This is a genomic window from Nocardia brasiliensis ATCC 700358 (assembly GCF_000250675.2).
Classification (GTDB): domain Bacteria; phylum Actinomycetota; class Actinomycetes; order Mycobacteriales; family Mycobacteriaceae; genus Nocardia; species Nocardia brasiliensis_B.
The window spans coordinates 1896319-2011661 of the sequence record NC_018681.1 but is presented as its reverse complement, the minus strand read 5'-3'; the positions used below and the strand labels follow the sequence as shown (position 1 = coordinate 2011661).

Annotated in this window: 97 protein-coding genes, 3 tRNA genes and 1 riboswitch (2 of these 101 only partly in view); of the genes, 50 read left to right on the top strand and 50 right to left on the bottom strand. The window is 67.4% G+C overall.

The features are described 5' to 3' along the window. On the bottom strand, window positions 1-755 hold the 5' portion of the coding sequence (gene tig / locus O3I_RS08925; RefSeq protein ID WP_041563557.1) for a trigger factor. 646 nt of this gene lie to the left of the window's left edge; only the first 755 of its 1401 coding nucleotides appear in the window; the start codon lies at window positions 753-755; its stop codon lies off the left edge, out of view. Window positions 756-924: 169 nt separating this feature from the next. Beyond that, window positions 925-1497 carry an FKBP-type peptidyl-prolyl cis-trans isomerase gene (locus tag O3I_RS08920; protein ID WP_014982578.1) on the bottom strand — a complete coding sequence of 191 codons (573 nt, stop codon included), beginning with the start codon at window positions 1495-1497 and terminating at the stop codon, window positions 925-927. A gap of 184 nt (window positions 1498-1681) precedes the next feature. Here O3I_RS08920 and O3I_RS08915 point away from each other — a divergent pair, with 184 nt between their 5' ends. The 5 genes from O3I_RS08915 (at window position 1682) to O3I_RS08895 (ending at window position 10690) form a co-directional block, all read left to right on the top strand. Then, window positions 1682-4141 carry a phosphoketolase family protein gene (locus O3I_RS08915; RefSeq protein ID WP_051066527.1) on the top strand — a complete coding sequence of 820 codons (2460 nt, stop codon included), beginning with the start codon at window positions 1682-1684 and terminating at the stop codon, window positions 4139-4141. Between the two features lie 72 nt (window positions 4142-4213). Then, on the top strand, window positions 4214-5899 hold the full coding sequence (locus O3I_RS46225) for a 3' terminal RNA ribose 2'-O-methyltransferase Hen1 (RefSeq protein WP_041562501.1): 1686 nt from the start codon (window positions 4214-4216) through the stop codon (window positions 5897-5899). Then, window positions 5899-8493 (top strand): polynucleotide kinase-phosphatase, encoded by a 2595-nt coding sequence (locus O3I_RS08905; RefSeq protein WP_014982575.1) that lies wholly within the window; start codon window positions 5899-5901, stop codon window positions 8491-8493. The genes O3I_RS46225 and O3I_RS08905 overlap by 1 nt, the downstream gene beginning before the upstream one ends. Before the next feature lie 160 nt (window positions 8494-8653). Further along, window positions 8654-9907: an EstA family serine hydrolase gene (locus tag O3I_RS08900; RefSeq protein ID WP_014982574.1), complete on the top strand. Its 1254-nt coding sequence runs from the start codon at window positions 8654-8656 to the stop codon at window positions 9905-9907. A gap of 141 nt (window positions 9908-10048) precedes the next feature. Continuing rightward, on the top strand, window positions 10049-10690 hold the full coding sequence (locus O3I_RS08895) for a TetR/AcrR family transcriptional regulator (RefSeq protein WP_014982573.1): 642 nt from the start codon (window positions 10049-10051) through the stop codon (window positions 10688-10690). 15 nt (window positions 10691-10705) lie between these two features. Here the strand turns inward: O3I_RS08895 and O3I_RS08890 are convergent, their stop codons facing one another. Next, window positions 10706-11473: a trans-aconitate 2-methyltransferase gene (locus O3I_RS08890; protein ID WP_014982572.1), complete on the bottom strand. Its 768-nt coding sequence runs from the start codon at window positions 11471-11473 to the stop codon at window positions 10706-10708. Between the two features lie 281 nt (window positions 11474-11754). On the opposite strand from O3I_RS08890, the gene O3I_RS08885 reads away from it, so the two are divergent. The 4 genes from O3I_RS08885 (at window position 11755) to O3I_RS08870 (ending at window position 16930) form a co-directional block, all read left to right on the top strand. Continuing rightward, window positions 11755-12591 carry an SDR family oxidoreductase gene (locus tag O3I_RS08885; protein WP_014982571.1) on the top strand — a complete coding sequence of 279 codons (837 nt, stop codon included), beginning with the start codon at window positions 11755-11757 and terminating at the stop codon, window positions 12589-12591. A gap of 86 nt (window positions 12592-12677) precedes the next feature. Further along, window positions 12678-13727: a 3-oxoacyl-ACP synthase III family protein gene (locus tag O3I_RS08880; protein ID WP_014982570.1), complete on the top strand. Its 1050-nt coding sequence runs from the start codon at window positions 12678-12680 to the stop codon at window positions 13725-13727. 3 nt (window positions 13728-13730) lie between these two features. Beyond that, complete coding sequence (locus O3I_RS08875) at window positions 13731-14666, top strand: hypothetical protein (protein ID WP_014982569.1); 936 nt, start codon at window positions 13731-13733, stop codon at window positions 14664-14666. A gap of 215 nt (window positions 14667-14881) precedes the next feature. Next, the gene (locus O3I_RS08870) at window positions 14882-16930 is read left to right on the top strand and encodes a helix-turn-helix transcriptional regulator (RefSeq protein ID WP_167829120.1); all 2049 of its coding nucleotides are present in this window, start codon (window positions 14882-14884) and stop codon (window positions 16928-16930) included. 27 nt (window positions 16931-16957) lie between these two features. Here the strand turns inward: O3I_RS08870 and O3I_RS42485 are convergent, their stop codons facing one another. After that, window positions 16958-18991 (bottom strand): tetratricopeptide repeat protein, encoded by a 2034-nt coding sequence (locus O3I_RS42485; RefSeq protein ID WP_167829119.1) that lies wholly within the window; start codon window positions 18989-18991, stop codon window positions 16958-16960. A gap of 281 nt (window positions 18992-19272) precedes the next feature. After that, the gene (locus O3I_RS08860; RefSeq protein WP_167829118.1) at window positions 19273-20517 is read right to left on the bottom strand and encodes a phthiocerol/phthiodiolone dimycocerosyl transferase family protein; all 1245 of its coding nucleotides are present in this window, start codon (window positions 20515-20517) and stop codon (window positions 19273-19275) included. Between the two features lie 163 nt (window positions 20518-20680). Here O3I_RS08860 and O3I_RS42480 point away from each other — a divergent pair, with 163 nt between their 5' ends. Further along, on the top strand, window positions 20681-21334 hold the full coding sequence (locus O3I_RS42480; RefSeq protein ID WP_051066525.1) for a TetR/AcrR family transcriptional regulator: 654 nt from the start codon (window positions 20681-20683) through the stop codon (window positions 21332-21334). A gap of 86 nt (window positions 21335-21420) precedes the next feature. Here the strand turns inward: O3I_RS42480 and O3I_RS08850 are convergent, their stop codons facing one another. The 3 genes from O3I_RS08850 to O3I_RS08840 all read right to left on the bottom strand — a co-directional run bounded on the left by O3I_RS08850 (window position 21421) and on the right by O3I_RS08840 (window position 22149). Beyond that, window positions 21421-21768, bottom strand: coding sequence for a VOC family protein (locus O3I_RS08850; RefSeq protein WP_014982564.1), 348 nt, complete (start codon window positions 21766-21768; stop codon window positions 21421-21423). 182 nt (window positions 21769-21950) lie between these two features. Continuing rightward, window positions 21951-22027 (bottom strand) — tRNA-Pro (locus tag O3I_RS08845). A gap of 48 nt (window positions 22028-22075) precedes the next feature. After that, window positions 22076-22149 (bottom strand) — tRNA-Gly (locus O3I_RS08840). A gap of 912 nt (window positions 22150-23061) precedes the next feature. Here O3I_RS08840 and O3I_RS08830 point away from each other — a divergent pair. Further along, window positions 23062-24012: a GGDEF domain-containing protein gene (locus O3I_RS08830; protein ID WP_014982562.1), complete on the top strand. Its 951-nt coding sequence runs from the start codon at window positions 23062-23064 to the stop codon at window positions 24010-24012. Between the two features lie 15 nt (window positions 24013-24027). Here O3I_RS08830 and O3I_RS08825 read toward each other — a convergent pair whose 3' ends face one another. Together O3I_RS08825 and O3I_RS08820 are read right to left on the bottom strand one after the other, a co-directional pair. After that, window positions 24028-24840, bottom strand: coding sequence for an Fpg/Nei family DNA glycosylase (locus O3I_RS08825; RefSeq protein ID WP_014982561.1), 813 nt, complete (start codon window positions 24838-24840; stop codon window positions 24028-24030). Between the two features lie 12 nt (window positions 24841-24852). Further along, window positions 24853-25326, bottom strand: coding sequence for a ribose-5-phosphate isomerase (locus O3I_RS08820; RefSeq protein WP_014982560.1), 474 nt, complete (start codon window positions 25324-25326; stop codon window positions 24853-24855). A 142-nt stretch (window positions 25327-25468) separates the two neighbouring features. Here O3I_RS08820 and O3I_RS08815 point away from each other — a divergent pair, with 142 nt between their 5' ends. Further along, on the top strand, window positions 25469-26521 hold the full coding sequence (locus tag O3I_RS08815) for a M48 family metallopeptidase (RefSeq protein ID WP_014982559.1): 1053 nt from the start codon (window positions 25469-25471) through the stop codon (window positions 26519-26521). A 43-nt stretch (window positions 26522-26564) separates the two neighbouring features. On the opposite strand, the gene O3I_RS08810 is transcribed toward O3I_RS08815, so the two are convergent. Further along, window positions 26565-27212, bottom strand: a complete 648-nt coding sequence (locus tag O3I_RS08810; protein ID WP_014982558.1) for a DsbA family protein — start codon at window positions 27210-27212, stop codon at window positions 26565-26567. A gap of 178 nt (window positions 27213-27390) precedes the next feature. On the opposite strand from O3I_RS08810, the gene O3I_RS08805 reads away from it, so the two are divergent. The 4 genes from O3I_RS08805 to O3I_RS08790 are packed head-to-tail and all read left to right on the top strand — an operon-like array spanning window position 27391 to window position 30825. Continuing rightward, the gene (locus tag O3I_RS08805; protein WP_014982557.1) at window positions 27391-28626 is read left to right on the top strand and encodes an NAD(P)/FAD-dependent oxidoreductase; all 1236 of its coding nucleotides are present in this window, start codon (window positions 27391-27393) and stop codon (window positions 28624-28626) included. 12 nt (window positions 28627-28638) lie between these two features. After that, a complete protein-coding gene (locus tag O3I_RS08800; protein ID WP_014982556.1) occupies window positions 28639-29040 on the top strand; it encodes a YciI family protein in 402 nt (133 codons plus the stop codon). Then, window positions 29037-30281 carry an RNA polymerase sigma factor gene (locus tag O3I_RS08795; RefSeq protein ID WP_014982555.1) on the top strand — a complete coding sequence of 415 codons (1245 nt, stop codon included), beginning with the start codon at window positions 29037-29039 and terminating at the stop codon, window positions 30279-30281. Before O3I_RS08800 ends, O3I_RS08795 begins: the two co-directional genes overlap by 4 nt. A gap of 58 nt (window positions 30282-30339) precedes the next feature. After that, entirely contained in the window at window positions 30340-30825 is a 486-nt protein-coding gene (locus O3I_RS08790; protein WP_014982554.1) for an NUDIX domain-containing protein, read from the top strand. Window positions 30826-30837: 12 nt separating this feature from the next. Here the strand turns inward: O3I_RS08790 and O3I_RS08785 are convergent, their stop codons facing one another. Further along, on the bottom strand, window positions 30838-31662 hold the full coding sequence (locus O3I_RS08785) for a phosphoribosylaminoimidazolesuccinocarboxamide synthase (protein WP_014982553.1): 825 nt from the start codon (window positions 31660-31662) through the stop codon (window positions 30838-30840). Between the two features lie 112 nt (window positions 31663-31774). Here O3I_RS08785 and pepN point away from each other — a divergent pair, with 112 nt between their 5' ends. Further along, window positions 31775-34354, top strand: a complete 2580-nt coding sequence (gene pepN, locus O3I_RS08780) for an aminopeptidase N (protein WP_014982552.1) — start codon at window positions 31775-31777, stop codon at window positions 34352-34354. A gap of 41 nt (window positions 34355-34395) precedes the next feature. On the opposite strand, the gene O3I_RS08775 is transcribed toward pepN, so the two are convergent. The 7 genes from O3I_RS08775 to O3I_RS08745 form a co-directional block, all read right to left on the bottom strand. Continuing rightward, complete coding sequence (locus tag O3I_RS08775) at window positions 34396-35193, bottom strand: NAD(P)H-binding protein (protein WP_041562500.1); 798 nt, start codon at window positions 35191-35193, stop codon at window positions 34396-34398. A gap of 209 nt (window positions 35194-35402) precedes the next feature. After that, window positions 35403-35867 carry a DUF5130 domain-containing protein gene (locus O3I_RS08770; protein ID WP_041562499.1) on the bottom strand — a complete coding sequence of 155 codons (465 nt, stop codon included), beginning with the start codon at window positions 35865-35867 and terminating at the stop codon, window positions 35403-35405. Beyond that, complete coding sequence (locus O3I_RS08765; protein ID WP_041562498.1) at window positions 35854-36156, bottom strand: hypothetical protein; 303 nt, start codon at window positions 36154-36156, stop codon at window positions 35854-35856. Before O3I_RS08765 ends, O3I_RS08770 begins: the two co-directional genes overlap by 14 nt. A gap of 115 nt (window positions 36157-36271) precedes the next feature. Further along, window positions 36272-36733, bottom strand: a complete 462-nt coding sequence (locus tag O3I_RS08760; protein WP_014982548.1) for a hypothetical protein — start codon at window positions 36731-36733, stop codon at window positions 36272-36274. 1981 nt (window positions 36734-38714) lie between these two features. Further along, entirely contained in the window at window positions 38715-40367 is a 1653-nt protein-coding gene (locus O3I_RS08755; RefSeq protein WP_237748272.1) for a hypothetical protein, read from the bottom strand. 1791 nt (window positions 40368-42158) lie between these two features. Beyond that, window positions 42159-44834, bottom strand: a complete 2676-nt coding sequence (locus O3I_RS45425) for a serine/threonine-protein kinase (protein ID WP_065652188.1) — start codon at window positions 44832-44834, stop codon at window positions 42159-42161. A gap of 2022 nt (window positions 44835-46856) precedes the next feature. Further along, a complete protein-coding gene (locus O3I_RS08745; RefSeq protein ID WP_014982545.1) occupies window positions 46857-47225 on the bottom strand; it encodes a VOC family protein in 369 nt (122 codons plus the stop codon). A gap of 63 nt (window positions 47226-47288) precedes the next feature. Between O3I_RS08745 and O3I_RS08740 the strand changes: the two genes are divergently transcribed. Then, a complete protein-coding gene (locus O3I_RS08740; RefSeq protein WP_014982544.1) occupies window positions 47289-47744 on the top strand; it encodes a MarR family winged helix-turn-helix transcriptional regulator in 456 nt (151 codons plus the stop codon). On the opposite strand, the gene O3I_RS08735 is transcribed toward O3I_RS08740, so the two are convergent. Both O3I_RS08735 and O3I_RS08730 read right to left on the bottom strand, forming a co-directional pair. Then, window positions 47741-49342 (bottom strand): glycoside hydrolase family 13 protein, encoded by a 1602-nt coding sequence (locus tag O3I_RS08735; RefSeq protein ID WP_237748271.1) that lies wholly within the window; start codon window positions 49340-49342, stop codon window positions 47741-47743. The two genes, O3I_RS08740 and O3I_RS08735, sit on opposite strands and share 4 nt — an antisense overlap. A gap of 145 nt (window positions 49343-49487) precedes the next feature. Next, window positions 49488-49916, bottom strand: a complete 429-nt coding sequence (locus O3I_RS08730) for a globin (RefSeq protein WP_014982542.1) — start codon at window positions 49914-49916, stop codon at window positions 49488-49490. Between the two features lie 337 nt (window positions 49917-50253). Between O3I_RS08730 and O3I_RS08725 the strand changes: the two genes are divergently transcribed. Next, on the top strand, window positions 50254-50958 hold the full coding sequence (locus O3I_RS08725) for an HNH endonuclease (protein WP_171904451.1): 705 nt from the start codon (window positions 50254-50256) through the stop codon (window positions 50956-50958). A 31-nt stretch (window positions 50959-50989) separates the two neighbouring features. Here O3I_RS08725 and O3I_RS08720 read toward each other — a convergent pair whose 3' ends face one another. After that, window positions 50990-51559, bottom strand: coding sequence for a helix-turn-helix domain-containing protein (locus O3I_RS08720; RefSeq protein ID WP_202804921.1), 570 nt, complete (start codon window positions 51557-51559; stop codon window positions 50990-50992). Between the two features lie 80 nt (window positions 51560-51639). On the opposite strand from O3I_RS08720, the gene O3I_RS08715 reads away from it, so the two are divergent. Together O3I_RS08715 and O3I_RS08710 are read left to right on the top strand one after the other, a co-directional pair. Then, window positions 51640-52383, top strand: a complete 744-nt coding sequence (locus tag O3I_RS08715; protein WP_014982539.1) for an AzlC family ABC transporter permease — start codon at window positions 51640-51642, stop codon at window positions 52381-52383. Continuing rightward, window positions 52380-52691 carry an AzlD domain-containing protein gene (locus tag O3I_RS08710; protein WP_014982538.1) on the top strand — a complete coding sequence of 104 codons (312 nt, stop codon included), beginning with the start codon at window positions 52380-52382 and terminating at the stop codon, window positions 52689-52691. Before O3I_RS08715 ends, O3I_RS08710 begins: the two co-directional genes overlap by 4 nt. Before the next feature lie 120 nt (window positions 52692-52811). Here the strand turns inward: O3I_RS08710 and O3I_RS08705 are convergent, their stop codons facing one another. The 9 genes from O3I_RS08705 to O3I_RS08665 form a co-directional block, all read right to left on the bottom strand. Next, the gene (locus O3I_RS08705; RefSeq protein ID WP_041562495.1) at window positions 52812-53477 is read right to left on the bottom strand and encodes a hypothetical protein; all 666 of its coding nucleotides are present in this window, start codon (window positions 53475-53477) and stop codon (window positions 52812-52814) included. A 16-nt stretch (window positions 53478-53493) separates the two neighbouring features. Continuing rightward, window positions 53494-53952: an acyl-CoA thioesterase gene (locus O3I_RS08700; RefSeq protein WP_272944304.1), complete on the bottom strand. Its 459-nt coding sequence runs from the start codon at window positions 53950-53952 to the stop codon at window positions 53494-53496. A gap of 8 nt (window positions 53953-53960) precedes the next feature. Further along, window positions 53961-58913: an NAD-glutamate dehydrogenase gene (locus tag O3I_RS08695; RefSeq protein WP_014982535.1), complete on the bottom strand. Its 4953-nt coding sequence runs from the start codon at window positions 58911-58913 to the stop codon at window positions 53961-53963. Window positions 58914-59366: 453 nt separating this feature from the next. Then, window positions 59367-61043, bottom strand: coding sequence for an energy-dependent translational throttle protein EttA (gene ettA, locus O3I_RS08685; protein WP_014982533.1), 1677 nt, complete (start codon window positions 61041-61043; stop codon window positions 59367-59369). Window positions 61044-61625: 582 nt separating this feature from the next. Then, window positions 61626-62696, bottom strand: coding sequence for a type II toxin-antitoxin system antitoxin DNA ADP-ribosyl glycohydrolase DarG (darG, locus tag O3I_RS43640; RefSeq protein WP_014982532.1), 1071 nt, complete (start codon window positions 62694-62696; stop codon window positions 61626-61628). 13 nt (window positions 62697-62709) lie between these two features. Continuing rightward, window positions 62710-63405 (bottom strand): DUF4433 domain-containing protein, encoded by a 696-nt coding sequence (locus O3I_RS08680; RefSeq protein ID WP_014982531.1) that lies wholly within the window; start codon window positions 63403-63405, stop codon window positions 62710-62712. 185 nt (window positions 63406-63590) lie between these two features. Continuing rightward, the gene (locus O3I_RS08675) at window positions 63591-64085 is read right to left on the bottom strand and encodes a single-stranded DNA-binding protein (protein WP_014982530.1); all 495 of its coding nucleotides are present in this window, start codon (window positions 64083-64085) and stop codon (window positions 63591-63593) included. Between the two features lie 401 nt (window positions 64086-64486). Beyond that, complete coding sequence (locus O3I_RS08670; RefSeq protein WP_041563547.1) at window positions 64487-65440, bottom strand: serine/threonine dehydratase; 954 nt, start codon at window positions 65438-65440, stop codon at window positions 64487-64489. A gap of 166 nt (window positions 65441-65606) precedes the next feature. Further along, window positions 65607-67664 (bottom strand): cytochrome c oxidase assembly protein, encoded by a 2058-nt coding sequence (locus O3I_RS08665; protein ID WP_014982528.1) that lies wholly within the window; start codon window positions 67662-67664, stop codon window positions 65607-65609. A gap of 82 nt (window positions 67665-67746) precedes the next feature. Here O3I_RS08665 and O3I_RS08660 point away from each other — a divergent pair, with 82 nt between their 5' ends. Beyond that, the gene (locus O3I_RS08660; protein ID WP_014982527.1) at window positions 67747-68133 is read left to right on the top strand and encodes a DUF4345 family protein; all 387 of its coding nucleotides are present in this window, start codon (window positions 67747-67749) and stop codon (window positions 68131-68133) included. A gap of 69 nt (window positions 68134-68202) precedes the next feature. Further along, window positions 68203-68279, top strand: a tRNA-Arg gene (locus O3I_RS08655). A 347-nt stretch (window positions 68280-68626) separates the two neighbouring features. On the opposite strand, the gene O3I_RS08650 is transcribed toward O3I_RS08655, so the two are convergent. The 4 genes from O3I_RS08650 to O3I_RS08635 are packed head-to-tail and all read right to left on the bottom strand — an operon-like array spanning window position 68627 to window position 73367. Beyond that, entirely contained in the window at window positions 68627-69838 is a 1212-nt protein-coding gene (locus O3I_RS08650; RefSeq protein WP_014982526.1) for a cytochrome P450, read from the bottom strand. 55 nt (window positions 69839-69893) lie between these two features. Beyond that, window positions 69894-70859: a terpene synthase family protein gene (locus O3I_RS08645; protein ID WP_014982525.1), complete on the bottom strand. Its 966-nt coding sequence runs from the start codon at window positions 70857-70859 to the stop codon at window positions 69894-69896. A gap of 35 nt (window positions 70860-70894) precedes the next feature. Next, window positions 70895-72277, bottom strand: a complete 1383-nt coding sequence (locus tag O3I_RS08640) for a cytochrome P450 (RefSeq protein ID WP_014982524.1) — start codon at window positions 72275-72277, stop codon at window positions 70895-70897. Window positions 72278-72299: 22 nt separating this feature from the next. Then, window positions 72300-73367, bottom strand: coding sequence for a polyprenyl synthetase family protein (locus O3I_RS08635; RefSeq protein WP_014982523.1), 1068 nt, complete (start codon window positions 73365-73367; stop codon window positions 72300-72302). 266 nt (window positions 73368-73633) lie between these two features. Here O3I_RS08635 and O3I_RS08630 point away from each other — a divergent pair, with 266 nt between their 5' ends. Beyond that, window positions 73634-74845 carry an agmatine deiminase family protein gene (locus O3I_RS08630; RefSeq protein ID WP_014982522.1) on the top strand — a complete coding sequence of 404 codons (1212 nt, stop codon included), beginning with the start codon at window positions 73634-73636 and terminating at the stop codon, window positions 74843-74845. Window positions 74846-74917: 72 nt separating this feature from the next. Here the strand turns inward: O3I_RS08630 and O3I_RS08625 are convergent, their stop codons facing one another. Together O3I_RS08625 and O3I_RS08620 are read right to left on the bottom strand one after the other, a co-directional pair. Beyond that, window positions 74918-76120, bottom strand: coding sequence for a PucR family transcriptional regulator (locus tag O3I_RS08625; RefSeq protein ID WP_014982521.1), 1203 nt, complete (start codon window positions 76118-76120; stop codon window positions 74918-74920). Between the two features lie 7 nt (window positions 76121-76127). Then, entirely contained in the window at window positions 76128-76706 is a 579-nt protein-coding gene (locus tag O3I_RS08620) for a TetR/AcrR family transcriptional regulator (RefSeq protein WP_014982520.1), read from the bottom strand. 95 nt (window positions 76707-76801) lie between these two features. Here O3I_RS08620 and O3I_RS42470 point away from each other — a divergent pair, with 95 nt between their 5' ends. From O3I_RS42470 to O3I_RS08585, 7 genes are all read left to right on the top strand, one after another. Further along, window positions 76802-77185 (top strand): VOC family protein, encoded by a 384-nt coding sequence (locus O3I_RS42470; RefSeq protein ID WP_014982519.1) that lies wholly within the window; start codon window positions 76802-76804, stop codon window positions 77183-77185. A 3-nt stretch (window positions 77186-77188) separates the two neighbouring features. Continuing rightward, window positions 77189-78100 carry a VOC family protein gene (locus tag O3I_RS08610; RefSeq protein WP_081593928.1) on the top strand — a complete coding sequence of 304 codons (912 nt, stop codon included), beginning with the start codon at window positions 77189-77191 and terminating at the stop codon, window positions 78098-78100. A gap of 33 nt (window positions 78101-78133) precedes the next feature. Further along, entirely contained in the window at window positions 78134-78538 is a 405-nt protein-coding gene (locus O3I_RS08605; protein WP_014982517.1) for a PPOX class F420-dependent oxidoreductase, read from the top strand. Between the two features lie 9 nt (window positions 78539-78547). Beyond that, window positions 78548-78937, top strand: coding sequence for a VOC family protein (locus tag O3I_RS08600; RefSeq protein ID WP_014982516.1), 390 nt, complete (start codon window positions 78548-78550; stop codon window positions 78935-78937). A 46-nt stretch (window positions 78938-78983) separates the two neighbouring features. Continuing rightward, window positions 78984-80138 (top strand): winged helix DNA-binding domain-containing protein, encoded by a 1155-nt coding sequence (locus O3I_RS08595; RefSeq protein WP_014982515.1) that lies wholly within the window; start codon window positions 78984-78986, stop codon window positions 80136-80138. A 175-nt stretch (window positions 80139-80313) separates the two neighbouring features. Further along, the gene (locus O3I_RS08590; RefSeq protein ID WP_014982514.1) at window positions 80314-81663 is read left to right on the top strand and encodes a lipase family protein; all 1350 of its coding nucleotides are present in this window, start codon (window positions 80314-80316) and stop codon (window positions 81661-81663) included. 70 nt (window positions 81664-81733) lie between these two features. After that, entirely contained in the window at window positions 81734-82603 is an 870-nt protein-coding gene (locus O3I_RS08585; protein ID WP_014982513.1) for an alpha/beta fold hydrolase, read from the top strand. A 108-nt stretch (window positions 82604-82711) separates the two neighbouring features. On the opposite strand, the gene O3I_RS08580 is transcribed toward O3I_RS08585, so the two are convergent. Continuing rightward, window positions 82712-83392 carry a TetR/AcrR family transcriptional regulator gene (locus O3I_RS08580; RefSeq protein WP_014982512.1) on the bottom strand — a complete coding sequence of 227 codons (681 nt, stop codon included), beginning with the start codon at window positions 83390-83392 and terminating at the stop codon, window positions 82712-82714. Between the two features lie 120 nt (window positions 83393-83512). Here O3I_RS08580 and O3I_RS08575 point away from each other — a divergent pair, with 120 nt between their 5' ends. Continuing rightward, on the top strand, window positions 83513-84928 hold the full coding sequence (locus O3I_RS08575; RefSeq protein WP_167829117.1) for a flavin monoamine oxidase family protein: 1416 nt from the start codon (window positions 83513-83515) through the stop codon (window positions 84926-84928). A gap of 45 nt (window positions 84929-84973) precedes the next feature. Here O3I_RS08575 and O3I_RS08570 read toward each other — a convergent pair whose 3' ends face one another. After that, window positions 84974-85240 (bottom strand): hypothetical protein, encoded by a 267-nt coding sequence (locus tag O3I_RS08570; protein WP_014982510.1) that lies wholly within the window; start codon window positions 85238-85240, stop codon window positions 84974-84976. A gap of 189 nt (window positions 85241-85429) precedes the next feature. Between O3I_RS08570 and O3I_RS42465 the strand changes: the two genes are divergently transcribed. The 3 genes from O3I_RS42465 (at window position 85430) to O3I_RS08555 (ending at window position 90242) form a co-directional block, all read left to right on the top strand. Next, window positions 85430-87961: a serine/threonine-protein kinase gene (locus O3I_RS42465; protein WP_051066523.1), complete on the top strand. Its 2532-nt coding sequence runs from the start codon at window positions 85430-85432 to the stop codon at window positions 87959-87961. Between the two features lie 1367 nt (window positions 87962-89328). Further along, window positions 89329-89778 carry a hypothetical protein gene (locus O3I_RS08560; protein WP_216226471.1) on the top strand — a complete coding sequence of 150 codons (450 nt, stop codon included), beginning with the start codon at window positions 89329-89331 and terminating at the stop codon, window positions 89776-89778. A 74-nt stretch (window positions 89779-89852) separates the two neighbouring features. Next, on the top strand, window positions 89853-90242 hold the full coding sequence (locus tag O3I_RS08555) for a hypothetical protein (protein WP_141691701.1): 390 nt from the start codon (window positions 89853-89855) through the stop codon (window positions 90240-90242). Between the two features lie 38 nt (window positions 90243-90280). Here the strand turns inward: O3I_RS08555 and O3I_RS08550 are convergent, their stop codons facing one another. Both O3I_RS08550 and O3I_RS08545 read right to left on the bottom strand, forming a co-directional pair. Then, window positions 90281-90661, bottom strand: a complete 381-nt coding sequence (locus tag O3I_RS08550) for a PLDc N-terminal domain-containing protein (protein ID WP_014982506.1) — start codon at window positions 90659-90661, stop codon at window positions 90281-90283. Window positions 90662-90885: 224 nt separating this feature from the next. Then, the gene (locus O3I_RS08545) at window positions 90886-91200 is read right to left on the bottom strand and encodes a DMT family transporter (RefSeq protein ID WP_014982505.1); all 315 of its coding nucleotides are present in this window, start codon (window positions 91198-91200) and stop codon (window positions 90886-90888) included. An 8-nt stretch (window positions 91201-91208) separates the two neighbouring features. Continuing rightward, window positions 91209-91273: riboswitch (guanidine-III (ykkC-III) riboswitch) on the bottom strand. Between the two features lie 118 nt (window positions 91274-91391). Between O3I_RS08545 and O3I_RS08540 the strand changes: the two genes are divergently transcribed. The 10 genes from O3I_RS08540 to O3I_RS08500 all read left to right on the top strand — a co-directional run bounded on the left by O3I_RS08540 (window position 91392) and on the right by O3I_RS08500 (window position 103210). After that, window positions 91392-92546 (top strand): epoxide hydrolase family protein, encoded by a 1155-nt coding sequence (locus tag O3I_RS08540; RefSeq protein WP_014982504.1) that lies wholly within the window; start codon window positions 91392-91394, stop codon window positions 92544-92546. 65 nt (window positions 92547-92611) lie between these two features. After that, window positions 92612-93607 carry an aldo/keto reductase gene (locus O3I_RS08535; RefSeq protein WP_014982503.1) on the top strand — a complete coding sequence of 332 codons (996 nt, stop codon included), beginning with the start codon at window positions 92612-92614 and terminating at the stop codon, window positions 93605-93607. A 96-nt stretch (window positions 93608-93703) separates the two neighbouring features. Then, on the top strand, window positions 93704-94918 hold the full coding sequence (locus tag O3I_RS08530) for a lipase family protein (protein WP_237748269.1): 1215 nt from the start codon (window positions 93704-93706) through the stop codon (window positions 94916-94918). Between the two features lie 106 nt (window positions 94919-95024). Further along, window positions 95025-96623 carry an esterase/lipase family protein gene (locus O3I_RS08525; RefSeq protein ID WP_014982501.1) on the top strand — a complete coding sequence of 533 codons (1599 nt, stop codon included), beginning with the start codon at window positions 95025-95027 and terminating at the stop codon, window positions 96621-96623. 137 nt (window positions 96624-96760) lie between these two features. After that, window positions 96761-96892, top strand: a complete 132-nt coding sequence (locus O3I_RS46765; protein ID WP_272944289.1) for a hypothetical protein — start codon at window positions 96761-96763, stop codon at window positions 96890-96892. Between the two features lie 63 nt (window positions 96893-96955). Further along, window positions 96956-99874: an AfsR/SARP family transcriptional regulator gene (locus O3I_RS08520; protein ID WP_014982500.1), complete on the top strand. Its 2919-nt coding sequence runs from the start codon at window positions 96956-96958 to the stop codon at window positions 99872-99874. 134 nt (window positions 99875-100008) lie between these two features. Continuing rightward, window positions 100009-100920: a diacylglycerol/lipid kinase family protein gene (locus O3I_RS08515; RefSeq protein ID WP_014982499.1), complete on the top strand. Its 912-nt coding sequence runs from the start codon at window positions 100009-100011 to the stop codon at window positions 100918-100920. Between the two features lie 31 nt (window positions 100921-100951). Next, on the top strand, window positions 100952-102199 hold the full coding sequence (locus tag O3I_RS08510; RefSeq protein WP_014982498.1) for a phthiocerol/phthiodiolone dimycocerosyl transferase family protein: 1248 nt from the start codon (window positions 100952-100954) through the stop codon (window positions 102197-102199). A gap of 196 nt (window positions 102200-102395) precedes the next feature. After that, a complete protein-coding gene (locus tag O3I_RS08505; RefSeq protein ID WP_014982497.1) occupies window positions 102396-102947 on the top strand; it encodes an RNA polymerase sigma factor in 552 nt (183 codons plus the stop codon). Continuing rightward, the gene (locus O3I_RS08500; protein WP_014982496.1) at window positions 102944-103210 is read left to right on the top strand and encodes a hypothetical protein; all 267 of its coding nucleotides are present in this window, start codon (window positions 102944-102946) and stop codon (window positions 103208-103210) included. Before O3I_RS08505 ends, O3I_RS08500 begins: the two co-directional genes overlap by 4 nt. Before the next feature lie 54 nt (window positions 103211-103264). Here the strand turns inward: O3I_RS08500 and O3I_RS08495 are convergent, their stop codons facing one another. The 3 genes from O3I_RS08495 to O3I_RS08485 all read right to left on the bottom strand — a co-directional run bounded on the left by O3I_RS08495 (window position 103265) and on the right by O3I_RS08485 (window position 106067). Then, window positions 103265-104182, bottom strand: a complete 918-nt coding sequence (locus O3I_RS08495; RefSeq protein ID WP_014982495.1) for an alpha/beta fold hydrolase — start codon at window positions 104180-104182, stop codon at window positions 103265-103267. A 27-nt stretch (window positions 104183-104209) separates the two neighbouring features. Beyond that, a complete protein-coding gene (locus O3I_RS08490) occupies window positions 104210-105049 on the bottom strand; it encodes an alpha/beta fold hydrolase (protein ID WP_014982494.1) in 840 nt (279 codons plus the stop codon). 124 nt (window positions 105050-105173) lie between these two features. Further along, on the bottom strand, window positions 105174-106067 hold the full coding sequence (locus O3I_RS08485) for a LysR family transcriptional regulator (RefSeq protein WP_014982493.1): 894 nt from the start codon (window positions 106065-106067) through the stop codon (window positions 105174-105176). A gap of 392 nt (window positions 106068-106459) precedes the next feature. Here O3I_RS08485 and O3I_RS08480 point away from each other — a divergent pair, with 392 nt between their 5' ends. Next, on the top strand, window positions 106460-107191 hold the full coding sequence (locus O3I_RS08480) for a GbsR/MarR family transcriptional regulator (protein WP_014982492.1): 732 nt from the start codon (window positions 106460-106462) through the stop codon (window positions 107189-107191). A gap of 83 nt (window positions 107192-107274) precedes the next feature. After that, complete coding sequence (locus O3I_RS08475) at window positions 107275-108117, top strand: hypothetical protein (RefSeq protein WP_014982491.1); 843 nt, start codon at window positions 107275-107277, stop codon at window positions 108115-108117. Here O3I_RS08475 and O3I_RS46020 read toward each other — a convergent pair. The 3 genes from O3I_RS46020 to O3I_RS08460 form a co-directional block, all read right to left on the bottom strand. Further along, window positions 108094-109077, bottom strand: a complete 984-nt coding sequence (locus O3I_RS46020; protein WP_014982490.1) for a helix-turn-helix domain-containing protein — start codon at window positions 109075-109077, stop codon at window positions 108094-108096. The genes O3I_RS08475 and O3I_RS46020 overlap by 24 nt on opposite strands. Next, a complete protein-coding gene (locus O3I_RS45420) occupies window positions 109074-109247 on the bottom strand; it encodes a hypothetical protein (protein ID WP_167829116.1) in 174 nt (57 codons plus the stop codon). Before O3I_RS45420 ends, O3I_RS46020 begins: the two co-directional genes overlap by 4 nt. A 192-nt stretch (window positions 109248-109439) precedes the next feature. Continuing rightward, window positions 109440-110402, bottom strand: a complete 963-nt coding sequence (locus tag O3I_RS08460) for a hypothetical protein (protein WP_014982488.1) — start codon at window positions 110400-110402, stop codon at window positions 109440-109442. A 421-nt stretch (window positions 110403-110823) separates the two neighbouring features. Between O3I_RS08460 and O3I_RS08455 the strand changes: the two genes are divergently transcribed. After that, window positions 110824-111327 carry a GtrA family protein gene (locus O3I_RS08455; RefSeq protein WP_014982487.1) on the top strand — a complete coding sequence of 168 codons (504 nt, stop codon included), beginning with the start codon at window positions 110824-110826 and terminating at the stop codon, window positions 111325-111327. A 4-nt stretch (window positions 111328-111331) separates the two neighbouring features. Here the strand turns inward: O3I_RS08455 and O3I_RS45415 are convergent, their stop codons facing one another. Beyond that, complete coding sequence (locus O3I_RS45415) at window positions 111332-111469, bottom strand: hypothetical protein (protein WP_167829115.1); 138 nt, start codon at window positions 111467-111469, stop codon at window positions 111332-111334. A 138-nt stretch (window positions 111470-111607) separates the two neighbouring features. Between O3I_RS45415 and O3I_RS08450 the strand changes: the two genes are divergently transcribed. Continuing rightward, window positions 111608-111817, top strand: a complete 210-nt coding sequence (locus O3I_RS08450) for a hypothetical protein (RefSeq protein WP_014982486.1) — start codon at window positions 111608-111610, stop codon at window positions 111815-111817. On the opposite strand, the gene O3I_RS08445 is transcribed toward O3I_RS08450, so the two are convergent. Further along, window positions 111814-113142 (bottom strand): MFS transporter, encoded by a 1329-nt coding sequence (locus O3I_RS08445; protein ID WP_014982485.1) that lies wholly within the window; start codon window positions 113140-113142, stop codon window positions 111814-111816. The genes O3I_RS08450 and O3I_RS08445 overlap by 4 nt on opposite strands. Window positions 113143-113343: 201 nt before the next feature. Here O3I_RS08445 and O3I_RS08440 point away from each other — a divergent pair, with 201 nt between their 5' ends. Beyond that, window positions 113344-114219, top strand: a complete 876-nt coding sequence (locus tag O3I_RS08440; RefSeq protein ID WP_014982484.1) for an LLM class F420-dependent oxidoreductase — start codon at window positions 113344-113346, stop codon at window positions 114217-114219. 55 nt (window positions 114220-114274) lie between these two features. Here the strand turns inward: O3I_RS08440 and O3I_RS08435 are convergent, their stop codons facing one another. After that, window positions 114275-115343 carry the 3' portion of a Xaa-Pro dipeptidyl-peptidase gene (locus O3I_RS08435; protein WP_014982483.1) on the bottom strand. The gene runs 779 nt beyond the window's last position, so only the last 1069 of its 1848 coding nucleotides appear in the window; the start codon falls outside the window, past its right edge; the stop codon is at window positions 114275-114277.

Below are 115343 nucleotides of genomic sequence, written 5' to 3'. Positions count from 1 at the left end.
AGCTGGGCGAAGTCGTCATCGGCGGCGGGCAGCTCGCGCTCCTTCACCGACTGCACGGTGACGGTGATGACGGCTTCCTTGCCCGCGTGCTCACCGGCCACCAGGGTGGAGGTGAACTCCTTGGACTCGCCGGAGTTCAGGCCGATGAGCGCCTCGTCGAGACCCTCGATCAGCTGGCCGGAGCCGACCTCGTGGGACAGGCCGGTGGTGGCCGCCTCGGGCACCTCTTCGCCGTCCACGGTGGCGGACAGGTCGATGGAGACGAAATCGCCGTCCTGCACGGCCCGCTCGACACCGGTCAGGGTGCCGAAGCGCTGGCGCAGCGAGAGCAGCTGCTCCTCGATGTCCTCGTCGCCGATGGTGAACGCGTCGACAGTCACCTCGATGCCGTCGTAGGCGGGCAGCGTGATCTCCGGGCGCACGTCGACCTCGGCGGTGAAGGCGAGCTCCTCGCCGTCCTCGATCTTGGTGATCTCGATCTCGGGCTGGCCGATGACCTTCACCTGGCCCGCGGTGACGGCCTCGCTGTAGCGGCCCGGCAGCACGTCGTTGACGACCTGCTCCAGCACCGCGCCGCGACCCAGGCGAGCCTCGAGCAGCTTGGCCGGCGCCTTGCCGGGACGGAAGCCGGGGATCTTGACCTGCTTGGCCAGTGCCTTGTACGCGCGATCGAAGTCGGGCTTCAGTTCCTCGAAGGGCACCTCGACATTGATCCGGACCCGGGTCGGGCTCAGCTGCTCGACGGTGCTCTTCACGGACATGCTCCTTGTTCGTCGTCTGTTCTGGTTGAGACGCGATCCCCCGTCATCCCGGACATGCTCCGGGACACCGGCACCCGCCGGGTGGCGAGGGACGCGGCGTACGCATCCCGACCAGGTTAGTTGACCGGCCGGGACGGGCTGCACTCGGCCGGTCGCCCAGCCCCTACTTTCCGATCGACACGGCGTCGGTGACGAAGACCAGCGTTTCGTTCGGCGCGATGCCGCGCCCGCCCGCGCCGTAGCCGAGGTCCGGCGGCACGATCAGCAGCCGGCGCGCGCCCTGCTGCACCCCGACCAGGCCCTGGTCCCAGCCCTGGATGACCTGGCCGGCGCCGAGGGTGAGCTGGAACGGCTTGCCGCGATCGAAGGAGCTGTCCTTCTTCTGCTTGTTGGACCAGGTGATCAGCGCGTAGTTCATGGTCAGCTGCTGGCCCGGCTCGGCGCCGGGGCCGCTGCCGGGGTTCAGGTCCTTGGTGATCAGCTGCTTCGGCGGATCGCAGTTGTCCGGGATGGTGATCGTCGGGGCGGCGCCGAACTCACCGCTCACGGCGATGTCGTCGGCGGTGCATTCCCGGCCTTTGCTCTGGGTCGGGCCCGCGGCGGCCGAGGTGGCGGCCCGCGCGGCCGAGGTGGTGGAGGGAGCGGGCGACGACTTGTCGTCCGAGCCGCACGCGACCAGCGTGCACGCCGCCGCGGTCATGGTGCCGATCGCGATGATCCTGCCGAGTGTCTGCATGCGGCGGACCCTAGACCACACCGGTCCGAATGTCCGAGCCGACATGTCCTTGGTCCCTCGTCCGCCACGTCGTCGCGCACTAGGCTGACCGTGAATTTTCTCCGTGCGGACTTGTGCACACCGTTCTGTTGGGTATCGCGGCTACCGAGACCCCGAACACGAGGAGAGGCGGCGCATGAGCCACATGGCGAGCGCGGGCGGCGACACCGCCGCCGACAATGTCGGCAGCACCGGCGGCGAGACGGTCGCACCGGAGCCGTACCGGCTGGCAACGGTCGACGGACCACTAGAGCGCGACGAACTCGACTCGATCGACGCGTGGTGGCGGGCCGCGAACTATCTGGCGGTCGGTCAGATCTATCTGATGGCGAATCCGCTGCTGCGCGAACCGCTGCGCGCCGAGCACGTCAAACCGCGGTTGCTCGGCCACTTCGGCACCGTGCCCGGATTGAATCTGGTGTGGGTGCACGCGAACAGGGCGATCCGGCAGCGCGGGTTGAACGCGGTCTTCGTGGCCGGGCCCGGACACGGCGGGCCGGGCCCGAACGCGTGCGCCTGGCTGGAGGGCACGTATTCCGAGCTCTACAGCCATATTCCGCGGGACGGGACGGGGATGGGCGCGCTGTTCGCCCAGTTCTCCTTCCCCGGCGGCGTGCCCAGCCACTGCGCGCCGGAGACGCCGGGCTCGTTCCACGAGGGCGGCGAGCTCGGCTACTCGCTGCTGCACGCCTACGGCGCCGCGTTGGACAACCCGGATCTCACGGTGTTCTGCGTAGTCGGCGACGGCGAGGCGGAGACCGGACCGCTGGCTGCCAGCTGGCATGCCAACAAATTCGTCAATCCGGCGCGCGACGGCGCGGTGCTGCCGATTCTGGCGCTGAACGAATACAAGATCGCGAATCCGACCATTCTGGCGCGCATTCCGGAGGCCGAGCTGGTCTCGCTGCTGCGCGGGTACGGCTACGACCCGATCGTGGTCGCGGGCAGCGACCCGGCCGCGGTGCATCAGGCCATGGCCGCGGCGGTGGACACCTGTATGGAACGCATCGCGCAGATCCAGCGGGCCGCGCGCGGCGGTACCGACGGCAGCAGGCCGGTCTGGCCGATGATCGTCCTGCGCACGCCCAAGGGGTGGACCTGTCCCCCGGTCGTCGACGGCGACCCCGTCGAGGGCACGTTCCGGGCCCATCAGGTGCCGCTGCCCGGTGCACGCACGAACTCCGATCATCGTGCGGTGCTGGAGCAGTGGCTGCGTTCGTATCGTCCCGAGGAGTTGTTCGACGACCACGGCAGGCCGGTCTCGGAACTGCTCGATCAGGTGCCCGACGGTGAACGGCGGTTGAGCGCGAACCCGATTGCCAACGGCGGCATGCTGGTTCGCGATCTGGACCTGCCGGACTGGCGCGACTTCGGGGTCGAGGTGAGCACACCCGGAGCCGATGCGCACGAGGCGACCAAGGTGCTCGGCGGTTGGTTGCGCGAGGTGACCCGGGCCAACCCGGACAATTTCCTCACCTTCGCCCCGGACGAGCTGGCCAGCAATCGCTTACAAGACATCCTCGACGTCACCGGACGCAACTGGCAGGCCGAAATCGGCAGTCACGACGAGAAACTCGACCGCACCGGCCGGGTGATCGAGGTGCTGTCCGAGCACATGTGCCAGGGGCTGCTGGAGGGCTACCTGCTGACCGGCAGGCACGGGGTGTTCACCTGCTACGAGGCGTTCATCCACATCGTCGACGCGATGTTCAACCAGCACGCCAAATGGCTCGACGCCAGCGCGGCGGTGCCCTGGCGGCGGCCCATCGCCAGCCTGAATTACCTTCTCTCTTCCCATGTTTGGCGACAGGACCACAACGGGTTCACGCATCAGGATCCCGGATTCCTCGATGTGGTGCTCAACAAGAAGCCGTCGATCGTGCGCGTCTACCTGCCGCCGGACGCCAACACGCTGCTGTCCACCTACGACCACTGCCTGCGGTCACGGCACTACGTCAACGTGGTGGTCGCGGGCAAACAGCCACAGGCGGACTGGCTTTCGGTACACGACGCCGCCGAGCACTGCGCGCGCGGCATCGGCATCTGGGATTGGGCCGGGCACAACGACGAACTCGGCACCGTCCCGGATGTGGTGCTCGCCTGCGCGGGTGACGTGCCCACGCTGGAAACGCTCGCGGCGGCGGCGATCCTGCGGGAACGATTGCCGGAGTTGCGGATTCGCGTGGTGAACGTGGTCGACCTGATGCGCCTGCAACCACAGGACGAACACCCCCACGGTCTACCCGACAGCGAGTTCGACACCCTGTTCACCCACGACCGGCCGGTGATCTTCGCCTTTCACGGTTACCCGTGGCTGATCCACCGGCTCACCTACCGGCGGGCCAACCACGCCGGACTGCACGTGCGCGGCTACAAGGAACGCGGCACCACGACGACACCGTTCGACATGGTGATGCTCAACGACCTGGACCGCTATCACCTGGTGATGGACGTGATCGATCGGGTGCCGAGCCTCGGCGAGCGAGCCGCGGGACTGCGCCAGGAGATGGTGGACGCCCGCTGGACGGCACGGGCCTGGACGCGCGAGCACGGCGAGGACATCCCCGAGGTCGCGAACTGGAGTTGGCCGCAGCCGTCGCGCTGACGGGCTGCCAGACACTGCCACCAGAATGAAACTTCCTTGCGCGGGTTCCCGCGACTGGGCGACGATCGCTGCATGCTGCTGACGATCACCTGCACACCGCCGGACGGCGCCGCGTGGCCGGCGACCGACCTGGGGTTCTTGCTGCACAAGAACCCCGACCGGGTCCAGGCGTTCGAGCAGTCGTACGGCACGGCGCACGTCGTCTACCCGCAGGCCACGGCCGAGCGATGCACCGCCGCCCTGCTGCTGGAGATCGACCCGATCCGCCTGGTGCGCGGACGTTCGCGTGGCACACCGGATTTCAGCCTCGGCCAGTACGTCAACGACCGGCCGTACGCGGCATCGTCGCTGCTGTCGGTGGCCATCGGCGCGGTGTTCCGCACCGCGTTGCACGGCCGCTGCACACTGCGACCGGAACTGGCGCAGACCGCGCTGCCGCTGCAGCTCGAATTGCCCGCGGTGCCGTGCAAGGGCGGCGCCGAAGTGGCCGAGCGGATGTTCGCGCCGCTGGGCTGGACGGTGACCGCGACTCCCCTGCCGCTGGACCCGGCCTTCCCGGACTGGGGCGATTCCCACCATCTGCGGCTGGCGCTGACCGGCACGATGCGGCTGGCCGATGCACTGTCACACCTGTACGTGCTGCTGCCCGTCCTCGATGGGGCCAAACACTATTGGCTCGCCGCCGACGAAGTCGACAAGCTGATCCGGGCCGGCGCGGGCTGGCTGGCCGAACACCCCGAACGCGCCTGGATCACCCGGCGATACCTGGCCCGCCGCCAGTCGCTGGTCCGAGCCGCACTGGCCCGCCTCGCCGAAGTGGACGAGGTGGAACCGGAGGAACTCGACGCGGTCGAGGAGGCGGTGGACGACGGCGCGGACACCGACGCCACGCTAGGTGTTGCGGCGCAGTGCGATCCGGCGCAGTGCGATGCGGCTGACCGCGCGCCGGCACAAGCCGCATCGGCGCGGTTGGAACCGGCACAGTCCGACACGGCACAGTCTGGTCCGGCGTTGTCCGATCCGGCGCAGTTCGGTGCGGCGCTGCACGACACGGCGGGGCTCTCTGCGGCGAACCCTGAACCGGCGCAAAGTGGTTCGGCTGGGTCCGGGGCGGTGGGTGAAACCGGCCCGCGGACACCGTCGTTGGCGGTGATTCGGCGGGCGGCGGTGATTGCCGCGTTGCATGAGGTCGGGGCCGGGCGGGTGCTCGATCTCGGGTGCGGTGAAGGCGCGTTGTTGCGGGAACTGCTGGCGGACAAGGCCTTCGGCGAGATCGTCGGCGTCGACGTCTCGATGCGGGCGTTGCACATCGCCGAACGTCGCCTGCGCCTGGATCGGCTGCCCGAGCGGGTCGCGGCCCGACTGACCCTGCGTCAGGGCGCGCTCACCTACACCGACGCCGAGTTGCGCGGCTACGACGCGGCAGTGCTCATGGAGGTCGTCGAGCACGTCGATCCGCCGCGGCTCGGCGCGCTCGAGCACGCGGTCTTCGCCGCGGCCGCACCACGGGCCGTGCTCGTGACGACGCCCAACGCCGAGTTCAATGTGCGATACGAGAGCCTGCCCGCGGGCAAGTTCCGGCATGCCGACCACCGATTCGAGTGGACCCGGGCAGAATTCGAGTCCTGGGCGGCACGGGTGGCGGCCACGCACGGCTACTCCGTGCGCTTCGTGCCGATCGGCCCATTCGACCCCGAAGTGGGCGCGCCGACCCAGATGGCGGTCTTCACCACAGCGATCCAGGAAGGAGCAGCGTGATGGCGGAACTCTCGGTGCCCGAACTGTCGCTGGTGGTGTTGATCGGCAGCACCGGCTCGGGCAAGTCGACCTTCGCGCGCAAGCACTTCCGGTCGACCGCGATCGTCTCCTCGGATGCCTGCCGCGGCGTCGTCAGCGACGACGAGAACGACCAGTCGGCCACCGCCGAAGCGTTCGCCCTGCTGCACCACATCGCGGGCGTCCGGCTGCGCCGCGGTCTGCGCACCGTGGTCGACGCGACGAATGTCCAGGCCAAGTCGCGGCAGGAGCTCATCGCGGTCGCGCGCGCCCACGACGTGCTACCGGTCGCCATTGTGCTCGACGTTCCGGATTCGGTTTGCCTGCAACGGAATTCGACCCGGCCCGATCGTGCGGGTCTCGGCGCGCACGTCGTCGTCCGGCAGCAGCGCGAGCTGCGCCGCAGCCTGCGCAGTCTGGAACGAGAAGGCTTCCGCAAGGTCTACGTGCTGCGCGGCGCCGCCGAGATCGAGGCCGCGACGATCGTGGACGAGAAGTCATGGAACGACAAGCGTGAACTCACCGGCCCGTTCGACGTGATCGGCGACGTGCACGGCTGCCGGGGCGAATTGGAAACGCTGCTCGGCGAACTCGGCTACGCCATCGACCGGGACGACAACGGACGCGCGGTCGGCGCGCACCATCCGGCGGGCCGGACCGCGGTGTTCGTCGGCGACCTGGTCGACCGCGGGCCGGATACGCCGGGCGTGCTCCGGTTGGTGATGGGCATGGTGGCCGCCGGAACGGGCCTGTGCGTCACCGGGAATCACGAGCACAAGCTGGTCCGCGCCCTCGACGGCAAGCAGGTGCGGGTCGCGCACGGCTTGGCCGAGTCGCTGGCCCAGCTCGACGCCGAGGACGAAGTGTTCCGCAAGGCCGCGCACGAATTCTGCCGCGGCCTGGTGAGCCACTATGTGCTCGACGGCGGCAAGCTCGTCGTCGCGCACGCCGGGTTGAAGCAGGAGTACCACGGTCGCGCCTCGGGCCGGGTCCGTTCCTTCGCCATGTACGGCGAAACCACCGGCGAGACGGACGAATACGGCTTGCCGGTGCGTTACCCGTGGGCCAACGACTACCGCGGCACGGCCACCGTGCTGTACGGGCACACCCCGGTGCTCGACCTGCAGTGGGTGAACAACACCCTGTGCCTGGACACCGGCGTGGTGTTCGGCGGCAGGCTCTCGGCGTTGCGATACCCGGAACGCGAACCGGTCTCGGTTGCCGCGGAACAGGTTTGGTACGAACCGGTGCGGCCGTTGCAGGCCACCACGATCAGTACCGCCGAGGGTGTGGTGCACCGGGATCCCGGCGTGCTCGATCTGGCGGACGTGATCGGCCGCCGGGTCGTGCAGACCCGCTATCACGGCAGGGTCGGCGTGCAGGAGGAAAACGCCGGTGCCGCACTGGAAGTGATGAGCCGGTTCGCGCTCGACCCCCGCTGGCTGGTGTACCTGCCACCGACGATGGCGCCGTGCGCGACTTCGGAGCTGGACGGCTACCTCGAGCACCCGGATCAGGCCTTCGCGTACTACCGCGCGGAGGGCGTCGACCGGCTCGTGTGCGAGGAGAAGCACATGGGTTCGCGGGCGGTGGTTCTGGTGGCCCGCTCGGCGCAGGCGGCGCGGGACCGGTTCGGTGTCGATGACGGCGGCACCGGCGTGATCTACACCCGTACCGGGCGTCCGTTCTTCGACGACCGGGACCACACCGAAGCCGTGCTCGCGCGGGTCCGTGCGGCCGCCGAGCATGCCGGGCTCTTCACCGAACTCGACAGCGAGTGGCTGCTGCTCGACACCGAGCTGATGCCGTGGTCGGCGAAGGCGCTCGGCCTGTTGCGCTCGCAGTACGCGGCGGTCGGGGCGGCGGCGCGCGCCGCGCTCGACACCGCCGGCGAGGTGCTGGCCGCGGTGACCGCCCGCGGTCTGGACGTGGGCGAACTCGCGCGCCGCACCGGCGCGCGCCGGGACGACGCCGCGGCGTTCACCGCCGCGTACGGCCGCTACTGCTGGCCGGTGGACGGCACGGCGGGTCTGCGGCTCGCCCCGTTCCAGATCCTCGCCACCGAAGGCGCGAATCACGCGGTACGCGAGCACGATTGGCACCTGGAACGGATCGACCGGCTGGTCGCCGCCGATCCGGAAATGTGCGCGCCGACCGGGCGGGTCTTCGTCGACCTGACCGACGAGCACAGCATCGCCGCCGCGACCGCGTGGTGGAGCAAGCTCACCGCGGCGGGCGGAGAAGGCATCGTGGTCAAGCCGCGCCAGGCGCTGGCGCGTGGCCCGCGCAAGGACGAGGCGGCGACGGACGAAGGCCGGCTGGTCCAGCCCGGCGTGAAATGCCGTGGGCCCGAGTACCTCCGGATCATCTACGGGCCGGAGTACCTGCGCGAGGACAACCTGCGACGGCTACGTGCCCGCGGTCTGGGCCGCAAACGCTCGATGGCCTTGCGCGAGTACGCACTCGGGCTCGAGGCCCTCGACCGGCTGGCCGCGGGTGAGCCGCTGTGGCGGGTGCACGAGGCGGTTTTCGCGGTGCTCGCGCTGGAGTCCGAACCGGTCGACCCGCGGTTGTGACGTCCCTCACCAGGGGCTGATCGCGAGCCGTCGGCACCTCACGTTCCGGCACCGCCCCCCTTGCACGCGGCAACTGAAACACGTTACCGTGCGAGTTAGCGGGCTGCTTGCAAGTGTTATACAGCGAGCCGCCCGGCGTACTGGACAAGGGAGTCTGACCATGCCCGCAGCGACCCCGGACGGCGCCTCGAGCACCGGCCGCATGCTGGTCGACGACCGCTTCACGGCCGTCGCCGCCAAGTTCTTCGCCATGTTCCGGCGCAGGCGACAGGGCGGTGGCGCACTCGCGGTCTACCTCGACGGCGAGCCCGTGCTGGACGTCTGGGCCGGATGGGCCGATCCGGAACGACGCTGGCGGTCCGACACGATGGCGCTGACCTATTCGACCGGCAAGGGCGTCGCCGCGACCGTCGCACACCGGCTCATCGAACGCGGCGTCCTTGACCTCGACGCACCGGTGGCGACCTACTGGCCCGAGTTCGCGGCGAACGGCAAGGACGCCATCACCGTTCGCGATGTCCTGAACCATCGCGCGGGACTGCAACGCATCCGTGGACTGGTCGACAGCCAGGGCACCCCGCTGGACGAGGACGCCTTGCTCGACCACGACAGCCTGGCCGCGGCGCTGGCCGCGTCCGCGCCGGATCCGTTGCGGCTGCGCGCCTCCGGCTATCACGGCCTCACCTTCGGCACCCTCGTCGCCGAGTTGGCGCAGCGGGCCACCGGGCGTTCGTTCGCCGAGGTGGTGCACGCCGAGCTCGCGGAACCACTGGGCGACAACGACTTCTGGTTCGGCGTCCCGCGCGGCGAGCGACACCGGCTCGCCACCCTGTCGCCGCGGCTCACCATCGGCAGGGTTCCGGTGGACCGGCTGATCGCGCCGTTCGGCGCGCTGCGCAGGGTGCAGTCCGCGCACAGCGCGATCTACGACGGCTGGGCCGATATGAGCATCGGCCAGCGGCCCTACGATGCCGTGATGCCCAGTTGGGGTGGCGTTTTCACAGCGCGCTCGCTGGCGCGGATGTACGGCGCGATCGCCAACGACGGCGTGGTCGGCACCCGCCGCCTGCTGCGGCCGGAGACCACCCGGATGATCGCGCAGATGCTGCCGAACAGCCGTTTCGACTACGTGCTCGGCGCGCCTCCGCACTGGGCGCTCGGCTACCACCGCGGCATCGTCGGCACCAGGCTGACCCGAGAAGCGCTGGGGCACTTCGGTGTCGGCGGATCGGGCGCGATCGCCATACCGGGCGTAGGCGTCTCCGTCGCCTTCGTGACCAATCACCTCGGCTACTCCGGGATGACGCTGGGCGATGCGCGACTCCCCACCCTGGCCGCCCTCGCCAGGCGTGCGGGCGCCCTCGGCAGCGCCGCGGGCAGTGTGCCGGTCACGCGGCAGGCCGCGGCGGGCTGATCGGCGCAGTCCACCGACCGGCCGCGCGGTACTGCCGCAAGGCTCGGATACGAGATCGTCCCGCCGCCGCATGCTCCGCACCCGAGGACACCACGAGTCGGACGGTGACCGATTCTCGCCAGCCTGAGTACGATCGACCGTATGGAAAGTGGCCCCGACTCCGTCCTCACCCGGCGCGAACCCGTCGAGATCACGGACAAGCGCCTGCTGCGCGGGGCACGAACCCGGGAGACGGTGCTGCGGCATGCGGTCGACATCGCCTCGCTCGACGGACTGGAGGGGCTGAGCTTCGGCCGGCTCGCCGCCGATTCGAGCCTGAGCAAGGCAGGAATCCAGACGCTCTTCAAAACGAAGGAAGCCCTGCAACTCGCCGCGATCGACCATGCGCGCGACCTGTTCGTCGAGACGGTGATCGAACCCGCCCGCACAACGCCCCGTGGCCTGCCCCGCCTGCGGGCACTGATCGAATACTGGCTGGCCTACATCGAGGCGCCACTGTTCACCGGCGGCTGCTTCTGGATGGCCGCGATACCGGAACAGGACAGCAGACCCGGCCCGGTGCTCGACGCACTGCTGCGCGACCGGCACGCTTGGGTACGCGTGCTCGAACACGAATTGCGGCGCGCGGTGACGGCTCGGGAGATCGCCGAACTCGACGTGGAACTCGCCGCGTTCCAGATCGATTCGGTCCTCTGCGCCACCAATACCGCGCTGCGCGTCGGCGACCCGGCGGCCATGCGCCGCGCGCGCCGCATCGTCGACGGATTTCTCACCGCACCTTGACGCGCGCGATCCAGGTCAAGCCGGCTTGTGCGCCACCGCGAAGATACGGCGGAACGGGAACCACGTGGTGCCGTCGGGCATGGCCGGGTAGACGACGCGCAGGCGCGGGGCCAGCTCGGTCCGGAATTCGCGCCAGTCCTCGTCGTCCAGTGCGGCCCGGATCGGGCGCAGCGCGGTGCCGGTGACCCACTCCAGCACCGGATCCGGCCCTTGCATGCGCTGGTAGTAGGTGGTTTCCCAGATATCGGCGACGGTGTGCTCGGTGCTGAGCACCGCCGCGTACCTGGCCGGTTCGGGCACCGCGTCCACCCCGCGCAGCATCGCGTCGGCGAGCCGGGACCGCCAGCGCGCCTCCCCGGCCAGCGCGCGGATCTCCCGATGCGACGGCGCGTCGAAGTTGCCGGGGACCTGCATGGCGAACCAGGCGCCGCGCGGCAATTCGGGCAACCACTCGGCGAGCAGCGCGAGATGATCCGGAACCCATTGCAGGACAGCGTTACAGACGACGACGTCGGTTTCCTCGTCCGGCTGCCAGTCGTGCACGTCGAGCACCTTCGCGTCGATCCCGCGCTGTCGCGCGTCGTCCACCATCTCCGGCGCGGAATCGAACGCGTCCAGGCGCGCATCCGGCCAGCGTTGCGCGAGCACTTCGGTGAGATTGCCCGGCCCGCACCCGAGATCGACCACGCGCCGCGGCTTTTCGGCGTCGATACGCCCGATCAGCTCGAAGAACGGGCGTGCCCGGTGATCGGCGAAGTCGAGATACTTCTTCGGATCCCACATACGAACCCTCCTCGTTTAGCAGTACGGGCGTACTTAGTACGATTGTACTGTATTGCTTGACAGGCAGATATGCCGAACCCCTATCACCCCCTATCGGCCGCACCGGCAACCGGGCGCTGCCCGAGTACCCGGCATTACGGGCGCTTACACCTCACTCGGCCGACCTGCGCGACTTCGCTGATGTTGTTCCGGGGCAGCATCTTTCGCGATACGCACAGTTGCGGATAACCCCCGGTCACGACGGTCTTTCGGCGTCTCGGTGTGTGGCAGGGTGATCGGCTATGAAGACGATCCTGATCACGGGGGCCACGTCGGGTATCGGACTCGCGGCAGCGCGGCAGATCGCGACAGGGGGCGATCGACTGGTGCTGGTCGGCCGAAATCCGCGCAAACTCGCCGAGTCGGCGACCGAGGTCCGCGCCGCCGGGGCAGGTGCGGTCGACACCCTCGAGTGCGACTTCGGCGAACAGGACTCGGTGCGGCGACTCGCCGACGCGGTGCTCTCCCGGTACGACCGGCTCGATGTCCTCGCGAACAACGCGGGCGGCTACCAGAAGGATCGGACCGTGACCAAGGAGGGCGTCGAAAAGACGTTCGCCGTCAATCATCTCGGCGGCTTCCTGCTCACCGAGTTGCTCACCGAACTGATGGTGCGCAGCGCGCCCTCGCGCATCCTGTTCACCTCATCGGTCCTGCACTTCGGCGCGGGTCTGGATCTCGACGATCTCGCGTTCCGACGCGGGTACTCGGGCGAAAAGGCCTACAGCCGATCGAAACTCGCGAACATCCTGTATGCCCGCGCGCTGGCCCGGACCCTGGAGGGCACCGGGGTGACGGTCAACGCCTTTCACCCCGGTGCGGTGGCCACCGGTATCTGGGATGACATGCCGTGGTTCGGGCAGCCCCTGGTCGCGCTGGCCAAGCGACTGTTCATGATCACCGCCGAGGAGGGCGGGCAGGCGCTGGCCTACCTCGCCACCGGCGCGGAGGTGGCCGGGGTGAGCGGCGCCTACTTCCAGCACAACCGCATCAAGACGCCGTCGCGCCGAGCCCAGGACGAAGTGCTCGGCCAGCGGCTCTACACGGTGAGCGCGAACCTGGTCACCGCCACCGGATAGGCACGCACACAGTCAACGACAACGTTGTCGAAAGTCCTAGCGACACAAATAGTTTGTCACCGACTGAGCTGTAGAAAGCAGGGACAATGCAGCGTACGCGTTTCGAGTCCATCGGCTCGTATACTCCGGCCACTGTCCGTTCCACCGAAGAACTGATCGCCGGCCTCGCGATACCGCGGTCGTTGGATCTGGCGCGGATCACCGGAATCGAACAGCGGCGAGTTTACGATTCCCATCCGGACCGCTACGAATCGTCGTTCGAGCTGGCCTTGCGCGCCATCGACGACTGCCTGCGCCATTCCGATTACGCCGCAGGCGATTTGGACATCATCATCTCGGCTTCGATCACCCGCACCCGCGGGAAGGAAATCTTCTGCTACGCACCGGCGTTCGCGCTGATGCTCGGCAACGCCGTCGGCGCGACCGAGGCCCGGCACTTCGACGTGTCCAACGCCTGTGCCGGGATGATGACCGGCGTGCTCGTGCTGGACCGGATGATCAAGGCCGGGGTGGTGCGCAACGGCATGGTGGTCAGCGGTGAGCAGATCACCCCGATCGCCGAAACCGCGATGCGCGAGATCAGCCAACCGTACGACCCGCAGTTCGCCGCGCTGACCGTCGGCGACGCGGCGGTCGCGGTGATCCTCGACGACCAGGGCGACGACCACGACGAGATCCACTACGTCGAGCTGATGACCACCGCGGAGGGCGCCGAGCACTGCCTCGGCATGCCCAGCGACCGGTCGGCCGGTATCGCGCTCTACACCGACAACCGCGCGATGCAGAGCGAGTCGCGCTACCGCCAAGGCATCGAGCGGATCGACACGTTCCTGCGGGAGAGCGGAAGATCCTGGGAGACCGAGAAATTCGACTACTGGATCCACCACCAGTTCAGCGCTCCGGCGCTCGAATACCTGGAGCAGCTCACCGGCGAGCACTTCGGCACTGCGATGCCGCAGGCACTGAATGTGTTGCAGGAGTATGGCAATACGGCGTCGACCTCGCATTTTCTGGTGTTGCACGAGTATCTCGCCCGACAGCAGATACCGAAGGGTTCGAAGATCCTGATGATCCCCGCGGCCTCCGGAATCGTTTCCGGTTATCTCGCCGCGACCGTCTCGCGGCTGGAGGCCTGAGTCATGGCGACCACCATCGTCGCGGCGGCGGCGAACACCGATCTGGACACCGGCAGCTATTTCGAGCTGGCGACCCGCGCGGCGATGTCCTGCCTGGAGCAGGCCGACGTCTCTGTCGACGAGGTCGGCATGCTGGTCAATACCGGTGTGTTCCGTGATGACAATATTTCCGAGCCCGCGGTCTCGGCGCTCATCCAGAAGCGGATCGGCATCGGACTCGAATACGAGCCGGGCCGCGTCCCCGCCTTCTCCTTCGACCTCATGCACGGCTCCACCGGCCTGCTGCACGCGGTCACGGCCACCGAATGCTTCCTGTCCACCGGCGAAGTCGAGTACGCCCTGATCCTGGCCGGCGATACCCATCCGTCGCGGCAGCGGTATGTCGCGGGGTTCCCGTACACCACCGGGGCGGCCGCGGTACTGCTCGAAAGCACACCTTTCGCAGCGGGATTCGGCCGCTTGTACACCAGCCGGACCGACGGCGACGCCCATCCCAGCGCCTGGGTCGCGCTCGGCGAGGCGGGCGCGAACGGCCGATCGGCCATGCGCGTGCGGCACGGTGACGAAGACCCGCTCACGCTGGCGGCGGCCGCGGTACGCGCCTGTATGACCGAGGAGGGCATCGACAGCGACGACTTCGCCACGGGCCGGGCGCTGTTGCTCACACCCGCGCCCGCGCTGGGATTCCGGGCACACTTGGCCGAAACCCTCAGGCTCGCACCGGAATCACTCGTCGGCGTGCCCACGGAGGTCGGTGACCCCTACTCCGCGGCTCCGGTGCACGCCTACCTGAACGCACAGGAGTCGGGCGTGCTCGCCGCCGCGGAGACAGTGCTGTTCCTGGCCGCCGACGACGCCTCGGCGGCCTGTCTGCCCTACCGGCAGCCGGTTCCGGCCTTCGTCGGCCGCGCTGCCGTCACGGAAACCGAAAGGCCTTGACGTCCGGGAGGTTCCACGGTTTTCCATGCATTACCGGCATTCCGGCGGCCTTGTCGCCGCAATGCCGGGACAGGTCAGGGAAGGCGGCCTAGGCTGTTTGCACCGGCTGGATCAACGGGGCATCCGGACATGCCCCTGCTGCGACGACGCATCGATGGTGCCCTTCCACAGTCGGGCACACTCATCGATGAAGGGACTAGGGCATGCAACGGCCGATGTCGGTACAGAACACCCAGTGGTCGACCATCGCGGAATCCAGTATCGGCCAGGCCATGGCGGTGCTCGGCGGGTGCAGCACCGTCGGCCTGATCGCGGAGCTGCTCGCCGTGGACGAAACGGCGGTCCGCACGGTGGTGCGCAGGCTCGCCGCGCGGTCTTCGTCGCGGGTGGTGATCGACGATCTGGACGCGGTCGAACGGCGGCCCCGTGAAATCCCGGCACCCGCCCATCCGGAACTACGGTGTCGTGCGGCGGAACTGTTGCACAGCAAGGGATTCCCGGCGGCGACAGTAGCCGACCAACTAGTCGAGGCCGGCGTCGCCGACTATCCGTGGGCGGCCAGGGTGCTGCTCGCCGCCGCCGACGAGGCGTTGGCCAACGATCAGATCGACCGGGCCGCCGACCGGTTGGAATTGGCCTATCGCGCCACTCGGGAGCCGAGCGCCCGCGGCGCGCTCGCGGTGCGGCTGGTCTGCGTCGACTGGCGCGGCAGCCCGTCGAGCCGAACCCGGAATTTCAGCCGGATGCGAGCGGCGCTGCGCGGCGGCCGGGTGCCCGCCGCACAGTTGCCCGCCGCCGTCATGTTCCTGCTCTGGCACGGCCAGACCCAGCGCGCGGATCAAGCGCTGGGACAGCTGAGTTCGTGCCCGCGCGACGAACCCGCGCCGCAGGCCGAATTCCTGCGCGCCTGGCTGCGCTTCACCCACCCGCCCTACGTGCCCCGGCACCAGGGCCTGTTCGCCGACGGACGCCTACCCGCCGACGACCGATTACCCGAACCCGCCGCCGGGGCCGTCGAGTCACGAAGACCGACGCAGCCGGACCAGCGGCCTCCGCATCTGCTCGGCGCCGAGCTGCTGACCCGGCTGTGCACCACCCATCCGCTCGACGACACCACCACGCTCGCCCAGCGCCTGCTCACCTGTCATCGGCTCGCCTCCACCACGGTGGAAACCCTTGCCGCGGCCGTACATTGCCTGATCTACACCGATCGGCTCGATACCGCCGCCGCGTGGTGTGATTCGCTGCTCGCCGAGGCCGAGGCGCGCAAAGCCCCCACGTGGCAGGCGATCTTCGCCGGCCTGCGCGCGGAAACGATGCTGCGCAAAGGCAATCCGCGCGCCGCAGCCAACGAGGCCGCGCTCGCGCTGAATCATGTTCCGGCCGAACATCTCGGCGTGTGGGTCGGGATCCCCATCGCGGTGCGGATACGGGCGTTGACGTCCGCGGGCCGACTGGCCGAGGCCGAAGCACAGCTGCGCAGGCCGGTGCCGCGCGCGCTGTTCGAGTCCCGCTTCGGACTGTTGTACCTGCACGCGCACGGCCACTTCCAGCTCGCCACCGGCCAGCCGCGCGAGGCGCTGCGCACCTTCCGGCGCTGCGGTGAGCTGATGCGCCGCTGGCGGATGGACTTCCCGTGGCTGGTCCCGTGGCGCAACGACATCGCCGTCGCGCATCTGGCGCTCGGCGAGGGCCGGCATGCCCGCGCCTTCGCCACCCGGCACCTCGACCTGCTCGGCGGTGCGCCGGCCCACCGCACCGGCGGCGTCTCGCTGCGTCTGCTCGCCGCGACGGCCGACCGCTATCAGCGGGTCAGGTTGCTGCGTGAGGCGACCGCGATCGCGCGGTCGGCCGGCTGCGATCTCGAACTCGCCACGGTCCTCGGCGATCTCGGCGCCGCGCACCGTGCCGTCGGCGATCACGAGAAGGCCCGCATGCTCATCCGCGAGGCGGTGCGCATCGCCGAGGCCTGCGGCGCCGACCCGCTGCTACGCGACCTGCTCGGCGAACGCCAGCCCGCTCCCACGGTCTCTCCGCTCACCGCGACGCCCACCGGTGTGGCCGCCCTCAGCCCCGCCGAACGCCGCGTCGCCGAACTCGCCGCACACGGCAAACGCAACCGCGAGATCGCCGCCGCCCTGGCCATCACCACCAGCACCGTCGAACAACACCTGACCCGCGTCTATCGCAAACTGGAGATCACCCGCCGCACCGAACTCACCTTCACCCTGAACGCCCCGAAAACGGTATCGGCACACGCCTGACGATGCCTGGCCCAGCGCAAGCGCGGTTCAGTGCTGCCGGGCACCGAGCCAGGCGGGCACGTGCTCTGCGCTGCGTGGAAACATCTGCAATTCCTGCTGGAACGCGCGTGCGTCGGGTCGATGGTCCCAGTCCGGCTCGTGGTCCCAGTCGTATTCCGCGTTGTACTTCCCGTTCACCACGAGGTGGAACCGGACGGAGGTCCACGTGCCCTGCCACGGCGTGTACATGTCGCGGCGCAGCTCGCTGAAGAAGGTCACCGCCTGCGGGGCCTGCCACTCGATCGACTGACCGAGCACGGTGAGAACCTGCGCCCGCGTCTCCACGTACTCGCCGACCGACCGGAAGTCGATGAACAGCTGCTGCCAGTCGCTCGGCAACCGGTGCAGCAGATGATCGCGGTAACTGTCGAGCACCATCGCGACGAGCTGCATATCGAGCGGTATGAGCTCGGTGATGTCGGTGTCGGTGTTCTTGTACCGCCCTTGCCATTTCGGCAACCGATCCAGCAGCCACTCCGGCGTGTACTCGAGTTCGCGCGGAAACCGCTCGAGTTCTTCGATATACGTCGCCGCATCGACGGCAAACGGCCAGTCCGGCTCGTAATCGGTATTGTACGAGCGGAAGAACGAGCCGGATGAGTCGATGAGGAACCTGGCCGACAACCATGCGCCGCGTTCGGGATCGCGCTCGTAGTGCGCAACCTTGATGGCGTCCAGCAGCGGTGCCAGCTCGGTCGGCGCCGCAAGCGCGGTCGCCCCACCGTTGTCCGACAGCACCGTCAGCGACAGATCGTGGATTTGCCCGCTCGAACGCGCGATCAGATCTATCCGGCGCCAGCCTGTTTCGCCGACCAGGTCGACCAGTCGGTTGCCGAGCTGCTGGGTGAGATCTTCGAGAACACGTCGCGCGTCCCCGGCAGGTGCCGCTCCGCCCGTCGATCGAGTGAGATGGGCCAGCCAGCCGCGCACCTGGTCGGTGAGGTCGTGCTCGACGCCGTAGACACGTTCGGAGTCCGCCAGCACACGCGTATAAGTGGCGATGGCATCGTCCATCCGTCCGGCGTCCTCGTACACGCGTGCCAGGCTGTTGCGCATGGCTACCGGATCGGAATGGTCCGGGCCGACGATCCGGCTGTATTCCTCGATCGCTTTGGTGTGCAACGCGATCGACTCATCGAAACGTCCGGCCGCGCCGTAGGCGCGAGCCAGCGTGTAGCGAACCAGGATCGTCTGCGCCTGCGCCGCACCGAACACACGCTCATGCTCGGTCAGCGCCGTCTCGTACGCGGTGACCGCCTCCTCGATTCGCCCGGCCGAGGCGTATGAGCGCGCGATGCTCAGATGCGTTCCGAGAGTGTCGGGGTGGTCCGCCCCCAGCTCTCGACGGCGCATCTGCAGGTTGGTCTCGCGCAACTCGATAGCGCGGCCGAAGCGATCGGCGGACTCGTACGCGTCGGCGAGGAAGTCGCGGTAGCCGACCGGATTGTCATGAGCCGGACCGAAGAACTGTTCACGCGCGGTGAGCACAGCAGCGTCCAAGGGTATGGCGTCATCGACCCGACCCACTTCCCGATAGCAGTTCGCGAGGCAGGTTCGGGTCGTGATGGTGAGGGTGTCCCCGGCGTCGAGCACCCGTTCGCGAGCGGCGAGCGTCGCCTCGAAATGCGTAATGGCACTGTCGATGTCACCGATGGAGTGATAGGTCTGGGCCAGTTCGTGCCGGATCATCAGGGTTTCCGGATTGTCGGCGCCCTGCGTCTGCTCAGCCCCCGCCAGCAACACCTCGTACAGCATCGCGGTGGTGCGATCCGCCACCGGGTTACTGAGCGCGGTATCGACGAATTGCTGTGCCGCATAGAGAAATTCGGCATCAGCGTCGGCCTGTTGGGCAGCGAAGGCAGCGGTCAGCGTCGCGCGTGCCGTGGCCGAATCCGGTTCGGCTGCAATGTCTCGCAGATCGACCCCGGGGTAACGCTGGCCGATGAAGTTCCGTAGTTGACCGTATGCGTCGAGCACCGCCGTGGTAGTGGTGCCTGGTTGTCCGGCAGCCCCAGCTGCCACGGCGGTCGTAATGATGTCGATGGGATGCACGTTTCGGGTTCGAACCTTTCCAGCGATAGCGGTCGGACGCCGCCTCGCTTGCCGATGGCGCGGAACAGATCTCGAAATCGTGCGCGTCGCGGCCAGCGGCCTCCCCTGCGCGCCGACTCTAGGTGTGCAAGCGGGCGTCCGCAAGACGGCAGCAACCGCTGAGCGGTTTCCTGAGATCACCCACCGCACCGAACTCATCTTTCCCCTGCAACCACGACACCGGAGCGGCTCGATAACAGACTGACGCTTGATCAGGCGGCCACCGGCACGTTGGTCAGCACCGCCCCGAGCCGTTCGGCGAAGGCATCCGCGCCGGCGAAGCCGACGAGGTCGATGGTGAGTTGGTCGCGAAAACTGGTGATGATGCAGGAGCGCGGCGGCGACGGCAGGGCGACCGCCGGTCCGGACAGCGTCGTCTCCAGGTGCACACCTGGCTCGAAGTCCTCGACGACGACTCCCGCAGGCGTTTCCAGGGCAGGGATCTTGCCCCAGTTCGTCGCCAGCACCGAACCCGGATACGCCTGGATGACGGGCACCATCACGTCGAACTGCTCCGGCGGTGCCAGCATGGATCGCTGGATCCGGCCTGCGGCGAGGTCGCGGGCGAGCTGATCGTTCACCGCGCAGGCGAGCGTCACGAGGTCTGCCGAGGCGTCCTGCCGGGGGATGAACAGCGCCGAACCGAGGACGTTGGTGCCGTCCGTGTACCCCACCGAGGGAGTGATCCGTGTACGCAGATTCACCGGGTAGGTGTAGAGCACATCGCTGAGGCCGATCCCAAGGGTGTCTGCCGTGGCGATCAGCAACGCCGCCGAGACCAGCCCGTTGATCGTGGTCTTGGCCCGGCGCCCCAGCGCGACAAGAACTTTCGTCTGCTCAACGGTCAGCCGGACACGCGGACCACGTACCGTCGGCACCGAAACCTCGGCCGGATCGGCCGTGCGTCCCGGAAATAGCGGCACGTCCGGTATCTCGTCGGGGTCGAAGGTGAAACCTCGTTCGGCCAGCAGCTGTTCCGGCGATCGCGGGTAGGGGTGGCTGGCCGGCGTGGCGTGGCGTCCCTCTTTCACCGCAGTGTAGAAGCTCCACAGATCGGAAAGCAGCTGCATCGAGTGATGGCCGTCGGCGATCGAGTGGTGGGTCAGCAGATTGACCTGTGCCCTATCGACGTCCGCCTCGACCACCTGGACAGCGGCCACCCGGCCCGCGAGAACCAGTGCGGACTCCGCACTTTCGCTGTCCCGCCATTCGACCACAGGCGGCAGACCGTGAGCTGCCTCGAAATACGGCTGCCCGGTCGTCGCATCCTGGGTGATCCGGCAGGACAGGATCGGATACTTGCGCTGCAAGAGCTCGAAGGCTTCCAACAGCGCCCACGGGTCGAGCGGCCCGCGGACCCGGGTGACGTAGCCCGTGTAGAGACCCATTCTGGCGAATCGTTCTTCGGTGGGATCGAGTTGACGAACCTGTACGCCCGTTGCGGAATGCCTATTCATGCCTTCTCCTGGCTCTTGTCGCCCGCAACGCGCGGGCAGTTCAGACCTGTGAACTGGCAAAACAATCCATCTACCCGACCCAGAATACTCGTTTGGCATAATCTGCCAAGAAGGCATTTAATGTCATCTAGGTAAGCTCTGTCACATGATTTACCATCGAGTGATGCAGAGCACCGTCGATGGCGACCCCGGGGACGGCCCGCCAGACCTGCGGGCCCGCCGCCGAGCCCAGACGCAAGCCGAAATACATTCCGCCATACTGGAACTGGCCATCGAACACGGCTACGACCGGGTGACCGTGGATGACATCGCGGCCCGCGCGGGGGTGTCGCCGCGGACGTTCTTCCGCTATTTCCCGACCAAGGACAGCGCGATCGCGCACGACCGGTGGGGTTTCGGTCGCGCGATTCGGCGGATGGCCACGACCGTGTCCGGCCGCACGTTGCGCCTGGCCGATATCGAGAGCGTCTACCTCGGCCTCATCCGGGATCTCGTCGACGATCAGCAAGCAACCGACGCTCTCGCGCGCACCCACCGCGTGACCGCCGACTCCGCACAGCTGGCCGCGGCGACCTTCGCGGCGTTCGACACGGAAAACAAGGCTGCACTCGAATTGCTGGCCGGACAGGCCGATTTCGCCACCCGCTCCCGCGTCCGCCTGCTCCTTCTCGTGGCGCAAGGAATCATGACCGCGGCACTAGCCGAATGGACCGACCGCCACGAAGCGGACAAGGCCACGCACGCCAGCGCGACCGACCTGCTCGACATCTACACCCGTCTTGCAGCCGAACTCCGGACCCCCGACGCACTCTCGTAGACGCACCGACCAGGATCGCCGGCTACGAACCCGCCCCGCCGACCAACGTCGACTCCGCGGACAAGTCGGGCACTGAGGTCATCGATTCACAGGTCCGGCGGCGCTTCGGCGAGCGAGAGGCTGTTGCCGTCAGGATCCAGCACTTCGACATGGCGCACCCCGTTGCTGTAGGTCTCGACCGGTCCGTAGGCGATGCCGTGCTCGGCAAAACGAGCCAGGAAGACATCGAGGTCCGTAACACCCAGTGTGATCATCGATCCGCCCACCCGGGCGGCCCGAACCTCGCGATCATCGATGACGATCCACGCGTTTGCACCGGCTTGCCAGAGGCATTCCTCGCCGATGACCTCATCGGCCGGACGCCCGAAGAACACCTCGTACCAGCTCCGCGCCCGGGTCCGATCACGCACACACATGACGCTGTACAGGTCCATGTCCACCACTCCTGTCGTCCGCTACGAAAGATCGGACGACCCCTGCGGCGGAAAATCATCGGACGAGCGAGGAGCGTTCGCACCTACCGCGCACATTGCACGCACCGGACAGCGACCGTGGCATCGAGCAGGGTCGCCGGACCCGGCACAGATCTCTGACCTGCGAAGACAGAGTTGAAAACTGGTCGGGGTGACAGGATTTGAACCTGCGACCCTCCGCTCCCAAAGCGGATGCGCTACCAAGCTGCGCTACACCCCGTTGTCCCTCGCGGCGAGTGATCGGCCGCCGCCGAGGCTGAATCCTGTGTGGAGCGGGTGACGGGAATCGAACCCGCACCATCAGCTTGGAAGGCTGAGGTTCTACCATTGAACTACACCCGCAGGCATACGACATCTATGGGATCGCCACGATGTCGTGTGCGTTGAGACTGTACCGAACCCGGCTTCACAAACGCCAATCAGCCCCCCGCGCAGTGCGTTCACGCGGGTGCCGGGACCGGTCGTCGTCGCAACGCCCGGCAGGAGTCTCGCACGGTACCGCCCCGGTCAGCGCGGGGCGCGCAGAACAGAACTAAATGAAATTAAAAGGGATCTCTTCCTTGAAACTCGGGCGTGTCGGACCGGAAACGGGGAGCATATGGTTCGCGTGACGACTCCTGTCGGGGGGAGCCGTGGCCCACTGGGTGGCCATTTGTCACGCTCGACCGGTCGCGGAGAGGATGCCACCCATGGGGACATCACGACTCGCCGCAAAGGCAGCGGCAGTTTCTTGTCAGCTGTCAACGACCGCCGAGTGTGCTACTGGCAGGAAAATCCGGCCCAACACCCTTACCGGGTCGAAGACTCGCGCATCCTCGGCTACTCCTCCGGCTACTTCGATGTCGAGGTCCGAAACATGGACCGGCGGCCGGCGAGCCCGGCCCCACGGCATCGAGGCATCGCGAGGGGTCGCGGGGACCCGTTCGGCGTGGCGCTACAGCGTGTCGCCAGCGCGTCCTGGCGCGACTTCACAGCGAACGAAATCCTGGTGTAACACTGGCGCGACTGCGGCGATCACATACCCGATCGCCATTCGCGAGGGATCGAGAACACGTTGTAAAACAGCGTTTTTCGATGCCGGGTGGCTTGCTAGGATCCTTTTTGCCGGACGGGGGTATCTGGAAAGGGGGCGGTGAGCGTGCACCGAGCGAGGTGGACCCAACCGCGTAGCAGTGCGAAGGATCGGGGTGAAACCGGCACCAGTGCCGGCGCCGTGCCGCAAGGCACCGACGTTACCTGCGTCGGGTGAGTTCGATGTCGATCGATATCGAGCCCCCCGTCGCCGCGATGGCCCGCGCCTGGGCCCGTGCGGTGTGCGCCGAGCCGGGTTCCGGCGCGGCGCCGCAACAGCTGGAACCGGTACTGATCGAAATCGTCGACCGGCTGCTCACCCTGGCCCGGTCCGAGCCGTTCCCCGTGCCCGAAGCGCGGATGCTCGGCGCCCGGCTCGCCGAGGCACCGTTCGACCGCATCCGGATGCTCGCGCAGGCCACCCGCTGGCTGCTCGGCTTCCCCTCCGGCGCGCCGGGTTCGCTGGTCGCCACCCGCTGGCCGTTCGTGGCGAGCCAGGCCATCGACAGCTACGCCCAAGCGCTGCAGGAACGCGCGCTGGCACAGCAGGAACAGAATCTCTCCGCCAAGGTGTCGCTGCGGGTCCAGGAGATCGCGGCGCTGCAGCATCGGCTCCGGCACGAGGCGACCCACGACGCGCTCACCGACCTGGCCAACCGCACCCTGCTCCAGGATCGGGTCCGGTTGATGTCCACCGACCCGAACCGCGGCGTCGGCCTGCTCCTGATCGACCTCGACCGTTTCAAGCAGATCAACGACGGCTACGGGCACGCGATCGGCGACGAGGTACTCGTCGAACTGGCCAACCGGCTACGCGAGGTGTGCCCGCCCGACACCGTGATCTGCCGGTACGGCGGCGACGAATTCGTACTCGCCGTGAATCCGCCGCACAACACCCTCGGCGACCTCGCTCATCGGATCGTGGCCGCGCTGCGCGACCCGGTCTGGTCGACGGCGGGCCCGGTCCCGGTCTCGGCGAGCGTCGGCACCGCGTACTGCCCGCCCGGAAGTTCCTGCGATTTCAGTGATCTGCTGCGTCGTGCGGACCGCGCGATGTACTCGGCCAAGACGGCAGGCGGACGCCGCTTCGCCCTCGCCGACGAACCGGAGATCGACACGGCCGTCGCCGGATAGGGCGGCCGTGCCCGGCTAGTCCGGCTGGCAGGTGGGGCACCAGAAGAGGTTTCGCGCTTCCATGACGGCGTGGGCTACGGGGGTACCGCAGATGCGGCAGGCGGCGCCCTGGCGACGATAGACGTAGGTGCGCGGGCGGTCCGGGGCGTAGGAGGGCTCCCCGTGATCGTCCTCGGGCCGGACCACGACCATCTTGCCGACCCGCACGCCCACCTTCATCAACGCGACCAGATCGGCCCACATCGCGTCCCACTCGCCGGCGGACAGCGCGGTGCCCGGCCGGAACGGCGAAACGTGGTGCCGGAACAGCAGTTCCGCCCGGTAGACGTTGCCGACGCCGGCGACCACCTTCTGATCCATCAGCAGCGCGCCGATCGGCCGCTGCGACCGGTGCATGCGGGCCCACGCGCGCTCGGGGTCGGCACCACGACGCAGCGGGTCGGGACCGAGCCGCTCGGTCAGCGCCGAAACCTCCGGCGGCAGCAGCACTTCGCACGCGGTGGGACCGCGCAGGTCGGTGCCGAACCCGGGCTGCCCGTCGGGCGCGCCGAGCATGCGCATGCGCACCTGCCCGACGGGCTCCCCCATGGGCAGCTCGAAATCGTAGAACTTGCCGTAGAGGCCGAGGTGCACGTGCACGACCAGACCCGAATCGTAGTGGTGCAGCAGGTGTTTGCCCCACGCCTCGGCCTTGGTCAGCAGGTGCCCGTCCACCTGGGCGGCGCCGGCGGCGAATTTGCCCTGCGGGCTCGACACGCGCACCACACCGCCCGCGAGCCGCCGCTGATGCAGCTTCGCGAGACGGTGCAGCGTATGTCCTTCAGGCACAGCCGGTCTGCGTCAGTACGCGGGGACCGCCGGTGCGTCGCCGGACTTCTCGTACTCGGCCAGGATGTCGATGCGCCGCTGGTGGCGCTCCTCTTCCGACCACGGGGTGGTGACGAACGCGTCCACGATGGCGAGCGCCTCTTCGGTGGAGTGCATGCGGCCGCCGATGCCGGCCAGCTGAGCGTTGTTGTGCTGACGAGCCAGCTTGGCGGTCTCCACGCTCCAGGTCAGCGCACAACGGGCGCCGGGCACCTTGTTCGCGGCGATCTGCTCGCCGTTACCGCTGCCGCCGAAAACCAGTCCCAGGCTGCCGGGGTCGGCGACGGTGCGGCGGGCCGCCTCGATGCAGAAGGCCGGGTAGTCGTCCAGCGCGTCGTACTCGAGTGCGCCGCAGTCGACCACCTCGTGGCCCGCCTTTTCCAGATGATCCTTGACAAGATTCTTGAGTTCGAAACCGGCATGGTCGGCACCGAGGTATACGCGCATGGCAGGCATTCTGTCAGGCGGCTCGATTAACACCGGGGGCGGCTGCCGCGAATCGAGAGATACGCCGCGAGCGACCGGCAGACCGCGGTCTGCGCGCCGTCGCGGCACCGCCTGTTCCCAGCAACTGAATAGAGTTCATTTCATGCAGCCGCACGAACCCCAGCCCCCACAGACGGGCCAGCAGGCCGACCCGTATGCCTCGGCCGGGTGGGCGCAGGCCCCGAGCACGCCCTACGGCTCCCCGCCGAACCCCGCTCCCTACGGCCCGTATCCCGGCGCGCCGGTACCGCCGCCGCTGCCGCCCCAGCAGCAACCGCGCGGGCTCTCGCCCTACGGCATGCCCGCCCGGCACAGCTGGGAGATCCCGATGCTCGTCGTGATCGTCACGCTGACGGTGATCGCGTACGCGATCGCGGTGCTGCTGCTGGTGACCGGCAGCGTCGACCAGTACGTGCTGCTGCTGGTTTTCGCGCCGGTGCTGTTGTGGGTGGGTCGCGGCATCACCTACTCGACCCAGCGGGTCAACGGGGTGCGGATGTCGCCGACGCAGTTCCCCGAGGGCTACCGGATGGTGGCCGAGGCCGCCGCCCGGTTCGGCATGGCCAAGGCGCCCGACGCCTACGTGGTGCTCGGCAACGGTCAGATCAACGCGTTCGCCAGCGGGCACGGATTCCGCCGTTACGTCGCGGTGTACAGCGACCTGTTCGAGATCGGCGGCGCGGCACGCGAACCCGACGCGCTCGCGTTCATCATCGGGCACGAGGTCGGGCACATCGCGGCGGGCCACACCTCGTATTGGCGTCAGCTCGGCATGTTCCTCGTCCCGTTCCTGCCGTTCCTGGGCAACTCGCTGATCCGTGCGCAGGAGTACACCGCCGACAACCACGGCTACTGTCATCGGCACACCGGCGCGCCCACCGCGATGGCCACGCTGGCCGCGGGCAAGTACTTGAACACGCTGGTCGGCTTCGACGAGATGGCCGACCGGGCGGCACTGGAGAAGGGCTTCTTCGTCTGGGTGGTCAACGCCATGTCCTCGCACCCGGTGCTGACCTGGCGGATGTGGGCACTGCGCGACCGCAGCAGGCACGGCAAGCTCTGGTTGCGGCCGAGCCCGCCGGTCGCCGCCGCGCCCCCGGCCTATCCGAGTTCGTACGGCCAGGCTCCGGCGTTCCCACCGAAACCGGTGCAATAGCGAACGAGTGCCGCGCAACGTTCCGCGGCACTCGCCGAGCTACTCAGTCGAACTCGGGGTCCTCGTTGCGCGTGCGCTTGAGCTCGAAGAAGTGCGGGTAGTCGGCCAGCGTCACCGAGGCGTCCCACAGCTTGCCCGCCTGTTCGCCGCGCGGGATCCGGGACAGCACCGGGCCGAAGAACGCGGTGCCGTTGATATGGATCGTCGGCGTGCCGACATCCGGGCCGACCTTGTCCATGCCCGCGTGATGACTCGCGCGCAGTGCCTCGTCGTAGTCGGTGCTGTCGGCGGCCTGCGCCAGTTCGGCGGGCAGGCCCACCTCGGCCAGCGCGTCGGCGATCACCGCGGCCAGCGACTCCGTGCGCGAGTCCCGCTCGTATTCGGCGCGCCGGTTGTGGATCCGGGTGCCCATCGCGGTGTAGAGCGGCAGCAGCACCTTGTCGCCGTGCTCCTGCGCCGCGGCGATGGCGACGCGCACCGGCCCCCAGCCGGTGGCGAGCAGTTCTTTGTACTGCTCGGGCAGGCCCTCTTTGTTCTCGTTCAGCACCGCCAGGCTCATCACGTGGAACCGGGCCTCGATGTCGCGTACCTGCTCGACCTCGAGAATCCAGCGGGAGGTGATCCAGCACCAGGGGCACAGTGGATCGAACCAGAAATCGGCAACATCCTTCGCGGAGCCTTTGTCACTCACGGCGGGTCCTCTCGAATCGCAGGCTTGTCGGGGCGGTATCCCCCCAACCGCTACCTCCAGCAACCACGGCGGGCGCCGATTCGTTCCCGCCCGCCGCGGCGTTTTCCGCCGATGCCGTCCTCGGCCCGGTTAGGGTTGATCGCCAGGAGTCCAGTTCCCTCTCGACAAGGAGTCCGCCATGAGCTCGGGGCAGCGGTTTGTCATCGTCGGCGGCGGGCTCGCCGCGGCCAAGCTGGCAGAAGCATTGCGCGCCAACGACTTTCCAGGGTCGGTGACCATGATCGGCGCGGAGGAGCACCTGCCCTACGAGCGCCCACCGCTGTCCAAGGAGCATCTGCTCGGCAAGAAGGCGCTCGCCGAATTCACCGTCGATCCGGCGCAGTGGTATCGCGACCACAACGTCGATCTGCGGCTCGGCACCACGGTCACCGGGCTGGACCCGGCCGCGAAGACCGTCGAACTGCCGGACGGTTCCACCGTTGCCTACGACAAGCTGGCCCTCGCCACCGGATCGACGCCGCGCACCCTGTCCATCCCCGGCGCCGACGCCCCCAACGTGTACACCCTGCGCACCATCAACGACTCCGACACGCTGATCGAACTCTTCGGTAGCGCCGCGCAACGGATCGTGATCATCGGGGCGGGCTGGATCGGCCTCGAGGTGGCGGCCGCGGCTCGCGCCGCCGGGGTCGAGGTGACCATCGTCGAGAGCGCCGAACAGCCACTGCTCGGCGCGCTCGGCCCCGAGATGGGCGAGGTGTTCGCCGAACTACATCGGTCGCACGGAGTCGACCTGCGGCTCGGCGCGCAGATCAGCGAGATCACCACCAGGGAAGGCATCGCGACCGATCTGGCCACGGGCGTGAAACTCGACGACGGCAGCACCATCGAGGCCGAAGCGGTGCTGGTCGCCGTGGGCGCCAGGCCGAACGTCGAACTGGCGGAGGCCGCCGGGCTCTCGGTGGACGGCGGCGTGCTCGTCGACGCACATCTGGTCACCAGCGACGCGGACATCGTCGCGGTGGGTGATATCGCCGCGCAGCAGCATCCCGTGCTGGACCGCCGGATTCGGGTGGAGCACTGGGCGAACGCGCTCAACCAGCCCGCCGTCGCGGCCGCGACCATGCTCGGCAAGCAGGCGACCTACGACCGGCTGCCCTACTTCTTCACCGACCAGTACGACCTGGGCATGGAGTACACCGGTTACGCCGCGCCCGGCGACTACGCGCGCGTGGTGACCCGCGGCGATGTCGCGGGCCGCGAGTTCGTCGCGTTCTGGCTGGACGGGGACAACCGGGTGCTCGCGGGCATGAACGTGAACGTGTGGGACGTGACGGACCGAATCAAGGAACTCATCCTCGACGGCGCCCCGGTCGACCCCGACGCGCTCGCCGACACCTCGAAACCACTGTGATGCGGACACCCGATGAAATACATGCTGCTGAAGACCTACACCACCCCCGCCTACTGCGACACACCGATCAACGAGTGGTCCCCCGAAGAGATCCAGGCGCACATAGACTTTCAGCGCGCCCTCGGCGAGCAACTGGCCAAGTCGGGTGAGCTGGTAGACGCGCAGGGGCTCGCCGGTCCGTCCGAAGCCCGCATCGTCAGCTCCGACGGCCGGTCCGCGCCGATGGTGACCGACGGACCGTTCCCGGAGACGAAAGAGTTCTTGGCCGGGTACTGGATCGTGGATGTGGAAAGCCCGGAGCGGGCCTACGAGATCGCCGCGCAAGTCTCGGCGGCCCCGGGTCCGGGTGGTGAACCGATCGGCGAATATATCGAGGTGCGACCGGTCATGCACGCTCCGGCCACCGCGCAGTGACCAACCGGCGAGCGGTGCCCGACGACACACCGCTCCCGGCGAGGGCCGAGGACCTGTTGCGCGAGTTGGCGCCACAGGTCCTCGGTGCGCTGGTCCGCCGCTTCGGCGATTTCGACACCGCGGAGGACGCGCTGCAGGAGGCCATGCTCGCCGCCGCGACCCAGTGGCCGGTCGAGGGCGTGCCGGACAACCCACGCGGCTGGCTGATCCAGGTGGCACAGCGCCGGATGGCCGACGCGGTGCGCGCTGAGGTGGCCCGGCGACGCAGGGAGACAACGGCATTCGAGCGGGCGGTGACCGACGCCATGCCGGTCGATCAGGACGACACGCTGGCCATGTTCTTCCTCTGCTGCCATCCGGCCCTGTCCACGGCCAGTGCGGTGGCGCTGACGCTGCGCGCGGTGGGCGGGTTGAGCACGGGCGAGATCGCGCAGGCCTTCCTACTGCCGGAAACGACCATGGCACAACGGATCACGCGCGCCAAGAAGAAGCTGGCGACCTTGGACCGGCCGTTCGCCGGGTCGGAGACCGCGGAATGGCGCGAACGGCTCGGCGCGGTGCTGCACGTGCTGTACCTGATCTTCAACGAGGGCAATACCAGCACCTCGGGGCCGGACTTGCACCGAACGGACCTGTCCGGCGAGGCGATTCGGCTCGCCCGCGCCATGCACCGGCTGGTGCCGGCGGACACCGAGGTCACCGGCCTGCTCGCGCTGATGCTGCTGACCGACGCCCGGCGCGCGGCCCGCACCGGCGCGCACGGCGAGCTGATCCCGCTGGCCGAGCAGAACCGGGCGCTGTGGGATCGCGCGCAGATCGTCGCGGGTGTCACGCTGACGACGGGCACGCTCGCCGCGGGACTCGACGGGCCGTACCAGATCCAAGCGGCCATCGCGGCGTTGCACGCGCAGGCGCGGTCCACCGAGGACACCGACTGGCCCAGGATCCTCGCCCTCTACGACCTGTTGGACAAGCTCTCGGACAATCCGGTGGTGACCTTGAACCGAGCGGTCGCGCTGGCGATGGTGCACGGGCCGGCGGCCGGTCTGGAACTCGTCGCCACCCTCGACGACCAACTCGCCGACAGCCATCGGCTCGACGCCGTCCGCGGCCATCTGCACGAGATGGCCGGCGATCCCACCGCCGCGATCACCGCCTACACGGCGGCCGCGCAACGCACGCACAGCGTCCCGGAGCACCGCTATCTGACGCTGCGCGCCGCCCGGCTGCGGCACGCGTGAGCCGACCTGCGCCGCCGCCGAGTGTGGTTCGACCGGCGGGTAGGGGCAGACTGCGAGGGTGACGGATAAGACCAGTGCCGGTGTGCTGCTGTTCCGGCGGACAAACGGCGAGACGATCGAGGTGTTGCTCGGGCACATGGGTGGCCCGTTCTTCGCGCGGAAGGACGACGGCGCGTGGTCCATCCCGAAGGGTGAGTACGAGCCGGAGCTGGAGGACGCCAGGGCGGCCGCGAGCCGCGAATTCCACGAGGAACTCGGGCTTTTCGTGCCACCGGGCGACTGGATCCCGCTCGGCGACGTCCGCTACGGCAGCGGCCGGGGCAAGAAGACCCTGACCGTGTGGGCCGTCGAGTCCGACCTCGATCTCACCGACATGGTGCCGGGCACCTTCGAGATGGAATGGCCGCCCCGCTCCGGCAAACAGGCCACCTTCCCGGAGATCGACCGCGCCGACTGGTTCGACCTCGCCACCGCGCAGCAGAAACTCGGCACCGGCCAGCGACCGTACCTGGAACGCCTGCGCGAGCATCTCGCGCAGGCGTGACCCGAGACAGGCCTAGGGCCAGGGGTTGCCGGTGATGAGTTCGTAAGCCTCGCGGTACTTCTGGCGGGTGGCCTCGACGATGTCGGCGGGAATCTCCGGACCCGGGTATTCCTTGTTCCACCCGGTCGAAGTGGACCAGTCCCGAACGAACTGCTTGTCGAAGGAACGTTGCGGACGGCCGGGTTCCCACTCGGCCGCGGGCCAGAAGCGGGACGAGTCGGAGGTGAGCACCTCGTCACCGAGAGTGAGTGTGCTGTCGTCCCAGCCGAACTCGACCTTGGTGTCGGCGACGATCACACCGCGCTCGGCGGCGTGCGCGGCACCGCGCATGTAAACGTGCAGGGTCAGTTCGCGGAGCCGCTCGGCGACCTCGCGACCCTCCTGGTTCACCACGTCGTCGAAGGTGATCGGCTCGTCGTGCCCCTCGGACGCCTTGGTGGTCGGGGTGAAGATCGGCTCGGGCAGCTTGTCGCCCTCGCGCAGCCCCGGCGGCAGCACCACACCGGACACGGCACCGGTCTGCTCGTACTCCTTCAAACCGGAACCGACCAGGTAGCCGCGGGCGATGCACTCGACCTGCACCATCTTCAACGGCTTGACCCGGATCCCGCGGCCGGCGAACTCGGCGGGCACATCGGTGGCGGAGATCACGTGGTTGGGCACGTCGGAGAAGTAGTCGAACCACCAGTTGGACAGCTGGGTCAGCATCGCGCCCTTGTCCGGGATCGGGGTCGGCAGCACCACGTCGTAGACCGAGACCCGGTCGGACGCGACGAGCAGCAGGGTGTCGCCGTCCTCGTAGAGGTCGCGCACCTTGCCGGCGTGCACATGCTTCACTCCGCAGCTCCATTCCTGGATAGGGTTCTGGGAAAAAGTCCCGCGCGGGCAACCTTACCCAGGTGGCATCGTGGGGAGCGCCCGAGTAGTTCTTCGAACCCGAAGGAGCCTTATGTCCGCACCGAACCTGACTCGCGACCAGGCCATCGAACGCGCCTCGACCGTGTCGGTCGAGAACTATCGCCTCGACCTGGACCTGACCGACGGTGCCGGCAAACCGGGCGAACAAACCTTCTTTTCCCGCAGCACGGTCACCTTCACCGCGACGCCGGGCGCGAGCACCTTCATCGACCTGGTCGCCCGCGGCGTGCGCTCGGCGGTGCTCAACGGCACCGCGCTCGATGTCTCCGGCTACGACGAGTCCACCGGGATCACCCTGCCCGATCTCGCCGCGAACAACGAGCTGGTGGTGGAGGCCGACTGCGAGTACTCGCACACCGGCGAGGGCCTGCACCGCTTCGTCGACCCGACCGACGACGCCGTCTACCTGTACTCGCAGTTCGAAACCGCCGACGCCAAGCGGATGTTCGCGTGCTTCGACCAGCCGGACCTCAAGGCGACGTTCGACGTGCACGTCACCGCCGCGCCGGACTGGAAGGTCATCTCCAACGGCGCCGTCGTGGAAACCCTTGCAGCAGAACCGGGTAAGCACATCTTCCGCACCACCCCGCGGATGAGCACCTACCTCGTCGCGCTGATCGCGGGCCCGTACGCCCAGTGGACCGACGTCTACACCGACGATCACGGCAGCATCCCGCTCGGCATCTACTGCCGCGCCTCGCTCGCCGAGCACATGGACGCCGAGCGACTGTTCACCGAAACGAAGCAGGGATTCGGCTTCTACCACAACAACTTCGGCGTACCGTACGCGTTCGGCAAGTACGACCAGCTGTTCGTGCCGGAGTTCAACGCGGGCGCGATGGAGAACGCGGGCGCGGTGACCTTCCTGGAGGACTACGTCTTCCGGTCCAAGGTGACCCGCGCGTCCTACGAGCGCCGGGCCGAGACCGTGCTGCACGAGATGGCGCACATGTGGTTCGGCGACCTGGTCACCATGAAGTGGTGGGACGACCTGTGGCTGAACGAGTCGTTCGCGACCTTCGCGTCGGTGCTGTGCCAGGCCGAGGCGACCGAATACACCAGCGCCTGGACCACTTTCGCGAACGTGGAGAAGTCCTGGGCGTACCGGCAGGACCAGCTGCCCTCCACCCACCCGATCGCCGCCGACATCCCCGACCTGCACGCGGTCGAGGTGAACTTCGACGGAATCACCTATGCCAAGGGCGCTTCGGTGCTCAAGCAGCTCGTCGCCTACGTCGGGCTGGAGCCCTTCCTGGCCGGTCTGCGCGCCTACTTCGCCGAGCACGCCTACGGCAACGCCACCTTCGACGACCTGCTCACCGCGCTCGAAAAGTCTTCCGGCCGTGACCTTTCCACCTGGGGCGCGCAGTGGCTCAAGACCACCGGCCTGAACACCCTGCGTCCCGACTTCGAGGTCGACGCCGAGGGCAAGTTCACCTCGTTCGCGGTGGTCCAGGACGGTGCCACGCCGGGCGCGGGTGAACGCAGGGTGCACCGGCTCGCCGTCGGCGTGTACGACGATCAGGACGGAAAGCTAGTGCGCACCAAGCGCGTCGAGCTCGACCTGGACGCCGCCGAGCGCACCGACGTCCCCGAGCTGGTCGGCGTGCCGAGCGGACAGCTGGTCCTGGTCAACGACGACGATCTGACCTACTGCTCGGTGCGCCTCGACGCGGGTTCGCTGGACGTGCTGATCAACCGGATCGCCGATATCGCCGAACCGCTCCCCCGCACCCTGGCCTGGTCGGCCGCCTGGGAGATGACCAGGCAGGCCGAACTGCGGGCGCGCGACTACCTCGCGCTGGTCCAGCGCGGCGTCGGTGCGGAGACCGAAATCGGTGTGGTGCAACGGCTTCTGATGCAAGCCAACCTCGCGCTCAGCAGCTACGCCGACCCGGCGTGGGCGGCGAGCACCGGCTGGACCGAGTACGCGGACCGGCTGCTGGAGCTCGCGCGCGAAGCCGCAGCGGGCTCGGATCACCAGCTGGCCTTCGTGAACGCGCTCACCGGCGCGAAGCTGTCGGCTTGGCACACCGAGGTGCTGCGCGAACTGATCGACGGCGATCCCGCCAAGGTCGGGCTGCCCGGTCTCGTGGTCGATACGGACCTGCGCTGGCGCATCGTCATCGCGCTCGCCATCGCGGGCGAGATCGACGCCGACGGCCTGGCCACCCCGTTCATCGACCAGGAACTGGCCAACGATCCGACCGCGGCGGGCAAGCGTCAGGCGGCGACGGCGGCGACCGCCCGGCCGATCGCGGAGGTCAAGGCGCAGGCGTGGCGCACGGTGTTCGAGGACGATTCCGTCTCCAACATCACCACGCGCGCGATCGTCGCGGGCTTCGCCCCGGTGGGTCAGGCCGAGTTGCTCGCGCCGTACGTCGAGCGCTACTTCGCCGAGGTCGCGCAGGTGTGGGAGCGTCGCTCCAGCGAGGTCGCGCAGACCGTGGTGGTCGGCCTGTACCCGTCCTGGGACGTCAGCGCCGACGCGGTCGCGGCCGCCGACAAGTTCCTCGCCGGTGACCACCCGCCCGCCCTGCGCCGTTTGGTCACCGAGGGCAAGGCGGGCGTCGAGCGCGCCCTGCGTGCCCGCGCCTTCGACGCGCAGTAGCAGTCACGGCCCCCGCCCCGCCGGGGCGGGGGCTTCGTCGTTCAGCTGAATGCGGCGGTGTTGGCCGCGGCCCAGCTCGCGAAGGTGGTGGCGGGGCTGCCGGTGAGATCCGCGACGGCAGTGGTCGGTTCGGGCTGCCAGCCCAGCATCGAGCCGGTCGCGTCCACGTACCACTCGGCCCCGTCCCCCATGCTGCGGGCGAAAATCTCGATCGCCTCCTCGCGGGGCACCTTTCGCACCGAGAGGGCCCGCCCGAGTGCCGTGCCGATCTGCTGGATGCGCTCCGCGCGGGTGAGCGCTTCCGGCCCGGTCAACTCGTAGGTCCGGCCCGCATGGCCGTCGGAGAGCAGGACCGCCGCGGCGACGCGCGCGATATCGTCCATCGTGATCGGCGTGCTCGCGACTTCGGGAAACGGATCGAGGATCTCGTCGGACGCGCGGATCTGATCTGTCCAGATGGTGGAGTTCTCGATGAAGTCACCGGTGAACAGGTGCGTCCAGTCCAGACCCGAATTCTCGACAGCCGTGGCGATCGGCGTCCAATGCGCTTCGCCGGACAGGTCGACGATCTGCCCGACGCCCGCCTCCTTCGCCAGTGCTACCACCTCATCGATGGTGTCCAGCAACGGTGCGAGGTACATCCGGTCCACCCCCTCGAAGGCGGCGGGCAGGGTGGACACCCGTCCGAGATAGCCCTCCGCGACCTCGACACCCGGAGGTAGCGCCGCCCGCGCCGGGTTGTTGGTGAGCGCTCGCACGTTCTGCGCTCCGGCCGCGACGAGATGGTCGACGACCTTGCGGCCGATGTTTCCGGTGGCTCCCGTGACAAGAATCTGCATATCCCTAAGGTGCGCGAACTGGGCCGCGACCAACAAGCCCAAGTTCTGGTGCTTGCCGAAAAAAATCGGACCGCGTCTGCGCACCGTGGTGCGGGCAAACAAAACCGGCGCGCACACCCTGCTCGGATGTGCGCGCCGGAAGAACACGCTCGTGGTTTCGCCGTGCCGCGCCGACGGTAAAGCTCAGGCGCGGTGGCGGTTTCCGATCGTCAGCGGCCGATGGCGGCGGCCATCACGCGCACCGCCGAGACCAGGCCGTCGATCAGCTGCCCCTGCCGGAACGAGCTGAGCGCGGCGGTGACGCCGAGCTGGCAGACGCGGTCGTTCGCGCGGTCGGCGATCTCGCGGCCGGAGCGCACCTCGATCGCCTTGTCGTTGGGCGAGACGGCGATGAGCACCGAAGCCGGCGCCTCGGGGGTCGAGGGGAAGATCGCGTCCGCGCCGGCTGCCGGATCGGTGCCGAGATCGCCGATGTAGATGTTGAACCGCACCTTCGTCGCGCGGGTCGCCTCGGTGAGCACGTTGTCGATGGCCAGCCGCTCGTCATCGCTGAACGGGGCTTCCTTGAACACGTCGCCGGCCTCGTGCACACCGGACACGCGTCCGCTGCTGGTGACGACGTACCCGTGCGGCAGGTCGGCCTCGACCACCGCGGGCCAATTAGAACTTGCCACTTGCCCGGCCTCCGATCAGCTCCGCCTTGGGGGCGTCGATGGCCGCGTGGTGACCATGCGGCTCCGCATGCCCGCCGTGCGACTCCTCTGCCCTTTCGTGATGAACCGCCGAGGTCACCTCGTCGGTCGCACTCCACAGCACCGGCGCCGAGGTCCACTGCTGACCGAGGTCGTAGTGGGCCGGCTTCTCACCAGCGAGTGGCTTACCGAGATACGACAATCCGGCGATCGCGCCATAAATCACCAGCGGGATGCCGCCGAAGATCAGCACTGTCTCGAGAATGCTCACAGTCCAACGGTAGACGATGCTGTGTAGTAGTTCGCCTTCTGGTCGTCCCGACCCCGTCGTGTCGAGCGACGACGCGCCGCGGGCGGGCGGTTTGCCCGCCCGCCCGAACGCGCGCTCAGCTGCGCGGACCACGGAAACGGATGCGGAACGAGATCTCCTCGGGTCCGCAGTACCGCCATACCGCGCGGGCGATCGGCCACGCGGTGCGCGCCGCGAACAGTGCCGCGCTACCCGCCATCGTCGTGCCCAGTCCGTCGTCCGGCCAGCCGTGTGCAGCCAGCTGGGTGCAGGTCGCGGCCGTGAACACGCTGCCCGCGACCAACCGGAGGTCGACCTTGGCTCGTCGTGCCAGCGCACGGAAGGTCGTGGGCTGCTCGACGACCATCGGTGCGGGGAGTTGCGCGAACGGCGGCGCGTGCCCGCAGGTGTGCTGGTCCTCGCTGCGGGCCGGTTGCGGCTCGCCTTGCGGCAGCGGCACTACCGTGGGGTTCACCTGATCCGGGACGGGGTTCACCTGATCCGGGACCGCACCGGCGCGCTCGGCGTCGTCCGCGGGATGTCGGTGTGAATTCAGCATCTCTGTGTTGTTCTCCTCGTGTGGCATCCGTGTTCCGGGACCGCGTCAGCCCGCCGAGCAACGGACTCGTGAATCTTCAGGGAATGTGACCAGTACACAAACAAGTGCACGTTCGAATTACCGGCGAACCCGATCCGCAAGTTTGTCGGGGTTCGCCCGCCTCGCCGGAACCGGAAGGCGATCACGAGCATAACTAAAAACGGCCGGGTTTCAACGTTTGTTTTGAACCGTTCCTACTGGACCGTTCCCAACGAGCGGAGAAGTGTTCCAGCGTTGATCGGATCCGAATTGGACGTGACATCGAGTCCGACTATTCCAATGGGGCGCGGCTCCTTAATTGGACTTCCCATCGATTCCAATTAATTAGCGCTGACATCCGAAGCGCGAGAGGCGGTCGCCTTCAATACCACTTGGACAAGTCCAAAATCGGTATTTACCAGTGATTTTGGAAACTTGGACCAGGCTGGACACATCCAGGACAGCACTGCCGCACACATGTCAGGGTTGTTCCGGTCACAGGTCCGTGGTTCACTGGACGGCGAGTTGAGCGCGGCGATCTCCTCGCGCGCCGACTCCCCCGGACTCAAACAGGGAATGTGACCGAGAATCGGGGTGAAACCGGTGGGCTTCCGTCCGCAAGCGGAGGTCCACCCTCAGCATTCCGGGCTCGGTGTTGTTTATGCCGGATCGTCCGGTTCCATTGTTGGAAGTTGGGTGGGAGTGTTGTCGGCGGAGAATAATCGGGCACGATTATGATCGGATGGAAGTATTCCGGGTGAGGGGGATCGGTCGACAGGGTGGTATTCCGTTGCGTTTGGGGGTGGGCTTCCGGAGAGAATGTTGCGTTTGGGGTGGTTGGCTGGCTGCCGAAGTTCGCCGGCTCAGTTTGGTGTAGCTGCCGCGGGAGTTACATGGATAGTGCTGAGCGCATCGGGTGCCGTTCCCGGCTGTAGGCGCACGTCAGGTGCGCGGTGTCTCGTCCCAGCGTGGTCGTCTGGCTGTGGTGCCGTTCTCGAGCATTCCTTGTCGGGGCGGGCGAATGGACTGCGGGCGCTTGGGGATCCGCACCAGTTCTCGGGAGTTACACCGGTTTCGGGTGGCCAGAAAGGGTGTAGATCCCGAGAAGTGTTGCAGCTGTGGGGTTTCTGCGTGTCGACACGCACCAAGCTGTCGCTTGATACACGGCGACCTGGGGTTTCTGGCGTGATCGGCTGCGCGTGATAGTGCGGCCCAGGGCTTCACAGACCGTCTCTACGCTTCACAGCAGCTACAACTCCTGTGAACCGCATCGAAACTCTGTGAACCCCTCACCAAGCTGTCGCTTGGTCCAGACAACCCCGACCACCCGCCCTTTCCCAAGCCACTCGAGACGCAACCACAGCCAGATGACCACGCCGGAACAAGCCACCGCGCACCTGACCTGCACCTACAGCCGGGTACGGCACACGATGTGCCCAGCATAATCCGGTGCAAACCTGGGACGGGCTACACATCACGGGTCGCCTCCACACCGGAAACCCCCACCGCCCAAACAAACTCAACACGCCAGTCCGGCGCGCAAACCAGGGACGGCTACACCGTCACGGGTAGTCACCACGCCCACAACTGTCGATGCTTTCGCAAATGGCTTCGAGCACTGCATGAGCCGCACGGAGCCGGTGTGGTCCGAGCGACGCAGAGCTGCCGCGGAGTCGCCGGGGCTCAACCGAAGGCACCCTGCCGCCAAAGGTGCCGCGCTCCAATCTACGCCGAGCGTCCCTGGAGTCTCCACCTGCCACACGAACTGGAACCCAATGGGTTCCGCTCACGCGACTCCGGTCTGAGCCGCCTGACCCACCGCGCTGGCGATGCCGTCCCCCGATCCGGCCGGCGCCGGCAGCGCGCGATCGCGGACTCGCCGCTGCCGCCGCGGTCCGAGCCCTGCGAAGCTGCCGCCGGAGTCTCCACATGCCATATGAACAAGGGACTCAGGGGATTCCGCTCATGCAACTCCCGGCCTCGGCCGCCTGACCCACCGCGCCAACTGTGCCGAGCCGGACCTGGCCAGGAACAATCGCGCCGCGGTCGCCGGACTCGCTGGTGCCTGGTCCGGCGCAGTGGGCAAACGCGCATCCAGGGGGTACACCGGTGCACGCCGCGGATCCCATGCCGCGGTCATTGACGAGAACTCGACACCGCCCCGAAAGTTGGCTGCAGCGAACAACTCTCGCGCGCTCAGCGGCAGGATTGCACCGCGGCGCGTCGCCTGTTCCACCACCTCGATCACCATCGCGACGACTTCGGCCGTTTCCGGACTTCGGCTGTGTCTGCCGCTGCGCCGTTCGCCGGGACGGTAGATCCGCACCAGTCGGCCCGCGCCGTCGTGCTCGACCATCGTCACCGCACTCACCAGCCCGTAACCCGTTCGAGCCGGGACCGCGGACACCCGCCACGCGGTGGCATACACCGTCGGATGCAACTCGGTGACCGCACGGGTACCAGCAGGTCCCAGATGCACCAACTCCCCACGCTCGCCGTAGATCCCGAGCACTCCGGACTCGGTGAACACGATGTCGCCGGGCCGCACCGCCAGATGTCGCAGCGCGACCGCCATAACCGGCAACTCAAACCGGACCTCAGTGGGCAATGGCAAATCAATCGCATCGAACGCAGCGCGCACCAGCCACGCCTGCGACCCCTCATACGGAAACACCAGCCGATCAACCGCCCGCAGCGCCGCCAACCCCGGCACCGCCGCTCGGCCCGCAACCTCGACCAGCTGACTCGCCGCACCCATCGCCCGCTCATAAGCTGCGACAACCTGTTCCGTCGAACGTGGTCCCGCCGGCTCTCCCCCCAGCCCCGAGCCTTCCGCCGACCAGGAACATTCCAGCTCCTGTGCCAGCCACGAACCCTTCGGCTCTTCTGCTGGCCACCGGCCCGTCGGCTCTTCTGCCGGCCACCGGCCCGTCGGCTCTTCTGCCGGCCACCGGCCCGTCGGCTCTTCTGCCGGCCACCGGCCCGTCGGCTCTTCTGCCGGCCACCGGCCCGTCGGCTCTTCTGCCGGCCACCGGCCCGTCGGCTCTTCTGCCGGCCACGGACCCTGCGACGCTGGGGCCGATGACCGACTATCCGGTTGCGCGGCGCCGTGCTCCGGCGGATCGATGAGATGGGGCGACGCACTGTCGCCAGGGCTCATCGCACCGTCGCCGCGGCTCGGCGCGGCGTCGGCACGGCCGGAAGCGATGCTCACCGCCCGCAGGGGCCGCTCCGGGACCTGGCGGTTGCAGTCCGGACGCGCCTCGCTCGGGAGGTCCAGCCTGCTCTCCAGTGGAACCGATGTCCAGGTGATGCGGCGGGTCGTGCGGATGTGATCGGGTTGTACCGGTTGCGGATTAGGGTTACCGGTGCCGAGCAACAGTGCGGTGCCGTTGCCTGCGTACAGGGCGAGGCCGCCGTCGTGCCGGATGAGAATATCGCCTGGTTCGGCTTGGTCCAACGACACCTGCACTCCTGCTTCGGCCTGCTCGCCCGCGCGTGTATGCAGAGCAATGCCCGCCGTGCCATAGGCCCGGCGCACCAGGCTCGCCGCAGCGGTGGGATCATCTTGCCGCACACCACTTTCGAGTTCCGCACGCACCATCCGCAAGGCCATGCGTCCCGGCGAGATCCGCACGCCCGAATCCCGCACCGCACTGCCCACCCATCGGCCGGAGCCGTCAGGCGGCGAGACATCGGTCGATCTGCGGGTGCCCGGCTGCCACGCCTCCGCCGCGAACGGCTCGAACACCGCAGGCGACAGCAACGTGATGAACTGCTGTCCGACCACAGCGAAACCTGTTCGCGGCGTGCATGATCGAGCCAATCCGTGCCATAGACCCGGACGATCGGGCGTGCCGAGACCGGCGCCCTCCGGCCTACCGTATTCCGGGGATCCACTGATCTGCGTGGTAGCGCTAGTGGATCGGCCGGGCGCGTGGCCGCCCGGGGCTTCCGTCGAGGACGGTTGCTGTTTGCGCGGTCCAGGCTTGCCTGCCTCCGGATGCCTGCGCCTGATTTCCGCACAACGCTCGACCGCGAACCGCACCAGCTCGGGCGCGAGACCGCAGTGCATCAGATACCGTTGCAGGAGTTCAGGTTTGGGGAAGCTCAGGTAGTCCGGGGCACCGGCGTAGTTGTACACCGTCTGTTTGCCGGGCCGGCCCGCGCAACGTTTCACGATGTCCGCCCTGGACCGTCCCGAGTCGCGCTGCGCCGCCGCGGTCATCGCCAGGAACTCGACGCGCAGTTCCGGGTAGGTGGCCACGTCGAGGTCGAGGGTGCAGCCCAATTCGGCGCCGAGCCGCGCCAACTCGGCGCTCAATGCGACGAAAAGCGGTCAGTGACACCTGAATCCGGACGTAGCGCATGATCGAGCCCCGCGAAACGCCCAGCTCTGCGGACAAGACCGGTCACGTCAACTCCTCAACCTGTGGAACGGAGGAGTTCCCGGGCCGCGAGCCGATCACCTCGATCGGCGCTCCTGGGTCGGGATCCATCACCAGATGGGTTCCCGCCCGACGAGCTTCGCGTGCCCCGCGAACCCCAAAGCATTGTGGGTGCAGCCCAATTCAGGGACTTCTGCGACGCAGTGCGCTACCAACCAGTTACGGCCGGCGCGGCCCCCGACTGCACCGGGGGCTGCCACTAGTCTCCCACTCCGGAACGTTCCTCGGCCACCCTTCGCGAGCAAAAATCACAAATGTGTAACTACGCGCTCAACGAACGTGACGCTCGCCCCTTCAGATGCCGTCGACCAGCGGTTTACCTCCGATGAACGGACCACCGAACTCAGCCCCGGATCGACCACCGGTGTCCAAATGGACAGATATGTTGCGCGCCAACGCAAGTATCCGTGCATTGCACGCCCTTCCCGGCAATGCACACAGTGCAACCTTTTCTGAACCGATCGACCAACACCCCCAGGCCGCACCCTCATACCGAGCACGACCCGCTCATCAGCAACAGCAGAGCGACCGAAACTCCCAACGGATACCTGATCCAGAGAGCTGGACGCCTAGGCCCGCTACACCCCCAGCTGAAGGCAACCCATCCGCGACGGCATGGCCGACGAGCATACTTCGGCAGACAGCATCGACCGCGCCGGTCGGCGACTGAAATCTTCTACCGGACAACAGATCTCACGCAGAGTGCAGATCGCCCACAACACCGAAAGTCAGCAAACGAACTGCGCCACCTCACCCTGAGGCCCCGCCGCCCACACCCGTCATGAAGGTGCGAACCACATCGGGAGAGCAGGCCCGTCCGCAAGCAGACCACGATCCTGGCCACCGCCACAACACCTTCACGTCGGCCACGCACGCCACGGCGGCAGCCAGGCTACGCCCGCAGCATGGGCAGCGGCACCAACGCAGTGCGCGTAGGAAACGCAGGCTACGCGGACAACTCAGGCACCGTCGCAAATGCAGGCCCACGCCGAGGATGCGGGCTGTGGTGGCAACATGACGTTCGCCCTTCGGGCGGACCTCGACCGCGGTGTCGGCTGTGTCCACGGCGGACGCTGCGGCGGCAACGCGCGCTGGGGTAGCGGGGCAGGTGCCGGCAACGGTGTGGGCCGCGTCGCCAAGGCAATTCGCGTCGGCAATGCACGCTGTGTCCACGGTGCGGGGGGCGCGGAGAATGCAGGCGCCGCAAACGCCGACCACGTCGAGGGCGGGGGTTGCGGCGGCAGCATGAGCTTCATCGCAGGGGTGGTCGCCGGCGGAAGCGCTGGCCCCTTCGGCGAACCAGACCGTGTCGGCCATCCGGTCCCTGCCTGCTGAACAGACCGCACCCGCGAAACAAGTTGCGTCGGCACCCCGGGCTGCGGCGGCAGCACAACGTTCGTCGCCGGGGTGATCTCCGGCGGAAAAGCAGACTGCGTCCGCGTAACAGACCGCATCGGCAATTCGGGCCCCGCCGGCGGTGCAGACCGCGTCGGCACTCCGGACCCCATCCGCGGTGCAGATCCCGGCAACACTCCGGATCCCACCGACGGCGCAGACGGTAGTGGTGCTCCGGAAACCACCGATGGCGTAGACCGTGGCGATGCTCCGGACACCACCGATGGCGTAGACCGTGGCGATGCTCCGGACACCACCGATGGCGTAGACCGTGGCGATGCTCCGGACACCACCGATGGCGTTGACCGTAGCGACGCTCCGGGCCCCACCGACAGCACAGACCGCGGTGGCGCAGACCGTGGCATCGGCGCGGGCTGAGGCAGCAGAGCAGGTTGCGGGGGTGGTGTGGTCTGTGGTCGCGGCTTTGCGCCGAGGGCCGCGCGGGCGGCGCGGGCCAGTGCGGTGGCGGTCGGAAAGCGTTCGGCGGCAAGCTTGGCCATGCCTTGGCGGATCACGGCGTCCATTGCGGGCGGGACCGTCGGCCGCAGCGTGCTGGGGCGCGGCGGCGGGTCGGTCAGCTGGCGGTGGATCACCTCGCCTGTGGTCGCGGCGGGAAACGGAGGTAGACCGGTGAGCGCTTCGAAGAGCACGCCGGTGAGCGCGTAGATATCGCAACCGGCGGTGACCGAGGTGGTCGTGAAACGCTCCGGTGCTCGGTAGGCGCAGGCCTCGACGTTGGCGCCGGGCCCGGAATCGGCGGCCGGATGGGCGATTCCGAAATCGCTGAGATAGGCGGCGCCACCGGTGGTGAGCAGGATATTGGCCGGTTTCACATCGGCGTGGACCAGTCCGACCGCGTGCGCGGCATCCAGCGCAGCGGCTATCTGTTCGATGACGGACACCGCCTGTTCGGCGGTGACCGGACCGCGCCGCAGCACGGTGTGCAGGTCGGTGCCGTCGATCAGGCGCGTCGCGGCGAACAGCACACCGTTGATCACACCCCAGTCGTGGATCGGGACGATGTACGGCGCGGCAAGCTGTGCGGCGAGCGCGGTCTGCCTGCGAAAGTTGGCCTGGTAGGCCGGATCCAGTGCCACCGCCTCCGACAGCAGTTTGACCGCGACCCGCCTGCCCTGGATGGTGTCGAAAGCCTCGTAGACCTCGCCCATCCCGCCCTTGCCCACGAGCGACCGCAGCCGGTAGCGCCCGAACCGAGCACCAGTGCGGCGCCCGAGCGACCGCGGACGAGCCGCAAAAGGCTGCTCGCCGCCGATCTCGGCAGCCTGTCTCCGCTCGTTGTTGATCCGGTCGATGATCTCGTAGGCGGGCACCGGGCGACGCGCCGGCTCCGGGCCGAACAGCACGGAATCCGCCTGCACCGGAACGGGTTTCGGGGCCGAGGTGATGCCGACCAGCAGCTCGTGCATGTTGCGCGCCTGCGGCCTGCGCCGAGGCAGTCGCGGCAGCGGCGGGGTCGAGATGTCGATCAGATCTCTCGCGGTCAACGACGTTCCGCCGCCGCGCGTTGCGGATTCAGGTGGCGTTGTCGGCGCACCGGTCTCGTCTCGGTGTGGCGGGTCCACCAGCGCGGCGGCGGCGTTGCCGAACAGATGGACCAGGGCGGCCGTGGTCAGGGCGCCCGCCAACACTGCGCTGGAGGCCGGATAGCCGGAAATACCGACCCACCCGCCGGCGGCGGTGCCGATCAGCACGGCGACCGTGCATTCCATCGGCACGTCGGTGAGCAGGAGACGCACCCCGCGCATGCTCAACGACGCGAACCACCAGCCGGCCCACACCAGACCCGCAGTCCCGGCGACCGTTCCGGCCGCCACGGGGTCACCGGCGTGCGGGACGACCGTTGCGATCGTCGCCACCGCCACACCCGCCATCGCCACCACCGCGGGCGCGTTCGCCAGCCGGTGGTACGCCGTGCGGCGGTTCCGTTCGACGGCACCCAGCCCCACCATGACCAGCGCGCACACCAATGCCGCCAGATAGGCCACGGTCACCGGTCCAGCCAACGTCCGATCCGTGCCGGCGAGCGCGTGCAGCAGCACGATGATCAGCGCGGCCGACCCGATCAACGTCAGAATCGAGCTGACCTGCCACGATCGGCGCGCACACCGCGAACCTTCGCGCACCGAAACAACTTCCGCGCCGGGCCCTTCCTCGACGCCCGATGCCGCATTGCGGTCGGCGGCCGATTCGTCCGCGTGGTCGAGCGCAGGCTGTTTCACCGTGGACGCGGAGCCCGTCCAAGTCGGACGCGTCGCCGAGGGTGCAGGCTCGCCCGGCACTTGCACAGACCTCATCGACGCAGACGCAGAACCTCGTGGCACCGGAGACGCCAACGCTCCCACCGGACTCGGCCCGACCTGCACGAAACTCGCCGGTGCAGGAACGGAACCCGTCGAACGGTGCACAGCATCACCCGCAACTTGCACAGAAACCGCAGCCGGCCCTTGCACAACCGGCCGGAGACCCGGCGATACCTGCGCCGGACCCGCGGAAGACACCGAAATCTCCGGTGCCGTATCGGAATCCGCCGAGCCGTGCACAGCACCACTCGGAACCTGCACAGAAGCTGCCGCCCCGAGCCCTTGCGCCGGCGGCCAGGAACCCGGCGACACCCGTACCGGGACTGTCGTGGATACCGAACTCGCCAGCGCGAGCGCATCAATCGGCGACAGTTGTGCAGAACTCGGCGACACCCGCACGGCGTTCGATGGCACCGCTAACCGACTTGTCTGCGTTTGCACAGCGTTCGACAGGACCGGATCAAGGCTCGCGGATACCTGTGCAGCAGTGGGCGAGACCTGCGCAGACGTCGCAGAAACCACGACGGCGCCGGTCGCACCCTGCCCGCGATCCGGAGACTTCGACGCGGGCGCGAGGCGCGTCGGCACCGGCGCTTGTGCAGCATTCATCTGCACCGACACGTGGTCCGGCAGTACCTCGGCTCCACTCGGCCACGCGAGTGCACCGAGGGGCGGAACGTGCGCAGAATTCGGCGGCAGCTGCGAGCCTTTCGGCGGCACCGCGGTCAGCCTCGCCGACACCGGCGCAGCATCGTCCGGCGCCTCAGCAGGATTCGGCGACACCAGCACCGGGTTCCCCGACGTCGCGAACGGACTCGCCGGCTCCTGCCCACGACCCAGCTGCGCCGGATCGGAACTGACCGCACCCGGCGTAGAACCCGGCAGCTCCGACACGGGACTCGCCCACGTCGCGGCCGAATCTGTCGGCCCGCGCCCACGAGCCGACGGCGTCGGCATGCGGCCGGGCAAGCTCTCCGCAGAACCGGGCAGTGCCTGCACAGCACTCGGCAGCTCCTGCACTGGACTCGGCGACGGCGAGGCACTATCCGCCGGCACCGAGCCCATCCCGTTGCACCCCTGCGCGACTTGCGGTTTCACCTTCTTCGGCGCGGGCGGAGTGGGTTTGGCACGTGCTTCGTCGAGCCGCTCCCACAGTGCCAGCACGCGGAGGAGCTGGTCGGGTGTGAGTTTGCAGTAGCGGAAGATCGCCTCGACTTGGACGCGGTTGCGGGGCAGCGCGGTGTAGCCGGGTCGCAGCCAGTTGTACACGGTGCTGCGGGAGATGTCGGTGTAGGAACTGAGCTGGCCCGGGGTGAGGCCGGATGCGGTGTGCGCGGCGCGCAGGATCGCCAAGAACTCCTCGGGGGTTTCCGCTTCGAGTTCGAGGGCGTCGAGGGCTTCCCGGACTGTGGTGGATGTCGCCGTGTTCACCGGTCGCGATGCCTGGAGTTCAGGGCTTGGGGCGATGCGGCGCACCGCCGTCCGGCCGTCGCGCGGACGTTCGTGGATAGCAGACCGTCGATGGTCACGAGCACTCCTCAAGTCCCGGCAAGGAGTTCTGCGGGCGGCGGGATCGCGGCCGACCGCGGTACGCGGCGGGCCACGATGCACCGGTCGAGCGAAGCGATCTTCCTGCGTCACGGACTCCACGCTGTGGTTCACGAATACGTCAGTCGAAGGCAGCGCCAATTCTTTCACGGTTCCACCGACCGTATCCAGCCCTATTGACCCGAAGATGCCCCCGCCGAACACAATTCATGTACAACTCGGTCCAACCGACGGCCCTACCTGCATGTTCACCTACTATCACGCACCACCGAGAGAGTTCATTGGACCGCAGTTGGACGCGTTCGGAATTCCAACAAATCCATTGTTACCCAGTGATTTTGCAATTGCATTTGCATTCCCGCTCAGCTGTGCATATTCGGTCGCGATCCGACATCAAGCACGGTCGTGCAGGGTGACCTGATAGCCGTCGGGATCGGCGAAGGTGAAGGTCCGGCCGAAGGGCCCGTCGATCGGTGCGGCGACGATCGGGTGCCCGTCGGCGACGAGCGCATCATGGATCGCTTGGACATCCGTGGCGTGCAACCAGATCGCGGCACCGATGCCGGGCTGCGCCACCGAGGTGAGATCGGTGCCGGGAACGATCTCGCGGAGCGCGAACGCGATCGGCTTCGTCTCGAAGACGACCGCGTGCGGCGGTCCGGCCTGCGCGCGGACGAGACCGAGGTACTGCTCGTAAAACGCCTGCGACGCCGCGAGGTCGCGCGCTTGGAGCGAAATGAAGTCGGGGCCGGTGACGGGCATGGTGATACTCCTTCGTTTCATGTCAGTCTTCTGACACGGCTCAACCTATGTCAGAATACTGACATGAGTCAAGACGGAGTCGACCTGCAGACGTCACTGGGCTACCTGCTGAAAGAGGCATCGAGTGCGCTCCGCACGGCTATGGACGAGGTGCTGCGGCCACTCGGGATGAGCGTGACGCACTACTCCTGCCTCGAGCTGCTGGCGCAACGGCCGGGCCTGTCGAACTCCGAACTCGCACGGGGCGCGTTCGTCACACGGCAGACAATGAACGTGCTGCTCCAAGCCCTGGAACGCGACGGCTACGTCACCAGGCCCGCGGCGGCGCCCGTCGGCAAGGTGCTGCCCACGCGGCTCACGCCCCGCGGGCGGCGAAGCCTCGAGCAGGCGTCCGCAGCGGTCCGTTCCGTCGAACTCAGAATGCTGGCCGGCCTGAGCGAAACCGAGCAGTCAGGCGCGTTCCGGATCTTGCAGAGCATGATCCAGTCCCTGCGCGAGGGCGACGCGACGAGTCGCTAGACCAGCCAGGCCGCGGCGTTCGGCGGAAGGTGACCGCCGTCGAGCGGGATGCTGGCGAGCAACACGTCGCCGGGCGGCAATTGGGTCGGCGTGTTCGAGGCGTTCAGCACACAGACCAGTCCACCCGGGCGGCGGAAGGCGAGACAGCCGGGCGGGCTGCCGTACCACTCGATCCGGTCCCCCGCGAACTCCGGCCGCATGCTGCGCAGGTCGATGGCCATCCGATACAGCGACAGGGTGGAACCGAGTTCTTCCAGCTGTGCCTCGACCGTCTGATTCGCCCAGCCGGCCGGCATCGGCAACCACGGTGTGCCGGTGGTGAATCCGAACGGCGGCGTGTTGCCCTCCCATGGAATCGGCACCCGGCAACCGTCGCGACCACGTTCGGTGTGCCCGGACCGCTCCCACGCCGGATCCTGGAGCACCTCGTCCGGCAGGTCGTCCACGTTCGGCAGGCCGAGTTCCGCACCGTTGTAGATGAATACAGCGCCCGGCAGCGCGAGTTCGAGCATGATCATCGCGCGGGCCCGCGCCACGCCTGCGGCACCGCCGCCGTACCGGGTGACTTCACGCTTGATGTCGTGGTTGGACAGCGTCCAGGTGGGCACGGCCGCCACCGGAGCGACCGCGGCGAGGGAGTTGTCGATCGCGTCGCGCACGCTGTCGGCCTCGAACGTGGTCTCGGCCAGCCGGAAGTTGAACGCCAGATGCAATTCGTCGGCGCGGACGTATTCCCCGAACCGGACGTTGTCGTTGACCCACACCTCGCCGATGGACACCGCTTCGGGGTATTCGTCGAGCACCTTGCGGATGCGGCGGTGGATCTCGTGCACCGCCGGATTGTTGAAACGCAGATCGTCGTCATCGTTGACGAGCAGCGCGGAGGTGACCTTCGCCATATCCGGCAGGCCCTCCGGCTTGGCCATCCCGTGCGCGACGTCGAGCCGGAAGCCATCGACGCCGCGGTCCAGCCAGAAGCGCAGCGTCTTCTCGAAATCGGCGGCCACCTCCGGGTTTTCCCAGTTCAGGTCGGGTTGCTCGGACGCGAAGATGTGCAGATACCACTGACCGGGCCGGCCGTCGGACTCGCGAACCCTGGTCCAGGCCGGGCCGCCGAAGATGCTCGGCCAGTTGTTCGGCGGCTCGTCACCATTCGGCCCGCGACCGTCGCGGAAGATGTAGCGAGCCCGCTCGGGGCTGCCCGGCCCCGCCTCGAGCGCGGCGTGGAACCACGGATGTTCGCTGCTGGTGTGGTTCGGCACCAGGTCCATCGTGATCTTGATCTGGCGATAGTGCGCCTCGGCGATCAGCTCGTCCATCGCGGCCAAGCCGCCGAACATCGGATCGATATCGCGCGGATCGGCGACGTCGTAGCCGCCGTCGGCCATCGGTGACCGCATCACCGGGCACACCCACAGCGCGTCGACGCCGAGCAGTTCCAGATAGCCGAGTTTGTCCCGGATCCCGCCGAGATCACCGACGCCGTCGCCGTCGGAATCCGCGAAGGAACGGGGATATACCTGGTAGAACACGGCCGACCGCCACCATGGTTGGGTGGTGCGATCCACCGTCGCCGGCCCGGCTGGTGTATCAGTCACACAGCCAATAGTGCCAAAGATCTACGGTAAAAACCCTTAGGCGGAGCAGCAATCTCGACTTCGGGCAAATTGCCAGCGAGCGCGCGAACACTGCGGCCAGGACGGGAACTACCTCGGGCCGCAGGGGTGTGCACGCGAAACGACCTCACCAGGGTGCGTTCATCAGCGAATTCGCCGCCATCTCCAGGTAATCGAGTAGGGCCTTGCGATGCTCGTCGTCGAGCAGCTCTGGTTCGATCTCGGCGACGGCGATTCGCATGCACCGCAGCCACGCGTCGCGCTCGATCGGCCCGATCACGAACGGGTTGTGCCGCATCCGCAGCCGCGGATGCCCCCGCTCGTCGGAGTAGGTGCGCGGTCCGCCCCAATACTGCTCGAGGAACATCCGCAGCCTGCGTTCGGCGGGACCCAGGTCCTGCTCGGGGTAGAGCGGGCGGAGCACCTCGTCGGCCGCCACCTCACGGTAGAACGAGGCGACGATCCGCCGGAACGTTTCCGCCCCGCCGACCGCCTCGTAGAACGACGTCGTCGGCTCGCCCGCCGTTGCCGCTGCTGCCTGCTCGCCCGAAGTCATAGACCCTCTCGATTCGCTGGATGCGCCACAACCATTGTGCGGCCTCCTGAGCCCACCGTCACCTTGCCCCCACTCCCCTCCCGTAGCGGAAGCCGATAGTTCCTCAGCTGAGCACCGCCCCCGGCAAGTGCGGCCCGATCGTTCCCCACCTGCCCCCAAAGCCCGCCCACATGGCCGTTTCCGGCGGTGGAAAATCGCGGCACGGTGGCTCTTCAGCCACAGTTAACCGGACATTGTTGAAAATCACCGTGCAATGGCCGTCGTTCCATGGTCAACTGAGTGGCAATCTCTGCCGAGCTAACAGCATGATCCTGCCAATCATGAAATTGAGGTCCAGATGAAGCAGCGGCACAGCGCCAGGTCACATGAGGCGCGGACACACCGACAACTCCAGCCCGCCGACGTCCACAATCGTGGGTCGGGGGCTACTCCGCTGCATATCTTGTCCGATCATTATCCGGGCGCGCATCACGGTCATTCCGATCATGCGCACCGCTACGCACCGCCGCCCAGTGAGACTCCGAGCTGGTTGAAGCGCCGGGTGCTGCTGCTGAACGCCACCTACGAGCCGCTCACCGCTCTGTCCGCGCGCCGCGCGATCGTCCTGCTCATCTGCGACAAAGCCGACACCGTCCATCATGACGCCGAAGGCCCGGTAGTCCATTCCGCCGAATCCGCCGTGACCATTCCCTCGGTGATCCGCCTGCGTAGTTATGTCCACGTGCCGTATCGGGCCCGCGTCCCGATGACCCGCGCCGCCCTCATGCATCGCGACCGCTATCGCTGCGGCTACTGCGGGAGCAAGGCCGAAACCATCGACCACGTGATTCCGCGCAGCCGGGGCGGCGAACACTCCTGGGAGAATTGCGTCGCCAGCTGCGCGCCGTGCAATCACCGTAAGGCCGACAAGCTGCTGAGCGAGCTGGGGTGGACGTTGCGTTCGCCGCTCGTCTCGCCGAAGGGTCCGCACTGGCGGTTGCTGTCCACGACGGCCGATCTCGACCCGGTCTGGTTGCAGTACCTCGGCGAGGGCGCGGCCTGACCGCCCCGTAATCGGCGAACCCGATAGTGGCTCACGGGTATTCGTTCACCAGCACGGCCCAGGTCCCGGGCTCGAGCGCCTCGAAGACGTGCGGGAGATCGCCCGGATACGAGGTGTAGTCGCCGGGGTGCAGTTCGACCGGCTCGCCGGTCAGGCCGACCAAGGCGCGACCCGCCGCGAGCAGGACGTGCTCGACCACGCCCGGCATATGCGGGTCGGAGCTGCGCGCGTGACCCGGCTCGGCGGTCACCCGGAACAGGTCGCGGCGCGAACCCGGCGGGCTGGCCGCCAGCAGCGTGGCGCGGTAGTCGGAGCGTTCGGCAGCCAACATCGGACCCTCCCCCGCCCGGATCACCTGGACGCGCGGCCGCGGCGGATCGAGCAGGCGCGAGAACGGCATGTCCAGCGCGACGCACAGTGCCCAGAGGGTCTCGATGCTCGGGTTCCCGGTGCCCGATTCCAATTGCGACAGTGTGGACTTCGCGATCCCGGCGCGGCCCGCGACCTCGGTGAGGGACAACCCGGCCCTGGCGCGTTCGCGCCGCAACGCGATCGCGATCATCGCCTGCGGTGTCGTCACCGTCGGTTCGTCGTGCGCCATCCCCAGCTCCCGTCACGTAGCAGACCGCTCAACAGAAAACCATATTGACGAACCGGACCACCATGTTCACTATAAGCAACATGCGTTCGATATGGCGAACACTCGGCCGGGACACGTGCACGGGGATCGCGGCGGTGTGCCTCGCGGTCTGGGTGATCGGCGTCTCGTACGGTGCCACCGCGGTGACCAGTGGCCTGCCGGCCTGGTTGCCCATCGCACTCGGCTTCATGGTGCTGGCGGGCGGTGCCGAGTTCCTGTTCATCGGGATCGTCGCGGCGGGCGGCAACCCGATCGCGGCCGTGCTCGCCGGACTGGTGGTGAATGCCCGGCATCTGCCCTACGGACTCTCGGTGCCCGACGCGGTCGGGACCGGTTGGCGTCGCATGTTCGGCGTGCATCTGATGAACGACGAATCCGTGGCGATGGCCCTGGCCCAAACCGATGCCGAGCGTAAGCGAGCAGCTTACTGGGCCACCGGTTTCGGCGTGCTGCTCGCCTGGCCGAGCGGCGCCGCGATCGGCGCGCTGATCGGGTCGGTGGTGCCCGACACCTCGATCCTCGGGCTCGACGCGGTGTTTCCCGCGGTACTGCTCGCGCTGGTCATTCCGTCGCTGGCGGACCGGGCGACGTTGCGGGCCGTGCTGGTCGGTGTAGCTCTGGCCCTGATCAGCGCACCCTTCCTGCCCGCCGGAATGCCGGTGCTGGTGGCACTTTTGGGAGTGCTGGTAGCAATACCGCGACGAGACGACCAGACGCCCGCGCCGGAGCAGCCCGTCACGGTACCCGAACGCACACCCACGAATTCGGAGGCGAGTTGCGAATGATGCTGGTAGCCGGAATGTTCGCCCTCGCCGCGGGCACCTTCGCGTTCCGCTGGGCCGGACCGGCGCTGCGCGAGCGTATCCGCTTCCCCGCGCGGACCGTTCGCGTCCTCGAGGTCGGCGCGGTGGTGCTGCTCGCCGCGTTGGTGGCGGTGACAGCACTCCCCGCAGGGACCGGCCACCTCGGATTCGCTTTACCCGCAGGCGTTCTCGTCGCGGGCGTGCTGGCCTGGCGCAAGCTGCCGATCCTGGTGGTCATCCTCGCGGCCGCCGGAACCACCGCGCTGCTGCGCTTCCTCGGTATCGCCTGATCGACGAAACCCGTTGCGCGACAACTTCTGAGCCTCACTCCGCAGCCGACCCTGATTGATGTCGTAACACACAAGGCCGCATGGACGGCTAGACCCAGGCGTGGCAGGATCACCCAGCGATCAGCTCGGGGACAGGGAGATACCGCCGCCGAGGCGACGCGCGACCGAACCGTAGCGGGCGTCGATGCGCAGCCAGGTGCGGCTGGCCCGGACCCGGACGATCTCGGTGGGCATGATCCGCCGAGAGTCCGCCTTGTCACCCGAATGCGGGATGAAATCCATTGCGGTGAGCGCGAAGACGACCCGCATCGGAACCTGCACCTGGGTGCCCGCCCCGGAAACGGTCAGCACCGTCTGGTCGAGCAGCGAGGCGGGCGGGCCGTGGCTGCTGCCGTGTTCCTTGGCCAACTGCGCCCCTTGCTCGGCCAGTTCGACCAGGGTGCGGGCGGGAACGTCATCGATGTGTGCGAAACCGTCCGGCGGCGGCAGCGCACCGCGCCAGGCGGAATCCATCGAATACCCGAGGTCGATCGGCAGGCCGGAGCCCAAACCGGTCAACACCAGCTCGGCGTCGACGGTGACATCGTCGACCCCGAGTTCGGCGACCACGGTGCGCACCGCGAGCGTCTCGAAACCCGTTGCCACCCAGGCCGAAACGTACTGCTCCCCGCGGCGGCGGATACGTACCACCGCCGCGGGGTCCAGCCGCACCGCCCGAGTCAGGAACGTCGCGAGATTCTCCCGCTCCGCCGGATCGGACACGTGCAACACACGTTGTTCTGACATCACGACCGGTACTGGATCAGTCGTTACGCCACTGGGCGAGATAGTCCCGCTCGTCATCGGTGAGCCTGCGCAACCGCTGCGCCTGCATGTCGAACGCGGCGATCTGCGTGGCGGCGATCACCGCCGGCGGCGAGTCCGGGGCCGCGGCGGCGGCCCGCACCTCGTAGCCGATGGTGAAGTCGACGGCCCGCAGCTGCTCGATCCACATGGCGATATCGAGCGGAGTGTCCTCGTGCCGCAGCTGACCGCGGTAACGGACCCGCAGATCGGCGAGGACACAGCCCGTGCCGAGCGCGGCGGTCGGCCGGCCCGGCTCGAGCAGCCACGGGATGCGCGCTTCCTCCAGCAGGGTCACCATGCGGGCATGGTTCACGTGCTGGAACGCATCCATGTCCGACCACCTGACCTCGACCTGGGTGTGGAAACGCTTGGGCAGCACGGCTTGGCCGCCCTGCGCCTTCCCGTGACCGTTCAACGGACTCGTCACCGTGCTGCTACCTCCGACTGGGCGCCCACCCCGCTCACCATGCTTCGCACCTGCCGCGCTGCAACCGACAGCGTGGCGAGATCGTGGGTTCCGGACTCGAACAACTCCGACAGTGCGGCACGGGCACGCCCGAGCCTGGACTGGTTCTTCGACTCCCAGTATGCAATCTTCTCGTCCGCGCTCTCCTCCGGGTCTCCGGCGGAGAGCACGTCCAGGGTCAGCGAGCGCAGCGACGCGTACATGTCGTCACGCAGCGCGAGCCTGGCCAGCGAGTGCCAGCGGTCGCCGCGTTCCAGGTGGCTGACCGCCTGCAACAACCAGTCGATCTTGAGGTGCTCGTTCAGCGCGTAGTAGAGCGCGCCGACCTCGTCGCCGTCCCGATCGGTGATATCCGCGATATCCACGATGTCCAGCAGCGGGAACAGGTTGAGCAGCCCGAACACCTCGGTGGCCAGGTCGGTCGGCGCTCCGCGCGCGATCAGCTCGGCCGACTGATCGGTGAGCGTCGAGACGTGGTGCCCGCGCAGCCAGCCCGGCACCTTCGGCGCCAGTTCCTGCACGTCCCGGCAGTACCGGTTGATCTCGGCGCCGACCGCGATCGGCTGCGGCCGGTTGCTCAGGAACCACCGCGACGCCCGGTCCAGCGTGCGCTTGGTCTCCAGTTCCAGCAGGTCGCGCACCGAGGTGGTGGCGTCGGCCGCCCGGATCCGCGCCCACATCTCCGGCAGGCCGAAGATTTCGGTGGCCGCGGCGAACGCACGCACCGAGTCGGTGGCGGTGGCGCCGGTCTCCTCGCTCAACCGGTGCGCGTAGGTGATACCGCCGTAGTCCACCATCTCGTTGACGATCATCGTGGTGAGGATCTCGCGACGCAGCCGGTGCTTCTTGATCGCCGCGCCGAACCGATCGCGCAGCGGCGTCGGGAAGTAGTCCGGCAGCCGCGTGGTGAAGTAGGCGCTGTCCGGCAAATCCGTCTGGAGCAGGTCCGCCTTCAGCGAAAGCTTCACGTGCGCCATCAGATTCGACAGCTCCGGCGAGGTCAGGCCCGCACCCTCCTCGAGCATGCGCTGCATCTGCGCCTCGGAGGGCAGTGCCTCCAGTTCGCGATCCAGACCGCGGCGCTCTTCGAGATCGTCGATGAGGCGCATGTGCACGTTCAGCATCTGCGGTGCGTCGGTGCGCGAAATACCCATCAGGAAGTTCTGCGCCACATTGTCTTCGAGCACGATCTGCGCGACCTCGTCGGTCATCGAGGCGAGCAGCGGGTTGCGATCCGGCTCCGCCAGTTCGCCGCTGCTGACGACACCGTCGAGCAGCACCTTGATGTTGACCTCGTGGTCGGAGCAGTCGACGCCTGCCGAGTTGTCCAGCGCGTCGGTGTTCATCTTGCCGCCGTTGCGGCAGAACTCGATCCGGCCGAGCGCCGTCGCGCCCAGGTTGCCGCCTTCGCCGATCACCTTGACGCGCAACTGGTTTCCGTTGACCCGGACCGGATCGTTGGACTTGTCGCCGACGTCGGCGTTGGATTCGGTGCTCGACTTGATGTAGGTGCCGATGCCGCCGTTCCACAGCAGCTGCGCCGGGGCGAGCAGGATCGCGCGCACCAGCTCGGGCGGCGACAGGGATTCGACATCGTCGCCGAGGCCCAACGCCTTTCGCGCCTGCGGACTGATCGGCACCGACTTCACGGTGCGGTCCCAGACGCCGCCGCCGGCACTGATCAGCTTGGCGTCGTAATCCGCCCACGACGAGCGCGGCAGCTGGAACATGCGCTGCCGCTCGGCGTAGGACGCCGCCGTGTCGGGGTTCGGGTCCAAGAAGATGTGCCGGTGATCGAACGCGGCGAGCAGGCGGATGTGCTCGGAGAGCAGCATGCCGTTACCGAACACGTCACCGCTCATGTCACCGATACCGACGACAGTGAAATCCTCTGTCTGCGTGTCGATATCCATCTCCAGGAAGTGGCGCTTGACGCTCTCCCAGGCACCCTTGGCGGTGATGCCCATCGCCTTGTGGTCGTAGCCCGCCGAACCACCGGAGGCGAACGCGTCGCCGAGCCAGAAGCCGTAGCGCTTGGCCACATCGTTGGCGATATCGGAGAAGGTCGCGGTGCCCTTGTCCGCGGCGACGACCAGGTAGGTGTCGTCGCCGTCGCGCCGGACCACCCGGGCCGGCGGGAGCACCTCGCCGGTGGCCCGATCGACGTTGTCGGTCACGTCCAGCAGGCCGGAGATGAAGGTCCGGTAGCAGGCGACGCCCTCGGCGCCCAGCGCCTGCCGGTCCGCGACCGGATCGCCGGTGGCGGCCGGCGGTTGCTTCACCACGAAGCCACCCTTCGCGCCGACCGGAACGATCACCGCGTTCTTCACCGCCTGCGCCTTGACCAGGCCGAGCACCTCGGTGCGGAAATCCTCGAGCCGGTCGGACCAGCGCAACCCGCCGCGCGCGACCGGACCGAACCGCAGGTGCACGCCCTCGACCCGGGGCGAGTACACGAAGATCTCGAACTGCGGCCGCGGCTTGGGCAATTCGCTGATCTCGCGCGGCTCGACCTTCATCGACAGGTAGTCGCGCGACATGCCCTCGGCGTCGGTGACGTAGTAGTTGGTGCGCAGCGTCGCCCGGATCAGGTTGAGGATGGCGCGCAGGATGCGGTCGGCATCCAGGCTGACCACCTCGTCGATCCGGCCGCGCACCTGGGTTTCCAGTTCGGCGGCGTGCTCGGCCGAGACGGTGTCCGGGTCGAATCGCGCACCGAACAGGTCGACGAACAGCCGGGCCACATCCGGATAGGTGAGCAGCACCCGGGAGATGTTCGCCTGGCTGTACGGGAAGCCCGCCTGCTGCAGGTATTTGGCGTAGGCCCGCAGGATCGAGACCGCACGCCACGGCAGCCGGGCGCGCAGCACCAGCTCGTTGAGTCCGTCGGCTTCGGCACGGCCGTACCAGGTTGCCTCGAACGCCTCGGTGAACCGCTCACGCAGGCCGCGCACTTCGGCCTCGAGCACCGCGGCACGCTTGGAGGACTCCAGCAGTTCCGCGTCCAGGTCCCGGTCGAGCGCGCTGCGCAGCAGTTCCGGGCGGGCCAGCAGACCGAAGTCGTAGATCCAGCGCTCGCCGCCGCTGCTCGGGTCGCCGCCCGGCTGCGGTTCCAGCTCCAGCTGGTAGGGCCGCTCGTCGACGACCTCGACGCCGAGGCTCTGCAACACCGGCAGCACCTGGCTCAGCGAGATGCCCGCGCCACCGACGTAGAGGGAGAAGCGCCAGCTTCCCGGCTCCGAGCCCGCGTTGCGGTACAGGTACTGATCGATGCCGCCGTCGCGCAGGTGCTCGAGCCGGACGATATCGGCCAGCGCGCGGTCGGCTTCGAAGTCTTCCTTGTAGGCGTCCGGGAAGGCCACGGCGTAGCGCTGCACCACCGCCGGGTCCAGCATCGTCGAGGTGCTGACCTCGTCGTTCAGATGGTCTTCCCAGGTGCGACTCGCCTCGGCGAGCAGGCCCTGGATGCGCAGGCGGTTGGCCTCGGAGGTGTCCGCCGCCGGTGCCGCCGCGTAGCGCGGAGCGCCGTGCTCGGCCGCGGGCATGCGCACCGTGAAATACACGCTGGCCAAATCGCTTTCGGCGACCCGGGCGGAGTAGTCGATATCGACGCCGCCCAGTTCCCGAACCAGGATTTCCTGCATTTCCAGGCGCACCCGGGTGGTGTACCGGTCACGCGGCAGGTAGACCATGCACGCCACGAAACGGCCGTAGCCGTCCGCGCGCAGCAACAACCGCACCTGCCGGCGCAGACCGATGTTCAGCACCGCCACGGCGGTCTTGCGCATCGTGTCGTCGTCGGAGGAGAACAGCTCGGTGCGCGGGAAGGACTGGATGACCTCGAGCATCGCCTGCCCGGAGAAGGAGTCCAGATCGAAGCCGCTCTCCTCGATCACCGAGCGCACGCGCCGCTCGATCACCGGGATGTCGAGCACGTTCTCGTGCACGGCGGTGACCGTGAAGACGCCGATGAACAGGTGCTCGCCGACGATGGTGCCGGACTCGTCGAAATCGGCGACCCCGATGAAGTACGGGTAGACCGAGCGGTGCACGGTGGCCGGGACCAGACCCTGGGTCAGGATCAGCAGCGGCCGGTCGATCGCGTTGATCGGCACCTGGAAATCGGTGCCGACGTCGGGCCGCAGCACGCCGAGGCAGGTACCGGGCAGCGCGTTGGAGGATTGCTGCTCCTGGTCGGAACTCAGCCGGTAGCGGGCGTACCCGAGCACGGTGAAGTTTCCGCCGGCCAGCCAGCGCAGCAGGTTCGCGGTGTCGACCAGGTCGGTCTCCGAGAACGGCGCCTTGCCGGACTTCGCGGCCAACTCCAGGTCCTCGGCCAGCTTGCTCTGGACATCCTTGATCGCCTCGGTGTCGCCGATGACCTGGCGCACGTCGGCGATCACATTCGGCAGGCCGGATTCGATCCGGCTCAGCTGCGCCCGGCTGGTGGCCGGGTGCAGTTGCAGATGCATCCAGGACTCGCGCAGCCCGGAAGCGCCGTTGCTGTCCACCTCGTGCGGGGCGGCTTGTTCGAGGCGTCCGTCCGCGTCGCGCTCGACCTCGAAAATCGGATGGATAACTTCACTCACGCTCACGCCGAGCCTGCTCAGCGACGCGGTGATCGATTCGACCAGCAGCGACATGTCGTCGGTGACGATCTGTACTGCCGCGCCGAGGCCGGAGCTGTCATCCGGGTGGTACACCCGTACTAGTGCCCGGCCGGCCGGACGATGCATGGCCAATTCCATGTGCCGCCGGAAGATCTGTGTGATGCCGGTGATCGCGCAGTCCACATCGCCAGCGTCGACGTGGCGGAAATACGCCTCCTCGAGGGTCGCCAGTTCGCCGCGCAGTGCCTGCGGCAAACCAGCGGCCCACGCCGCACTGGACAATTCGGACGAGACCGTCATTTTTTCGCCAACTCCTCGGATTCGGTTCCGTAACAAAGCGACGCCGGTCCGAGAGTAGCTGTACGTCGAAGAAGCGGGGGTGAAATCCCTTCCAATCCTGGGGTGTTCACCACAACCGCCGTGTTCGCCACGCGATTGCCGATCTCGAACGGATGATCTCGGCACACAGCATCGTTCGGACCCACGAACGTCAGGTGTGCGCGACAGGTGCTTTCCGCGGCGGCAACGGGGCCGAAGCACCTCGGTTCAGCTCGGCCACCACCTCGGCGGTGCGGACCGCCGACTGCTCGAACTGCGCCTTCGCATTCACGTATCCCACACTAGCGAGATCCGCGCGGGTCGTGTGCGCGGGCCGGTCGCCGTTGTGCCGGATCCGAGACAGTGCGTTCGGGGTACTTCGGGTATCACTCATCGGGGTAGGTGCGCGGCGCACCTACCCCGAGACGACCGGGATCAGTCGCGGGTGAGCTTGCGGTGCGTGACCCGATGCGGGCGGGCCGCTTCGACGCCGAGGCGCTCGATCTTGTTGGCCTCGTACGCCTCGAAGTTGCCCTCGAACCAGAACCACTTGGCTTCGCTGTCCGAGTCGCCCTCCCACGCGAGGATGTGGGTGCAGGTCCGGTCGAGGAACCAGCGGTCGTGCGAGATGACCACGGCACAACCCGGGAACTGCTCGAGCGCGTTCTCCAGCGAGCCGAGCGTTTCCACGTCGAGGTCGTTTGTCGGCTCGTCGAGCAGGATCAGGTTGCCACCCTGCTTGAGGGTCAACGCCAGGTTCAACCGGTTGCGCTCACCACCGGAGAGCACGCCCGCGGGCTTCTGCTGATCCGGCCCCTTGAAACCGAACGCGCTGACGTAGGCCCGCGACGGCATTTCCTGGTTGCCGACCTGGATGAAGTCCAGGCCCTCGGAAACCACCTGCCACACATTCTTCTTCGGGTCGATGCCCGCGCGGTTCTGGTCGACGTAGCTCAGCTTGACCGTCTCGCCGATCTTCACCGTGCCACTGTCCGGCGCCTCCAAGCCGACGATGGTCTTGAACAGCGTCGTCTTACCGACACCGTTCGGGCCGATGACGCCGACAATGCCGTTGCGCGGCAACGTGAACGACAGATCCTTGATCAGCTGCCGGTCGCCGAAGCCCTTGTCCAGGTGCTCGACCTCGACCACCACGTTGCCCAAGCGCGGGCCCGCCGGAATCTGGATCTCCTCGAAATCCAACTTCCTGTGCTTGTCGGCCTCCGCCGCCATCTCCTCGTAGCGGCCGAGGCGCGCCTTGTTCTTCGCCTGCCGCGCCTTGGCGCCCGAGCGCACCCAGGCCAGTTCGTCCTTGAGCCGCTTCTGCAGCTTCTGGTCCTTCTTGCCCTGCACCTCGAGTCGCTGGGCCTTCTTCTCCAGGTAGGTGGAGTAGTTGCCCTCGTACGGGTAGGCGCGGCCGCGGTCCAGTTCGAGAATCCACTGGGCCACGTTGTCGAGGAAGTACCGGTCGTGCGTGACGGCGAGGACGGCACCCGCGTACGCGGCCAGGTGCTGTTCGAGCCAGAGCACGCTCTCCGCGTCGAGGTGGTTGGTCGGCTCGTCGAGCAGCAGCAGGTCGGGCTTGCTCAGCAGCAGCTTGCACAGCGCGACGCGGCGGCGCTCACCACCGGAGAGGTTGGTGACCGGCTCGTCCGGCGGCGGGCAGCGCAGCGCGTCCATGGCCTGCTCCAGCTGGGAGTCGACGTCCCAGGCGTCGGCGTGATCCAGGTACTCCTGCAGCTTGCCCATCTCGTCCATGAGCTCGTCGGAGTAGTCGGTCGCCATCAGCTCGGCGATCTCGTTGAAGCGATCCAGCTTCACCTTGACCTCGCCGAGGCCCTCCTCGACATTGCCGCGGACCGTCTTCTCCTCGTTGAGCGCCGGCTCCTGCATCAGGATGCCGACGGTCGCGTCGGTCGCCAGGAACGCGTCGCCGTTGTTCGGCTGGTCCAGTCCGGCCATGATCTTCAGGACACTGGATTTACCAGCACCGTTCGGGCCGACGACACCGATCTTGGCGCCGGGAAGGAAGTTCAAGGTGACATCGTCGAGCACGACTTTGTCGCCGTGCGCCTTGCGAACCTTCTTCATCGTGTAAATGAACTCAGCCATACAGGGAAGCCTATCGGTAAGGGGATCAACGATTACGCCCCACTGCCCCACCCTCGCAGCTCACGGGCCCGTACATTCAACCAGCACCAGATCACCAGGATTCCCACCCCCACCGGGATCCCGCCCACCCCCACGGTCGACCAGTTCACCCCCGCTCCAGCTGCGGTCGTGATGCCAAGGACGGGGGCGGAGTCGCCGCGCGTTCCCACCGAGGGTGGGCACGGGGGTGAGTAGTCGAGGTACCCCGACGCCTAGTCGTGCCTGGCCCGCAAGATCGTTACATGAGAGCGTAGACGCAGGCTTAATGAACACCGCTCAAACGTCCGCCGCCACCGCGCGAAAGCCAGCAGCCTAAGCGCCAGACGGCACGCGAAGTCGAGTACACCCCCGTGACACCACCGATTTCCAGTCCTGTCGCGCACGGAAACCGAGTGCCATTTCCAAGTACGGCTGATCCATCCTTACCAGCTTCGGTACAGTGCCTGATCGCTCGATGTCCTCGTGAGATTCAAACCACAACTCTTGCACATCGTCCGTCAGTGCCACCAGTTCCTCGCGTCACCAAGTCGTCAATACCAAGTGTCAACCCTGCAGTGCCCCCACAGCTTTAAGATGCCCCAACGCTGATGCGACATGCTCATCCGTGAATAGGCGCCCTTTGCGCTCGGTCCATTTCCTGACCACTTCAGCAGCTTTAGTCGCATCTGAGGCGCGATGATGCCGCGCGACCCAATCCGCACTCGCGAGCAATTCCACACCGTAGGGCCCTTCGAACCCTTCAATCCACGACATCACACGGTCGATTACAGAATAGACCTGATCATAGTCACCATTGGCAAGGAACATCTTGGCCTCCGAATAGCCTCGTTCAGTCGGAGCTATCGGACTTAGATCAAGCACCCTGCAAGCACCGTCGCCGAGGCCCGTGACGTATGCACCCTCCATTCCCTGCAGGAGGTGCCGAACACGCTCACTATAAGGCCCGTAGCGGCCTTGACTGAAGTCCAATTTCAGGCGCGGCTCAAGCAACTCGGCGAAATACATAAGTTTCTGTATCTCAAGATGGGAGGCACCATGCTGATCTTCCCATGGCTCGGCTATCGCGCGTTGAGCGACGTAGGATCCAATCAGCGATACCACGAGCGCACGACCCCAAGTCATATTAATATGCTCTGGCGCAGCAACTGGTCGCTGAACCGAGGAGGGCGAGAAGAGGAGAACCCGGATACCTTCCATTCCGCTCAACTTACGTCGAATTAATGGTTCGACGTCCGCCCACGACAATCCACCGTTCCCAGCCCCAAGCGGTGGTATGGCGACGGAATTTATCTCATATTCGATCAGCACGCGCTTTAGATCATCAAGACCGGATTCAATGTATTCGAGCTTCGACGGCGAACGCCAGTGACGTTTTGTCGGGAAGTTGATCACCCATCGCGCACCATCGAGTTGTTCGATAGGGCTGACGAACATTCTTCCAATCTGCACGTCGCCTCTTCGGCACGCAGCCTCGTACTCCTTGAATACGCTTGGAAACCGCCTTTTAAACTGTAGAGCGATCCCTTTTCCCATGACGCCCACGCAGTTGACCGTATTGACTAGCGCTTCGGCGTCGGCGGCAAGGAGATCGCCGCTCGCCTGCTCAACGACCATGCGGACTCCTCCTTCAGTAGAACATTTCCGGTACTACGTGATACTCGCGTACGCCACCGACATCTTGGAACGCTACCTTGGCAACTTCCAGGGCCGAAGCCTTCTTCGCTATCACCACCTGGACCAATCGCAGGTCGAATCGGTCCTTCACCAGCACCTCCGCAGCTCGACGACTCATCCGGTTTTGATCGTCGGGTGTGTTGTACCAGTCTCTCTGGCACAGGAGGTCGAAGTCTACAAAGTGACCGAGATCATCCAGCTTGCGACTGAAGCCTACTGTCGACGTCGCAGCGTTCTGGTCCGTAGCACACCAGAGACTTCCCGAAACTGCCAGATTGCCTAATACGAAACCGAGCAACACCAAATCGTCACTGCCACCGCTGTAGTCCGCGTGCCCACGGTTAACTACGTAGAGCATGGGGGACTTGGCCGCGATATAGAACGGGACATGCTCATTCACATAGCATGCAGGGTACTCACTGTCGGGCCTCACAACTATCTGGGCACGCCGCTGCTTGACGCCAGGGTTCGCCACGTTAACTTTCGGCGTTACGGCTGAGGCTGGGAGAAGAGCCTTCTCAGACGCGATTCGGCCCAAGTTGCCAGCATGGGTGAAGTGCCAAGCCAGCCAATCCCTGGGATGCTCGCGCAGCGGTGCGCCACCGCCGCAGCTCATGAAGCCAGACGCCGGGATGTAGGCCAGATCCACGAGTGCATCCTATGCTTCGGCGCTAACGGAACGTCGTCGCGTATCTACTCGGATGACGAGGTTGGCGACCTGATCACCAAGATTCCACCCCACTGGCACTCATCGCGCCCCGGTCGCAGGACGGTTGGAGCCCCGCTCCGGGCTTGGTCTTCACACCACCGGAGCGGGGCGGAATCGCCGGGCGGTCAGACCGGGGTGGGCACAGCTTCGTCGGCGGTGACGAGTTGTGGCGGTTGGGTGGGCGGGAGTGCGCCCGACAGGACGCCGGATTCGGTGACCGAGAATTCTTGTGGGGGTTGGTCGTCGGTCCAGCGGTCTGCGGACCAGCGGGTTACCTGGGCGGTGCAGCGGGCGAGGTCGGGGCCTACTGCGGTGGCGCGCATTTCCAGGTCGCGGCGCTCTACGCCGTCTCTGCCGCGGTATTCGCGCGAGCGCAGTTGGCCGTGGGCCAGGACGGGGTCGCCGCGGTGCAGCGATACGTCGACGCCCGATACCAAACGGCGCCAACAGGAGACGGTGAGGAACAAAGCGCCGTTGTCCACCCACTCCCCTGTCGCGTGGTCGAGTCTGCGCGAATTGCTCGCCATCCGGAAGGTCAGCATCTGCTCGCCGTTCGGCAGATCCCGCTTCACCGGATTGTTCACGATCGTGCCGATCACGGTCGTATTCGCCTCGTACATGGTGACGCCCCTTCGCATTCCGCCCGCTTGCCCGGGAACTTCCGCCCCTTGAATGGGGTGCCACCAGCGTCGCCGATCCGGATGCCGATCGGATGGTGCGAGCCGAGAATGTGCACAACTTTCCCGGATGTGGATATCCGGTGCTTCGCAGGCGATTTCGCGCTCCGCGGCCGATCTCGCAGCGACCGCCGATCCCGCGCGCGCCCAGTCCCGCGCTCACGCCCAACCCCGCGACCACGCCCAATCCCGCAGCGACCGCCGATCCCGCGTTCGCGCCCAATCCCCCGCTCACGCACAGCCCTGCGACCGCGCCCAATCTCACGCTCGCGACCGACCCGCAGCCGCGCCCGATTCCGCAGCGGCGGCAAGTCCCGCGTCCGCGCCCGACCCCGCGTTCGTCCCTAGAGCGCCGCGAGATCCGTATTCGCCCCGCACAGCACGATAACGGGCCGCTCCCCAGGAGCCGGAACGTACACCCCGCTCTGTACGGCCGCCAGCGCAACCGCGCCAGCCAGTTCGACCACGATCCGGAACTCACGCCACAGATAGTCCCGCGCGGTGGTGATCGCGTCGTCGGTGACCAGCAGCGAACGGATCTCGTGCCGGCGCGCCACGTCCATCGCGATATCGCCGATCCTGGTGGCGCCCAACGATTCCGCCACGATACTGGACACCGCTATCTCGACCGGCCGGTTCGCCGCCAGCGCGGCATGCAAGGTGGGAATGCCTTCCGGTTCGACGCCGATGATCTGCTGGCGCCGGCCGATCGCGGCCGCGATGCCCGCGATCAGTCCGCCGCCGCCGACCGCGGCCAGCACCGGCGGCCGTCCGCGCACCTGCTCCTCGAGTTCCAACCCGACCACGCCGGCTCCGGCGACGACCGCGGCCAGGTCGTAAGCATGCAGACGCAATGCCTTGCGTTCCACCGCCAGTTCGGTGGCGTAGTCGAGCGCCTCGGTGTAAGTCGTGCCATGCCAGAGCACTTCGGCGCCGTGCGACCACATCGCGGCGACCTTGGTGTGCGGCGCCGACTCGGGAACGACGACGGTGCAAGACTTTCCGAGCTGCGCGGCGGCCAAGGCGGCGGCGATGCCCGCGTTCCCGCCCGAGGCGATCACCACCTGCTCGGCGCAGTCCGGTGCCGCCAGCAACGCGTTGAGGCTGCCGCGAACCTTGAAAGTGCCTCCGTACTGGAGGTATTCGAGCTTCATCGTGACCGGCACCGGGCCGTCCGGCCCGGCGACGGAGGTGTGGAAGACCGGGGTCTTACGGGTGCGTCCGGCCAGCCGCTTGCGCGCGGCCCGCACATCGGATCGGTGCACACGGTCGATGTGGTCGTGCTCGGGGAAGACCATGGAACGCTCGTTCACAACCACACCTTGACCACATTCGACTCGACCACGACTGCCCAACCATGTCCGAAGCACAGTGTCCGATCGTGGAGCACCGTCCCGCAAGACGGATTTCGCACGATTGCCTTCGCAGGACACAGTGTCAGTGGAACACACTGTGCCACTCAAATCACGGTTGTGCCGGATCGCCCGCCGACTTCTGTGTTCCCCGATCACGTTTGGCCAGTTCGGCGAACATCGCGTTGTGCGCGGCGAGGTCCGCGTCGTGGTCGCGGTCGGCGGCTCGATCGGTGCGTTGCGCCAATCGCTTGTCGCTGCGCGACCATTGGATGAGCAGCGCGAGCATCACCACCACCAGCGGCACCTCGCCACTCGCCCACGCCAGGCTGCCGCCGGTGCGTTGATCGCCGAGCAGGTCACCGTTCCAGCCGAGTCCGAGGCCGCGGTAGAACCAGCCGCCGAGCACCGTGGTCATGCTCATCAGCGCGATCCCGAAGAAGGCGTGGAACGGCAGCGAGCCGAACACCATGGCCAGCTTGGTCAGCGGCTCCACCTGCCGAGGCTTCGGGTCGATACCGATCACCACCCAGTAGAACAGGTAGCCGCTGAGCAGGAAGTGCAGGTTCATCAGCAGATGCGCCCCATGGGAATCCGCAAAGGTGTCGAAGATCCCGCCGAGGTACAGCGCATAGAACCCGCCGACGAAGATCACCGAAGCCACGATGGGGTGGGTCAGGAACCGCGACACCGGGTTGTGCACCGCGGCCAGGATCCACTCGCGCGGTCCCGGTGCCCCACCGCGCCCCGCGGGCGGCAAGGCGCGCAACGCCAGTGTCACCACGCCGCCGAGCGCGAACAGGATCGGCGCCAGCATAGACAGTGCCATATGCGCGCCCATGTGCACGCTGAACATCGCCGGCGCGTACCGACCCACCCCGGACGAGGTGGCCAGCAGCAACACCACACAACCGGACAGCCAGGCGATGGTCCGCCCGATCGGCCAGGCGTCGCCGCGGGCCCGCAGCCTGCGTACGCCGAGCAGATATCCGATCGCGAGGACGATCGCCAACGTGCCGAAGATCAGGTCGAAGCGCCAGTCGAACAGCATGCGCGCGACCGTCGGCGGCCCGGCCAGGTTGTAGCCCAGCTCCACCTCCGCAGGCGTGGGGATGCTGGTGGGCGGGGGCGGCGGCGTCCGGCCGAGGCCCACCGCGAGACCCATCGTCGCGGCGAACACCAGCACCTCGACTCCGGCGAACCGGATCAGTGCGCCGCGGTCTTTCGGGTCCGCGGCCAGCGCGGGCAGCGCGGCGCGGCGTTGCGCGTAACCGAACAGGCCGAGCAGCACCAGCGCCGCCGCCTTCGCCAGCACCAACCTGCCGTAAGTACTGGTGAACAGCTCGTCCCAGGGCACCCGGACCCACGAGTTGATCACCCCGCTCACCCCGATCGTGACGAACGCGAAGGTGGCGGTCAGCGAAAAGCGGCGCGCGGCCAGATCCGTGTGCGCGCCGCCCCGACGGGCATGCGCCAGCAGCGCGAACAGTCCGCCGACCCACACCGCGGCCGAAACCAGATGCAGGATCAGGCTGTTGGTGGCTACGTCGTGCGCGCCGCCCGAGGACGAATGACCGGTCAGCGCGAGCGGCATCATCGTGGCGATCGCCGCGCCGAACAGCACCGGCGTCCACCCCCAGCGCAATGCGAGCCGCGCACCGACCGCGACGATCAACGCGAACAGCACCGTCGTGCGCCACGCGCCCGCCAGCTCGATCTGATCGATCGCCCGCCACAGACCCACCGGGTCCAGCGTGTCGCGCACCGGTTGTCCTGTGGTGTCGGACACGGTCAGCGGAATCAGCAGCGCCGCACAGCAAGCCCAGAGCAGCGCGAAGTTCGAGGCGCGCCGCATCGCGCGATAGCCGCCGACGTCCAGCAACCCGCTCGCCTGCGGCGGCACCATGAAGGCGGCGAACAGCAGCGAGCCGACGGTCAACGCCGCGGACAGATCCGCGAGCGCGCGCACCGCGGGCAGCCCGTAGGTGGTCAACGCGCCGGGATCCGGAATGCCGAGCAAACTCAGCGCCTGCGCCGCGGACAGACCCACCACGAGTGCCGCGACCATCGCGGCGATCGCCGCGGAAAGCGCGATCACCACTGCGTATGTCGCCGCCGGCCGGTTGCTTTCCAGATCGGGGGAAGCGGACGGGTCCAGCGCAGACGACATACGACTGAGCGTAGTTCCAGTGTTATCGCGTGGCCGCGCCGGGTTTGGGCCGATATTGTGGGCTGCGGATCACGGAGGTGTTGTGTCGGTCGTATCGATCGTGTTGATTGCCTTGGTGGCGTTGTTCTTCGCTGCCATGGGCGTTTTCGGGCTCTTACGGCCCAGCCAACTGGTCGACCCGCTCGGGCTGCTCGCCGACCGCGCGGACGCCCGCGCCGAGGTGCGGGCCGTCTACGGCGGCTTCGGCATCGCCATCGCGGTGATCCTCGGGTTGGCCGCCGCAGATGTCGGTGACCTCAGATTCGGTGCGTGCGTGGCGGTGGCCGCCGCGCTCGGCGGGATGGCGTTCGGCCGAGTGTGGTCGTCCGTCGTCGAAAGCCCGTCCGCCTTCTACCCCGTTTGGTTCTACCTGGTGCTAGAGGTGATCTTGGCCGCGATGCTCGTACTCGCCGTCGCGCTGGACCCTTAGCCATCTGGTCGGTCGCTATAATTGGCGCGCTGGACAGCACGACCAATGTCGGCCATGGTGGAACCCACTGCCTCCGTAGCTCAGTTGGATAGAGCAAGGGCCTTCTAATCCCTAGGTCGCAGGTTCGATTCCTGCCGGGGGCGCCACACCCGCTCTGACCTGGAAATACTCCGGGTCAGAGCGGGGATACCCGCTCTGCGCAACGCTCAAACACTCAGGAACTCTGTCCAGCAGACTTCCCGCATGGGTAGCGATTCGATGCCCATGCGGAGCCGGTCGGGTGTCATTCGCCGCGAAGTTCTGCTGCCGTAGGCATCGAACAGTCCCCGAGCCAGCGCGCGCGACAACTCCTCCCCGCGCAAGCACCCAATCGCCAGAGCATTCATCAACCCAGGTTCGCAACGAGTACGGCGCGGTGCTGATCTATCTCGCGCTCTTTCTGTGGAGGTCGATCGCCGGTCGGCTCACCCGGCGGGGTATCGACGCCCCGGGTTCACCACGTCACCGGGAGTTCGTGCACCCCGTACACGACCATGTCGTCTTTGAACTCGACCTCGTCCAGCGCGACCGCGAGCCGTAGCGTCGGGATCCGCCGGTAGAGCGTGCGGTAGGCCACCTGCAGTTCGACCCGCGCGAGCGCCTGGCCGAGGCACTGGTGGATGCCGTAGCCGAACGCGAGGTGGTGGCGCGCCTCGCGGGTCACGTCGAGCCGGTCGGGGTCGGGGAACCGCGCCGGATCGCGGTTGGCCACGCTGTCCGCGGTGATCAGCCCGTCGCCCTGGCGGATCCGCTGCCCGCCGACCTCCATATCCTCCAGTGCCACGCGCCGTCGTCCGCTGTGCGAGATGGTGAGGTAGCGCAGCAGCTCCTCGACCGCGTTCGCCACCAGCGCGTCGTCACCGTCGCGGACGGCGGCGAGCTGATCCGGATGCTCCAGCAGCGCGGCGGTGCCGAGGGCGATCATGTTGGCCGTCGTCTCGTGTCCGGCTACCAGCAGCAGCAGCCCCATCGACGCCGCCTCCGCGACCGTCACCGCGCCGGCGGAGATGTGTTCTGTCGCAAGCCGACTCAGCAGGTCGTCGCCGGGGTCGGCGAGCTTGTCCCGTACCAGTCCGCCGAGGTAGTCGAGCAGTGTCTCCATCGTGGCGAGTGATTCGGCCACGGGCGTATACCTCGCGGTCAGCACCTTGCTCACCCGGTGGAAGAAGGCCCGGTCGGCATACGGCACGCCGAGCAGTTCACAGATCACCAGCGAGGGCACCGGAAGTGCGAACGCCTCCACCAGGTCGGCCGGTTTCGGGCCAGCGAGCAGATCGTCGATCAAGTCATCGACGATCTGCTGGATCCGCGGCCGCAACCGTTCTATCTTCCGCACGGTGAAGTCGGCGGTGAGCAGGCTGCGCTGCGCGGCATGTTCCGGGTTGTCCATGGTGATGAACAATTTCGCCCGCTCGGGACCGGCCTTGATCCCCGGCGACTGCGCCGGGTACCCGTCCCGGGCCGAATCGGCGCTGACGCGCGGATCGGCCAGCAGCGCGCGAATGTCCGCGTACCGGGTGAACAGCCACGGCTCGCCGTCGTCCCAGATCCGCACCTTGGACACCGGCTCCTCCCGCTGCCTGCGGCCGAGCTCGGGTGGCGGGTCGAACGGGCAGCGCCCGCGGGCCATCGGGTACTGGCGTGCTTCGGACCGAACTTCCGACATCGCAGTCCTCCTACAGAAATTCACCGAACGATTGTTCGGTACATACAGAGCGGGGCTATCCGGCGGTGTATCGGGCGCTTTCGAGGTGGATGTCGTATGTCGCCTTCACCACGGTCTGAATTCCGGTGAGGAACCGCAGGGCTCGGTCGATCTGGTCGAGGTCGGCGTCGAGTTTGCGCAATGCGGCCGGCAGGGTCTCTGTGGCTTCGACTAGGACGAGGATATTTTGGTTTGCGATCTCGATCGCGCGGGCTGTCGCGTCTTCGTGGGTGAGCCCGGTCGATCGTTCCAGGACGGCTACCGCATTCTCCGTGTCGCCGCAGCGGAGTTCCTTTTCGTAGGAGAAGACGTCGTTGATCATGATGATGATGTCCAATGCTGCGCGGCGCAGGCGAAGCATCTCCGGGCTGGTGTGCACTACCGGCGATAGTTCGCAGTCGTCGGTCAGTTCGATGAAATCCAGCAGCGGGTCGGACACTATATCGAGTCGTCGATGGGCGAGGTAGTCCTCGATACTGGTTGATCCGCCCGTCGCGCGAGCGGCGGCGTGATGGGCGAAACCGGTAAGGCCCGCAGCGAAGTGTTCGCTGAATCGATGGAACCAGATCGCCGACGCGCTGCCCCGGAATCGGCGCATCATGTCGGCGAGCGCCCGAGTCAACGGCACCTCGGAAGCTTCTTGGAAAGTAGCTGGTGCGCAGATGATCTCGATCATGCCTTCGACTGAGGCTGCCACCGCCCCAGGCAAGGTGCCCAGACGGCCGTTGAATTCGTCGTCGTAGAGAAAGCCCCAGCAATTCCAGTCGGTGACCAGGGCCAGATCGTCTACACCGGCGTGTGGATAGAGACGGCCGATGATGAGCGGCAGGTCGGCACCGATGTCCGCGGTCGCCGCAGGGGCGATCCCCATGGTGTCGATCCAATCCCGATGCGGCTTACGGACCAGCTCTGTTCGCGGGTTGCGGGCGCTGGGGAAGGGAATGCGCAGACCCTCGACTGCTTGTCCTGCGTCCACCGACATTGTGGTTCTCCAATCTATTCGGGCGGCTCGGATGGTTACAGGGATCGGCGCGCAGTAACCCGGAGGCGGAGGTGGCGGGGGGTCAAGGTCGCCTTGACAGCAGGCTCGAGAGCTTGATCCGAAAGCGGCGTCAGGCGCCACTGGCCGACAATAGTGATCAATGCCATCGTCGCCTGGGTGACGGCAACGCGATCGCCGATACATTTGCGGGCTCCGGCAGCGAATGGAATGAAGGCCGTTCGATCAGGCTTGGTGTGCCGCCAGCGCTGCGGGTCGAAACGATCGGGATCGTCGTACAAATCCGGTCGACGGTGAATGACGTAGGGACTGTAGGCCAGCGTGGTCCCGGCCGGAAGCTGGAAGCCGCCCAGCAAAGTCTCCTTCGTGACCGTGCGGGTGAGCAGCCAGGCCGGTGGATAAAGCCGGAGAGTTTCGTTGATGACATGACTTGCCATTTCCATATCGGTCAGCCGCTCGAAAGTCATCGGTTCACCGGCCAGGACGTCTTGGATTTCCTGATGAAGCCGGTCCTGAATTTCGGGGTGGCGGGCAAGCAGGTGCAGAGCCCAGGCCACTGTGCTCGCGGTCGTCTCCGTCCCGGCGCCGAAGAAGGTGGTGATCTGGTCGACCAATTCGATATCCGTCAGCCGATCGCTGCTGCCCGGGTGTTCCGTGGAGTCGACGGCCTCCTGCAGGAAAGCCAGTAGATCGCTGTGGTCGGCGTCGTCCGCACGACGTCTGCCGACGGCGTCGGCTACCGCACTCCGCAACCGCTTGTTGGCCTGGTCGAAGCGCCGGTTTCCCAGCAACGCGAAGTGGTTGAGGAACCGGGGTGTGATCATTCGCCGGAACGCTCCCTCCACCACCGTGACCAAGTCGGCGATGAGCTGTTCCGGCTCCGGCAGGGTGTGGGCGAACATTGTCAGCACGGCCGTGCCTGCTGTCATTGCCATCAATTCTCTGTCGACATCGACGACTTGGTCGTCCTGCCAGGAACTCGCCATTTCTTTCGCCGCGGACGCGAACACCGCGCCGAATTCGGGGAGCCGGTCCGGACGAAACGCCGGCTGGCACAGCCGACGCTGCCGTCGATGCCTGCTGTGCGGGCAGGTGATCAAACCATCACCGATCACCTCGGCAGCTTTGTCCATGACCGGTCCGCCCTTGTCGTAGGTGCTGTCCTCCAACAGAACCTGCCGGGTGAGCAGCGGATCGCACACCATCACCATCGGAAGGGACCCGATTCGCACCGTCGTCACATCGCCGTATGCGGGAAGTGCCGAGATGAACGCCAACGGGTCCCGCAGCAGCGCTAACGAATGCCCGACCATCGGCAGCGCTCCCGGAACAGTCGGAATCGCCTGATTTTCCAAACCGCCGTTCGGCAGTTCTCGGTGCCGGCTGAATACTGCTCGCATAGTGACTCGGACTCCTATTGAATTATCGGTTGCGGTCGACAGCCGTCGAACCAAGAATGCTCAGCTCGGACAGGTCCATAAAACTGGGCAGTGCCGCCATGGCCGCGAGTCGATGCTGCTCGGCCAGTTGCCGTGCCGCAGTCATTCCGCCCGCTTGCTCGACCAACTCGGCAGCACGAACCAATTCGGCCTTGCTCAGCACTCGGTCATCGAAATACAGACCTGCCAGCTCGGCTGCCGCGGGATGGTCCGATTCGAGCGCCGCGACAATCGGAAGGGTTCGTTTTCGCCGAGCGAGATCGTTGCCAGGTGTTTTTCCGGTAATTGCCGCATCGCCCCAGATGCCCAGCAGGTCGTCGATGATTTGGAATGCGATGCCTGTCTCCCGGCCATAGGTTTCCAACGCCGCCACGGTGGCATCGTCGGCCCCGGCGTACAACCCGCCCAGCGCACACGCGGCCCCGAGCAGCGCGCCGGTCTTGCCGGACGCCATCAGCAGGTAGTCGGCGACATCGACCCCACCGCCGTGCTCGCAGGCGCAGTCGAAATGTTGACCCGCGCACAGGTCCAGGGCCGTCGAGGCCAGCAGCGCAACCGCTCGGACCACCACACGGTCCGGACTGCCGATGAGGACGCGAGTCGACAAGGCATGCAACGCATCACCCAGAAGCACGGCGTCACCGACACCCCATACGCGCCACACCGTCGCCCGGCCACGACGCAGCTGGTCGCCATCCATCACATCGTCATGAATCAGCGTGAAATTGTGCAGCAGCTCCACCGCTGCCGCAGCCGGCGCCGCCACCGCGGCATCGGCCCCCCACGCTCGCGCCGAGGCGAAAGTCACCGCGGCACGCAACCCCTTCCCCTGGGTCGAGCCGGTAGGACGGCCCTCGACATCCCACCACCCGAAGTGATATCCGGCCATTCGTCGCAGCGGGGCCGCTAGCCCGTCTACTGCCGCACGCAACAGCGGCTCGACCTGTTGGCGTGCGGCGTCGAGGAGCGCGCCCGCATCCAATTCCGGTGCGTCAGTCCGAGAAGGCTGCCCGCCCACCTGAAAACGCACACACGACGGCACCGCGGTCATATCGATTTCCTATCGTGACTCATCATAGGTCAAATGAATTGACTGGAGATAAATCCAATCGTTGCCCTCACGGTAGGAGTTGTCAAGGTGAATGAGACAAACGCAACCGAGGCCCCGGACGCGATAGAGACACTCCGGACATAACCGACGTCCGGAGCCTCTCGGCATGGTGTCGCTGCTACCCGAAGACCACGTCGACCGGCAGCTTCGACGTGGAAGTGGTGGCTACCACGTAAGATCGGGGTGGGGAGTCAGGGGGATCGCCGATGGCACGTCTTCGTTTCGATTACTCGGCCAATCCATGGTGGAAGTGGCGCTACACCTGGTGGCTGGCCCCGGAACTCGCCGCGTTCTATCCCGCGATGACCGAACTGCGACCACCGGCGACGGCCGCGGCGATGGCTCGGTGGCTGCATCGGTGGCGGTTGCTACCGCCGGATGTCGATGTCGAGGCTGCGGCCGGCGAGATCGCCCGGTCCGCGGTCCCGATTCTCGACATACCTTCCGCCGCACCGCCTTCGGAGCACGGCGCGCCGTTGCGGTTACCTGCCGAGTGGGAGCCGGTGGAGCGGGTGCTGGTGGCGTGGCCCTACCTGTTTCCGGGGTTGTGGCCGTTTCATCGAAATCTGGTCCGCGCGATCGCGGCGACCACCCCCGTGACGGTGATCGTGCCTACCCCGCTGTTCGCCGCTGCCGTCGCGCTGCAGCTGCCCGGGCAACCTGTCGACTACGCGGTCGCACGGCTCGACGATATCTGGATCCGCGACTACGGCCCGCTCGTCGGGGTGGACGACGCCGGTCGACGGGTCGCGGTGGACACCCGCTATCGGCCCCCGCCCGCCATATTCACCGGATACGACGACAGCTTCCCGGGCCGCTGGGCAGGCGCGAACAAGCTGGGCTGGCGTCACCTGCCACTGCGGCTCGACGGCGGCAATCTCTGGTCCGACGGCCGAGGCACAATACTCACCACTTCACTGCTGTTCCGCCGCAACCGCTTCCGCGGTCGTGCCCGGGTACACGAGTTGCTGAGCGAGAGCTTCGCAGTGCGCAACATCATCGAATTGCCGCCCCTGGCCGGCGAATTCACCGGCCACGTCGACCTGATCGCCAAACCCGCCGATGGCGAAACAGTGCTGGCCACCGAGCCCGGCCGCGGCGTCAATCGTGCTCGCCGCCAACGAATTATCGAGATACTCCGACGCGCCGGTTACCGCGTCGTCGAACTGCCTTATCTACCGGCGTATCTGAACTGGCAAGTGCCGGTGTGGCGTTCCTACACCAACGCTCTCACCAGCAACGGTACGGTTTTCCTGCCCTTGTTCGACGTAGCGGAGGCAGATCGAGCCGCGGTACGCGCCTACCAGCGGGCCATGCCCGATCACGACATCGTCGGCGTGCCCGCCCGAGTCCCCGCCGGCTCCGGCGGCACCATCCACTGCCTCACCCTGCAAATACCCGCACCGAGCGCGCGCTGAGCGACGATGTGGTGCGTCCTTGCAGCCTCCTGATCAGCGCCGTCACAATCGGCTTCGACAGCCGGCGAACATTCACACCTGGCGTGATGCCAATGCCTCGAGCCGGCGGACGAGCACGGCGGCCGCGAAGAGTTGGGCGCTGTCGGGATCGGTCGGATCATAGCCGGTCAGTTCGGCAATTCGGTGAAGCCGATAGTTGATCGTATTGCGGTGCACCACAAGGCATTCAGCGGCGGCGAGCCGATCGAAGTCATAGGTCGTGCAGGCATCGAGAACCTCGATGAGGTGCGGGTAGGTGGCGAGCGGCGTGAGCAACTCGGCCAGCCAGCGGCGAGCAGGGCCCGGCCGGGTCAGTTGGTAGTGCAACGCGAGGTCATCGATGCAATAGACGCCGGTAGGCCGGTGGAGCACGGCAGCCAAGCGTGCGAGCTCGGTTGCCGTCTCGGCCGCGGCGGCTATCCCGTCCAGCTCGGTGTGGGCCGCGGCTCCCGCCACGACGCGACGACCGGTCACGGTCGCCAGTCGCGCGACGAGCCCGGTGAGCCGTGTTTCGGTCACGGCGGCGGGGAAAAGCGTTGTAGCACCGTCGCGTTCGAGCCTGCTCAACGCGTGGCGCGAGACCGCCTCGATCTCGGCACGGAGGTGGGACAGCACCGATTCAGGTCGTGGCCGCCCGGGGCCGGTCGGCTCGGCCACATGGAATACGACCGCCCGATACTGATCGGCCAGCTCGATCCCCGAGCGTTCGATCAGATGGCCCACCGGCGCGCCGGACAGCATGGCCTGCGCGAGCACCCGCCGGCGTTGCTGCTGCTCCCACCGAAGTTTCTGGCGTTCGCGCAGATACCTGCTCGCAATCCGGACATCGATCGCCGCGACCGTGGCCAGCAGATGCGGTACGGCGGCGAGCAGTTGGTTGCGCTCGGACGGCCGTATCGCCAAGCGCGCCACCGCGTCCCAGCCGCTCGCGATCGCGCGATGCTGTGCGATGAGCACCGCTTCGATCGGGACACCCTCCGCCGCACGGCGAATCGCGTTGTCCAGTGCCGCAGCCAGTTCCGCTGGGTTGGGTGCGCGCAATTCACTTGCCGCGCGGAGGAATAGGTCGAGTCCCGCCTCCGCGTTGTGGGTCAGCTCCGCTTCGAGCAGGTCACTCGGCAGCTTCCGGTATTCCGGAACGGTGCTGAGCACCGCCCGCGCCATCGACCGGGCGACCTCCGGCAGCTCTGCGCGCAACCGGTCGGCGAGTCGTTGGCGGGTGCCGCGTGCGTTCATCGGTCTCCTAGCCGGGCTGCGGTAGACCGAAGACGCGGTACATGACCGCGGTGACCTCGGCGCGATCGGGCGGGGTGCCGCGGACCAGGCCGTGCAGGATGTAACCGCTCATCGTGCTGCTGGCCACGACGGCGGTGATCCGGTCGGTGAAACGCGGGGCGAGCGCGCTCACCGCCGCCTCGTTGAAGCGATCGGCCGCGGACTGCAATTCCGGCCGTCGTGCCGCGGCCAGGCACAGTTCGAATTCGACGATGCTCTGCCCCCGCTGCTCGGTGACGCAGGCCAGCACGATGTCGATCAGGTAGCGCACGACCTGTTCGAGCGTGTCGTCGGCATGCTCGGCAGCCCACCGGTCCAGGTAGTCGGTGTACCCGTCGACCGCCCGGTGCAGTACCGCCGCGAGCAGGTCTTCCCGGTCGGCGAAGTAGTAGGTGGTCGAGCCGAGTGGGACCTGCGCGGCCTCCGCGACCGCGCGATGGGTCAATCCGTCCACTCCGCGCTCGGCGATCACTTGTTCCCCGGCCGCGGCGAGCAGGTCACGACGATGGGACGCGGACCGTCGCCGCTTCGGTTGCTGACTATTCACTGAACTCCATCTGATACCTATAAATTTGTACAATATGTTTGTACACTATCGTTCGGCGCACCTGCGCGCCGACACTCGGACGGAAGGAAGCAGCTATGCAGATGCGTCGCGTGAGCCCATTGATGATCGTGGCGGACACCGCTGCCACGCTGGCGTGGTACGCCGAGCGCGGCTTCGAGGTGGTGCGCGATCTGGCACCCGATGATCTCCACCTGCTGATCAAGGACGGCGAGGCATTCGCCCAGGTGATGGGAGCGGAGGTGGCGCATGAGTTCATGCCGGAGAAGGCAGGGCTACCGATCGGGACGATGTCGGGCTGGATCTATCTCAACCTCGACGACGCCGCGGCGTTCATCGCGTCCATCGAGGGCCGGGTAGAGGTGGTCAAGGACGTCGATTTCGACTTCGGTCGCGTGTTCTACTTCAAGGACCTCAACGGCTACACCGTCGGCGTCAACCAGATCCAACCGCTGGGGTGACCGATGAACGGTCGCCAAAGGATTGCCGAAGATTCGGCGCGTGCGGGCATAGCTGCCCGGATCGTGGTCATCGCGCTGATCTTGATCGCCGGGGTGGCAGGTTGCACGAGTGCGCCCTCGGGCGGGCCGCCACCGGCACCGTCCCTGGCACAGGTGAGCTTGATCGATATCACCTCGGCCGATATCCCGCGCGACCGCGCGTTCTATGAGCGAACCTTCGGCTGGACGCTGGCGGCGGACTATCCGAACTATCCGATCCTGGCCGCGGGCAAGGGGCCGGATATCGGCCTCGCGATGCTGGGCAACCCGGAGGCCGGACCGCTCGAACCGCTGTATCGCATCGGCCAGAGCCTGGTGTTCTTCGGGGTCTCCGATATCGACGCCGCCCTCCAGCGAGCAGTCGCGCTGCGCGGGCGCGTCGTCCAGCCGGCCACGCCGATCTCGGTCGGTGGTTCCTACGCGATGTTCGCCGATCCGGCCGGCAATGTCATCGGCCTGACTCAGCACGCCACCCATCCGGTGACCTCCTCCGGCGCGGCGGGTAAGCCGAATCCTGCGACCCTGGTGGCGATTTCGACGCCGGATGTCGCGGGTACCCGCTCGTTCTATGAGCAGCTGTTCGGACTACGCCTGAAGGAGCGCTCGCCCGGTTATCCGATCCTGACCAGCGGCGCAGGTCCTGATATCGGTATCGCCCGCGTCGACGATCCGGAGGCGGGACCGGCCGTACCGCTGTATCAGGTCGGGAAACCGGTGGTGTTGCTGCAAACCCCGGATATCGACACCAGCCTGAAAGAGGTCGGGCAGTCCGGCGGAACAACATTCCAGTCCAAGGTGGCGCTGCCCTCCGGTGGCGCGTATGCGTTCTTCACCGATCCCAGTGGCAACACCCTCGGACTGCTCGAACGGCCATGAATCAGCACCATCGGCATCGACGGGAGTAACGCTGTGTCCGAACAATTTCTCACGCTCGGCGACGGAAAGTACGTATATCTCACCCACTTTCGCAAGGACGGCACACCGGTCGGACTGCCGATCTGGGTCGCCCGGGACGCCGAGCGACTCGTGGTGTGGGTGGAGAACATCGATACCTGGAAGGTCACACGAATGCGCCGCAATCCCCAGGTCACGGTCGCCTCCTGCGACCTGCGCGGGCACCGGCGCGGGCCGGAAGTCGCCGCGCGGGCCGAGGTGCTCGATGTGGCGGGCACCGACCACGTCCGGAAGCTGATCGCTCGCAAGTACGGTCTCCCCGGGCGAGCCGCGCTCTGGGGGAACCGGCTCTTCCGCGGCAAGAACACCTCCGTCGGCATCGCACTGTATTGCGCCGCCACCCCCTCGAATTCGGAATAGGACCCCCTCATGACTGCCGCGATCTCGTTCACCTGCGTCACCGTCGATGCCGCCCACCCACCCACCTTGGCCGCCTTCTACCGTGATTTGCTCGGATGGCAGATCTATCACAGCGACGCCGACTACGCGCTGGTCGGCGACGGGCACACGACGCTGTGTTTCGGTGCGGTAGAGCGGCATACGCCCGCGCGCTGGCCCGACGATCCCGAACATCCCAAGCGCGTCCACTTCGATTTCAGCGTCGAGGATGTCGAACAGGCGACCGCTCGCGCGCTGGACCTCGGCGCCATCCTGCCGGAATTCCAGCCCGGCGCGGATCCGGAGTGGGCCGGGCATTCCCCTTGGACCATCGTGCTCGATCCCGAGGGCACGCCGATCTGCCTCAACCCACGAGCCTGACCAAACCGCTCATTCTCTTCTGACAACGATATGAAAGATCCTGTCCATGAACACCATTGCGACGACCATCACCGCCGGACAACGCCGCGCTCTACTGACGCACCGGCAGTTACGCACGGCAGCCAATGCCGCCGAAACCACCGCCGCGGTAACCGCATCCGTGCTCGCTCTGCATGCCACCGACCCTGCCACGGTTTATCTGTCGGCCGCCGCGCGTCTGTCTGCTCCGCAGCACGAGACCATCGAGGGCCAGCTGTATGACCGCGTGAACCTGCTGCGAATGACGGCGATGCGCGGCACTCTGTTCGTCGTCCCCCGCGAGCTGGCGCCGGTCATGCTCGCCGCCCTCGGCCGCGAACACGCCGCAGGCAGGATGCGAGCCTTGGTGCGGCAGTTGGATTCCGCCGGGATCGCGCCCGACTGGGTGAACGGAGCAATGGCTGAGCTGCTCGCCGTGCTGGCCGAATGGGGCACTGCCACCACCGCGGAACTCACGGCGGCCGTCGACGGGTTGGATCGGCTCTTCCCCACCACCACGCGCACCCGCAGCAGCATCGGATCCTGGTTGCTGTTCGTCCTTGCCGCACAGGGACGTATCGTGCGCGCCGACCGGGTCGGCGGTTGGACGAGTATCCAGCACCGCTGGGTGCTCGCCCCTGACCTGCCCGACTTTCCGGCGGCACAGGCACGCGCCGAACTCGCGCGACACTGGCTGACCGCTTTCGGGCCCGGCACCCTCGCCGATCTGCAGTGGTGGACCGGATGGAAGGTCACCGACACCCGGGTCGCCCTCGCCGACACCGGGGCCGTCCCGGTAAACCTCGGTGACCAACCGGGTTTCGCCCTCCCCCAGCATCTTTCGGGGCTACCCGAGCCGGAGCCGGTGGCGGCGGTGTTACCCGGACTGGATCCGACCCCGATGGGCTGGCGCAACCGAGACTTCTACCTCGATCCTGCGCATGTGCCCGCGCTCTTCGATGGACGGGGCAACATCGGACCTTCGCTGTGGTGGGGCGGCCGCATCGTCGGCGGTTGGGCACAACGTCGCGACGGCACTCTGGCCTGGCAGCTCCTGACCGACCCAGGTCGCGCAGCACAGCGCGCCATCGCGATCGAAATCGACCGGCTCAGAGACTATTTGGGCGATCGCCGGTTCACCGTCGCCTACCGCAATCCGCTCGAACGCACGCTCAGCGGATAGGCGCGGCCCTGTCGGGTGCACAAACAACGCGCACCAACCCTGCGCCACCGCCCAGTGACGACCACGACAGCTCCTTGCGATCGTGCTCTGCACAGACGCCACCGCCGGTGACCGGCCCGCGGGGCGGAATCGAGATGAGGGCGCGATGCGGCAGCGTGGAAGAATTCGGTACGGAGTGGTCTTGTTGGCGACAGCGCTGCTGTACGCCACGCACCCGGGACTCGCCGCACCGGACCCGGTAATCGAGGCCGAACCCGCCGTGACGCTTCCGCCGGAGTTCGACGAATTCTACCGTCCGGCTGCGGATGTGGTCGCCGCCGCCCAGCCAGGCCAAGTGCTGCGAGCCCGATCGATCACACCGGCTTTTCTCGGCTTCGCACGGCTGAACATCGACGCGTGGCAACTGCTCTACCGCACCACCGACAGCCACGGCCAGGCGATCTCGACGGTGACCACCGTGCTCGTTCCGCGAGGCCCGGCACCAGCGAACGGACGAAAACTGTTGTCCTATCAGATCGCCGAGGACAGTGCCGCCCAATACTGTGCACCCTCCTACGTCCTGCGCAGCGGTGCCGTGCCGATCGAGATGGTCGTCGCGATCGAATCGCTGATCCCGATCGCGGCGGGCATCGGCCAGGGCTGGACGGTTTCGCTGCCCGACTACGAGGGACCCAATTCAGCGATCGGGGCCTCCCGGATCAGCGCGCAGGCCACACTGGACGGCATCCGCGCGACCCAGTCTTTCCACCCCGCTCAGCTGGCAGGCACTGCGACGCCGACCGCACTGTGGGGCTATTCCGGGGGCACCGTTCCCACCTCGTTCGCTGCCGAGATCGCCCAGGACTACGCGCCCGAACTCGACATCGTCGGCGTGGCCGCAGGCGGCATCGCCGCGGCGGATTTTCCGGCGGCATTGCGCCACAACAACAACGGGGCCTACACCGGCCTCGTCGGCGTGGCCTTCGCCGGGCTGAGCAACGAGTATCCGGAGTTCCGTGACGTGTTGCGCCGGGAGCTGGATCCGCTGGGGCAGTTGTTCCTCGGCTCGAAGTTCATCTTCTGCCGCGCTCAAGGTTCAGCACTGGTTCCGTTCTACAACTTCTGGGGCTCATACCGGGGTGGAGATCCGTTGCAGAACCCCGTGATCCAGCGTGTCATCGCCGATATCTCGCTGGGGCAGCGCACTCCCGACATGCCGCTCTACATCTATCACGCGCAGAACGACGAGATTCTGCCTAACGCGGGCACCGACCGGCTCGTCGACCAGTACTGCCGAGACGGGGCGCCCAGCGTCGCGTATGTGCGAGAACTGCTGGCCGAGCACATCTCCGGCACCATCTCCCATCTACCCGGGGCCTTCTATTGGCTGCGCGACCGGCTCGACGGCGTAGCCGCGCAACCCGGATGCGCCATCACCAGCCCCGTCACCACCGTCACCGACCCCCTATTCACCCGAGCCGTAGTTGATCTCGTGCCAACCGCGCTGCGCGCGCTGATCGGCGAAGCGATCGGTGCCGGCGGGTAGCCGCAAGACCCGCTCACGGAGATCTAGCACCCACCGATGAGTTCTCGGCTCCGGTACCGTCGAAACCGGCATGACGACACACAAGCTCGAAACCTCCGGCGCGACGCTCACTTACGATGTCCACGGACCGCTCCCGACCGCGGACGGGCGGCCGCCGCTGCTGATGATCGGCCTCCCGATGGACGCCAGCGGTTTCACCGCGCTCGCCGCGCATTTCCCGGACCGTACGGTGGTCACCTACGATCCGCGCGGGCTCGGTCGCAGCGTGCGCACCGACGGCGAGGTCGACAACCTCCCCGCTGTCCACGCCGACGACGTGCACGCCGTCATCGAGGCGCTCGACGCCGGCCAGGTCGAGGTCTTCGCCAGCAGTGGCGGGGCCATCGTCGCACTGGCGCTCGTGACCGCGCACCCCGACGACGTGACCACGTTGGTGGCGCACGAACCGCCGCTGCTGTCGGTGCTCCCCGATGCCGCCGCGGCCGAACGCGCGGCGGACGGGTACCGCGCCGCCTACGCGGAAAAAGGTTTCGGCGCGGGCATGGCTACCTTCATCGCGATGACCTCCTGGCAGGGCGAATACACCGACGACTATTTCGCCGCGCCCGCCGCCGATCCCGCGACGTTCGGCCTGCCGACCGAGGACGACGGCGCCCGCGACCACCCGCTGCTGTCGGAACGTTCCCGTCCGGTCGTCGGCTACCGCCCCGACATCGCCGCGCTCACCGCGGCGCCGACGCGGATCGTCCTCGGCTATGGCGATGAGTCGATCGGCACGGTCACCGCCCGCACCTCGTTGGCGCTCGCCGACCGGCTCGGCCACCAGCCTGTGCTGTTCCCGAGCCATCACGGCGGATTCACCGGTCCCGAGTCCGGCTACCCGGGTCAGCCCGAGGCGTTCGCCAAGGTCCTCCACGAAGTCCTCGACCCGGCCAACTGATCGAGCGTTCCCGATGGTCGAGAACCGTTGAGCCACTCGAGGACTGGTCTCAGCAGAAACCCGCGGACCGGGTACCGCATCGGCGCACCCGGCTCCTGCGGCAGAGCTTCAGGCGGGATCGAGACCGTTGAGGACGGCGCGCAGGCCGTGGCCGAAACGTTGGACCGGATCGGTGTTCGGATAACGTTCGAAGTAGGCGGCGACCGGCGTGACATCTTGCCCGTCGGCTGAGGTCAACCGCGAAATGTCGGCCGCGGTAAACGAACTCGCCGCTCGACCGGCGCGGGCCCAAGGGGATTCGGCGAGCGCGGCGCCGAGCACGTAGTAGTAGAAACCCGTCAGCGCCGAATCCAGGTGGCCACCGGTGAAACCCGCGGCGGTCAGCACCCGCAGGATCGTGCCGAATTGCGCGACGGCCGCCGGGCCCAGTGGCGGGTTGGCACCGACCAGGGCTGCGGCCCACGGATGGCGCACCAACGCCTGGAAGGTGTGGTGGCCGATCGCGGTTAGCGCGGCTCGCCAGTCGTCTGCCGCCGGGTCGGCCGCGAGCGCCTCCGCGAACACCGCGTCGACCGCGAGTTCCAGCAAATCTTCTTTGGTGGCCACATATCCGTACAGCGTCATCGGCGCGGCGTCGAGCCGGGCCGCGAGCTTGCGCATGGTCAGACCGGACACCGACTCCGCATCGAGCAGCGCAACAGCGGTGACCACGATCTGGTCGAGGTCGAGTGCGGGCGGGTTACGCGTCGGCTTCGCCGGGCGCAGCCACACCGAGTTCCGTTCGGGCATTGCCCGATCCTACGACGGCACGTACATTGAACGCGTGTCCGTACAACGTACGGGACATGCGTACAACGTACGAATCGCGGACGGCCGCGTGCTCGCTCCGCCTGGATCGAGGGAGAAACTTTGTCGGGGAACGAAACTCACGAGGTAGACGTCGTGGTCATCGGCGCAGGCCTGTCCGGCCTGGCGGCGGCGCGACGTTTGGTCGACAACGGTCGCTCGGTCGTGGTGCTGGAAGCCGGCACGCAGGTCGGCGGGCGCACCCGCGACGGCTGGGCGGGCACAACCCGCGTGGACGACGGCGCATCGCTGGTGTATCCCGCACACCACAACGTGTTTCGACTCGCCGCGGCGCACCGGGTCGAATTGTTCGAGGGGAGCTTCGACGGACGGTTCTTGTTCGTTTCCGACGGCGTGACGCACACCCTCCGGCTCGGCTCGACACCCGGTATTCGACTACTCGGCCGCCCCGCCTTGCGACCGCTGCTGCAGATAGCGCTACGTCTCGCGGCACGGTGGCTCGACCTGCCGCTCCCCGCCGCGGATCTGACCGAACTGATCGGTGCGATCGGACATTTGGACGACTTGGCGGCCACGGTGCCGGCGCACGCACCGTGGACCGCACCCGGCGCGGTCGCGCTGGATCGGCGCACACTGGGTTCCTGGCTGGCCGACGAGTTGACCTCGCCGTCGACGCGCGCGATGGTCGAGGCGAGCCTGGCCGGGTTCGTGCCGTTGTCGGCCTCGCTGCTCTACACCCTGCACTTCTTGAACACCTGGGGTGGCGTCGGGTCACTGCTGTTCGGACAGCAGCGCTCGGTCTATCGATTCACCGGTGGCGCACAGGGTTTGGCGGTGTCCGTCGCGGAATCACTCGGCGATCGGGTGCAGCTCGGCACCCCGGTACAAGCCATCCATCGACAGTGCGACCGTGTCACGGTGCGCAGTGCGACAGCGGAATTCGTCGCACGGCGAGTGATCGTCGCGTTCACCCCCTCGGGCATGCGTGATGTGCGCTTCGAGCCGGAACTACCCGGCGACCGAGCCTTGCTGCACGATGCTTGGCTACCGGTGCACGGACGCAAGATCAATGTTGTTTACCCGGAACCGTTTTGGCGCCGGGCCGGGCTTTCCGGCGCCGCACTGGGCGATCTCGGGCCGATTCCCGGGGTGACCGATGTATCGCCCCGCGACCCCGGGGTGGGCATCCTGACCAGCTACGTCACCGTGGACGAGACCGCGGTCGACCCGGGTACGCGGCAGACCGCAGTGCTGGCGACGTACGCCCGGCTCTTCGGCCCGCAAGCGCTGGAGCCGCTGGCGTACGTCGAAAAGAGCTGGGCGGACGAGCCTTTCGCCTATGGTTGCGAGGGTGGGCTGGCCTGTGGCGCACTGACCTCGGCACGGCGCCTGCCGAAAGAACCTGTGGGCCGCGTCCATTGGGCGGGTGTCGAGACCGCCGACGCGTGGATGGGATTCATGAGCGGCGCGATTCAAGCCGGCGAACGCGCCGCCGACGAGGTCCTCGCCGCAAGGTGAGGGAGCTACGCCGGGACGCTCTCGATACGCGGTGACCGGCACATCTCACGCGCCGCTGTCACCCCCACCGGCGTGGAATTCCGACGACGAGGAGCTGGTTCCCCCGCTCCGCCGGGCTCCGCTGCTGCCTGGCTTGTCGTCGCGGTGGCGACGGAGTCCGATGATGCCGAGCACCACCAGCGCGGCCGCTACGAGCGCGCAGATACCGGCGGCGGTCAGGGAAAAATCCACGAGTGCGGCGGCCGCGATCAGCACCACGCCCGCGACGACGAACAACATCAGCCCTCCCGGCGGAAGCAGTGTGACCAGCATACGAACTCCGTCGGACACGGTTCTGCAAAAACGCTGTTAACACCGGTACACGCGATAGACGATTGCTACTACATCTGGTTGACAGCGCGACGCGGTCGCGGCGGAGTAGGTCCCACCCGTCCGCATCGCAAAGGCACCAGGGGAAGGAACACATGAACCCCGCCGATGCCACCGATCCGCGAACCGCTCGTGAGCACCGACGTGCATCCTGAGCAAACCTTCGCCGGGTACACCATCGAACGACTGATCGGGCAGGGCGGCGTCGGGCGCGTCTATCTGGCCAGGCACCCGAGACTGCCGCGGCTGGTCGCGCTCAAGGTGCTGGACAAGATGTTCGCGGGCGATTCCGGTAGCCGAGCCCGCTTCGAGCGCGAGGCCGAAACAGCGTCCCGGCTCGACCACCCCAACATCGTCTCGATCTACGACCGCGGCCACACTGCCGACGCGACCTGGATCGCGATGCAGTTCATCGACGGCACCGACGCGCTCGCCGCGATCCGCAACGGTCCGATGCCGGTCGCGCGAGCCGTTCGGATCACCACCGAGATCGCGAAGGCGCTCGATCACGCGCATGAGCGCGGCGTGCTGCACCGCGACATCAAGCCGTCGAACATCCTGCTCGAACGACCGACCGCGGACGAGCCCGAGCGGGTGTTCCTCGCCGATTTCGGTATCGCGAAGATGACCCAGGGCGCCGGGGAGTTGACCGTCGAAGGCCTGTTCGTCGGAAGCCTCAGCTATGCCGCGCCGGAACAGTTGAGCGGGCAGGACCTCGATCGTCGCGTCGACGTCTACGCCCTCGGCTGCACCCTCTACCAATTGCTGACCGGCGAAACCCCATATGGCTCAGACAATATGGCGAACCTGCTCCAGGCCCATCTGTTCGCACCGATCCCGTGTCCGAGCCGGCAGCCCGGCGCGCGCCCCGAACTCAGCGCGTTCGACACGATCATCGAACGCGCACTCGCGAAGAACCGCGACGACCGATTCGCGACGTGCGGAGAACTGGCGGCAGCCGCCGAAACCGCCTTGAGCAGTGCGCTGCCCGAACTTCCCACCGTGACCGGGCGCATTCAGCAGGTCGACGTCGTATGGGGCGCGGTCGGCGGCCCGGACAACGACAGCCCGACAATCGTCCACAACACCGCTCAGGTCACGGCGTCGGCTCCGCCGAACAACACTGTCGACGCCTCGGGAGATCTGTGCGGACACCGCATGGGCGGGCGCTATCACCTGCTCGAATACATGGCCCGCGGCCTTTCCGGCGACCTGTACAAGGCCTATGACGACATACTCGGCGAATTGGTCGCGGTGAAGGTCGTGCAGACCGTCGACGCCGACACCAAGAAACGACTCCAACGCGGCGGTCGGGTATGGCTGAAGTTGAAGCCGCACCCCAATGTCGTCGAAGTGATGGACGTGCAGAACCAACTCGGCGCAGACCCGCCTTACATCGTGAGCAGAATCGTCGACGGCATCGATCTCGCCGAACTCATCAAGAACCGGGATCTGCGCCTCGACGAAGCCGTCTGGATCGTCATCCAGGTCTGCGCCGCCCTCGAACACATTCACGCCAGCGGCATAGTGCACCGGGAGATCAAGCCGAGCAATATCTTGGTCGCCGGAAAGGATCTGCTGGTCACCGTGTTGGATTCGGGCATCGCCAGACACGAGAACCCGGCGGTCGACTCGTTCACGAAAACCGGCATATTCGTCGGCGATCTCGCCTACGCGGCGCCTGAACAGATGCACCAGGGATACCAGGTCGGGCGCCGCGCCGATATCTACGCGGTGGTCGCGGTCCTGTACGAACTGGTGACCGGTGCCCGGCTGCCGTTCCCCATGCCGGATGGCTGGGAACCGGATCAGCACGCGCTCGCCGAGTTGCCCGAACGCCTCCGGTCGGCCTTGATCCGCGGGCTGTGCCGGAACCCGAAGGATCGGTTCACCAGTATCGGCGAGTTGCACGACTGCCTCGCCCCGCTCTCGCGCCGCGCATCGCAACCTCCCGTCCAAGGACCCGTAGTTGTTGCCCTGCACGGGATTCGGACGCACGCCGCCTGGCAGCGTGCTTTCACCGAGGTCGCCGGCCGAGCCGGCTTGGGCACGCACGTCGATTTGTGGAATTTCGGATACTTCTCCGTGCTCCGCTTTCTGCTGCCGTGGGCGCGGCTGTCCAAGGTTCGCTGGTTCCGCCAGGTCTACCAGCAGGAATTCGGCACCGGCAGCCAGGAACCGCCGTCGATCGTCGCGCACAGCTTCGGCACCTACATCCTCGGCAACGCGCTACTGCGTTACCCCTACCTGCGATTCCGCAAAGTACTGCTCTGCGGATCCATCCTGCCGACCAACTTCCCCTGGGATCAGCTCATCGAACGCGGCCAAGTGCAAGCCGTACGAAACGAATTCGGCAGCGAAGACGTGTGGACCCGCGCCGTCAATTGGTTCGTCTCCGGCACCGGGCCCTCCGGGCTGCAAGGGTTCTCCGCACAATGCCCTCGACTGCAACAAGAGAATTTCACCTTCGCCCACAGCGAATACTTCGAACGCGGACACATGAACAGCCGATGGCTGCCGTTCCTCACCGCGCACCTCGAGGAACGCCCGATCCACGAAACCTGTATCCCCACACCACCTGTCGAACATCGCCCCTGGGGGTTGTACCTGTCCTACCTGGCACTCGCCGCCACCGCCCTATTGATCGCCGTTCTCGTTCTCTGAGGTTGCCTGCACGATGAGGAGTGCCTGCGAACCTTGCCGCCGACCCGCTCAGAGCTCAGGCCCGTCCCCTTCATCTGGATCTCTGCGACGGCGATACCGCGCCCCGAATGCACCCTTTGCCGTGCACGTCCGCCGATCACTTCTGCGCCCACGCAATTCCGACTTACTCATGCTCGGCGGCACCCATCGACAACGCTCGTCTTTGCTCATACCCAGTTGGACCCACGCACGGCATCGCAGGTTCCCCGCGACACGCACCTGTCCCCGACGTGTCCTGTCCAGCGCCACCGTCAGGCACCTTTCCGGTACATGAAAGACCCTGCGATGGCTGCCGCCTTTTCCCGCCAGGTTTGCTGCACACCGCCGGGGTAGTGACACCAGCTCAGTCCGAGCACCGACTGCGGTGTGACATGACCGACAACGCTGTAGTTGAATCTTCGGCTACCGCAGCCGAGCGGGGCGATGCAGGCGGTTGAGCAAAGTGGCAGGTCATGATCGGTTACCTGCGCCGGACGAATAGTTTGCTAGATAATTGCTCGAATGGTTCTATGAGGACCGGAGCTGCAGAGAAGTAAAGCTTTCCGGGGGTTGCTCCGCCTTCAGATCGAATGGGAGGGACCATGCAACATCCGCGCGGAGACTTAGTGCGCCGCACCGCGGCAGCGCTCGCACTCCTCGGATCGATCACGACCGGCGCGGTCCTGATCACGACCCTCGACCAACCCGTCGCCTTCGCTCAGCCCGACATCCCCTGTGAGCAGTGGCAGCAGATGCACCCGGGCTGGCCGTGTATCCCGGTCCCGAAGCCCCCGCCGGCTCCACCGCCCGGAACACCAGGGGGACCGCCGACGACGGCGCAGCCAGCACCTGCACCCGTGCTGCCCGGCCAGGCACCCAATGCGGGAAACGCCGGCGGACGGGCGGGAGCGCTCACCCCACCCGTGCTGCCCCACGGCGCTGGTACTCCAATCGTGCCGGTGCCCGGGGCGCGACCACCGGCGCTTCCCGGCGACGAAACGCCGAACCCGGAGCGAGCACAACCAGGCGCTGCCCCGCCATCAGACTCGCCATCGGCACCAGCGCGAGAAACGGTGACGAGCGCGCCGTCGCCGCCCTCTGCAGTACCGCCGCCGTCGTCCACCACGCAGACTTCCCCGACACCGGCGACGTCTCCGACGTCGGTGCCCGAGTCCCAGCACACCGACGGTATCGCGGGCTTCCCTGACCGGCGAATCCCTTTCCTGTTGCTGGCGGGCATGGCCGCATTACTCGTTCCGATGGCACGACGTCGTTTCAAACGATCGGCTGACCTGCCCGGAGTCGTAGCTGTCGACAACGAAATAGCGACCGACCCCGGCGGAACCTGGGTGACCGACTACAGCAAGCCTTTGGCCTCCCCGCATGCATCGCTGGGCCCGTACTCCCCGGACTACAAGAAGGCAGACCCCGATACCTGGGGTAAGCCGAGTGGCTGGACGAAAATGCTCAACGTCGCGGACCCCGCCGACCCGAACTACAACAAGCTCACTCTCAAAGTGCAGTACCGATTCCGGGTGGCAGGAATGGAAGCGACACAGAACGTGCGGGTCGTCGAGCGCGACGGTCAATATTTCCAGTCGCGGTACTACCGATACGACTATCAGGTTCAAAAGGCGTATACGGTCGTCGTCGGCCAGGAGTTCAACCACGAATGGGTCGGCGCCGCGCCGACGCCTCGGCCTTGGGAGAACACCAGTTTGAGCGAGATCATGAAGCTACAAAGCCACTATCCCGGCGAGACGTTCTTCCTTTCGACACCGCAACTGGATTGGAGCTGATCGGCATGGGCACCGAACTCCGCAACCGCCCCACGGGCAGAAAAGCACTGATCCTGCTTGTCGTACTCGCGGTCGTGCTGGTCGCCGTCGCCGTCATCGGCTTTCTCGGCCGAGACCGATCCGACGACAACTCCGTCGCCGAGGACTGCGCGGTGGCCGCCCAAATCGATAAGGACCTCGAACCGCTACGGCAGCAGATCGCCACCGCATCGGATCTGCGCAACTCCGACAATCCAGAAGACTCCGCCCGGCGCGTAGCCGACGGGTACAACGCTGCGGCGAAGATCGTCCATAACGGCGCAGATCGCATGTCACACGGAAGGATTCGAGATGCGACACAGGCGCTCGGCGATCAGTTCGACGCCATCGCCGAAACTCCACAGCTCACCGAGACGAACGAGCTGGAAAACCGCGGACGGAACCTGTCACAGAAGCTCGACACCTTCCACAAAGCGTGCGGATGAAGTCCGCGACAGCGACGAATAGCGCAATCCCTGAAGGGTCAAGGCTGTTCGCCCTGTTCGCGGCGGCGGTCCAGGTCGTTCTGGCGTGCCGCTTCTTGGCGGCGGGCCTCGGCGCGCTGCTGTTCGGCGCGCTCGCGCAGGCCGCGCAGGAAGGCTTCGTCGTCGGCGGCGTCCTGGGCGACGTGGCGGCCTGGGCGGTCGTATTCGGCGTACGCGGTGGTAGAGCGCGGACGGCCCTCTTGCACGGGGCGGCCGGCGAAGAGCCAGAGCAGCGCACCGACGGTGGGGAGGAGGATGACGACGATCAGCCAGCCCATCTTGGGCAGGTGACGGATGCCCGCGTCCGGGCAGGTGATGATGTCGATCAGGCAGTAGACCCACAGTGCCAACGTGAGTAGGCCAACGATCGCGTAGGGCATCGGTACCTCCTAGTACGTCTGCCAGCCCGGTCCGTGCGGCGATTCGTGGCGAATCTCCCCCCAACCGGCCCGGGCCCGTGCCCGTAGCTGGCAGATCTTCTCGAATAGGCGGCAGGATCGGCCCCCGACTGCCGCACCACCGCAGACCCTATCGGACCGCCGCGCGGCTCTCCACTCGGATGTGTGTCCCCCCACGGCAGCGTTGCTGGTTACCTGGCCCCCGCTCAGTGCGCCAACTTCAAGCCGATCACGCTGCCGATGATGCCGAGGAGGAAAACGACTTTGAGGAGGGTGATCGGTTCGGCGCCGGTGGTCATCGCGTAGGCGACGGTGAGGACGGCGCCGATCCCGACCCAGACGGCGTAGGCGGTGCCGACGGGGAGGTCGCGCATGGCGAAGGCCAGGCCGGCCATGCTGGCGGCGAGCGCGAACAGGAAGACGAGGGTGGGGATCAGCCGGGTGAAACCGGCCGATTTGCCTAGAGCGGTGGCCCAGATCGCTTCACAAACGCCGGACAACACCAGAATCAACCAAGACATGACGAGCCTCCGAGGCCGTCTTGTCGCGCACCGGGTACGGCTCCCTCGTCCGGGGTCCCTGCCAGGACCTACCTTCCACCATGGCAATTCGGCGCACCCTGGGCAAGCGGGCAGCCGGTGACGTTTCTCTCCATGAAGTGCGCAATTTTGTGTATCGAGCAAGGCGCCGGCTGCGTCCTAGCATCGCCGTTGTGACTGAGATCGAACCTTTTCCCGTGCGCATTCCCGAGCGCGAGTTGCAGGACCTGCGGGAGCGCCTCGACCGCGTGCGGCTGCCCGAACCGGAGACGGTGACGGATGGCTCGCAGGGTATCGGTTCGGCACGACTACAGCGACTACTGGACGGCTGGCGGCAACACGACTGGCGCGCGCTGGAGCAGCGCTGGAATGCGTTGCCGCACTTCCGCACTCGGCTGTATGGACTGAATATCGCGTTCTGGCATGTGCGTTCGCCGGAGGCCGGCGCCTTTCCGCTGGTGCTGACGCACGGGTGGCCGGGCTCGGTGCTGGAGTTCGAAAGCATGATCGGGCCGCTGACCGATCCGGTCGCACACGGCGGTTCGGCCACGGACGCTTTCGACGTGGTCGTACCGGCCCTGCCGGGTTTCGGGTTCAGCGAACGGCCACGGAAAACCGGCTGGAATCCCGGGCGGACCGCACGGGCCTGGGCGGATCTGATGACCCGGCTGGGGTACGAACGCTTCGGGGCGCACGGTGGCGACTGGGGCGCGTTCGTGAGCACCGAACTGGCCCGCCTGGTACCGGAAAGAGTTGCCGCACTGCATCTTACGATGCCGATCGCAGCACCGACACCCGAGGACATCGCTACGGCCGACGCCGCGGAGCAAGCCATGCTCGCCCGCCGGGACAGGTTCATGATGACCGGGCCCACCCATGTGATCGCCCAAGGCATGCTGCCGCAGACGATCGGCTACTCGCTGGTCGATTCCCCGGCCGGGCTCGCGGCCTGGCTGAGCGAAGCCCTGGTCGCATTTTCCGATACGCGCTCCGAAGCGGGTGGCGGCGTCAGCGTGGCGCAGCAACTGGACGACATCGCCCTGTACTGGTTCACCGGCACCGGAGCCGCCACCGCGCGCTGGTATTGGGAGGCGCTGCGGTGGACGGCGCGAAGCGCGGCCGAGCAGAACGGGCAGGCGGTACTGGTCCCTACTGCCTGCACAGTGTTCCCGGCCGAACCGTTCCCAGTTGCCCGGCGCTGGGCGGAACACCGCTACCGGAACCTCACCAGTTGGCACGAGATGGAGTACGGCGGGCACTTCCCGGGGTGGGAACACCCGGACGTACTGGTCAGCGAGCTACGAGACGCCTTTCGCGCGATCCGCTAGTACACCGGGCGGCGCGATGGGGAGGCCGTCACACCCCGGCGGTCGCCTCGTGCAACGCTGTAGCCATGCCCGTCTCCTCTCCTCCCGACTCCCCGACCGACGCGCCGATCAGCGGATACGGACTGGGGACGGCCGCGGTGGGGCGGCCGGGTTACATCACGCTCGGACGAGAACTGGACCTGCCCGCCGAGCGCACCGTGGACGCGATGCGCGCCCGCACGCACGCGCTGCTCGACGCCGCGTGGGCGGCCGGGGTGCGGTACTTCGACACCGCCCGCTCCTACGGCCGCGCAGAGGAATTCGTCGGCGCATGGCTGACGGCGCGGCCGGAGGTCGCGGCAGCGGCCACCATCGGCAGCAAATGGGGCTACACCTATACCGCCGACTGGCAGGCGTCGGGTGTCTCGGCCCATGAGGTCAAGGAACACACGGTCGCCGTGTTCGATCGTCAAATCCGGGAAACCCGAGCCGCTTTGGGCGAGCACCTGGATGTCTATCTGATCCATTCGGTCACCCCGGACAGCCCTGCGCTGGCCGACCCGGAGTTACACGCGCGACTGGCGGACCTGGCCGCGACAGGCGTCCGGATCGGGCTGTCGACCAGCGGGCCCGCCCAGGCGGCGACCGTGCGCGCGGCACTGGACGTCACCGTGGCCGGTGCGCCACTGTTCGCCGCTGTCCAGTCCACCTGGAACCTGCTCGATCCGTCCGCGGGACCTGCACTGGCCGAAGCACATTCGGCAGGATGGCTGGTGGTGGTCAAGGAAGCCATGGCCAACGGCCGGCTCGCCGGCCGCAACGCCACCGGTCCGGATACCGCTGCCCTTCGTGCGGTCGCCGACCGCCTCGGCACCGGCACCGACGCGCTGGCGCTGGCCGCGGCAGCCGCCCAACCGTGGGCCGATATCGTCCTGTCCGGCGCCGCGACCCTGGATCAGCTGACCTCCAATCTCACCGCCGCTGAAATCGACCTGACACCCGCCGACCTGAGCGAGTTGGCCGTACTCACCGAGTCCCCCGAGACGTTCTGGCGCACCCGCGCCGAATTGCCCTGGGCCTGAAGGTGCGCCGCGTTCCATTGCCGACCCCGCGACCGCCGAGTGCACTATGCTTCCCGACCAGATGAACTAGAACAGGTTCCTGGGGAGGGATTCGCTGTGCGGGGATCAAGATTGCTGGCTGCGGTCATCGTCACGGTGTGCGGCGCAGTGCCGAGTACCAGCTGGGCGACGGCAGTGCCGCTGCCGGAACAAGACTCGTTCTACACGGTGCCGCCGGACATCGCGGACCTACCCAACGGCACCATTCTCGCGTCGCGGCCGATCGATGCGCAGTCCTACTTCCAGCCGCTGGCCGCAGATGCGTGGCAGGTGCAATACAAGACGATCGACAATCGCGACGAACCCAGCGCATACATCGCCACCATCCTTGTGCCGCAGCAGGAGTGGGCCGGCACGGGCACTCGGCCATTGCTGTCGTACCAGGTCGCCGAAGACGGCGTCGGCACGAAATGCGCACCCTCCTATGCGTTGCGCGGCGGACTCGGCGGCGGTCCGAGCAACTCGTTCAGCGAGAGCGGGATGATACGCATTGCGCTCCAACAGGGTTGGGCCGTGGTCGTGCCCGACTATCAGGGTCCGAACTCCGACTTCTCCGGCGCGGACGGCTACGCACACGGCGTGCTGGACGGCATACGCGCCGCCAAGACGTTCGCGCCCGCGGCCGTCGGCCCCGCCGCTCCGATCGGCCTGTGGGGCTACTCCGGCGGCGCGCAGGCCAGCGCTGTCGCGGCCCAGGCGCAGAGCACCTACGCCCCGGAGTTGACACTGTCCGGTGCCGCGCTGGGCGGCGTGGTCGCCGATCTGGCGGCCACCCTGGCGGGTTTCAGCGGCGGGCCGATGGGCGGCGCGCTCGTCATCGGCTTGGCCGGCTTGGATCGTTCGTATCCGGACGCCGACGTATTGCGATACGTCAACGAATCCGGCCGCCGGATGATCGCCGCGGGCCGGTCGGACTGCCTGCTCGACGCCGCGCTCGCCCACCCGTTCCTCAGCGCGGCCGAGCTGGAGGCCTGGCCCGGCTCGCTCACGAACAATGCCGAGCTCAGCCGGGTCATCCGGTGGACCAGCCCACTGTTCCGGACGGGCGCGCCCACCGCGCCGGTGCTGGTCTATCACGCGATCAACGATGAGTTCGCCCCCATCGACTCCGCTCGGTCACTGGCCGAAAAGTACTGCGCCGCAGGAACTCCGGTGCAGCGAGCGGAGAATCCGCTCGGCGAGCACGGCACCGAAGCGGCAGCCGGGCTCCCCGCCGCCCTGGCCTACCTGTCCGACCGCTTCTCCGGCAGGCCGGCGCCCAGCACCTGCTGAGCGCATTTTCAGCGGAAACGAAACGCCGGATGGCGTGGCGTCGATGATGTGATAAGAGCATCACCGCAGGCTGGACGGCCCGCGACGGAACACCTCCGGGGGCGAGATGACCACCGCACAAGTGCACCATCGACGGTTGATCGTCTACGTGCCCGGCCTGACCGAGCGTCCCGGCGCGATAGACGGCCTGTTCGCGCGGTTGCAACGGGAACCCGGCTACGGGACCGGCGAAACGATCTACTGGCAGTTTCCGGACGGGATTCGCCGCTTCAGCCGCGGCACGTTGGCAAACCGGTGCCGGGATCTGGCGGACCGGATCGACGCGTACTGGACGGGGCCGCGCAAGACACCGGAGATCGTGCTCATCGGGCACAGCATCGGCGGGATCATGCACCGGTACGCCTATTTGCAGGCTTTGCGCGGGATCGACGGACATCGGCTGCCGTGGGCGGAAGCAGTGACCAGGATCGTGCTGCTGGCCGCGCCGAATCGCGGGCTCGATCCCGATCGGCTGCCGTGGTGGCAGCGCTATCCGACGAAGGTGCTGGCGCCGCTGCTGCGCCGGTTCACGGCGGTCGAATTGATCTGCGGCGCACCGTTCATCACCAATTTGCGGATCCTGTGGCTGCGCGAGATCGCCCAGCTGGGCAACCAGGCGCCGATCGTGGTGCAGGTCAGCGGGAAGAAGGACCGGGCCGTCGTCAAGGAGGACAGCCGCGATCTGGAAACGCTGCCGACAGGTGTGCAGAAGGTGGTGCCCGGTGCCACGCACGCGGACGTCATCAGCGTCGAAGCGGGCTTGCCCGAGGACTATGCCGGACAGCGGTACGAGATCCTGCGCACGGCGATCACCGAGCCCATACCGCCCAGCAACCCGGAGCCGCTGCCCGCCGCCGAGGCCGCGAAAACCTCGGTGGTGTTCGCCTTGCACGGCATCCGCTCGGGTAACGGCGAATGGCCGAGCGAGCTGGAAGCAGCGTTGTTGGCGGCCGACAAGAACGTGCTCGTGGTGACGCCCTCCTACGGCCGGCTGTCGGCCTACGATTTCGCGCTCCCGTTCACGCGCCGGCGCAACCTACGCTGGTTCGCCGACATGTACAGCTACCATCTCGCGCGCCACCCGGGCATTCCGTTCCATTTCGTCGGGCACAGCAACGGCACCTATTTGTTCGGCCAGTCGCTGAAACAGATTCCGGCCCTGGAGTTTCAGCATGTGTTCCTGGCGGGCAGCGTGCTGCCGCGCGAGTTCGACTGGGTCCGGTGCGCCGACGCGGGCCAGATCGGTTCGCTGGTCAATATCTGCGCCAATCAGGACAAGCCGGTCGGCTGGCTGTGCAGCGGACTGCGCGCGTTCCGGATGCGCGACGTCGGGGTCGGCGGATTCACCGGCTTCGATTCCGTGCCGCCGGGCACCCGGCAGATCCGGCACATCGAGGGCGGGCACGGCGCGGCACTGGTGACCGCACGTCTGTCGACCGTCGTCGACTACGTGCGCACCGGCGAGGCGGGCGGCGAAGCGCACGTGGTCAAGCCCGGCCGCGGCTTCGAACTGATGTCGCGGGTGGCACCCAGGCTGGCCTGGGCGACGGTGGCCGCCGTCGCCGGGCTGAGCTGGCTGGCCCTGTCCACGATGGGCATTCTGCTCGGCGCGGCGATCGTCGCCGGGCTGCTCGCGCTCACCTACACCACTTTGAAAGTCGCTTGAGCCCAACCACTCCCCTGGGCGGGCACGGTCGGGCACAGTGGCACTGTGCAGCCGGACTTGCCGTTCACCAGGCGCGTTCATTCCCCGTTCAGCGCGAGACAGTGGCCGTTGATCCAACGTCCTTACGGTCCGAAAACATGACGAATCGGACTCCTCCACCATTGGCCGCGCTGCACGAACCGTGGGGTTGGGTGAAGCGGCTGCTGGTCCTCGTGTGCGTAGCCGTGGGGTGTGTAGTACTGGAGGTCAAGGACCGCCTCTTCGGCTGACGGCGGACCGCGGGACGCCGACGCTTAAGATCGGGTGATCCCATGTTCCACTGAGAGAAGCCGATGGACGCTGCCGACCTGAGTTTTACGGTACTGGGCCGCGTCACGGTGCGACGCGGTGCGCTGACGCTGGCGTCGGAACGCCTGCGGACCCAGGCCGTCCTCGCCACACTGCTGTTCGCAGCCGGGCGGCCGCTGACCGCGGCACAGTTGGTGGACGCGGTGTGGGGCGAGGAGTTGCCCGGCGACCCGATCGCCTCGCTGCGCTCACACGTACTGCTGTTGCGCAAACTCGTCGAACCCGATCGCGTGCGACGCGGCGCGGCCACGGTGCTCGTTTCGGTCGGCGACGGCTACGAGTTGCGTGTCCCCCGGGAATCGGTGGATGCCTTTCAGGCGCAGTCGCTGGCTGGGGCGGCCGATAAAGCCCGGGCCGCAGGCGATTTCGAGCAGGCGCGAGCACAGCTCGACGAAGCGCTGGCATTGTGGCGTGGTGAAGCGCTGGCGGGCGTACCGGGGCCGCTGGCAGCGGATCGGCGGCGACACTTCAGCGACTTGCGGACGACCCTGCTGGAGGCTGGTTTCGAGGTCGATCTCCAGCTGGGGCGGCACGAGCAGGTGATCGGCGAATTGGCCACGGCCAGTGACGAATTCCCGCTGCGCGAGCGACTGCGCGGGCTGCGGATGACCGCGCTGTATCGCTGCGGCCGACGCAGCGAGGCCCTGTCGGTGTACACCGACACCCGGCGGCTGCTCATCGACCAACTCGGCATCGAGCCCGGCCCCGAACTGGCCGAACTGCACCAGCGCATCCTCGACGATGATCTGGCCGCTCCCTCGACGCACGTAGTTCGCCCCAGGTTGCGGGAAAACGTACGCCCAGCCCAGATCCCCAGGGGTATAGCCGATTTCACCGGACGCGCGGCACTGGTCGACGAGCTCTGCGCGGCGTTGCTCCCTGCGGGAGACACCCCGCCCATCGTGGTGCTCACCGGGATGGGCGGAGTCGGTAAAACGACCCTGGCGACGCACGTCGCGCGCGAGATCAGCGCGCATTTCCCGGACGGACAGCTCTACGCCGACCTGCACAGCATGGACGATCGTCCCGCCGAACCGGTCGGCGTTCTCGGTGCCTTCCTGCGCGCACTGGCGGTGCCGGACAGCGATATTCCCCCCACCGAGTCCGAACGAGCGGCGCTGCTGCGCAGCATGCTCACCGACCGCCGCATGTTGCTGGTGCTCGACAACGCGGGCACGCTGGATCAGGTGCGCCCGTTGCTGCCGAACGGGTCCGGCTGCGCGGTCCTCGTCACCAGCCGTGCGGTGCTGCCGCTACCGGACGCGACGTACCGGCCGATCGGTGTCCTGTCCACGGCCGAAGCGCGAAACTTGCTGGAACGCATAGTGGGAACGGCCCGGATCGCCGCGGAAACCGCGGCCGCCGACGCGGTCATCGCGGCCTGCGGTCGATTGCCGTTGGCGCTCAGGATCATCGGCGCCCGCCTGGTGGCGCGACCGCACTGGAGTATGGCGGCCGTGGCGCGGCGGCTGGCCGACGAACGGCATCGCCTCCCGGAGTTGCGCTGCGGCGACCTGACCGTGGACGCCTGCTTCGCGTTCGGCTACCGGCAACTGCCCGCCGCCACCGCGCGGACGTTCGTGGCGCTGGCCGTTCCGGCGGTGCCGGATCTCTCGGCCGCCGCGGCCGCATCGATCCTGGGTCTCGGTACCGCCGCGGCGGCACAGGTCTGCGAGTCACTCGTAGACCTCGGGCTGTTGCAATCCGTCGGCGACGATCGGTACAGCTACCACGATCTGCTGCGGCTGTTCGCCCACACGGTCGACACCGAGATCGACCGGGAAGAGGTGCTGTCCTGCCTGCTGGACTACTACCTTGCGACGGCGAAAAACATTGTTCGCCATCGTTATCCCGGCCATCGGCTCGACTATGTCCCGCCCACGGCGCAACCCGGCCCCGCGATCGGCACCGAGGCCGCCGCCCACGCCTGGCTGGATACTGAGCGCACGGCGTTGATCGCCCTGCACCGCCAGATCGCCGCGGATCACCCCGCACTCGTGCCCGCGAGCGTGGACGTCGCGATGTTGATCAGCGAGAGCGTCGACCCGTCGGCACAGTCCGGCCAGTTAGCGGACGCACTGCGTGGGCTGCTCTCTGTCGCTGCGGGATTCGACGACCGGGGCACCGAACTCCGCGCCCGGGTGGCGCTCGGCTTGATTCTCGCCTTGGACCTCGGCCACGGCGACGACGCCGTCGCCGTGCTCGAACCCGTGCGAAAGATACTGCGGCCGAACGGGAGCAGTCTGCTGCTGGCCTTCGCCGAACACCTGTTGGGCGCCGCGGCGCTCAGCGTCGGACGCGCCGCCGACGCGATCACCCACATGGCCGCCGCGGTCGAGATCTTCCGCGACCTGGACGACCCGGCCTGGGAGGGGTGGGCCTGCGCCACCCTCGCCGACCGGTACGGCGATGCCGCGCAATGGGATCGAGCCGCCGATGCCGCTGAGCGCGCGCTGCGACTGGCCGAACGACTAGGTGGCGCGGCCTTCGAGTCGCTGGCCCGGAGTCAGTTGGGCCGGGTGGTCCTCATCCGCGATCACGATCCGGAGCGAGCGGTGGCAATCTGCGCGGACGCGGTGCGCACGGCCCGCGGGCACGGACGCCGGTTGCTCCTGGGCTGGGCGCTGTACCGGCAGGCGGAGGTCGGCCTGTATGGGAAGCACTTCGACATCGCGGAAACCGCTGCGGCCGAGGCTGTTTCGGTGCTCACCGAAGCCGCGGACCCGATTCGCCGCGGGCACGCGCTGGACTATCGGGCCCGGGCGCTGGCCGCATTGGGACGCGATATCGAAGCCCAGCAGGTGCGCGCGCAGCTCGCCGAGTTGGCCGCCCGGATCGGCCGCACACCACCGGCGGCGGCCGAGTTCGACGTCGCCGGCGCGGGGAGCACCGGCCGACCCTGACCGTCGGCCTGCGCCGTCTTACCCATCGCACCAGGTCGGGCGGGCGTTCATTCGCGGCTCAACGCCTGCTCGAGCACGCCGCCCAAGATCGGATCGACAGCACGTTTCCCCCGGTCCGATCGGAGCAGTTCACCATGCCTTCCGCCGCCGCTCTCGGCAGCAAGACCATCGATGTGATCGGATATCCGTGCAGTGCGCGCGGACGAGGACTGCGTACGGCCGTCACGGCGGCGCACTACCTGGCCGCCCGCGGCGCCCGGGTCCGGCAACTGCGCGGCACCACTCCCGCGACGACGATCGACCTGATACGCGAGCGGCTCAGCCGGCCCGACCGTCCGGAAGTCATCGCCTGCGCGGGCGGCGACGACCTGATATCGCTTGTCCTGCAGGCTATCTCCGGCACCGGCGTCGCGCTCGGCTTACTGCCGACCGGGCACCGGGACGATCTCGCCGCAGCACTCGGCATCCCGCTGGGCGACCTGCGATCGGCGGCCGAGGTCGTACTGGCCGGGCAGCTCCGCGACATCGATGTGGGAGTGGTCGGCACCGCACCCGCCGCGCACACCATGTTCACCACCGCCGTGCACATCGGGTCCGACACCCGGCTGTTCGATCCCCCGTACCGGCCGTGGTCCCCCGGCCTTCCTGCGGCGCTGCTGGCCCCCTCCGCACAACCGGTAAGGATCGAATTAACTTGTGGTACTGACTTTTCCACGCCGACGGTGATCGAAACCGAGGCGTTGCTCGTGACCGTGGGCAATATCGGCCGTACCGGCGGCAAGCGGATCTGCCCCGACGCGCGGCTCGACGACGGTCTGCTCGACGTCACCGTCGTCGGATCCGCACCGCGCGGACAGACGCTCCGCCTGCTCACCGCGTTGGCCGCCGGCCGTGTGATCGCTCATCCCGCCGTCACCTACCACCAGGCTGCCGCGGTGTCCGTCTGGTGCCCGGCGGGCAGCGCGATGGTCGACGGCACTGCGCTGGACGCGCGGCCCTGCACCGCGCACGTTCTGCGCGGCGCGCAGGCCGTCCTGGTGCCCTGAGTCTCGTGAACCTACCTCTGAGGAGAAGCTCGTGAAATACCGAATCGGCGCCATCGACCAGAACTTCGCGCCGAACAGGCTCACCGTCACGTATGTGGCGATCTGTGCGGGCGCGGTCGACGTCGACCCACTGCGGCGGGCCTTCGCGCACACGTGCCGTCGCTATCCGATGCTGCGCGGGCGGCTCCACTCCGACGACGACGGCGGCTGCTACGTCCACATTCCCGATGGTGACCGCGACGACACCGTCTTCGAAACGGTGCACAGCAGCATCTCGGAGTGGCTCGCACGCGGCCTCGACACAGTCGATCCGACAGTTCGGCTGGCGACACTGGAGATCGTGCACGCCGGCGTGACCACCGCGGTCGCCCTGCGCGTATCCCACGCCATCGGCGACGCGCACCTGGGATTCGAACTCCTCACCGAACTCTGGCGGACGGCCACCGCACTCGCCGCCACCGGGGCACTCGCCGACCCCACACCGGTCGTGCCCCGCAGGCTGGAGGACCTACTCCACGAGCGCGGGATCCCCGTCCCCGACGTGGCGCTGCCTGCGCCCCACGGCCTCTACCGCTGCACGCCGACGGAGACACTCGGCCGACCGGGGCTGCGCCTCGCCACAGAGGAACGGATAACGCTGTCGGACACGGACACCGGCGCGCTGCTCCGCCTCGCACGAGCGCAGGGCACGACGGTGCACGCGCTGCTCAGCGCCGCGGTGATCCGGGCCGAGCGGGCGCTGATCGCCGAAACTTCCGGCGCCACAACCGAAGACGAGCTGCCCATGATCATCGGCCACGCCGTCGACCTACGCCCGCACCTGACACCGCCGGCACAGATCACCGACACCGGCAACGGTCTCGGGTACGCGCCCACCGTCACCCTGTGCGGACCGGACGCCGACCTGCTCACCCTCGGCAAAGAGGCGAAGGCGCAGATCGTGTACGGCATCGACAGCGGCACCGCGCTGGCCACCATGTTCGCCGCGGCCCGCAACGGGGAAAGCACACCGGACACCGCCGTCAACATCCTCACCAACTGGGGTGTGGTACCCACGCTGGAATCCCCGGAAGGAGTGGAGGTCGTCGACTTCCGTGGCTTCGTCACCGGCGACTCCGTCCCGGAACTCAGCTATTTCGTCTACACCTTCCGAGGTCGGCTGAGCATCGAGTTCACCTACGCCGAAAACCACCATCACCGCACTCGCATCGCCGAACTGCGCCGCTTCGTGGCGGGGAACCTCGAGGAGTTGATCGATGGTCTGGCCCGCCTGAACTGACCGGCCCGCACGCTGCGACGATACCCGCGCTGCTGTCGCCGAATCCTTTTTCCGCCTCGGTCGCTCTTATGTAGGAGCGGCCGAAAGGGCCGGTGTCGAGGAGGATCGATGACAGTGATCGTGATCGCCGTGGTGGCGGCGGTGTCGGTGTGCAGCTGCGTGGCGGTGCTGCGGTGGCGTGGAAGGGCGAACAAGCATGAGTGAATTGGCTGCGTGGCCGGCCGACCAGCTGGTGCTGGCGGCCCAGCACGGCGATGAAACCGCCATCACCGCACTGGTTTCGGGGGCGTATCCCCATATCCGGCGGTTCGCGACGTCGCTGTGCGCGAGCAGTCAGGACGCGGAGGACGCGGCGCAAGAAGCGGTCATCGTGCTGTTCCGCAAGATCGGCACGCTGCGTGCGACCACGGCGCTCGCGTCCTGGGTGTTCCGGATCGTGCGGAACGAATGCCTGCGCCGCGCCCAGTTGTTCACGCGCCGCACTGCGCCGGTGGCGGAGGAGCTTTCGCCCTCGGCCGAGGACGACGTGCTGAGCAGATTGGAGATCGAACGGGTGGCCGCCGCCGTGGCGTTGCTGCCCGAAGATCAGCGTCGCGTCCTGATCATGCGGGATATCCAGGGGCTACCGGGGAAGACGGTCGCCGCGTCGCTCGGGCTCAGCGCGGCGGCGATGAAGTCGCGGCTGCATCGTGCCCGGGCGGCGGTGCGGGCGCACCTCTCCGTCATCGAGGGGAGTGAACCGCGTTGAACACCGACGCACCGTCGTTCGCCAGCAGATCCCTGCCGGTCCACCTGGCCAAGGGCGCCATCGGTTTCGGCTTCCTCGCCGCCTCGATGGCACTGCTGCCGTTCCTCGGCTGGATCGGCTTGCTGCTCATCGTGCCGGGTCTGGTGGCATTGCGCGGCTGCCCCACCTGCTGGGCGATCGGCCTGGCGCAGACGCTGTCGCGGGGACGCCTGCATCGGGTCTGCACCGACGGCAGGTGCAGCCTGCAATCCAGGCCGTCGTAACGCCGCGACAGGCTGCCGTACACGGCCGCCGGAGTGCTTCCGGCGGCCGTCCGGCTATCGAACCGGCGTCGAATCCAGGAAGGAGGTGAGTAGCGGTACGAGTAGATCTGGGCGGTACATGATGTCGTAATGGGTTGTGCCCTGGACTGTTTCGAGACGTGCACCCTTTCCGCCGTTGAGCCGTGCGACGAGGTCGGTGGTGTGCTCGCGGTACAGGGCATCGGATTCCGCGGTGAGGATGAGCGCGGGTGCTTGGATTTTCGGGAGTTGCGCGGTCCAGTCGTAGTCCTGGGTGAGCAGCTGCCTGGTCTTGGTGACCAGGGCCGTCCAACCCGCCGGGTCCGGAGCGACACCGCTGTACAACTGGTAAAGCGGAGTCTCGCGTAGCGCATCGGGGTTCATCGCGGCCATCCCCGCTCGGGTCTCGGGCAGCCAGCCGTCGAAGCGGTACGGGGCGGACGCGATGGCGAGGCGGCCGACCAGATCCGGTCGGCGCGCCGCGACCTGCATGGCGACACCGCCGCCCAGCGAGTAGCCGAACAAATCCGTCCTGCCGAGATTCAAATGCGTGATCAGCGCCGAAATGTCATCGGCCAGTGACTCGTAACTCAACGCCCGCTCGCGATCGGGCGTGTGACCGTGGGCTTGCAGGTCCACCGAGATGACCCGGCGTGTCTTGGACAGCTCGGGAACGTAAGTGCCGAACGTGGATTCAGCGGTGGCGAGCCCACCGTGCAGCAGGATCAGCGGCTGTCCGGTGCCCTGTGTTTCGTAGTAGAGCCGCCCGCCGTTGATCTCGGCATACCGGCCTTTACCGTCGGCGGACACCGGATCATCTACGGCAGAACGTGTTTCCGACGCAACCGCGCCGTCGGTGTCGCCGGTGTCGCCGGTGTCGCCGCAGCCGGCGAGCAGCACTGCGGACAGGGCCACGGCGCTCGAGGCGGCCAATGACACGATGCGGATTCGCATGGGGTGATCCTTCAAGATTGCTGGGTGTCAGGCCGCGGAGAGATCCGCGCCGACGAGGAACGCACCGGAAACCGGTGCCAGGAGTGCGATTTTCGGATTGTGGCTCAGCTTCGCCACTTCCTCGTGCCGCGCGTTGGGGAGCACGGCGGTAATGGCACGGGCGGCCGACCGCAACAAAGGTCCACTCTTGGTTCCCGAGATGACCAGGGTCGGCACCTCGACGCCCGCCCACTCGGCGGGCCGCAGCGCCGCACCGCGCATGTACGGGCCCATGATCGCCCAATCGTGGGCCGTGGCGGGAGCGGTGGCCAACAGCGACTTCCAGAACGGGGTGAATCGCATGACCGCGGCGAGCAACCACGGCATGCCCATGCCTTTGGTCATGTAGTAGCGCACCACCTCCGCGCGGCGATCCGCGGCGATCTTCTCGTGCAGTCCGGCTGCCAGATCCGCTGGGGGAACGAAGTTTTTCTTGTCGGTGACGAAAGGTGGTTCGTAGGCCACCACTTTCGTGATACCGCGCACTCGCCCGGAAGCGGCGGCGAGCAGCGCCAGGCCCGCGCCCGACGACCAACCGAACACCGCGGCGCGTCCGCCGACTGCCTCGATCAGCGCGGCGAGGTCGTCGATCTCGTTCTCCACGCTGTAGACACCGGGTGAATCGGTGCTGTCGCCACGTCCGCGCCGGTCGTAATTCACGACCGTCAACCCGTACTGTTGCGCCAATATCTCGGCCAGCTCGACCAGTTTCGGAAACTTTCGATAGCTGAACGCGCCACCGATCAAGATGACCGTTCCGGCGGTACCGCCGACGATCCGGTCGAAGGCGAGATCGACGCCTCCGGGCGTGGTGATGGTCTGCACCATTCGTGCCTTTCTCAGCAAACATTTTCAGCGGCACTACGAATTTCAACAGCCGGCGACAGGCGCAACAAGCGGCATGTCGGCAACGCCGGATGTAGCGGGGCTAAACGATCACCGACGCGGCGGCTCACGCCGAAAGCGCTGCCTCGGTGATGGTTTCGAGGAATGGTTGGACCAACGGATGCTGTCCGGCCCGCGGCCACATCAGCCCGTAATCGATGGTCGGCGCGTCCCGGAAGGGGACGAACACAATTCCCGGGTGCGAGTGGAACCGCTCGGCCCGCAGGGCGACGGTACTGACGCCGGCCCCCTGGCTGACGTGCACGAGCACCTCCGCCCAGAAGGTCGTCGCGGGTCCCTGCGGAATCGGCCGGCCCGCGGGAGTCCGGCGGGGAAAGTGGCAGTCCATCCAGTAGCGCGGGACCAATTCATCCGCAAGGGTGACCAGTTTCGTGTCCGCGAGGTCTTCTACGGACACTGATTCCGCTGCGGCGAAGGGATGCTGCTCGGGCACCATCAGTCCGCGCGGTTCGGTGAAGACGACTGCCCCGGTCATGATGTCGGGTTCGGCGATCGGGAATGCGGTGAGCTGGAGATCGACTGCGCCCGAACGCATCCGGCGGAGCGGATCGGTCAGCTGGATCTCTTCGATGCCGACGGTGGCGCCGGGGTAGCGGATGCGGAACAGATCCGCCGCGCGCACCAGCAGATTCCCGCACCATGGCGTCGAGAAACCGGCCGTGATGGTCCGTTCGACGCTACCGCCTCGGCTGGCGGCCAGGATGCTCGCGGTGATCTGCTCGTAGGCGGGACGCAACTCGTCGCGTAACTGTCTGCCCAGTGGCGTGAGGGCGACCGTGCGGCTGTTGCGCTCGAAAAGCGCACTGCCGATGCGGCGTTCGAGCTTGCCGATGGTCTGGCTGATCCGGCTGGTGGTCACCCGCAGGCGCTCGGCGGTCCTGCCGAAATGCAGTTCTTCGGCCAGCGTGAGGAAAGCCTCGAACTCGTGTCTTTCCAGCATGGGCGTTGCTCGCGCGCCGGTCGATCACCGACGCGCCGGACGCTGGGCCGACTCGGTCTCGCGCACGGCGGCGGCGGTCGAATGCTGCGCGGTCATGGTCCTCATCACGAATCTCCTCGGGTGCGTTGTCAGCGCATCGCAGGCTCCAATGTTTTGGAATCTCTGAACGCCATCGAACATACATTGCGTTTACTAAATCATCAACATTCAATCACGATGCGAAGGCGACTTTAGCTCGCACTTCTACAGTCCATTGCAATGACATTGAGAGTGAACGCAATGCAGCTTTGCCTCACCCCTTTGCAATGAGATCTAGCAGACGGCATACTTGGGCAGCCAACGGCGGGCATCGCCGCACCGACACACCGACACACCGAGGAGATCGGCACCGCATGCCCGGAGGCAGGCTCAGCAACGAGGATCGGCAGCGCATATCCACCGGCCTGTCCGAGGGACTCGGCTACGCGGAGATCGGCCGACGGCTGGGGCGGCCCGCCTCGACCATCATGCGCGAGGTCACTCGCAACGGCGGGGCCGAAGGCTACCGCGCGGATCGGGCGGACGAAGACACCCGTCAGCGTGCGCGTCGGCAGAAACGACCGCAGCCGACGACACGCCCACTCCCGGACAGCGATTTCGGTCGCGACCCGCAGGAGGTCCAACACGCCGCCGAATCCTTCACCGCGCTGCTGGTCGGGCAGGGCCTCGCCCGGATGGAGGCGCGCGTACTGGCCTGCCTGCACTTCACCGACTCCGGCGCGCGCACCGCCGCCGAGCTGGTCCAGCTCCTCCAGGTGAGTCCGGCGTCCGTCTCACACGCCGTCGCCTTCCTCGAACAGCAGGGCATGCTACGGCGCGAACGAGTGCCCGGTGGACGTCGCGAACGCTATGTCATCGATGATGATCTCTGGCTGCGCAACCTGCACGCCACGCTGCAGATGAGCGAGGCCCTGGCCGCCGAATCCCAGCGCACCGCAGAGATTCTCGGCGTCGACACCCCGGCGGGCGACCGGTTCGTCGCCTCGACCGAGCTCCTCCTGCTGGTGAACGAGGCGTTCCAGCACGCGATCGATCAGTGGAGCCGGCGGACCGCCGCTCGAGCACCTTCGGATGCCGCCCGGTAGATCCGCGCCAACCTGGTAGAACGTTCCCGCCACCAGGACTTTTGCGATGGCCTCGGCTAGCGGACGGATCTAAGGTCCCTTGCATGAGCTCTGTCGACGTTTCCCTGTATCCGGTTCAGTGCGATATCCAACCGCGGCAGGCGGATCTGGGCCGGGACGGCACCGCGAGCACGACCGCGCTGGCGCAGTGGCTGCTGGAAGCCCGCAGACGATTGCAGTTGCCTCGATTCGAGCGACTCGTGCGCTCCGGTGCGTTCGGTCCCTTCCAGATCGTGCTCGTCGGTGAGCGGGCCGAACGGCTCGCGCCGGTCCGCCTCGCAGACCCGGATATCTCGGTGCACACCGGTATCCGGCGGTTCGGCCGGTCGTCGTTCACCTACGAACAGGCGGTGTTCGCGGGCACCGAGCGGGTGGGCCGCGGCGGGGCGACGATCCTGCTGCTCGGCCCCGCGGGACCGCTCGCGCTGCCGGACGAGATGATCGCCGATCTCACGGCTCTGTCCCTCCCGGATTCGACCGAACCGGCTCCCGCTCGGCCGGCGGTCGAGCGCCGAAGCCGTGACCATTACTCGTTTTTCGCGCCCTTGCGGGCACGGATCGCCGACGTCGATATCAATCAGCACGTCAACGCCATCGTCCTGGCGACCTGGTACGACGAGGCGGTTGCCGCTTTCACGGCCGCGGCGCTCGGCGTGGCGGGCCTGGTGCCCGATCTGGCGCCGACAGCGCACCGCATCGACTACATCGGCGAGGTCACCTATCCCGGGGATTATGAAATCGGTGTCGTGGTCAGCTCTTTCGAAGCCGATACCGTGCACTACGAACTCGGCATCTTTCGCGGCGACACGTGTTTGGGCGTCGCCGATCTCACCGGACCGCGCGGCGAGCTGACCCCGCAACCTTCAGCAACCGACGTCCCCCACTGAGCGGGCGTAGTCGACCGGCGTTCGACCGTAGCGCTTCTTGAACGCGCGGACGAAGTGACTGCTGTCCGAAAAGTGCCAGCGCGCAGCGACTTCCGCGATGGTCGGCCGCCGTCCGGGGCGGGTGAGCGCGCGCCGCGCCGCGTCCAGCCGCCGGTGCCGGATATAGGTCGCCGCGGGCTCCCCCGCCTCGGTGAAGGCCCGCTGCAACGTGCGCACCGAGACGTTCAGTTCCCGCGCCAACATCGCGGGCGACAGGTCCGGATCGGTGAGGCGACGGTCCGCCAGATCCTTGGCCGCCCGGACGAGCGCGGGCCGGAACTCGGCCTCCGCGTCGTCGAACCGCCCCGCCGGCACGGCCCTGGCCAGCTCGAGCAGCGCGTCGTGCGCCGCGTGCACACCGGCCGGGCCGAGCGCGGTCACGGTCTCCTGGACCATGGTCGTATGCGCCATCAGCAGGCGCATCTCGGCCGAATCCGCCGAGCCGAGGCTGCTCCGATTCCGCAGCCGCGAGTCGAGCACGGCCGAGGGCAGCGTGAGGATCCGCACGGTGGTGTCCGGCACCGCGCCGAAATGCAACGGCGAACCGTACCGCAGCAGGAACTGTCCACCCGTCACGCGGTATTCATCGTCACCCGGCATGCCGCCCAGCGTCCAGGTGCCGCGCCGCACCACGTACATCCGCACCTGATCCGCGTAGCCGTACGGGGTGCCCGCGGTGCGGATGACGGACGCGCTGTCGAGATCGGTGACCGCCACGTCGCGCACCTTCGCGACCCGGGTCCGTACCCGGAAATCGCCCCGGGTGGTGGAGCTGAACGTCGGCAGCGGGAAGGCCGAGCCGACCTCGGTGAGCCACCCGTGGCGGAAGATGTCGAAACCACGCGAGACGCGGGCCGGGTCGGTGGAGTCCAGGGCGAAACCGCCGCGTGCGTCGCCCCGCTGCGTATCGGTGTTGTTCATCGGCGGGCGCCGTCACCCTCGTAGCGCACCGCGTCGAGTTCGGCGTCCGGCCGTTCCCAGCGGTGATCGGCGAACCGGGACCAGAAGGTGCCGACCCGCTGCGGCGTCCCGCCGATCACGTGCTCGAACTCCTCCGTACTCGCTCGAGCTGGCAGCGCATCACCGGTCACGGGATCCAGTATCGCTGCGAACCACACCGGACGCGACGTGCCCGGACGAATCGCCCGGCTGACCGGCAAACCTGCACGAGGCGCCGCGATCACCGCAGCAAGCGGCCCGTGGTGGCGAGCACGGCCCGGATGACTATATGCACAGGCCGACCCGAATTCGAGTCGGCCGGTGCCAGTGGCGAATAGGCGGTATCAGTTCAAGCCGGTCACCTCTTGGGCGATCGCGGCCAGCCGGGTCTGCGCGGCGGAGATGACACCGTGCCGGTCCTTGTGCTCCTCCTCATAGGCGACGATCGCGCGGATGTCGGCGGGCGAGGTCAGGTCCTTGATCGCGGCGACGGCCTGGGTCACGTTCAGGTCGGCGTAATCGGCGATCGGTAATTCCGCCGGTTCGAGCACGCCGGTGCTGGTACGCAACGAGTGGACCGCATCGGCGGCACCGCTCGCGCCTTCACGACGGGCCACCTGCTCGGCGGTCTCCAGGACCGCATCACGGGACGCGGCAAGCGTTTTCACGGCGACATCACCCGCGTACGCGCCCCTGGCGAGCAGCTCTTCGAGCGCGGGCGGTGCGCTGCGGAAAGTATCCAGCGCCCGGTCGATACCACGCGCGGACCAGGTCACCGGGATGTTGACCAGCTTCACCGCGGTACCGGCGGCCGCCTGGAACGGCGTGCGGCGCAATGCCGCCGGGCCACCGAGCGCGTCCTCGGCCAGCACGGTGGTGAGCCAGTCGACGGTCGCCGAGTGCGCGGCGATCAGCCGGTCCGCCAACGCCACGATCCCGGCGTGCTCGGCGGTGGTGGCCAGCGCCTTCAGGTAGCGGGCACGGTCGAGCAGCTGATGCTCCAGGACGAGATCGCCGAGCAGCGCTTCGTCGAACGGCTGCGCCTGCTCGCCCATCGCCTTGACCGCAGCGACGGCCCGGCCGAGGAAGGGGCCGATTCTGGTTGGTATACCGCCCAATTCGCGCAGGGCGGCTTCGATGGCGGCGGCGCGAGCGCGGGCGTTGCCGGCGTTCTCGGACAACTCCCGGCGCACCGCGTCCGTGCGCGCCTGTGCGATGCGGGTTTCGGCGACCTGGATTTCGGTGTTGGTCAGATCGCGGACAGCGCGCAACTGCGCCAGCAAGGTGGTGGTGTCGCGTGTGCTCATGAAAATCTTTGTCCTTCGACGTGGATATCAGGTCGGCGCAACGGTGCACCACTAGAACGACTACCCGTCTGGGCCGTTCGAAACATTGCGCCCCAACATCTTCGGTCCCGCGCCCGCCGATCGCTCCGGTATCCGGCCAGGCCACAAGCACTTTCGAGCACCCCTGCGGTACCACCTCCCGATCGAGGCCCTTGGCCTGGCGCCCCCAGGCCTACCAGCCGCGCGGTCGACGGCATTCGCGCCACGCGGTCCGCACCGAAGCCGAGCCCTGATGCAGCCACCCTGACGCGTGCACTCCCACGCGACCACCAGGGGCCCGGCGGGTCCGCACGATTCGATCTTGCCTATACGTATACATCTACGTATAGTCAGAGCATCGCCGAAGCCGGTGGTACCGAGACCTACGTTCGATCGGAAGACCATGACCGTCCTGCAGACCACCCAGCCGGGGATGCTCCCCTACGCCACGCTGGCCGATCGGTACCAGGTGCTGCGCGCGGAATGGCAGACGGCGCTCGCCGGACCGCTACGGCACCTGCGAAGTGAGCACGCGCTGGCCCAGCTCGTTCGGTTCGCCCTGGTCGGGGGTGCCAGCAATATCGCCTACGTGTTGCTGTTTCTGGCCATGCACGGCAGCGGCCCCCTGGTCGCCAACATCGCGGGCTCCCTGACGAGCACGGCGATCGCGAACGAACTGCACCGGCAGCTCACGTTTCGCGCGGCAAGCCGCGTCGATTGGCGCACCGCACAGTGGGAGGGCGGCGGGCTGGCACTGCTCGGCCTCGGCATCAGCACTGCGGCCCTTGCCGGACTGGACTTCTGGGCACCGGGCCTCAGCGACACCGCACAGGCGGGCGCCGTGCTCGTCATCATGGCCGCGGTCGGCGGGTTGCGCTTCCTGGCGCTGCGCTCGCTCGTGTTCTGAAGGGTCAGATCCGGTCGTCGCCTTCGTTGGCCGACGGGTTCCCGGTCGAGAGGGAGGTGTCGTCCTTGCCGCGCGACCGCTTGCGGAACAGCAGCACGGCGGCGACCAGCACCACCAGCGCAATGATCACGATTATCTCCATGATCAGGTGCTACCCGGCATATCGGTGGTTATTCGCGGCGGCGATGCATCTTTTCCCGCACCCCGGGTACGCAGCGTCAAGCACGCCGAACCTACTCGGCGCTGCCGGACCGCAACGGACTCGAACACAGGAGGATTGATGGTCTCCCAGGACACGATCGCGCAGCTACGCCAAGACCTCACGACGGCCTCCGACGCGGGCGACGAGGCGGCAGTGACCCGCTTGCGCGGCGAGCTGGACAAAGCCCTGAACGCCCAGGGCGCCGAACCCGAGGCGCGCGAAGACCCCACCGCCACCACCGAAGACCCGGCCGCCAACATGGACTACGAGGGCGACACCCCCAACTAGGCCACCGTGGTGGGCTCGTCCTCGTGCGCGATGGTGCGCAGGTCCAGACGGCGGGTCTCTCCCGCCCAGAGGAACGCGGTGGCGGTGCAGGCCAGCATCGCGCACAGCAGCAGCGAGACGGGGACGGTGGACGGGTACCGGTCCAGCAGGGCGACCCCGATCAGCGGGGTGAGCGCCCCGCCGACGACGGTGGCGAGCTGATAGCCCAAAGACGCTCCGGTGTAACGGACTTCGCTCGGGAACAGCTCGGCGAAGAACGGTGCCTGGATGCCGGTGAGCAGGCCGTGCATGGTGAGTCCGATGGTGATCACCACGGTGATCACGGTCCACCGGCCACCGTCCACCAGCGGCAGCGCGAGGAAGGCCCAGAGCGCGATCAGCCCGGCCAAGAGCACGCTGGTGGGCCGTCGCCCGAACCGGTCGCCCACCGCGCCCCCGGCCACGATGGCGGCCGCCTGGAAGCACGAAGCGATCGTGATCGAGGACAGCACAGTGCTTTTCGGCACATGGACGACCTGGGTCAGGTAGGCGAGCAGGAAGATGCTGAAGGTGTAGTAGGTGGCCTTCTCGCCGACGTCCGCGAGCGCGGCGATGAGCACCTGTTTGCGAAAGCGGCGCAGCACGATTCGCACCGGCGCGTGTCCGGACCGGCCCGCGGCGCGGGCCTGTGCCTCCAGGAAGATCGGCGACTCCTCCACCGCGTGCCGCAGCCAGAGGCCGACCAGCACCAGCACGATCGAGAGCAGGAACGGGATCCGCCAACCCCAGGCCTGGAATTCGGCGTTCGACACCCCGAGCCCGAGTACCGCGAGAACGCCTGTGGCCAAGAGGTTTCCGAGTGGACCGCCGGTTTGCGGCCAGCTGCTCCAGAAACCGCGATGGGCGGGCGAGCCGTGCTCGGCCACGAGCAGCACCGCACCGCCCCACTCCCCGCCGAGCGCGATGCCCTGCACCAGTCGCAGCAGCACGAGCAGCAGTGGCGCGGCGACCCCGATGCTGGCGTAGGACGGAATCAATCCGATCGCGACGGTCGCACCGCCCATCAGCAGCAACGTGATCGATAGGGTCCGCCGCCGCCCGAGCCGGTCGCCCAGATGCCCGAACAGCACGCCACCGAGCGGCCGCGCCAAGAACCCGACCGCGTAGGTCGCCAATGCCAGCAGCACCCCGACCAAGGGATCGTCTGCCGGGAAGAACACCTTGTTGAAGACCAGCGCGGCAGCCAGACCATAGAGGAAGAAGTCGTAGAACTCGATGGTCGTCCCCGCCACGCTGGCGGCGACCACCCGGGCGAAACGAGCACCGGAGGTGGGAGTGTCGGTCATAGTCGAGCATCCAGTCGATCAGTGGTCGCGGTGACCTGTCGACTATGCCGCCCGCGGCCACGACCCGTCCCGAAATTCGTCGGATCAATTCGACCGTAATGTCGCACTGCCGAAACGCGGTCGCATGCGAGTACTTGACTTGGAGTGCACTCCAAGTCGTAGCGTGCTCACCGAGAGTCTTCGACAGACAAGGGGCTGGTCATGGAACTCGGTTTGCATCTTCCGATCTTCGATATCGACGGTGGCACCACGGCCATCGCCGGTGAACTCGCCCGGGTCGGCGCCGCCGCGGAGGCGGCGGGCGCGACCTGGTTGTCCTTCATGGATCACTACTTCCAGATCGAGCCGACGGGCCTGCCCGCGGAGGCGAACATGCTGGAGGGTTACACCTCGCTCGGCTATCTCGCCGCGCACACCTCCACCGTCGAACTGGGCCTGCTCGTCACCGGCGTGACCTATCGCCATCCCGGGCTGCTCGCCAAGATCGTCACCACCCTCGACGTGCTGTCCGGTGGCCGGGCCGCGCTCGGCATCGGTGCCGCGTGGTTCGAGCGCGAACACCGCGGGCTCGGGGTGCCGTATCCGCCGCTCGGCGAACGGTTCGGGCGGCTGGAAGAAGCGTTGCAGATCTGCCGGCAGATGTGGGATCCGGAGCACAACGGGCCGTTCGAGGGCACGTATTACCAACTGGCAGAGACGCTCTGCGCCCCGCAGCCGATCTCGAAGCCGACGGTGCTGATCGGCGGCAGTGGCGAGCGCAAGACCCTGCGCCTGGTCGCACAGTACGGGGACGCCTGCAATCTGTTCGGCTCCTCCCCGGAGGACGTCCGGCACAAACTCGACGTGCTGCGCAGGCACTGCGACGACGTCGGCCGGGACTACCGGGACATCCGGGTCACCGTGATGGCCAACAACCCACGCCCCGACCCGCAGCGCCGCGACGAATTCGTCAGGCAGATGGCCGATTACTCCCCGCTCGGCGTGCACACCGTCATCATCACGCCGACCACGGGCGCGCCCGCCGCGTGGATCGACGCCATGGCGCCGGCGGTCAAGCAGCTCGCCGAACTCGGCTGAACCGCAACGAATCCGGCCTACCCCACTGCGGTAGGCCGGACCGTGCGAGACCGGACTAGCCGGTCGCGACGTTGAAGACGCCCTGCCCGCCGACCACCGGGAAGGTCACCTTGGTCTCGGTGAGGTTCACCGAGAACCCGGGGCCCGGTTTGGGTCGCAGGGTGTACTCGTTGTCACTGGACAGGATGACCACGCCCAGCTTGTGTCCTTTCGGCAGCAGATAGTCGTGCGGCTGCATGGACAGGTTGATCGAGTACTGCGTGCCCGGCGTGATCGGGGTCGTCTTGCCGAGCGAGTCCCGGTTCTGCGGATCCACCCAACCTCTCGTGATGATGCGGGATTTCCCGTCCGGTCCCCGATCCACCAGCAGCGCGGTGACATTGGCGGCCGGCCGCTGGAAGGTCATCCGCAACGCGACATCGACTGTGCCGCTTATCCGCAGCGCGGACCTGGTCGCTTTGGTGTAGTAGGCCAGGCGATTCGGGGAGCTGGGCGCGGCGACGAGGTCCGCGGCCGTCTTGCTCGCGTCGTCGTCGAGCGATTCCGGCGGCGCACCGTTGGCGCCGCCGATCGGCACGAGGCCGCCTGCGGTGCGGCCACCGGGTGTGAACTGCGCGATCGCCGCGGCGGCACCGGGTGCGGGCCATTCCGCCTCGTTGACCCAGGACTTGTCCTCCCGCTGGATGGTGGCCTTGGGTTCCCGGTCGATCCCGTTGTTCTGGCCGAGCAGATACTTGCTGAACCAGCGGTTCACCGTGCGCAGCCATTCGTCGCGGCGCAGGCTGATCGGGTCTACGTGGCCGGACTGGTGCAGCCAGATCTTGTGCGGGATATTGGCTTTCGTGAGCGCCGCGTACCACTGCGCGACATGCTTGGTCTTGACGTTGAAGTCGTTGAGCCCGTGCACGGCCAGCACCGCGGCCCGCACCTTGCCGACGTCGTTGAGGTAGTCGCGCTCCTCCCAGAACTTGTTCACATCACCGGTGACCCGGTCCTGGTCTCGTTCTAGCTGGTCGATGACCGGCTTGCAGATGTTCTGGTCCGCCCTGGTGTAGACGTAGCGGGCCAGCACGTCGGTGTCTTCACCCTGGTACGTGCCGGGCGCGACCACCGCACCGGCGGCG

Bases quoted from the DNA above. Each gene is read 5' to 3' on its own strand.
- O3I_RS08715 (WP_014982539.1), top strand. From the start codon at position 51,640: ATGCGTTCGATATGGCGAACACTCGGCCGGGACACGTGCACGGGGATC.
- O3I_RS08535 (WP_014982503.1), top strand. From the start codon at position 92,612: ATGCCCGTCTCCTCTCCTCCCGACTCCCCGACCGACGCGCCGATCAGC.
- O3I_RS08860 (WP_167829118.1), bottom strand. From the start codon at position 20,517: ATGAATAGGCATTCCGCAACGGGCGTACAGGTTCGTCAACTCGATCCC.
- O3I_RS08850 (WP_014982564.1), bottom strand. From the start codon at position 21,768: ATGGACCTGTACAGCGTCATGTGTGTGCGTGATCGGACCCGGGCGCGG.
- O3I_RS08885 (WP_014982571.1), top strand. From the start codon at position 11,755: ATGAAGACGATCCTGATCACGGGGGCCACGTCGGGTATCGGACTCGCG.
- O3I_RS08595 (WP_014982515.1), top strand. From the start codon at position 78,984: ATGAACACCATTGCGACGACCATCACCGCCGGACAACGCCGCGCTCTA.
- O3I_RS08490 (WP_014982494.1), bottom strand. From the start codon at position 105,049: ATGGTGCAGACCATCACCACGCCCGGAGGCGTCGATCTCGCCTTCGAC.
- O3I_RS08800 (WP_014982556.1), top strand. From the start codon at position 28,639: ATGAAATACATGCTGCTGAAGACCTACACCACCCCCGCCTACTGCGAC.
- O3I_RS08460 (WP_014982488.1), bottom strand. From the start codon at position 110,402: ATGAGCACACGCGACACCACCACCTTGCTGGCGCAGTTGCGCGCTGTC.
- O3I_RS08450 (WP_014982486.1), top strand. From the start codon at position 111,608: ATGGTCTCCCAGGACACGATCGCGCAGCTACGCCAAGACCTCACGACG.
- O3I_RS08505 (WP_014982497.1), top strand. From the start codon at position 102,396: ATGAGTGAATTGGCTGCGTGGCCGGCCGACCAGCTGGTGCTGGCGGCC.
- O3I_RS08725 (WP_171904451.1), top strand. From the start codon at position 50,254: ATGAAGCAGCGGCACAGCGCCAGGTCACATGAGGCGCGGACACACCGA.
- O3I_RS08745 (WP_014982545.1), bottom strand. From the start codon at position 47,225: ATGCCCGTCACCGGCCCCGACTTCATTTCGCTCCAAGCGCGCGACCTC.
- O3I_RS08485 (WP_014982493.1), bottom strand. From the start codon at position 106,067: ATGCTGGAAAGACACGAGTTCGAGGCTTTCCTCACGCTGGCCGAAGAA.
- O3I_RS42470 (WP_014982519.1), top strand. From the start codon at position 76,802: ATGCAGATGCGTCGCGTGAGCCCATTGATGATCGTGGCGGACACCGCT.
- O3I_RS08675 (WP_014982530.1), bottom strand. From the start codon at position 64,085: ATGTACGAGGCGAATACGACCGTGATCGGCACGATCGTGAACAATCCG.
- O3I_RS08820 (WP_014982560.1), bottom strand. From the start codon at position 25,326: ATGCGCGTATACCTCGGTGCCGACCATGCCGGTTTCGAACTCAAGAAT.
- O3I_RS08640 (WP_014982524.1), bottom strand. From the start codon at position 72,277: ATGCGAGCAGTATTCAGCCGGCACCGAGAACTGCCGAACGGCGGTTTG.
- O3I_RS08740 (WP_014982544.1), top strand. From the start codon at position 47,289: ATGAGTCAAGACGGAGTCGACCTGCAGACGTCACTGGGCTACCTGCTG.
- O3I_RS08895 (WP_014982573.1), top strand. From the start codon at position 10,049: ATGGAAAGTGGCCCCGACTCCGTCCTCACCCGGCGCGAACCCGTCGAG.
- O3I_RS08455 (WP_014982487.1), top strand. From the start codon at position 110,824: ATGACCGTCCTGCAGACCACCCAGCCGGGGATGCTCCCCTACGCCACG.
- O3I_RS08600 (WP_014982516.1), top strand. From the start codon at position 78,548: ATGACTGCCGCGATCTCGTTCACCTGCGTCACCGTCGATGCCGCCCAC.
- O3I_RS08495 (WP_014982495.1), bottom strand. From the start codon at position 104,182: ATGCGAATCCGCATCGTGTCATTGGCCGCCTCGAGCGCCGTGGCCCTG.
- O3I_RS08905 (WP_014982575.1), top strand. From the start codon at position 5,899: ATGGCGGAACTCTCGGTGCCCGAACTGTCGCTGGTGGTGTTGATCGGC.
- O3I_RS08515 (WP_014982499.1), top strand. From the start codon at position 100,009: ATGCCTTCCGCCGCCGCTCTCGGCAGCAAGACCATCGATGTGATCGGA.
- O3I_RS08730 (WP_014982542.1), bottom strand. From the start codon at position 49,916: ATGACTTCGGGCGAGCAGGCAGCAGCGGCAACGGCGGGCGAGCCGACG.
- O3I_RS08665 (WP_014982528.1), bottom strand. From the start codon at position 67,664: ATGTCGTCTGCGCTGGACCCGTCCGCTTCCCCCGATCTGGAAAGCAAC.
- O3I_RS08710 (WP_014982538.1), top strand. From the start codon at position 52,380: ATGATGCTGGTAGCCGGAATGTTCGCCCTCGCCGCGGGCACCTTCGCG.
- O3I_RS08705 (WP_041562495.1), bottom strand. From the start codon at position 53,477: ATGTCAGAACAACGTGTGTTGCACGTGTCCGATCCGGCGGAGCGGGAG.
- O3I_RS08805 (WP_014982557.1), top strand. From the start codon at position 27,391: ATGAGCTCGGGGCAGCGGTTTGTCATCGTCGGCGGCGGGCTCGCCGCG.
- O3I_RS42480 (WP_051066525.1), top strand. From the start codon at position 20,681: ATGCAGAGCACCGTCGATGGCGACCCCGGGGACGGCCCGCCAGACCTG.
- O3I_RS08585 (WP_014982513.1), top strand. From the start codon at position 81,734: ATGACGACACACAAGCTCGAAACCTCCGGCGCGACGCTCACTTACGAT.
- ettA (WP_014982533.1), bottom strand. From the start codon at position 61,043: ATGGCTGAGTTCATTTACACGATGAAGAAGGTTCGCAAGGCGCACGGC.
- O3I_RS08570 (WP_014982510.1), bottom strand. From the start codon at position 85,240: ATGCTGGTCACACTGCTTCCGCCGGGAGGGCTGATGTTGTTCGTCGTC.
- O3I_RS08870 (WP_167829120.1), top strand. From the start codon at position 14,882: ATGTCGGTACAGAACACCCAGTGGTCGACCATCGCGGAATCCAGTATC.
- O3I_RS45415 (WP_167829115.1), bottom strand. From the start codon at position 111,469: ATGGAGATAATCGTGATCATTGCGCTGGTGGTGCTGGTCGCCGCCGTG.
- O3I_RS08525 (WP_014982501.1), top strand. From the start codon at position 95,025: ATGACCACCGCACAAGTGCACCATCGACGGTTGATCGTCTACGTGCCC.
- O3I_RS46020 (WP_014982490.1), bottom strand. From the start codon at position 109,077: ATGAACAACACCGATACGCAGCGGGGCGACGCACGCGGCGGTTTCGCC.
- O3I_RS08480 (WP_014982492.1), top strand. From the start codon at position 106,460: ATGCCCGGAGGCAGGCTCAGCAACGAGGATCGGCAGCGCATATCCACC.
- O3I_RS08580 (WP_014982512.1), bottom strand. From the start codon at position 83,392: ATGCCCGAACGGAACTCGGTGTGGCTGCGCCCGGCGAAGCCGACGCGT.
- O3I_RS08670 (WP_041563547.1), bottom strand. From the start codon at position 65,440: ATGGTCTTCCCCGAGCACGACCACATCGACCGTGTGCACCGATCCGAT.
- O3I_RS08915 (WP_051066527.1), top strand. From the start codon at position 1,682: ATGGCGAGCGCGGGCGGCGACACCGCCGCCGACAATGTCGGCAGCACC.
- O3I_RS08445 (WP_014982485.1), bottom strand. From the start codon at position 113,142: ATGACCGACACTCCCACCTCCGGTGCTCGTTTCGCCCGGGTGGTCGCC.
- O3I_RS08760 (WP_014982548.1), bottom strand. From the start codon at position 36,733: ATGCTGAATTCACACCGACATCCCGCGGACGACGCCGAGCGCGCCGGT.
- O3I_RS08815 (WP_014982559.1), top strand. From the start codon at position 25,469: ATGCAGCCGCACGAACCCCAGCCCCCACAGACGGGCCAGCAGGCCGAC.
- O3I_RS08890 (WP_014982572.1), bottom strand. From the start codon at position 11,473: ATGTGGGATCCGAAGAAGTATCTCGACTTCGCCGATCACCGGGCACGC.
- O3I_RS08775 (WP_041562500.1), bottom strand. From the start codon at position 35,193: ATGCAGATTCTTGTCACGGGAGCCACCGGAAACATCGGCCGCAAGGTC.
- O3I_RS08475 (WP_014982491.1), top strand. From the start codon at position 107,275: ATGAGCTCTGTCGACGTTTCCCTGTATCCGGTTCAGTGCGATATCCAA.
- O3I_RS08875 (WP_014982569.1), top strand. From the start codon at position 13,731: ATGGCGACCACCATCGTCGCGGCGGCGGCGAACACCGATCTGGACACC.
- O3I_RS08645 (WP_014982525.1), bottom strand. From the start codon at position 70,859: ATGTCGGTGGACGCAGGACAAGCAGTCGAGGGTCTGCGCATTCCCTTC.
- darG (WP_014982532.1), bottom strand. From the start codon at position 62,696: ATGGTCGTTGAGCAGGCGAGCGGCGATCTCCTTGCCGCCGACGCCGAA.
- O3I_RS08610 (WP_081593928.1), top strand. From the start codon at position 77,189: ATGAACGGTCGCCAAAGGATTGCCGAAGATTCGGCGCGTGCGGGCATA.
- O3I_RS08625 (WP_014982521.1), bottom strand. From the start codon at position 76,120: ATGAACGCACGCGGCACCCGCCAACGACTCGCCGACCGGTTGCGCGCA.
- O3I_RS08830 (WP_014982562.1), top strand. From the start codon at position 23,062: ATGTCGATCGATATCGAGCCCCCCGTCGCCGCGATGGCCCGCGCCTGG.
- O3I_RS08755 (WP_237748272.1), bottom strand. From the start codon at position 40,367: ATGGCCTTGCGGATGGTGCGTGCGGAACTCGAAAGTGGTGTGCGGCAA.
- O3I_RS08900 (WP_014982574.1), top strand. From the start codon at position 8,654: ATGCCCGCAGCGACCCCGGACGGCGCCTCGAGCACCGGCCGCATGCTG.
- O3I_RS08550 (WP_014982506.1), bottom strand. From the start codon at position 90,661: ATGCCCTACGCGATCGTTGGCCTACTCACGTTGGCACTGTGGGTCTAC.
- O3I_RS08630 (WP_014982522.1), top strand. From the start codon at position 73,634: ATGGCACGTCTTCGTTTCGATTACTCGGCCAATCCATGGTGGAAGTGG.
- O3I_RS46225 (WP_041562501.1), top strand. From the start codon at position 4,214: ATGCTGCTGACGATCACCTGCACACCGCCGGACGGCGCCGCGTGGCCG.
- O3I_RS08440 (WP_014982484.1), top strand. From the start codon at position 113,344: ATGGAACTCGGTTTGCATCTTCCGATCTTCGATATCGACGGTGGCACC.
- O3I_RS08880 (WP_014982570.1), top strand. From the start codon at position 12,678: ATGCAGCGTACGCGTTTCGAGTCCATCGGCTCGTATACTCCGGCCACT.
- O3I_RS08520 (WP_014982500.1), top strand. From the start codon at position 96,956: ATGGACGCTGCCGACCTGAGTTTTACGGTACTGGGCCGCGTCACGGTG.
- O3I_RS08650 (WP_014982526.1), bottom strand. From the start codon at position 69,838: ATGTCGGAAGTTCGGTCCGAAGCACGCCAGTACCCGATGGCCCGCGGG.
- O3I_RS08720 (WP_202804921.1), bottom strand. From the start codon at position 51,559: ATGGCGCACGACGAACCGACGGTGACGACACCGCAGGCGATGATCGCG.
- O3I_RS08635 (WP_014982523.1), bottom strand. From the start codon at position 73,367: ATGACCGCGGTGCCGTCGTGTGTGCGTTTTCAGGTGGGCGGGCAGCCT.
- O3I_RS46765 (WP_272944289.1), top strand. From the start codon at position 96,761: ATGACGAATCGGACTCCTCCACCATTGGCCGCGCTGCACGAACCGTGG.
- pepN (WP_014982552.1), top strand. From the start codon at position 31,775: ATGTCCGCACCGAACCTGACTCGCGACCAGGCCATCGAACGCGCCTCG.
- O3I_RS08545 (WP_014982505.1), bottom strand. From the start codon at position 91,200: ATGTCTTGGTTGATTCTGGTGTTGTCCGGCGTTTGTGAAGCGATCTGG.
- O3I_RS08920 (WP_014982578.1), bottom strand. From the start codon at position 1,497: ATGCAGACACTCGGCAGGATCATCGCGATCGGCACCATGACCGCGGCG.
- O3I_RS08695 (WP_014982535.1), bottom strand. From the start codon at position 58,913: ATGACGGTCTCGTCCGAATTGTCCAGTGCGGCGTGGGCCGCTGGTTTG.